We start from the raw sequence: 115343 nt of genomic DNA, 5'->3' as shown, positions 1-115343 counted from the left end.
AACGGCTGCGCTCATTTCGGTGACCGCTGTGGCCGCCTGGTTGACTTCATCGTTCTGGGAAACAAGGCCACGACTTGATTCCTCCGTCACAACCGTCATCTCTTCAGACGCTGAGGCCAGTTGGGTAGAGGAGTCGGATATCTGCAAGATGGTGGCGCGAAGGTTGGTCTGCATCTGAGAGAGCGCCCTCAACAGGCGCCCGGCTTCATCAGTGCCGCTGACCAACACCTCCTTGGACAGGTCACTAGCGGCGATACGCTCGGCGACAGACAGCGCATCGTTGATTGGGTTGGTAATGCTTTTCGTCAGCAGCAATGCCAAGCCAATCGTCAGGACGACGACAGCCGTGATCAGCCCGACCACCAGCCATAGGCCGTTGTCATAGAGGTCGGTTGCGTTGCTTCCGGCTTGCTTGGCGCCTTCGTCGTTAAAGGTGGTCAAGTCTTTGATCTGGGTTTCCATCGTGTTCGTCAGCGGGCGGATGCCAGTACTCACGAGGTTGACGGCTGCCGCTATATCGCCCTGTCTCATTAACGGCGCAAGAATATCCAGTTGTTTGGCGTACGCATCGGCGCTGTTTTTTACCGGTGTATAAAACGAGCGTTCTTTATCACTGGCAATGAGCGGCTCATAACCCGCGATCGCATCGGAAAACGCCTTTCGATAGCCCGCGAAGTTGTCAATGTTCTTTTCAATGGACTGAGGGTCTGCAAGGCCTCGCTGGGTTTCGAGCCTGAGGCGAAGGGCCGCATTGTTCATCAATGCTGTTTGTCGAATGCTGGCCATCCAGTTGAGTTCGACGTCTTTTTCGGAGTCCCTGAGCTTGCCCATTTGCAGGACTGCAAATACGCCCAGCACACAAACCAAAACGATGATCGAGGCGAAAAACAGGGCTGCTCTTGGAGCAAGGTTGAGGTTTCTAAGGCGCATGCGAGGTTCCTGTTTTTCAATAAATGCTTATAGGTTTAAAACGCTATCGACCCAGGGTTGGAAACTTTAAGCACCCCGTCGGAAAGCGATGAGGTTGAAGGGGAAATATCACGCCCTGCAAGATGCCCCTCAACACGGTTGCGGCCTTTGGTTTTAGCGCAATACAGAAGTCGATCCGCTTCCTTGAGGGCGGCTTTATAGCCCTCCTTCTCGGGCGCGTTGATCGCCACGACACCGGAACTGATTGTCACGTTACCCAGCGGGCTGGTGGCGTGCTCTATGTGCGCGTTTTCAATGCTGAGTCTGACCTTTTCGGCAATGACCAAAGCCCCCGCTAAATGTGTTTCAGGTAACAGGATCACAAACTCTTCGCCGCCATACCGTGCTGCCAAGTCGCCGGGCCTGTTGATGCAGCTCCCGATAATGCCTGCGACCTCACTCAGGCAGTCATCACCCTGTATGTGGCCGTAGCAGTCGTTGTATTGTTTGAACCAGTCAATATCCAACAAGATAATGGCGATGGTTGAGTTATTCCGGGACGCTCGTCCCCACTCCTGTTGAAAGGCGGCGTCGAAGCAACGGCGATTGGCCAGATGCGTCAGACTGTCCGTCTGAGCAATGATCTCCAGTGCGGTTCTGGCGGTATTCAGCTCGGTTTCCGCAGTGATCAGGTGCTGGATTTGCCGGTACAGCAGAAAACCCAGCAAAACCAGCGCGAACGTGATCAGGCCGATCGAGGCCATTGACCTGTACGCATAGTCCCACCACGGCGCGAACACGTGCTCGCATGACACGCCAGCGGCGGCGACGATGGGTAACCCCGACACACGACGGTAGGCATAGATCCTTTCCACGCCATCCACGACAGACTTGATCACCGCGTTACCGCTGTCGCTGTAGGGTAGATAGAGGGTGAAAAGATCACCTTTGGCCACGTTGGTCGTCATCAGTGCGGTCAGCGTCGGTCGCCTGGCCAGCAGGTCACCATTGTTCAGGGCAAGGAAAATAACGCCCTTGTCGTCCACATCCATGCGTTTGAAAAAGGTCTGGAAATAGGCAACAGGCACCGTCGCTAACGCCACACCTGCAAACGTACCGTCAGCAGCATTGATACGTCGGCTGATGGGGATGACCATCTCTCCGGTACTGCGGCTCTCGACAATGGAGCCGATGTGGATGGACTCATCGGTACTGTCGCGGTGATAGGCGATGTACTCACGGTCGCTGTTGTTTTTCAGCAGGGTGCCTTGGGAGAAGGAGTTGGCGACCCACTTGCCTTGGGCATCGTAGATGAACAGCCCCTGAATGCCATCCACATTCACCACGGCCTGAGCCATCAGCTTTTCCAGTCGGGCATGCTGACCCGCCTCAACGCCATCGTGCTCCACGCGTTCTACGAGATCGCGCAACGTATTGTCAGCCTGCCGTAACGTATCCTGAGCCTGCTGTTCGGCGGCAAGAACGATATTCGAAACTGAAATTTTAGCGGTAGCGATGCGTTCATTGCGCGACTGGTTAATTTGCCAGGCGGTCGCCAGAATCAACGTCAGGCACACCAACGCAATGAAGCCAATCAGTGCTTTGGTCAGCATGGAAGGCGTGAGCCTGGTGGAGGTTAGGTACAGCGGCTTCATGGGCGCGTCATCAAATTGGCTGGTGTACGCTCTATGCAGCTATCGTACCGTTCCTCTATTCAGTAACGGCTCGGCTGTCGGTCCCCAAGCGTATAAGAGGTCACTCGTGCTTGTTATCGGAATACTCTGGATAGCGTTTTTCATCATCAACTTCAACGTGGTGATGATGATTCCGCTGCTGCCTTTTATTCAGCATGATCTGCAGCTCTCTCCCAGTGAGTCCGGGTGGATATTGGCGGCTTTTCCAGTCGTGGCGTTGACCAGTAACCTCGCGTTAGGCCCCCTCATCGATCGCTTCGGCAGGAAGCGGTTCATTACCGTGGGTGGGGCTGCTTGCTGCCTGACGCTGCTGCTCACCGCCGCATCTCACAGCGCCTCAATGATCGTACTGAGCCGAGCGGCGACAGGGCTGTTCATGCCGATGATTGGCGCATCGATTTTCGCCGCCCTGGCGGACTATGTCCCCGAGACCAGACGCGCCAAGGCGGCTGGGTATGTCACCACCGCAGCGCCGATTGCCTTTCTGTGCTCACTCTCGATGGGGGTTGTTGTCGGGGGGCTGCTGTCCTGGCAAGTCACGGTCATCGGGCTGGCGGTTGTCTGCGCCGCCCTTGCCGGACTGGCGCTTACCTTCCCCGCGCCGCCGCCAGCCGCACTGTCGTCCTCATCAATAAGCTGGGCCATGTACAAGGAGCGGTTGACGTCGCTTTCCGCCAGCCCCGGAACCCGCCCGTTGATGGCCGCGTACTTTTGCTGGTCGATTGGCGTGTACGTGTTTCTGGGGCTGTATCCGAGCTGGCTCGTGCAACACGGCCTGTCGTCATTTGGCGTCGATACCGTGGGCTCAGTCATCTTCATCGGCGAGGTCGGCGGACTGTTCGGCGCGATGCTTTCCGCCAGACTTGCCAGCCGATTCAACCATCCGTTGCGCTTGTGCGCCGTCGCCTCGATGGCGATCGCGGTCGTGATCCAGGTGATCCCATGGGGCGAGGGCTCGCCGTTTGCACAAGGCGCCGCCTACATGGCCTTCGCGTTCGGCCGAGACCTGATGCTGGCGCTGATCCTGGGCGATGCCATGCGGCTGGTTGAAGCCTCACGTCGAGGGAGCCTAAATTCATCACTCAATGCGGTCTATCAAACGGGTGGCACGCTGGGTGGGCTGCTAAGTGCTTGGCTGTATGGGTTGAGCGCCGGGTATTTTGCGAATGTGTGGGTAGCGTCGCTGGCGTTTGTGGCGTCTGCGGTTTTGCTGCGTGGAATCTCTGGGGCGAGGCTTCGTGCCTGAGCTCTTGAGGACGTTATGTACGGCTATCGACAATTAGCGGACTTTCACTCCTTAACCAGGCAATCCGAACAGTTAGCCGAGTAAGTTTGTGCTTGATTGAGCGGCAAGTTTCACCCTTATACTTTCGCTACTGGAGTGCGGCTAAGGATTGGCAATGCGTGTGATCGTCATCGGTGGTTTGGGTAATTTTGGAGCAAGGAACCCCCTGGCGGGAGGTTTTCTGGTTGCTTGTTGCGCAGGATCAGCCATGAGATTCTGCCTGCGAAATACGCAAACGGAACTGCTGACCTTTTCCCAAGTGGGTCGCTCGCAATAAGGAGATTTCTGTGACACTGCACCTCTGGTTTACTTTCGCATTAGCCTATCTGGCGACGACCCTGTCCCCTGGACCGAACGTACTATTGGTCGTGCGCAATGCGTTGCGGTATGGCCCTCCCGCTATAGCCGTGACACTCATGCGAAATCTTGGTGCGCAGATGCTGGTCACCAGTGGAGTGGCGTTAGGGGTAGGTGCCATTCTGATCGCTATTCCCACGGCATTTTTGATTTTGAAAATCGCAGGAGCCGGTTATCTGATCTATCTTGGGGCGCGTCAATTGTTCGCCCGCATCCCTACGATCCAACCAGAAAGAGAAGTTAAGGCCGCCCACACCCCACTATCGAACTGGAAAATCGGCACCGAATCGTTTCTGGTCTCAGCGAGCAACCCCAAAACACTGATTTTTCTCTGCGCCTTTCTGCCGCAGTTTATTGATCATGATCGATCTGTTCCTGGGCAGTTCGTAATCATGTACCTCACCATCGCGGCGACAGTGATCATCGTTCACTCGGTTTACTGCTACACGGCGTACCGATTCAGCAAGCGCCTTAAATCCGTCTGGTGGGTGCTAAGTTTGAAGCGCATCACAGGTGCACTCTTCATTGGTCTGGGCGTACGTCTGCTGAACACCAAAGCGTTGGGAGCAGCCCCGGTCTGATTGTGCTGCCAGTGGTGGAGTGAGTTGCGTTGCGCCCCATGCTTTATTACCCGTGCATTATCGAACTTTGCAGTGAAGCCAGGCCCAAGCCTGTCATGCGGCACCGATCAATCTGCGTCCAGCTTTCACTGAAGATGGGTTAAGTGCTGTTTGCTCTCCCTTCGTGCATGACCCTCGCTTCGAACCGATCAACAAAGTCCTGCGGAAAAATTTCCTCGGGAAGATTGCATGTAGATCGAACTCGACTCCAGCGACTTCGCCAAAGGCCCGGTCATCGTTAGCACTATCGATCTTGCAGAAGCGCGCGACGGCAAGATCACGCGTTTGCGGATGTCTCCGGGTGCACCGCAAAGGTAACCAGCCTTCGGACCGTTTTTTTGAAGGAACCGATCTGCCCTTCAGCGCCACACATCGGCAACCCACTCCCTACGCAAGTCCGACACCGATCGCCCCGTTACAACATCCAACACGCCTGCACCTGTGCAAGTGGTCAAGAGTGGGCCTGGGGCACTGCCAACCGACCTTTCAGTTTGGAGAGAAAACGTGAAATTACCCGGACTCGGCGCCTCGTCGCCCAAGACACCTGATATCACTCCACATGCCTCCAAGCCGGACGGTAAGCCAACGCCCGACGCTGGCAAGCCGTCCAATACTCCCACCGATTCCGGTAACGGCGGCAGCCGAGCCACCGGCAACTTCAGCAACGTGGCCCAGGGTGCGGGGTCTCTGGCCAGCGGCGGCTCGGCCATTTATCGGGCTGACCAGAGCACGCAGAATTCCCAATACGCCACGCAGTCCCCCACGGGCGCGGTCAACTATGGCGGCCCTGCCGGGAGCGGCGCGCCGGCCGCTATGCAAAACCAGTCACTGGCTGAGCAAAGTCAGGGGCCGGGCAACAGTGGTGAGACGTCGAAGTCGTCTTCTCCCTTGTTGCAGCTGCTTGATAAGTTAATCGGGGCGCTGTTGCAGCCGTTCGGTGGCGGGGCGAGTGCGCATTCCGCCGGCGATTCTGCCCAGGGTCAGACCAAGGATGCCAATGTGGCCGAGAAAGGCGCGGACAAGAACAGCCTGACTTCGGTCGCTGGCGCAGTGGGTAAGGCGATGTGGATGGTCCCCGGTTTGAGTAACGTGGCGACGGGCATCGGCGAGTCTGACGGCAGCGTTGGCGGGATGATCAAAGGCGGCGTCGAAGGCGCAGTCAATACCGCCAAAGGTGCGGCCGAAGGCATGATCGGTGGTCGCGGCAACCCGGCTGCCATGTTGGCGGGCGGTTATGCCGGGGCGTTGTCTGAAACCAAAGCGGCGCCAGAACAAGTGCGTAACGTAGCGAGCATGCTCTAAACGATTCCTGCCGCATGTCTCTCTTTTGGGGACATGCCTGGCAGGGAGCCACGCTCATCTGCACGGGTTATCGGCGCGGTGAGGACTTCAAGGGGATCGTGGCTGAGTAAGGGTAAAGATGTGCCTTCACTGAGGCCATGTGCTGTTCAGGGAAATGATCAGAATCCTCGTTGGAAACCTTGTGAAAACTGTTCTTTGAGGTACGCCACCAGAGCCGTCACAGCCTTGGGAATTTGAGGCGAGTAAGGCCGAACCAGATTGATCTCGTCCGAGAACGCCCCCTTGAGTTGCCAGTGATCGAGTAGTTGAACCAGCGAACCCTCCGCTAACGCGGCCTGGGCGCTGAAGTCGGGAAGCAGCGCAATGCCCAGGTGAGCCTGAGCCGCTTCACGAAGGGCCTCACTGTTGTTGGTGGCGAATGTCCCTTTAATCGGGACCGTTAGCCGCTCACGCAATCCCCTCCCTTTTGACGAGCGCTCGAACGTCCAGGCTGGCGTGTCGCTGCCCCGTGGATAAAACAGACAGTTATGGTGGGTGAGATCAGCCGGCGTTTCGGGTTCGCCACAGCGATCCAGATACCTGCGGGTGGCTACCAATACAGACCGGGTGTCGCAGAGCTTCCAGGCAACATGGGTGTCCGGCACCTGATAACTATGACGAACAGCCAGGTCGTACCCGTCGGTGGCAATGGAGCTGATGCTGTCGGAAACGTCCAGCTGCACGCGGACTTCTGGGTGTTTTTCGAGAAAGCCAGCCAGGCGTGGCACCAGTTGTTGCCGAGCGAAGGCGACAGGTGCCGTCAACCGCAGAAGCCCACGAACGGCGCCTGCAGAGTCCCTGACGTCTAGAAAACTTTTGGCGATATGGGCATAAGCGTCGCGTACCTCTGAAACCAGTGAGCTGCCTGCGTCAGTCAATCGAACACTTCGTGTCGTTCTCATCACCAGGCGCATACCTGTGGCCGCTTCAAGCTCACTGATCCGTTGGCTGACTGCGGATTTGCTAACGCCTAGTCGTGTCGCTGCCGCCGTGTAAGTCCCTTGTTCCTCCAGCACAGACAGCCAGTGGATGTGCGTCCATAAGCTCTCGATTTCCGACTTTTTCATGAGTCTATTGTTCTCATAGGCAAACAATGAATTCAGTTATCTTATCTGGTTGTGAACAGTGTGAAGGTCTATCGTGTGATCTCTTTCCTGCGCCGTTGGCGTTTCCATGACGAGATTTCAGCCATGCCATTGATCAACATTGACCTCATTGAAGGTCGTTCCGATGAACAAGTGAAAACCCTGCTCGATGCTGCACACCGTGCCGTGGTTGAAGCATTCGAGGTGCCTGAAGGTGATCGCTATCAGATCGTCAACGAACACAAGCCGAGCCGAATGATTGTCGAAGACACCGGTCTTGGTATTCCTCGCACGGACAAAGTTGTGCTGATCAGCGTGACCAGTCGCCCCAGGACTGAAGAGTCCAAGGTCAGGTTTTATCAGTTGCTCGCCAAGGCGCTGAAAGAACACTGTGGGATCGACAGCAACGACCTTATGGTTTCCATCGTCACCAACACGGACGCAGACTGGAGTTTTGGTCACGGCAGGGCGCAGTTTTTGACTGGGGAGCTGTAAGACACCGGGCGCTTAAAATCCCGCGCACGTGGCCGCCACCCAGACTGAAGTGCATGCGGAAAACAGCGACGATGACAATTCGAGAAGACTTTTCTCACCCCGGAGGCCTCACGCTGAACAGGTCGGTCCACCGGAGACGCTGGGTGCTGCATGCAAGCCCTCCGCGTGACGGCCCATATATTTCTGTTCTGGTACATAACAGGCTTGCAACTCGACATTTATTGTCCGACACTCTCGCTGTCGGCTTCGACAATATACAGGCGCCATTAGGGTGACTATCGTTAGTGCGTCAGATTAAGTATTTCTATATGGCCTCTCACGCGACAACGCGCTATAAGAAAAGATCCAAGTCGGTAGACGAGCGGCATGTGTTAATCTTCGCTCCCCCGGAAACAAAGGCCCAAACACCCCTCCCGTTGTTTCGGAAGTCTCAACTTCCAAAAAAAGCCAAACCTCTAAAAGACTGTTCTTAACTTCAAAAGTTTCTCATGTGCGAATTAAACATTCTTTTTATCGATCTGCGTTTGCAGTCATTGATATTAGTGTTAATAATCCCGACTGCTCCGGGAAGCAAGGCAATGCGCCATCTCACACGAAGTGAATATCAAGCCTCCATTCTGATTAAGTCCCCGGCCCAATAATCTCAATATCTCAGTTTGCTCAAGGTGCGATTGCGCCTCCAGCAGCGAGAAGGCGCGGAACATCCGCGTGAGGAGGGCATCATCGCTCGTAGTCAACCCGGGATTAAGATCCTTTCGATTTTCGGTACACGTCCTGAGGCCATCAAGATGGCTCCGTTGGTGAAAGCACTGGCTGCAGAGCCGGGCATTCACTCGCAGATCTGCATCACTGGCCAACACCAGAGCATGCTCAAACAGGTGCTGGAGCTGTTCGATCTGAAAGCTGATTTCACGCTGGATGTGATGACGCCGCACCAGACACTCAACTCGCTGACCGCCGCGCTGTACGGAGCGATTGATCCGGTGCTGGAAATTACTCGGCCGGACCGTGTGCTGGTGCATGGTGACACCACGTCCGCCATGGTGGCGTCGATGTGTGCCTTCCACCGCCGAATCCCCGTGGGTCATGTCGAAGCCGGTCTTCGCACCGGTGACATCTACAGCCCATGGCCTGAAGAAATGAACCGCCGCTGCATCGATCTCAGCGCCGACATGCTGTTCGCCCCGACAGATGAATCGCGCCGCAACCTGCTGGGTGAGCGCTTGCAAGGGCGTTCTTTCGTGACTGGCAACACGGTCATCGATGCCCTGCAGTTGACCGCTCAACGCATCGAGCAGAACGCTGATTTGCGTGCCCGGCTGGACCAGCAATTCTCCTTCCTGCGGGACGACCGCAAAGTCCTGCTGGTGACCGGCCATCGTCGGGAAAACTTCGGTGAGGGCTTCCTGGATATCTGCAAAGCCTTGCGTCAACTGGCCCAGCGCAGTGATATCCAGATTGTCTACCCGGTCCACTTGAACCCGAACGTCCTGGGCCCGGTGACCGAGCACTTAGGCGAGCTGGCCAATGTGCACCTGATCGAGCCGCTGGATTACCTGGCGTTCGTGCGTCTGATGCAGCGCTCCCACGTGATCCTTACCGATTCCGGTGGCGTGCAGGAAGAGGCGCCGAGCCTGGGCAAACCGGTACTGGTCATGCGCGATGTGACCGAACGGCCCGAAGCTGTCGCAGCGGGCACCGTACGGCTGGTTGGCACGTCACCGGACTCGATCATCAGCGGCGTCAATGCGCTGTTTGACGATGACCTGTTGTGGCGTCGCGCGTCCCAGGCGGCCAACCCCTATGGTGACGGCAAGGCCAGCTCGCGCATCGTTGATGCCTTGATGGGCCGCCCGGTCAACGACTTCGTGGTCGGCCAGTTGCAGGTGCCCAGATACCTTGAGCATAAGCAAAGCGCCCCGGCACGGGACGACAACCGCCCGGCGTCCACGTACCAATAACAACCGCCTGCCCCCTCTATCAGCTTGAGATCTACCTGAATGAAGTCTTCCGTTGCCACCCAAACGGGCGCGCTAAGCGCCCTTGTCTGTGGCGTGAGCCTGCTCGCGCTCATGCCCAACTTTGCCCTGGCGGCGGACAGCCCGCTCACCCAGGCGATCAACCGACTCAATGCCGATACGCAGCAACACCGGGAGATTCGCCTGAGCGATCTGGGCATCGATGCACCCATCGTGCTCGGTTCCACAGATTCGCGCCGCGAACTGTATCTGCCGGTTCCGGCGGGTGTGCCATTGACCGATGCGTCGCTGACCTTCGATGCCAGCTACCTGAACGGGGAGGGCGGTCGCAACACGTTGCTGTTGTCCCTGGATGGTTACCCGGTACGGGCCGAAGGGCTCAGTGAAGCGCAAGGCAACGCCGGCTCCACGCTCGGCGTGGACAAGGCCGCTCGCGACAGCGGCTCGGTACGATTGGGTGTGGCCTGGTCGTCGGTCGTTTCGCGCGTGCTGTGTGAAGACGAACGGGCGATTGGCAACGTGTTGCGCATCGAACCCGACACCCGCCTCAATTACAGCTACGACGCCAACCTGTTGCAGGACGTCGGCGCTGCCTGGACCGCATTGCCGGCCAAGCCGGGCATCATGGTCGCTCCGGGCAGCCTGGCAGTCGGCACGTACGACGCCGCCTGGCGCCTGGGCGTGGCCCTTGAACGGATCGGCAAACAGGCGCGCATCCTGTCGTTCCCTGCCGTGCAGGACAGCGTTGACCTGAGCGCGCTGCGCATTCCGGCTGAACTGCTGAGCATTCCGGCCTTCGCCAGCCTCAACGGCAAGGGCCCCCATGCCCTGGCCAACCCGGCGGAAATCGGCGCATTGCTGATGCTCGGCCAGACCCCTGATGTGCAGGCCGACCTGGCCATCAATGACCCGCAATTGCTCAAGGCGATCAACGAATCCCTGGACGCCTTGCAAAGCCAGATTCAAGGTCTGGACGCCACAGCAGCCAGCGCGTTCACGCAATGGCGCGAACGTCACGTGAACGCCGGTATGGCCGCCAAGGGCACGGACAACGTGCGCCTGGCATTGCTCGGCACCCGTCCGGTGCTGATGATCGCCCCGGAAGCGACCGGCAAAGCCATGGCCCTGTTCAGCAGCGCCTGGAACAAACTGGCCCGCAGTCGCACGCTGACCGTCAGCGAAGCGCAGATGCCATTGAGTGCCGATGGCCGTGTGGCCCTGACCAATCTGGGCGGCAACCCCGGCACCATCGACGTGCTCGCCAAGTCCGACTGGAGCGCTTCGTTCCCGCTGGGCAGCGTGGCTTACGACGGTCGCCTGCCAGTCAAGGCCGTGGTGGATGTGTCTGCTGCGCCTGGCGCTTCGGACACCGCTCCAGTGGCGTCCGTGTTCCTCAACGATTACCTGATCGGCGCGCAACAGTTGGTCGCCAACGGCGAGAAACAGCGCATCGAAGCGCGTATCCCGAGCTACGCCCTGGGTTCCAAGAACGTCCTGCGGGTCTCGTTCCAGCGTCAGCCCGTCAGTGATCGCTGCCTGGAAACGCCGCAAGCGTTCCCGGTCTCGGTATTGCCGACCAGTCACATCGTGCTGGACAAAATCTCCCTGGACGACGGTTTCTCCGGCATGGCCGCCCGTTACGCCACGAACACCCAGATCCTCGTGCCCCAGGCCTACCTGGATCACCCGGCCAGCAGTTTGCCGCAGGTGATCTCGGTGGCTGACGGTGCGGGCGTTTCGCCGCTGCGCGCTGAACTGAAAGTCAGCAGCGATCCTAAAGCCACGGTCACGCCGGACAAAGACTTCCTGGCCTTCGAGCTGCCGCTCAAGGACAGCAAGGAATCGGTTCAGGTCGATGACCAGGGTCGCTTGCGTATCAACCACAAGGATCAGCCCCTGCTGGACCTGTCGCCGCTCAACCACTTGGCGTCATTGCAGGCGGTGGACGCCGGTGGCCAGCACGGTCTGGTCTACCGCGTTCTTGGCAGCGATGCCCCTGTGTTCGCCAAACCGGTGCTGTTGACCCGCGGCGACGTGTCGATCCTGGGCGACAACGGTGTCGTGAATACCTTCGATACCAAGGACCCAAGCGGCAGCCAGTTCATCGACAAAGAAGAGCCCAAGGGCCTGGACGCCTGGCGCACGCCTTCGCTGTTGTGGCTGATCCCCGGCGGCATCCTGTTGGTGCTTATCCTGATGTTGGCTGGCCGTAGCGCCCGTCGCAATCGCCAGTAACGGAACCCTTCGATGACGTCGCTTTATTGGCCGTACTGGCTGGCCCATTACTACAGCTTCCTGGAAGTCGCGACCATTGTGGTCGCGGTGCTGATCCTGATTTCCAGTCTGGACGATCTGTTCATTGACCTGTGGTACTGGTCTCGCCGCCTGTTTCGCAAGTTCACCGTGGACCGCAAATACCGGCCACTGACCGCCCAGCAATTGCTGGACCGGGATGAACAGCCACTGGCGATCATGGTTCCGGCCTGGCTGGAATACGACGTCATCGCGCCGATGATCGAGAACATGGTGTCGACCCTCGACTACCAGAATTACGTGGTCTTTGTCGGCACTTACATCAACGACCAGCGCACCATCGATGAGGTGGAGCGCATGCGTCGGCGTTACAAGCAGTTGCATCGCGTGGAAGTCCCCCATGCCGGGCCGACCTGCAAGGCTGACTGCCTGAACTGGGTGATTCAGGCGATTTTCCTGCATGAAAAGACCCACGGCATGACCTTCGCCGGTGTCGTGCTGCACGACAGCGAAGACGTGCTGCACCCGATGGAACTGCGCCTGTTCAACTACCTGTTGCCGCGCAAGGACATGATCCAGCTGCCGGTCGTTTCCCTGGAACGCAACTGGTACGAGTGGGTGGCCGGCACGTACATGGACGAGTTTGCCGAATGGCATGGCAAGGACCTGGTGGTCCGCGAAAGCATGACCGATACCGTGCCCTCGGCCGGCGTCGGGACCTGCTTCTCGCACCGGGCCCTCAGAGTGCTGGCCGGGGAAACCCAGAACCAGCCGTTCAACACCGACAGCCTCACCGAGGACTACGACGTTGGCGCACGCCTGGCCAAGGTCGGCATGAACGCCATTTTCGTGCGCTTCCCGGTGGAGTTCCGGGTGCTGCGCAAATCGTGGTTCCGCAAACCCTACGAATCGACCCTGAAGATGCCGCTGTGTGTACGCGAATTCTTCCCGGACACCTTCCGCACGGCGTTCCGCCAGAAAGCACGCTGGACCCTGGGCATCGGCCTGCAAGGCTGGGAACAGATGGGCTGGAGCGGCTCGCTGGCCAACCGTTACCTGCTGTTTCGCGACCGCAAGGGCGTGGTGACGGCGTTTGTCAGCATCCTGGCCTACGTGATTCTCGTGCAACTGGTGGCGCTGATAATCCTGCGCCAGAGCGGGCTCTGGAACGTGAGCTTCCCGACGCCGTTCGAATCCAACGGCTGGATCAAGTACCTGTTGATTGCCAATGGCCTGGCCCTGGGCTGGCGCCTCCTGCACCGCTGCTACTTCACGACGGTGCTGTATGGCTGGCAGCACGGCTTGCTGTCGATCCCGCGCATGGTGGTGGGCAACTTCGTCAACTTCATGGCCGCCTCCCGGGCGTGGCGCATGTTTCTGGTGGGCAAGGCGCTCAATCGCAAGCTGGTCTGGGACAAGACCATGCACGACTTCCCGTCCACCGACCTGGTCGCCGCCGCACCGCGCAAGCTGGGCAGCGTGTTGCTGTCCTGGCAGGCCATCAACGACACCAATCTGCAGACGGCACTGGACGAACAACAAACCCGCCACATGCCACTGGGCCGCATTTTGCTCAGCCACGGCTGGCTGGATGACGAAACCCTGGCTGAAGCCATCGCGTTCCAGAACGATCTGCCGCGGGTGTTCGATGTGGCCCACAAAGCCAGCGCATCGCTGCTGGCCGACGAGTTCGCCCTGCGCTGGCGTGTTGTGCCACTGGGGACCAACGAGGCAGGCCGTGCGCAGATCGCCGTCGCCAGCCCGCTGTCCGCTGAAGGCCTGCAACAGATCAGCGATGAGCTGGGCAGCGAGCCGGTGCAACTGATTGCCCGTGAAAGCGAGATCGTCGCGCAATTGCGCAACGTCAACGCGCTCGACGGCCAACCGGTGCCCAATGCCCGCGCGCCGATGCTGGGCGACCTGTTGATCGAAATGGGGCTGTTGGACCGCGACGTGTTCAACCGCACCATGCTCAATTACCGCCCGCAGCATCACGGCCGTATCGGCGACTATCTGGTCGACAGCGGCGTACTGCCTCGGACCACCATCGAACAGGCCGTTGCCCGTCAGCACAGTCATTACCCAACGGAGCTCCCGGCATGAACCGCCCCTTCCTGACGCTCATGGCCACGGGGCTGACCCTTTTGCCTGCGCTGGTGCATGGCGAAATTCTGCCGCTGCCGTTGACCGGTCCTGCTTATCAGGCGGCCAATGAAGCCTACAGCGCCTACGACCGCAAGGACTACGACCTGGCCATCGCCAAGGCCCGCGAAGCTTTGCGTCAGCGGGCCGATGTCACCCGTCTGAACCGGCTGATCGTGCAGGCGCAACGGGACAAGGAACAACGCGACAACCCCAAGCGCTATCCGCAACCGGCCTCGCGCCAGGCCCCCGGTTTCAGTGCGGCGGCTCAAGCGTTCAAGGCCTACGATCGCGACAACTTCGGCGTCGCCGCGCAGTCCGCTCGCAAAGCGATCGCCCAGGCACCCAAGCGCATGGATTACCGCCTGCTGCTGATCGAATCCCTGCAACGCCAACAGCATCTGGAAGAAGCCGATCAGGCCACCACCGAAGCCCTGCGGGTTTTCCCGGATGACGACACCTTGCTGATGCGCCGCGAAGCCATTCGCCGCCAGCTGGCCGCGCCACTGGCCATCGCCGGTTATCGCGCCCTGGAACAAGGCAACCTGCCGCTGGCCGTGGATCAAGCCCGCAAGGCGGTGGCTTGGGCACCGGAAATCGGCGCTCACCAGCAGTTGCTGATCAGCGCGCTGATCGCGACCCAGGATTACCGCGCCGCCGAACTGGCCGCCACCGGCGCGCTGGCCCAGGACGATGGCGAAACCGCGCCGTGGATTATGCGCAGCTACGCCCTGGATCGGCAGGGCAAGACTCAGGCGGCACAGGCCGACCTTGACCGGGCCTTGTCCATCGAAGGCTTGCTGGATTCTGAAGTGCGCGAGATTCGCTTTTTCGCCGCCGACCTGGCGCTGGCCAACAACCAGCCGCAACAGGCCCTGGACCAACTGCAAAAACTGCCCGCTGACACCGGCGGTGAAGTCGCCCGCCGCCGCGCCGCCGCCCAGGTCGCGTTGCGCCAGAAGAACAATGGCCTGAAAACCGCGACGCGTTTTCCGGCCCCGGCCCTCAACTGCCAGGAAAGCGCATTCGGCCTGATCTGCGATATCTGGCCGGGTAACCAGCGCGATGGCGGCACGGACACGGCCGTGCAGGCCTACGCTGCGCTGGCCCGCAAGGACTCGGCTTCGGCCGTGGCCCTGGCCAGCGAAGCCATTCGCCGCGCGCCGCAAAACCCGTCGTATCGCAGCCTCTTGGTCAGCGCCCTGACCGACCAGAAGCGCCTGCCCGAAGCCATATCTGCGGCCAGCGATGGCCTGCAAGCCAATGGCGACGACGCCCGCCTACTGGCCCAGCGCGGTCGGTTGCGGCAGCAGACCGGTGACGATGCCGGTGCCCGCAAGGACTTCACCCAAGCCCTTGCCCTGGGCAGCCTGCCCACTTATGAAGAGGCCAGCCTCTATGCTGCCCTGGGTCAACGTCGCACGGCACGGGAACGCTTGCAGGTCGCCCGCGACGCTGGTGAGCTGGATGGCATGAGCGATCTGCAAGTGGCTTACCTTTCGGTACAGGCCGGCGACGATGACAGCGCCCATGAGTCATTCCGCAAGGCCGACGCCGCCACCCCGCTAGCGCCGACGGCGACTCAGGACGCGGCCTACAACGCGATGCGGGTCAGTGACGACGAACACGCTGTCGGCTATTTCAAGCGAGTTATCGACGCCAAAAATAGCGGCGAACTGGACATGACCGACCAGCAGCTGTTCGACACCCGCCGCGCCGTGGCCGATGTGTCGCGCACCTGGGGCCTGACCAGCACCACCAGCTATCGCGGCAACAGTTCCAGCAGTGGCCTGAGTTCGGCGCCCAGCACCGGCAACAGTAATGGCAACAGCGGCAGTAGCAGCAACGACAGCCTGCAGAACAGCACCGAACTGTCGTGGCGTCCGCTGGGTTACCGCAACGCCCGTTTCGTCGAACTGTATGGCCGGGTCACCGACACGCTGTGGAGCAAGAACAGCGATTCGGACACTGGCCGGGATGCGTTGCAAGGCGCCTTGGGTGTGCGGGTCAAGCCGTTCACGTCGCTGAACGTCATGGCTGCCGTGGAACGTACCTTTCCCCTGGGTTCTTCCGACGTCGACGGCGACTGGCTGTTGCGCCTGGGTTATGGCTCCAGCATCGGTACCGATTTGCGGGTTGATGTCCCTAGCTGGTGGACGTCGCAGTTGTTCGCCGAGACCGGCCATTACGTCAACGACTCGCGCAATTACATCAACAGCGAATGGCAGGGTGGTCGCAGCTATGCCATTGGCGGCACCGGCTCGCGCTGGGTGACGTTCCCCCACGTGGTGGCTGCGTTCGACTACGACTCGAAGATGGACAGCGAAACCCGGTCCGACGGCAGCACCGGATACTCTTCCGGCCATGCCGCTGGCGTCGGCCTGGGCAACAACGTGCGCTACTGGTTCCGCGAAGACACGTACAACGCGCCGCGCTCCTATGTGGATTTTTCTTTGCAATACCGAGTGAAAGTGTCTGGCGATGACCGCGCCAAAGGCGTGTTCGCTCGCCTGACTTACTCCTATTGAGGACTGATATGCACCCTCGTATGTATTGGCTGATGGGGCTCGGATTGAGCCTGGGCATGGCGTCGACAGTGGCGCAGGCCGCGTCGGAAATCGCTCAACTCTACGCGCCGAAACTGCCGGAGGGCTCGGCCTGGGTGCGGGTGGTCAATCCCGCCGACGGCGCCGTGCAAGTGAGCGTGGACCGAAAGCCAGGCGTTGCCCTGTCTGCGCAGTCGGTGGTGGCCAGTCCTTATCAGGTGGTGGACTCGCGGCAACCGCTGCGCATTACGCTCAACGAGCGTGAGCTCAAGGGCCTGAACGTCCCGAAAAACGCTTTCGTCACGGTGATTCTGGGCAGCGATCCGGCGGCCGCCCCCCGGGTGGTGATCGACCCGCAGCCGCGCGGCAAAGACTTGCGCGCCGAACTCAACGTCTACAACCTCAGCGCCGGCTGTGAAAAAGCCGATATCAAGCTGGCCAACGGTTCCAGCGTGTTTAGCCAGCTGCCGCTCAACGGCCAGGCGCAGCGCACCATTAACCCAGTGCAGGCGACCCTGATTGCCAGCTGCGATCAAAGCGCCAGCCTGCCGCTCCAGCTTGAGCCCTTCAAGGCCGGTGACCGTTACAGCCTGTTCCTGGTCGGCTCACGCCAGACCCCCCGCCTGATTGGCCTCGTTGACCAGACTGCCCCATGACCTTTTTAGTAAAACCTCGACACATCCTGCGCCGCCCGCCGGTATCCGGTCTGATTGCCGGCGTACTGCTCGGCCTGTCCGGCGGCGCCGCCCACGCTGATTCGGCAGTGATCACCGGGCAGGGCGGCTGGTTATTTCCCGCGTGGGAAAGCCTGAACAAAGTCGATAACCCCGGCACTGCGCGCAGCATCGCCCTGATCAAGGACGTCCAACAGCAACTTGTGCGCGAGAACATCGCGCTCGTGGTGCTGGTGGTGCCGATGAAAGCGCCGTTCTACGCCCAGCGCCTGCCCGCCGACCATCCCTTGAGCCCGGCCGTTGTCCAGCGCTACGACCGTTTGCAAGGTGAACTGGCCAAGGCCGGCCTGACGACGCTGAACATCAAGCCGATACTGCAAGCCACCGAGCAAGGCAAGCAGACGGCGTTTTACCGCGCCGATTACCACTGGACCGCCTGGAGTGCCGAAAACACCGCCGATGCCACGGCAAAACTGATCACCGGGCGCTATCGCCTGCAGGGTGAACCCGGTGGCGGTGCCGTGCTGGGGGAATGGTTCGACAAGCGAGCCTTCGGCGATCTGGCCAGCAACTTCCTGCCGTCCATCAAGCGCAAGGCCATCGGCCGGGACATTTACACCGTGCGCCATCAGGTCGAGAAAGACCTGCTGATCGACGACGCCCCGGCCCCTGTTCAGGTCATCGGCAACAGCTTCGTGCAGCCTTACCTTGGCTATACCCAGAAACTGTCCAACGCCCTGGACCGCCCGGTCACGCTGACCTGGAACCCCGGCGACGTCGGCCCTTGGGCGACGCTGCTTCAATACCTGGAATCAGCGGAATTTGCTCAGCACAAGCCGCAGGTGATCGTGTGGCAATTCAATGAGGGCCAGTTCCACCTCGGCCCTGATGCCGCGACTAACTGGAACGCCAAGGGCGTGACTTCGCTGAAGCAGTGGCACCAGCGCATCAACAAGGCGCTGCCTTGAAGATTCCCGACAGTACCCTCGGGCGTGCGATTCTAGGTGCTCTGCTGCTTGCAGCGACACTGGTCACAGGCACCGTCATGTTTGACGTCACCGCGCAGAAACAGCTGGACCCCGGCATCGTTGGCATTGTCTGGCAGCCCGATAACAAAACCGTCGGCATCAAAGGGCACTGGGACCAGCTCGGCGCCCGGGAATTGCTGGTGCAATGGACGGTGGTCGACGATCAGGCGTTCGTGCCTGGCACCGGTCTGCCCAGTGTGCCGGTCCTGCCCGATTGGGCACGTATCGCCAAAGAGCCTTGGGCCCAGGATGTGATCATCGGCCTGGCCGGGTACTTCAGCGAAAACCGCTCCCGGGACAACATCGAGCAACTGGCCGCCGTCTCGGAGCGCATCGCCAAACTGCCGACGCCGCTGCACGTGACCGGCTACTACTTCCCGGCTGAAGTCGACCCCAGCTGGACCCGCGCCAAGGAGCTGCCCGCGCTGCTGGCCACGCTTCCGCGTCCGTTATGGATCAGCGTGTATGACGGCGCCAACATCGGACCGGCCGCCACAGCAGACTGGCTCAAACAATGGCTGCCAGACGACATCGGCGTGTTCTTTCAGGACGGCGTTGGCGTCTACGCCCGCACCGCACCGGTAGCCCGCACCTACGCCGACACCCTGCGCGAGCGCTTGGGCAAGGACCGCGTGCGCATCATCGTCGAAGCCTTCCGCCCCAACTACGGCGGCGGCTTCCGCTCCGCCACCGCCGCCGAACTCAAACCGCAGCTGGCCGCCTATGACGGCTACCCGCTGTACCTGTTCGATGGTCCGCATTACGTGACGCCAGCGTTGGTGAAGGCGTTGGCGAAGTAATGATGGAAGTCATGTTTTCGCGAGTGGAACACGTCACCAGACGATAGGTTTGTCGTTCCAGTCCCAGAAGGTCCCGCTGTCGGCCGGCCCATGGGCGCCGACCACCTCAAGAATGCGATCCGCCGAGAACGCCGGTTCGAACAGTTGGCCGTCAGGGACATTCGCCTGGAAGGGCCGGGACAGCTCCGTGTCGGTTGTGCCTGGGTGGATGGCCAAGACGGTGGATGCAGGGTTCAATCTTTTCAGTTCGATACTGGCCGTGTGCAGCAACTGGTTGAGCGCCGCCTTGCTGGCTCTGTAGCTGTACCATCCACCCAATCGATTATCGCCAATGGAGCCAACCCTCGCCGAGAGCGCTGCGAAGGTAGAAGGTTGCTTGCGCAATAGCGGAACCAGGTGTTTAAGCAGCAGGATCGGCGCAAAGGCATTGGTCGCGAAGCTCGCTTGCAGGCTCGCAAGGGTCAGTTGCGCCAGTCCCTTTTCGGCTTTGGCGCCGTCCTGATGAAGAATGCCCAGCGCACTGATGACGAGGTGCAGATGGTCGCATCCTGCAAGCGTCTCGCTCACAAGTGCTTGCAGGGATTGCTCGTCGCGCGCGTCGCAGTCGACGGGTTTCAGACGGTCGCCATATTGCGCTGCAAGCGCTGCCAGCTCAGGGGAAGTGCTGGCTGCCCGCGCTACTGCCCATACCTGAGCCACATCATCGCGAGCCAGCAACGCCGCGCACAGTGCCAGGCCAATACCTCGGCTGGCTCCGAAAACCAGCGCGTTAGCGTTGTTGTTCAGTTCGGGTATCAAACGCATAAGGCACCTTGAGGGGCGTGGCTGAAGTGTTTTTATGACCTTGGGTCAGGTTTTGACGTTCAGGTTTCGTGGCGTTCGCTTATGAATTAGCGTGTTTGCCGACCGGATGCAAATACGCCATTCGCTCCATGCGCCCGTCAGGCGCCGGTTCCATCGTCAACATCTCCTCTCGCTCCGGTCTGGTGGGCATTCCAGGTGCCGCCGCGTATGCGTCGTCCAAAGCTGCCGTTCGCAATCACACTAAAACGGTGGCGCTTTACTGCGCCGAACAAGGGCTGAAGGTTAGATGCAATTCGATACAACCGGCGGCCATCCTTACCCCCCTGTGGGAACCCATGTTAGGCGGCGATGCCGGTCGCGAAGCGCGAATGGCTGCGCTGGTCCGAGACACGCCGCTCAGGCGATTCGGAATGCCTGAAGAAGTGGCCGCTCTGGCTTTGTTGCTCGCGTCGGATGACGCCACGTACATCACGGGCAGTGAGTTCAACATTGATGGTGGTCTGTTGGCCGGGACGGCAGCGACTCCGGCAGTCCTGGACGACAGCGAAAGCTAGGACATCAAGATCGCGCCTGCGAAAAACAGTTTTGCCCAATAACTGCCTTTTCGCGATCGGGGCTTTCGGCCCTAAGCGGACAGCTCTGAGGGGATGTTCCTGGCGGCTAATGGTCTGTGGCAAGGAAAGCGCCAAGGCCTGATCGACCCGAGCCGGGTCGATCAGGGGAGTTAACTAGAAAGTCCATTCCTCGGCTTGGACGACTCGGCAGAAGGGTCCAGCTAACGTTGCATTATGGTGGGCAACGATGGCCTCTGCTTTCAGTTCTGGAGTATCAGAGCAAGTATGTCCGTTTGCGATGAGCACAGCATCAAATCCACAATCGCGGGCGGCGCGGCAGGTACTGTCTACGCAGTATTGAGTTTTCATGCCTGTAACAACAACGCCGTCACACTCACGCTCGCGTAGCAAAGTTGCCAGGTCAGTCTGAGCGAAGGCATTGGGGCGTTTTTTATCGAAAATCACTTCATTACCCAGTAGCTGTAAGTCTTGGATAAGCTCGGTGAGCGGGCTACCCGGCTCAATCGGAGAACCTGCCGGACCTGTATGGCGGGCAAGAAAGATCGGGGCTCCTGTTTTCCGAGCGCTTCTCATGAGTCCATTCAAGGTATCGATAAGCGCGGGACCTCTCCAGGGTTTGTCCGGGCCGTGAACAAGCCCTACCTGCATGTCGAGAATCAGAAGTGCATACATGTGCGTTTCCTTACGTTGGTGCCAGCAAAACCGGGGCAAAAAAAAGACCCGGTCCATTGCTGGTGGGTCTTTAGGGATTGTGTGCTGGTTTAACTCACATAACCTCCCACGACCCGCGCGTGCCGGTCGTGAAGGTTGTAGTCGATTCAAAGCGTGGCGTACTCATGAGACGGACCTTAACTTTGGCGGGATGTTCTGGCAAGTGAACATGACCAGAAAGAAAGCCCTTTCATAGGGATTGGACTCATCGACCGCTTCTGGACCCAAAGCATTCAATCGGCGTATAGCCACAAGGCTTGGGCAATAAGGACTTAGAGGCCTTGCGTCTCTCGCCGCAGGACTTGTACCAGCTCTCCAGCAACAAAGCTTTCGACCGCGCCTTCACCGGCGTGCGCCTCATACGCTGCGCAACACGCCGATGTGTCGCCGTCGTCTATACGGTAAACGGCAATGACGCTGCCAGGCCCGCAGCCTGTGTGTCCGCATAGGGTAAACCCGCCGTCAATCGAACCCTGCATGACACCGAGGCCATAGCCGGCATTGACCCATGGGCGCCCGGGAATCGCGCCGCCCAATCCCCGCGCTGCCTGCATTTCCTGAAGTAGGCTTTTCGGGAGAAGATCACCGGACAGGAGTCGATCCAGGAATACCGCCGCTTGCGAGAGTGGGCCGATCAGCAAGCCATGGTAGACCCAGGCGGGGTCATAGTTTGAAGTGCTGCCTGGATGGGTGGTTTGTAAGTCTGCTCGCGTCTTGGCGAAGCGAACGTTCAATAGGCCCAGAGGGTTCAGTACTCGTTGACTCACCGCATCATCAAGCGTCAGGTCCGTGAGCCGCTCGATAAGCCTGCCGACCAGCATGTATCCAACATTGGAGTAGCGCCAACCGGTTCCGGGGCTGTATCGAAGTCGAGCACCGTCAAGCCGTTGCATCATTTCGTCTGTTGACCCAGCTGACTCGCTGTTTGAAACCGCGGCGTGATACTCCGCCAGTTCGCCATAATCAGGGAGACCTGCCTCGTGCCGCAGTAGCTGGCGTAACGTGAAACGCTGATCCGGAATAGCGTCGTCCAATCCGATCAGCCCATCACGTACTAACGATAGGGCAGTTGCCGCCAAGACTGTTTTCGTGAAACTCCACCAGGGAACTACCGATTCTGATCGGTCAGACGTTTTTGGCTGACCATTTGATATGAGCGAATTAAGCATTGGCGTCCTTGGGGTGTTTGCGGGTCGAGGGCTCGACACGATATCTCATCAGGTCTTTTTCGCGGGAGCCTTTTGATGCACATTTGATGGGGGCATTCATCCGTTGTAGGACGTTGTTTCAGGCAGGGAAACATCGTTATTCTGGCCGCCGCAGTGGGTCTTATCGTCGATCAAGCGGTAAGTCTCTTGAGGCACCTACTAAGGGAATAGAATTCATGTTTATGCGCAGCGTTGCGTTAGGTGTACTGATTCTGGGGTTCAATATCTCGGCAGCACTGGCCGGGACTATTTGCACCATTGTCGCGGATGCTAAAAACGGTGAGGTCGTGTTGGAGGAGGGGGATTGCAGCAGCCGAGTGACCCCCGCCTCAACGTTCAAGATCGCAATCAGCCTGATGGGCTTCGACGCAGCTTTTCTGCAAAATGAACATTCTCCGACGTTGCCGTACCGCCCCGGTGATCCCGATTGGGGCGGAGCCGTTTGGCTGGAGCCGACAGATGCAGCACGGTGGTTTCAGTATTCCGTGGTGTGGTTCTCTCAACGCGTCACTCATGCGCTTGGCAAGGCTGCAGTCCAGCGATATGCCGAGTCATTCGATTACGGAAATACCGACCTGTCTGGAGATCCGGGAAAACACAATGGCCTTGATCGTGCCTGGATCAGTTCTTCCTTGAAGATCTCACCCCGCGAGCAGATCACTTTTTTGAAGAGACTGGTAAATCGTCAACTGCCCGTGAGCCCACAGGCGCTCGATATGACGAGTCGGATTTCGCAAATCGCCCAACGGCCGGACGGTTGGGATGTTCACGGTAAAACAGGCACAGCCTTTCCCCGAAGGAAAGACGGCACAAGCGATGAGGCCCATGGCTATGGCTGGTTTGTCGGTTGGGCGACCAAGGGCGAGCATTCCCTGGTTTTCGCTCGCCTAGCTCAAGATGACCACGGGCAATCTGTGCCTGCAGGACTACGAGTACGTGATGCGTTGATGGAGCAGTGGCCCGAGCTGGTCAGCTCGGTAGTGAATTGAAGCGAAAGCAACCGTTTTCACTATTGGGCCTTCTTCCGGGTACTCATTGAGCCGATACCTCTGTATTCAACATATTGAAAAAGAACAGCCGAACGCTGTCCCAGGCGCGCTTCCACCAGCTGCCGGCTGCTTCCTCCTGCAAGGCAATCAACGGTCGCGTCACGAGTTCTTGCTCGCCGTCATACATCGTCACGCTGCCGACGACGGTGCCCATGGCAATGGGCGCAACCAGAGGCTGGTCGATTGTGAGACGGGGCTCGACCTTGCGGTTTCTGCTCTTGGGCAGGGTCAGCGTGATTTCATCCAGGACACCCACCGGCATCGTGCGCGCTTCGCCCTTCCAGATCATCGGGTTTGCCAAGACCTCAGCGGCTTTGGCGTAGGTCTGGGTATCGAAAAACCTGAAGCCGTACGCCAGCAGTTTTTCGGCGTCATTGGCCCGATTGGTTTTTGACGTGGAGCCAAACACGGCGGTGATCAGTCGGCGACCGTCACGCACCGCTGATGTCACCATGCAGTAACCGGCCGCTTCGGTGTGACCGGTTTTCAGACCGTCAACGGAGCTGTCGCGCCACAGCAGCAGGTTGCGGTTGGGTTGGCGGATACCGTTCCAGGTGAAGTGCTTCTGCTTGTAGAGCGGGTAGTAAGCCGATTCGTCGGTGATGATCGCGCGGGCAAGTTTGGCCATGTCCGCGGCCGATGAGTAATGCTCAGGCGCCGGAAGGCCGGTAGGGTTCATGAAATGCGTGTCATCAAGCCCCAAGCGTTTGGCCGTGACATTCATCAGCCCCGCGAAGCTGTCTTCGCTGCCTGCGATGTGCTCCGAGAGCGCCACGCTGGCGTCATTGCCGGAGTCGATCACGATACCGCGCAGCAGGTCATGGACGGAGACCTGGCTGCGCGGATCAAGGAACATGCGCGAACCCTCGGTGTGCCATGCGTTTTCGCTGATGGTCACCAGATCCTCGGGCTTGAGTCGGCCTGCCTGGATTTCGTTGGTGGCCGCGTAAACCGTCATCAGTTTGGTCAGGCTGGCAGGGGGTAAATGCTCTTGGGCGTCATGGCTGGTGATGATATTGCCGCTGGCGGCATCCATGAGCACCCAGGACTTGGCGTGAAGCCGGGGAGGCGAGGGGGTCATCGGCCCTGAGGGCACGGGGGCGGCAAAGGACGGTAATCCCTGCGCACAAATGAATGCCAGAGCGAGGCGCAGTGTCAGGTGTTTCACGAGCATGAAGCCTTGGGTCTTCGAAAGGTTCGTCAACCTAGGTGCGCTGCCTGTCACCCTCAAATTAAGCAGGGTTAATAATTGTTTAAGAAGCGGGTTCCGGGGACAGCCAGCGGGCAGTTGAGAACGACCCGCGTACCGCGCCCCTCATTGCCCGCCTCAATACTCAAGTCAAATCCGTGCAGGCGCGCAATGGCCGCAACCAGCGAAAGGCCCAGGCCGTTGCCAGGTTGCTGCCGTGTCGCGTCGCCGCGATAAAGGCGGCGGATGACATCCTTTCTTTCGTGGACCGGGATCCCGGGACCGTTGTCGAGCACCTCGATGGTCACGCTGTGTTCCTTGCGCCAGCAACTCAGGTGTATTTCGCCCCCGGCCTGGGTGAACTTGATGGCGTTATCCATCAGGTTCACCAAGGCCTCGAAGAGCAGGGCAACGTCACCCTGCAGGGCCGGATATTCCCCGCCAAGGCACAGCACCAGCCGTTGGTTTTTTTCCTGCGCCAGCGGCTCATAAAATTCATGGGCCTGTTGCAACAGCGCTTCCGCCTGAAATGCCTGAAACGCCGAACGCCGCCGCGTATCTTCCAGCTCGGAGATGCGCAGCAGCCCCTGAAACCGCAACATGATGGACTCGCTCTCTTCCAGCGCCAGATTCAACGTATGGGCGTGAGCGCTTTGCAGCGGCAGCTTTTGCAGTTGATACAGGCGAGCCCGAAGCCGCGTCAGGGGCGTGCGCAGGTCGTGCGCGATGCCGTCGCACACGCTTTTGACTTCAAGCATTAGTTGCTCGATGTGTTCGAGCATGGTGTTCACGGCGCTGGCCAGCATGTCGAGCTCATCCCGGCGAGCGGACAGTGGAAGACGCTCGCCCAGGTTGCCTGAAACGATGCTTTCGGTGCTGCGCTGCAACCGTTCGACCCGGCGAATGGGTCGCCTGCGCAGCAATCGCCAGCCGATCAGACCGGGGATCAGCGTCAGTGAAAGCCCCCAGAACAGCGCCTGCCCGATGATGCCGCCGACTGCCGAAATCGACCCGCCATCACGGGCGAGAATCAGGATCCGTCCATCCGGCCGGTTAAGCCTGAGCGCGTAACTGCTGCGGGTTTCCTCATTGGGCAAGGCGATGCTCAAGCCGCGCTCCAGATAGTGCACGTGGCCATCGTCAGGCAAATTGGAGCGAAGCTTCAGCAGGTCGCCGGTGAGGTGTTTACCGCTGGCCTCGAACAGACCGTACGCGTCGATTCCCGGGGTGGAATACACCTCGCTGCCAGCCAGTTCAGCGACCAGTGCCGCATCAGGGACCTTCTGGTAGTAATGAGCGCGCTGCATCAGGGTTCGTTCTGCGACCGTGCCCAGGTAGGCGGAAATCTGCCAATACAGCACGCCGGTGAATGCGCCACCCCATGCCACGAAGAACACCGCATACAAACCGATCAGGCGGCTGTTGCTGGAGCGCCAGCGATCAGTTTTTTTCGACGAGAACATAACCCGATCCACGAATTGTCTGGATAGTCGGCGCACCCGTGCGCTCTATTTTTTTGCGCAGGCGACCGATGTGCACATCGATGATGTTGGTGCCTGGGTCGAAGTGATAGCCCCAGACTTCCTGGAACAACATGGTTCGGGTGACCAGTTGCCCGGCGTGACGCATCAGGTAGGTGAGCAGCTTGAACTCGGTAGGCAGGAGCGCGACTTCATCTTCGTACAGCGTGACGGAATGCTCGATCAAGTTGACGTGCAGACTGCCGAACTCAAGGCAGTGCCCGTTGTTGTCCAGGGAGGGACCGCGTAGCAAAACTTCCAGGCGCGCGATCATTTCCACCATGGAGAATGGTTTAGTGAGGTAGTCATCACCCCCGGAGCGCAGACCGCGCACACGCTCGTCGACGTCCGACAGCGCGCTGATCATCAGTACGGGGGTCTGTATCGCTAACTGGCGCAACGTGCTGACGATGGTCAGCCCGTCGAAATCGGGCAGCATGCGGTCCAGCGTAATGACCTCATGGCCTCCGGCGATCGCCATGGCAAGGCCATCGCGGCCATTGTCGGCCCACTGTGCGCTGAAACCATGGGCCTCAAGCTCGGCGATGATGGCCTGCGCAGTGACTTCGTCATCCTCGATGACCAGTGCACGAATCATTCGGATCTCCAGGCTGAGAAGGGCGTTCATTCTAACGGCAGGTGCACCTTGGGACGGTAGGTCCGACCTTCAAACTAAATCTTTCTTAACACGGGTTAACGCGGGCGGGGCCAAAGGCTCCTTTAGCGTAGGGTCTTTTCCAGACGAGGAACTGTCCGCCGTGCGCCTACCCTTCAAACCTTTGCTGTTGTCCTGTGCGTTGTTGAGTACGGGCGTGATCCACGCCGCCGATGCACCCAAAACGCTGCCAGTGACGCTCAAGGTCCTCAGTTCCAACGGCTTCAAGGGCGCGATACTCGCCATCGCCCCTGAATACGAAAAAGCCAGTGGGGTGAAGCTGCAGGTGACGGTGGCTCCGGCAAGTGGGCCCACACCGCAGGCAATTGATAAGCGCCTCGACCGCAAGGAAGAAGCGGATGTGGTGCTGACACTGGGTTCGTCCCTGGACACGCTGACCGCCCGCAATCAAGTCGACCCACGTACGCGTGTTGATCTGGGGAAATCATTCATTGCCATGGCGGTGCGCAAAGGTGCAGCACAACCGGATATCGGCAGTATGAAAGCCTTTCGCGAGACGCTGTTGAATGCAGACTCGGTCGCCTATTCCGACAGCGCAAGCGGCCTTTATCTCTCCCATTGGTTGTTCCCGCACATGAAGCTGTACCCGCGATTCATGCTCAAGGGCAAGGTCGTATCTGTTGAACCGGTGGGGGATGTCGTGGCCCGAGGCGAAGCAGAGTTGGGGTTCCAGCAGTTGAGTGGGCTCACGCCGATCGAAGGCATCGATATCGTGGGCTTGATACCCGACAACGTGCAGCAGATGGTTCTGTACTCAGGTGCTGTTGTTAAAAACAGTGCGCATCCCAACGAAGGCAAGGCGTTGCTGGACTACCTGGGTTCGGAAAACGCGCATGACGCCATAGAACGCTGCGGTCTGAAGCCAGTGCACTGACGAGACGGCTGGAACAGCGCTCAGCGACATCCTCGCCACTCAGTCCGACGTTAAGGCGAGGCGAGGCGGGCGTGCGGGCCGAGGATTAGAGTGCCTTGGAGGTCATGGCTTATTTGGGTAGTCTGACGGTCGCACTGCGCTGATCTTTAAATGGGAAACCCACCGGTGATCAAACCTCTAACGCTGATCCGCCGTCGTTTCGCCTCCATGCGATGGCGCACCCGCGTCACACTCTGGGCCGCGGCGACGCTTGCCGGGCTGCTTGTCGTACTGTTCGCCCGCATGGCCGATATCGCCCTCGCACAGTTTTCCCTGCACACCACAGAGCGGCCCTGGCTGCCGTTCGTTTACACCCCACTGGTCGGCATGCTCGTCGTGTGGCTCACCACCCGATTCTTCGTCGGCGCTCAGGGCAGTGGCATTCCGCAAGTCATCGCAGCCACCCGGCTGGTACATCAGGGCAAGCGTGTCGACAAACTGGTGTCACTGCGCATTGCGTTCGCCAAGATGAGCCTGGGCACGCTGGCGTTGACCGGCGGGTTTTCTGCGGGCCGCGAAGGCCCGTCGGTGCAGGTGGCGGCCTCGATCATGCATTTTTTTCACCGTTTTCTGCCCAACGCACGCATCGTTCGCGCCGAAGACCTGATTCTGGCAGGGGGCGCGGCCGGCATCGCTGCGGCGTTCAACACGCCGCTGGCCGGCATCGCCTTCGCGGTGGAGGAGTTGGGCCGCAAGCTCGAAACCCGAACCAGCGGAGTCCTGCTCAGCACCATTATTCTGTCGGGCATGGTCGCCATCGCCTTGCAGGGCAACTACAACTATTTCGGTCACTTCGATGTTCCGGACATCAGTTTCGATATCCTCGGTCCTGTTCTGGTGATCGGTATCGGCTGTGGGTTGCTGGGTGGATTGTTCAGCCGGATGCTGCTGTGGCCCCAGCGTCATAGCGGCTTTGTCGTCTGGGAATGGCGCCGCCGGCATCCGGTATGGTTTGCCGGTGCCTGCGGGTTGATTGTTGCGATTCTGGGCTGGGTCAGCGGAGGCATGTCATTCGGTAGCGGTTACGGCATAACCTCCCAGGTGATCGCCTCCGACATCGGCTTGCCATGGCACGCGCCTGTCACGCGGTTTCTTGCCACCGTGGTGACGTATTTTTCTGGTATTCCCGGCGGCATCTTTGCCCCGTCCCTGGCAGTAGGGGCGGCTGTCGGCGCCAACGCCGCTGACCTTTTCGGTCTGGCTGCGCAGCCGATCATTGCCCTGTGCATGGTGGGTTTTCTGGCCGCTGTGACCCAATCGCCGATCACGTCCGCAATCATCGTGATGGAGATGATCGACAGCCACGGCATGGTGATCAGCCTTATGGCGGTTGCGTTGATCGCCAAAGGCGTCAGCTCGAGAATGGGGCCTGAGTTGTACCAACAATTGGCACGAGGTTTTATTCAGTCCCCGGCAGAGGATGCCGCCACACACAAGGCCGATCGCTAGTGCTTGCAGTCCCTGTGTGGTTCCCCGAATGGGAGACGGCGCAAGCGATGAGGCCCATGGTTATGGCAGGTTTGTCGGTTTGTCGGTTTGTCGGTTGGGCGACCAAGGGCGAGCATTCCCTGGTTTTCGCGCGTCTGGCTCAAGATGACCACGCGCAATCGGTGCCCGCAGGACTACGCGTACGTGATGCGTTGGTGGAGCAATGGCCTGAGCTGGTCAGCTCGCTAGTGAAGAGATGAATGAAACGCGGGAGGGCAGGTGGCGTAAGTACGCGCTGAGTAAGGCACAGCTATCAAGCCAGCCGAGGCGGCCTACAACGCCGCCCGTGTGCTCAATTACACCGATGCATCTTTCACCGGTAAAGGGCCAATAAACATTCGTTTAAGACGCTCATGCCCGATGACACGTGCCAGCTCTGCGATGACGCAGTACATGAATATCAATGTGGCCAGCAAGATCTGAACCGCCCAGAAGCGAGGCCAGTTCATGGATGACCATAGCAGCGCGTTGGCATCGAGAAAGCCAGAAGCCTCATTCCAGTGGTCGTAGAGTCGCTCTAAATAATGAACAACCAGTGCGACGAAGGCGTACATGAGGGTTTTGCAGGCAATGTTCCAGATCAGTGGCTTGTCAGGGAATCGATTGATGAACGGCAGCATATCGGCAACCAATACAGACTTGCCAATATAAGCGCGGCGATCAGCACCGACATTGAAACAGGCAGATCCACCCCCGACCCCTTAACCATGAGCGCGCGAATCAGGGCGACGATGTGCAACATAACGAAGAAAAACACTGTGGGCGGGAGCACCTTCATGCATTCATGTTTGATTTTGATCATGAGCGTTTTCATTTGCGCTCCCGGGTCCGAACACTTGAAGCAAGCCTGAAGTCTCGGTCAGACGTCACTGGCCCATTCTTTCGAGCGTGTCTCGCATTGGCGCAACGGAGACCTTAACGAAACCGTCAAGGGGCCTGCTCAGTTCCTCAATCATCAGTACAGCGCCCGCACTGCTGAGTGCGCACATCATCAAAGCCCCGACCACCGTGCCGTTGGCTTTGGCAAACAGACCAAAGCATCCGAAAATAATCGAAAGCCACGCCACCAGGACGATCAGAAGAGGTGTCGGGATCGAACCGTGTGCCTGCAGAAGAGTGAGCCAGCGCGCCGCGAAAATCTCGTCGACGATTCGCAATGACTGCGCCTTGGCCGCCTGCTGGGTGTCTTCGGCAGGGACGAGCGACTGAATGCTGGCTTGCAGGCCTTCCGAGCGTGAAATCGCGAGCGCTCCATTCAATTGGGACAGTCTTGCACTGTCGCCAGACGCCAGGCTTTCTACTGCCTCTGCATAATTGCGCTTGAGCACTGCGCGGATAGGTTCGGTCTGGGGGCCGTACCTGGCCAGGTCCCGATCAAGCTGAATGACCATTGCAGCGTTCTGGACCAACTCGGTACTGGCCGTGTCGTAAATGTTCTTCGCGGATGAGATCAGCAGTCCCAACACCAGCGCAGCCAACGTAGCGATCAGCCCGGTCGCCAGCTTCACAACGCCAATCGAGTCGTCGCTCAAATGATGGTCTGGCAGTTTTTCTCGCACGTGCAGGCCGAGAAGGGCGCAGCCAAAGACACACATGAACACGGCTGCAGCAATCGCCAGATGAGACAAGGCTTGTTTCCTCCATGAGTGTCGTGTGGACAACAGGTTGATGGGAGCAAAGCGTTATTCTGGCGAAACAGGTCAAGATATTGAGATCAAGAGAGGGCTGAACTTACAGACGCTAAATGTAGGTGAAATTCCTGAAAGTGGTGGACCTCTCCAAGAAAAACCCAATGGGTATTTGCTGAATATCGTGGTTATGGGGACTTCCATTCAAACTGGTGGCATAAACATCCGACCTTCAATCGTTGCTTTTACCCTATCAATAGTTGCCTGAGTCAGGCCTCGCTCAAGCCCATGGCATGGGTGGCATGGTCGTGATTTATTCGCATGAGGCCACACCGCCGATAAAACGCGTCGCCATTAGAGGTGTCGGTGGCAAGGCACACGTTCTTAAAGCGCAGAGCGGCATGTGCAACAAGCGCCTTTACCAGAGTCTGTCTAACGTGGTGTGCCCTTGACGAAGTTCTGCTATCGACTCACAGCAGTCATCCGCCCAATAGCCCCTGGCCGAGGCAATGGATTTAGACGGTTTCAGCCCCCTGCCGCAGGACCCGGATCAGCTGTTCAGCAATAAAGGCTTCGACGGCGCCTTCACTGGCGTTGGCCTGAAACGCTGCGCAACACGCCGATGTGTCGCCGTCGCATCCGCGGTAAACGGCAATGACGCTGCCAGGTCCGCAGCCAGTGTGTCCGCACAGGGTAAACCCGCCGTCAATCGAACCCTGCATGACACCGAGGCCATAGCCGGCAGTGGTCCACGGGCGCCCGGGGATCGCGCCGCCCAATGTCCGTGCTGCCTGCATTTGCTGAAGAAGATTTGTCGGGAGAAGGTCACCGGACAGGAGTCGATCCAGGAATACCGCCGCTTGCGAGAGTGGGCCGATCAGCAAGCCATGGTAGACCCAGGCCGGGTCATAGTTTGATGTGCTTGCTGGATGGGTCGTTTGTAAGTCCGCTCGCGTTTTGGCGAAGCGAACGTTCGATAGGCCCAGAGGGTTCAGTGCTCGTTGACTCACCGCATCATCAAGCTTCAGGTCCGTTAGCCGCTCGATAAGCATGCCGACCAGCATGTATCCAACATTAGAATAGCGCCATCCGGTTCCGGGGCTGTATCGAAGCCGAGCACCGTCAAGACGTTGCATCATTTCATCTGACGACCAGGCTGACTCGCTGGTCGAAACGGCGGCGTGATACTCCGCCAGTTCGCCATAATCGGCCAGACCTGCCTCATGTCGCAGTAGCTGGCGTAACGTGAAACGCTGATCGGGAATAGCGTCGTCCAATCCGATCAGCCCATCACGTACTAACGATAGGGCAGTTGCCCCCAGGACTGTTTTCGTAAAACTCCACCAGGGGACTACAGGTTCTGATCGGTCATACGTTGGTGGCTGACCATTTGATATGAGCGAACTGAGCATTGGCGTCCTTGGGTTGTCTGCGGATCCATGGCTCGACACGATATCTCATTCGGTCTTTTTCGCTGGAGCCTTTTGATGCGCATCTGATGGATTCATCCATCCTTAAGAGGACGTTGTTTCAGGCAGGGAAACATCGTTATTCTGGCCGCCGAAGTTGCTTTTATCGAAGGCTGTTCTGATCTACTGCAGAAGTTCCCTAAAGCCTACTGTCAGCCCCTTCGCTTTAAGTAGGACGTCTCGGGGCATTTACATCGATCTTCAATGCGCAAGGAAGCGGAAATATGACTCAAGCGAAACGCAATAAACCACTCAGCGGCTCCTTCGTATTCGCTGGCCTGGCGTACGGCGTATTGCTGTTTTTCTTGGTTCTCATCTGGTTTTTGCCTGAGCGGGCGCAAGTGATCGCACATTTTCGGGCCTATATGTTGCCTGCTATTTTCTTCGGCGCGACGGGGAGCATTGTGTATCGCGAGGGCGAGGGAAGCGCTGAGAAAGCAGGAAAGTGCATGATGGCGATGGCCTACCTGTCCTGTGGTGCCTTTTTCGGCCTGTTCATCTATACGTTCCTGACCGGCAGGTAGTCCGCTATCGTTCCAGGCTGACAGTCGTCAGCTAGTGTTCTTAGTGTTCAGCAGAATTCCTGACTTCCCCCCAAGTGGACTGATCCCTTGGCCTTGTAGTCCACGCGATGGCGCATAACGCCATTCCCGCCACATTCAACGTGACCGGATTGAACGCGTCCAAGAGCATCGAGGGTTGCATGATTGCCACATCTACCAGCAAAGCTAGCAGGATGAGTCCGGTGAGTGGCAGCGGCCAGTGGAGCCGGGGTAGAAGAAGCAACACTGCGGCCAGGACCAGTTCTGCCACGCCCGCTGCTTGGACCAACTATGTAGCGTGTTCCAGGCTGTGAGCCTGCAACAGCGAATGCTCTCCGGGGCTTAATGCGATCAGCTTCGGCACCAGGCCGTGGTAAGCGAACATGAACGCGAGGCTGCCGCGTGCCAGCCAGTGAACTTGGCGCATCCCGTTCACGAAAATTCCTTGAGGAAGCGCTGTTGATGGTCAGGTGTTGGCAGCAGGCAAACCTCGTGTTTGCCAAACAGACGATAGCGGTTTAGTGCGACGCGGTCGTAAGCCCAGTCACGAAACCAGTGCGGAAAAATACGCAGCATCCGAAACACTGGCCACGCTGCCGGCAGCAGCTTAACCACCTCGAAGAATGCCTCCGAGCGTACCCAGTAATGCTGATCGCGAATGACCGCCATGGTGTCGAACGCATCCAGTGGCAACCCTGCCCAGGCCAGCAATGCTTGTCCTTCGGGCGACTGCACCGCTGCCAGTCGGATTCGATGATGAGGGTCGTGCCGGATCAGAAATCTCGCCCAGCCGCTACACAGTTTGCAGACACCGTCGAACAGCACCACGGTTTCACCAGGTGCCAGAAGCGGCGCGGGGTCAGGGCGGACCAATGAGACAGGCATGCTGGGTTCTCTGCGGGGTGGCGATGGAAGCATTGTATGGCGCGCTGACGTAGCGTTTCCAGTCAAGGCTAGGGAGTGATGGCTCATCATGAGGGGCTAGCTGGTTACAAATTCGCTTCATCGCGGCACCATCGTTTACTGGCCTATATAAAGTCTCTCGTATCCCTGTCGATATAAAGCGAACCACTACTAGAGTTCTCTCCCATGTCTCGCAGGATGCGAAGTTTACTGTTGATCTCTGTTGCTTTGATGGCCGCCGTTCTGGGTTGGTGTCTGGATTGGTCACTGCCGATGAAGTGGTATCACGGCTATCAACTGGTCAGGGCTTTCGACAAAGAGCAGGACAGTTACGCTGACGCTCTGAAAGCCGTCAAGAAACAGTTCGGTGACAGCGCGGGGTTTAGCGTCAACGTCAACATCGACGGCAATGGCAACATTACCCGCACTTTGCGTGCTACGCGTGAATGCGGCGATGTTGATGATCTTAAACTTGTCGCTCAGGTGACTGGTCAGCTCCATCAGGTGGGTATGCCGTGGCCAGACAAGATTGAGTACGTGTACAGCTGTGCACTGTCGAAACCAGCGTCGTTGGGTATCGTGGTGCCAGTCTTGGACAATGCCGTAATGAGGCGGCTGAAGGCCGATCCGCAGTGCAAGGATATTCAGTCGGGTGCGATGACTCAGGCTGGCGGCTACCGGCAGCAGTCCCTGTACGTGCATGAAGGTGCTATCGATATGCGTCTTTATGTCGGAAAGAGTGGCGATGCCGAACGTGTGCAGATGCTGGCGTGGACAGAAATAATATCCCCTGATGCCCAGCACCGATTGCTACTCTGCGCAGCGAGAGCGGTAGTCGGCGTTGTTACGTCCGACGGGAGCAACGAGTCATTCGATGACAAGTTTCGAAGTGTCTGGCAGCAGGGAAAGACCGCTGCGACTTCAGTACGCATCGGCGGCTTTCAGCTCGACACCCGTGCCGAGCCGCTGGAACTGAATCTCTACCCGACGCGTTAGGTTGTCTGTCTGAATCAGTCCACGTGCCTTCCGATTCGATTTTGATGCGCAGAGTAGAGAATTTCACTTACCTTGCACTTGATACGGTCGGCCATGACCGGGCCATCGAACCGGCTGTCGCGACTGTTGTCACGGTTGTCACCAAGCATGAACACCTGATCCGCGCCTAACGGGGTTGGCTCGAAGGTTTGGGAGTAAGGTTGGGCTTGCGTGCTGGCATAAAAAGGACCCAGGTTGTGACCGTTAAGCATTAGGTCGCCTGACACCAATTCCACTGTATCGCCACCTCGGCCAGCGATGCGTTTTATCAAGTCGCGTGCGGGATGTTCATACATGACCACATCACCCAGATCGTATTGAGAACGCGCTACACAACTCACGGCGTCGCCCGTCATCAACGTGGGCGCCATGCCATCGCCGATAATTCGGGTTGCTGTGAAGCCGAGAACATACGGCCACGCGGCTGCATGCAGGAGTAGCCACAATGTGCAGCTCATGCCGGCCAGATAGAATAGATGATTTCGTAGAGAGGGGCGCCAGACCCTGCGACGTGCCAGCCATGCTCCACTGATAGCGGATATGCATTTTGCGAGCACCACCAATCCGAAGATAACGGACAGTCCGCTCATGCTCCCGAATATGCGGAGTTGGCCACCGATCACCAGGCAGGCCCATAGCCCCGCAACCAGGGAAACAGCGGCACGTGGACGTCCAGCGTAGAACAGGCCCCAGCCGGTAAACACCGTACCAAAAATGAAGGCTAACCAAGGCTTCGCTGGCTTTACGGCTGGAATTGCGGTGTCGGCGTTGGGCGATATGGAGAGGGGTAATGCTGGGAGCATGACGGTCCTTGTGGTGTTGATTTCCGGTTTGAGTCAGGAGAGGTATTTTCACCATGAAGAGGATGGTTGTCGAGGCGAGTTTCAGTTGGATAAACATCGCTGGGAGTGGTAGCTACCGACCCTGAGCGTATGGATGGCACAGAGCTGATCTCTGCTCAACCAAGTTACAGCCGCGCACTGGCTTAAACTTCCTTTTTGAGCAAGTCCAGAAAATTTTTCAGGAATACGTACAAATCGCCTTCGAGATAATCTTCAACGAATAATGTGTCTTGCCCGAGCGGAGGGTGCGCGTATTGTAAGACTTCCGAGGTTAGGTGTTTTTTAATGTAAGGCTTGATCTGTCTTTCAAGAAGAAGATATTCAGTAGATTTCGTTCGTCAATGTATTCCTTAACTATCTGGTCTAGAGGCAAGGGCGTGAAATTTTCTTTCTCATCGTCAGGCAAGAATTCGCCTACACTAGTACCGACCTCGTAAATGAAGTCAGTTATCAATCCGTAAACTATAATGCGGGTCTCCTAGCGTTGGAGAGAAGCAGACTGCCACAAACGAACATCATCACTTTAGAGCAATATCAGGCGCTGTTCTGGAAGGACGAACGCTACAGATCGCTGCAAACCTTCGGCTCGCTTCCAATCCAGTCAAACCAAACCGACGGCGCGGAACTGACCCTCTTCTTATGGCGAGAATTCTGTGAGCGTCCCGATCCGCCATCCATACAAGGCCCATCCATTGAGCAAGCCATCACCGTCCTGCGGCAAGCATTCGGAGCCGACACCTCGATCTGATGGCAGGGCCAATTTCCAAAAAAAAGCGCCATAAGAGCTGATGGCCAAAGAAAGCCTGCGAACACAAAAGCGCCAACTCACCCGCAACAAAAACCAAAATCCTGTCCAAAAGTGTGATCCCACACCTCCAACATTCGTCATGAACCCTAACCCCTGCTGCCGTCAGGGCATCACCGCCAGGACCTTCCATGCAAACGCTGTTGAACGAGATTCTCGACGAAGTGCGTCCCTTGATCGGCCAGGGCAAGGTGGCTGATTACATTCCCGCGTTAGGCGACGTGCCGGCGCAGCAGTTGGGCATTGCCGTGTATGGCAACGATGGCACCTATTACTGCGCGGGCGATGCGCTGGAGCCGTTTTCGGTGCAGAGCATTTCCAAGGTGTTCAGCCTGGTTCAGGCGATCGGCCATTCCGGCGAAGCCATTTGGGAGCGCCTGGGTCATGAGCCGTCGGGTCAGCCGTTCAACTCGCTGGTGCAGCTGGAATTCGAGCGCGGGCGGCCGCGTAACCCCTTCATTAATGCCGGCGCTCTGGTGATCTGCGACATCAACCAGTCGCGGTTCGCCGCACCGACCTTGTCCATGCGCGATTTCGTGCGGCGGCTGTCGGGCAATCCTCAGGTATTGATCGATGCCCGCGTGGCGGATTCCGAATATCAATTCCGCGCACGCAACGCGGCCATGGCCTACCTGATGCAGTCATTCGGCAATTTTCATAACGAAGTTGAAACCGTGCTGCGCAGTTATTTCAGTTGCTGCGCGCTGAAGATGAGCTGCCTGGATCTCGCCCGGGCATTCTGCTTTCTGGCGAACAACGGGTTCTGCAAACACAGCGGTGAGCAGATCCTCACGCCGCGCCAGACCCAACAAGTGAATTCGATCATGGCCACCAGCGGGCTGTATGACGAGGCCGGCAATTTCGCGTACCGCGTGGGGTTACCGGGCAAGAGCGGGGTAGGGGGCGGAATCGTGGCAATCGTGCCGGGGCAGTTCACCGTATGCGTGTGGTCGCCGGAGCTGAATGCCGCAGGGAATTCGCTCGCCGGAATGGCGGCGCTGGAGTTGCTGAGTTCGCGGATTGGCTGGTCGGTGTTTTGATGGATGGGCCGGCTTACCACGACCGTCCGAAACTTCAGCACCCCCTCACTTCTCTGCCATCATTCCCTCATCGCTTCAAACTGAGGGCATGCCATGTCTATCGGACAGCTGAAGATCAACGCCATCCGTCTCGTCGGCGGTGCTGCGGTGCTGGACTACCTTAATACCTGTGACGGCCGTCGTCCGGGCACGGGGTTGCGGGAGGTCGTCGACAAGCTGGGCAATCTGGAGGACATCGTCCATTGGTTTCGCCACGCCGGGCTGATCGACGATCAGGAGCATCAGCACTTCGTCGCGCTGGTACAGGATTCGTCCTGGCACACGGTGACGGCATTTGGACAGTTGATCGATTTCCGAGAAGCGCTGTATCGCTTATTGCTGCCGCTGGCGCTGGGCCACGATGCCGACCAAGCCGGCCTTGATGCGTTGAATCAGGCGCTGGTCGAGACCGCTGATCAGCGTTTGCTGGTGTTGACGCCAGCGGGTGTGATCTGGCGCTGGCGTGTCGGTGAAGACCTGAACTCGATGACGGCTGGGTTTATCGGTCGTCTCGCGGTGCAGGCGGCGGCGCTGCTCACCTCCTGCGATCTGACGCGTCTGCGGGCCTGTGCCACGCCTGACTGCGACTGGCTGTTTCTTGATACGTCGAAAAACGGACGCCGCCGCTGGTGTCAGATGAATGTCTGTGGTGCGCGGGAAAAGGTCAAAAGGGCCATGGCCGAGTCCTGAGCGCCGGCGGTGGTGCAGCCTGCCGCAATCTGCGCCATAACGCCGGCAAAAAGCCAGGGAACCTGCCACGTTCTCAAGCTTCTTATCTCTTGTTCAGAAGTGTCGGGGCAGGTGCCGCGACAGGACATGAGAGAGCACGGGCATGGGCGACATTCATATCGGCATTTCAGGCTGGCGTTACACGCCATGGCGCGGGGATTTCTATCCCGTCGGCCTGACGCAGAAAAACGAGTTGAAATTCGCCTCCAGAGCCGTGAACAGCATCGAAATCAATGGCTCGTTCTACTCATTGCAATCGCCTGACCTGTACGCGCGTTGGTACGAGGACACGCCGAAGGGATTCGTCTTCAGCGTCAAGGGCCCGCGTTACATCACCCATGTCCGCCGCCTCAAAGAGATTGACGAGCCCGTCGCCAACTTCTTCGCTTCCGGTCTTTTCCAGCTTAAGGAAAAACTGGGGCCGATTCTTTGGCAGTTCGCCCCTAACTTCACATTCGACGCCGAGCGCTTCGAGCATTTTCTGAAGTTGTTACCCCACGACGGTAAAGCGGCGAAGGCCTGCGCCAAAAAGTGCGCCGAACGCTTGCAACAGCCTGGCTACCTGGACATTCCGGCCCGCCTGAAGGTGCGTCACGCCGTTGAAATCCGTCATGAAAGTTTTCTAGTGCCGGCGTTCGTCGCGCTGCTGCGCAAATACAAGGTCGCATTGGTGGTCGCGGACACCGCTGGCAAGTGGCCCCACGTCGAAGACCTCGCCACCGATTTCGTCTATGTGCGCTTGCATGGCGACAAGGAACTCTACGCCAGCGGCTATTCCGATGAGGCGATCAAGCACTGGGGCGACCGCATCGATGCCTGGCAGCGGGGCGCGCAGCCCAGGGATGCCCAAGTGATCGTGGACAAGGCCCCTCGAGCCCGGAAGTCCCGCGACGTCTTTTGCTATTTCGACAACGACATCAAGGTTCGCGCCCCCTATGACGCGCGCCGGTTGCTTGAGCGTTTCAATCTCACTGAAAACCTGGAAGTTGCGCCAGGCGATTTGCATGGAGCCACGTTGTGACCAGTGCCCTGATCCCCGAAGACCTTAACGGCCGACGACAAAGCGCGTCGGCCTCAGTCACGCTCAACGTGCTGACCATGAACATGCACATGGGCTTCGGTTTCCTCAACAAACGCTTCATCCTGCCGGAGCTGCGCGACGCGGTGCGCACGGTGTCCGCCGATATCGTCTTCCTGCAAGAAGTCCACGGCGAGCATCAGGACCACGCGCAGAACGTGAAGAACTGGCCGACCACCTCGCAGTACGAATTCCTCGCCGACAGCATGTGGAAGGATTTCGCCTACGGCCGCAATGCCGTGTATCCCCATGGTCACCACGGTAATGCGTTGCTGTCCAAGTACCCGATCATTCGCCATGAGAACCTCGACATCTCGATCCACGGCACCGAAGAGCGCGGCCTGCTGCATTGCGTGCTGGACGTGCCGCATTTCGGCGAGCTGCACGCAGTGTGTGTGCACCTGGGCCTTAAGGAGGTTCATCGCCAGCAGCAGCTTAAGTTGATCGCCGACCTGGTGGGCCGGTTGCCTGCGGATGCGCCGGTGATTGTGGCAGGGGATTTTAACGATTGGCGGCAGAAGGCCGATAGCGTGTTGAATGCTGCCGGGCTGCGCGAGGTGTTTGTTGAATCATTTGGTGCGCCGGCGAAGAGCTTTCCGGCGCGCTTCCCATTGCTGCGCCTGGACCGCATTTACGTGCGCAACGCGCACATCCGGTCGCCCAGGGTGATGTCGAATCGCCCCTGGTCGCACCTTTCCGATCATGCGCCGTTGGCGGTGGAGGTAACGCTATGAGGGGTATGAGAGCGATGGGCGCCATGTGCGGCCTTTGGCGAGACGGCAACTCGGTGGAGTTGTTGATCAACGGCGAAGACTTTTTCGCCCGGGTGTTCGACGCCATTCGTGCGGCGCGCGAAGAAGTGCTGATCGAGACCTTTATCATTTTCGAAGACCGTATCGGCGAGGGTTTGCAGCAGGCGGTGATTGCCGCCGCCAGCCGTGGCGTGCGCGTGGTCATCACGGTGGACGACTACGGCACCAGCGACCTGAGCACAGCGTTCGTCAGCAAGATGATTGAAGCCGGCGTGCAGATTCAGCTGTTCGACCCGCGCCCGAAATTGATGGGCATGCGCACCAACCTGTTCCGGCGCCTGCACCGCAAAGTGGTGGTGATCGATGGCGAGACGTCGTTTATGGGCGGGATCAACTACAGCGTCGACCACATGGCCGACACCGGCATAACCGCAAAGCAGGACTACGCGGTGCTGGTGCGCGGACCGATTGTTGCGGACATCTATCGCTCGACACTGGGCATGCTCGGCCCCGCCGTGCGCAAGACCTTCACGCCGCTCAAGCCGGTGACGCGTCAGGCCGGCAGCGCACGGATGTTGCTCGCCGAACGCGACAACCGTCACCACACCACCGACATCGAAGAGCAATACCTGCTGGCGATGCGCAACGCGACTCAGCGCATCACCATCGCCAACGCCTACTTCTTCCCCAGCTACCGGTTCCTGCGTGAGCTGCGCAACGCGGCCCGTCGGGGGGTGAAAGTCACGCTGATCCTTCAGGGCCAACCGGACATGCCGTTCGTGCGCGTGTGCTCGCGCCTGACCTACACCTGGCTGCTGCGCGAAGGCGTGGTCATTCATGAGTACACACAGCGGGCGCTGCACGGCAAAGTCGCGCTGATCGACCACGAGTGGTCAACCGTAGGCTCCAGCAACCTCGACCCCTTGAGCCTCGCACTGAACCTGGAGGCCAACCTGTTCATTCGCGACCACGCCTTGAACCAGCGCTTGCACGAGCACCTGCGCGACCTCGCCGTGGCCCACAGCAAACAGGTCAACCTCAAGGGCCTGGCGAAAGGGCAGTGGTGGCGCGCGCCGATGATCTTCCTCAGCTTCCACTTCCTGAGGCACTTCCCGGCAATTGCTGGCCTGTTCCCGGTGCACGGCCCACGGCTGAAACCGCTGCGCGCTCCGGAAACCCTGCCGGAAGCTGCCGTGCTTAAAAACGAGCTGCCGGCCGATCAGGAGAAATCCCTGTGACCGGCGTCTCCCAAACCTCGGCCCACGAGCAGAAACCGGCCGATGCGGGCAAGAATCGTCCGTGGCTGAAGTGGGCCAAGCGCGCCTTCACGCTGTTCTTCTTCATCGCCGTGCCGGTGTTGCTGTACACGCTGATGAAAAACCTCGACTGGAACGAGGTGATGCATGCGCTGGAGTCCTACAAGCTCAGCACCCTGGCGCTGGGTTTCGTCATCGCAGCGGGCAGCTACCTGACCTACTGCTGCTTCGACGTCCTGGCGCGGCGCTACACCGAACACAAACTGGCGGTGAAACAGATCATCCCGGTTACGTTTGTTTGCTACGCCTTCAACCTCAACCTGAGTTCATGGGTCGGCGGGATCGCGCTTCGCTATCGGCTGTACTCGCGGCTGGGGCTGGACGTGCCGACCATCACACGCATCCTTAGCCTGAGCCTGATCACCAACTGGCTGGGCTACATGCTGCTGGCCGGTTTCGTGTTTGCCGGGGACTTCGTCGACCTGCCCGACGGCTGGAAGATTGGCGACACCTCGTTGCAACTGATCGGCTTTGTCTTGCTGGCAATCTGCCTGTCGTACTTCCTGGCCTGTCGCTTCTCCAAAAAACGCACCTGGACCGTTCGCAAGCAACAGTTTGTGCTGCCCTCGCTGAACCAGGCCATGCGCCAGGCGTTGCTGGGCGCCCTGAACTGGGGACTGATGGCGCTGCTGATCTACGTGCTGCTCCCGGAAAAAGCCTTCTACCCGGCGGTGCTCGGGATCCTGCTGATCAGCAGCATCGCCGGCGTCATCGCCCACATCCCCGCCGGGCTGGGTGTGCTGGAAACCGTCTTCATCACCCTCATGCAACACCAATTCAGCAAAGGCCAACTGCTGGCCGCGCTGATTGGCTATCGGGTGATCTACTTCCTGATTCCGCTGATGATTGCGCTGGTGGTCTACGTTGTTTTGGAAAAGCGCGCGAAGGCGATGCGGAGCAAGAATGAAGGGAATTTGTAGGCGAGGAGATGGATTAGATTGGGCGGGCAGGGGACAGATTAATTCACGGTGAAGCGTTGTAAATAAATCAGCCCCTTAATTCAGTCCAAGAGAAGTGCTGCCCAGACTGGCCCCTTCCCGGCTAAAGCCGGTCCCACTAACAGCAGCGCGCGCATTCAGTAAGATTGGCGGTGACTGTAGGACCGGCTTCAGCCGGGAAGCTTTTGATCTGCTTTTGATCTTCGTACCCAGCCAGCCCGGACACCGCCAATCGCGACTTTGGTGCAGGCTGAACGCAGGTCTCGCGGAGTGGGCCGAGCCGCATGGATGCGGCGAGAGCGCCGTCAGGACATGGATGTCCGTTCGGCGCGGGCCCACGGAGCGAGACCGGAGTGAAGGAACCCTGACGAAGGAAGGGCCAAACCGAGAGCAGGCACTTTTGCTTACTTTTGGTGCTTTTCAAAAGTAAGTCGCCGAAGGCGAAACAGTCTGCCCCCAGGCAGACGCCCTTGATCTTGCTCTTGATCTTAAGATCAATCCCGCCCGGCGAACATCCGTACGGCATCCACCGCATCATTCGTCCCCGAACTGATCTGCACAATCGCATCCCCCGCCTGATCCGCCAGATCCACACCCTTCACCGCCGTGCTCCGCGTATTGTCCATACTCACAATCGCCTGCCGCGTCTCGGTCTGAATCACCTGAATCATCTCCGAAATCTCCTGCGTCGACCGGCTCGTGCGCCCCGCCAGTTGCCGAACCTCATCGGCCACCACCGCAAAACCACGGCCCTGATCCCCGGCCCGAGCCGCCTCGATCGCCGCATTCAACGCCAGCAGGTTCGTCTGATCCGCAATACTGCGAATCGTATTCACGATTGCCGTAATCTGCTCCGACCGCTCACCCAACTGACCAATGATCCGCGACGAATCATCGATGTTCTGCGAAATCTGACGCATCTCACTGGCCGCCTGCTGGATCACCAGCGTGCCCTGCTCGGCATACTTCTGCGTCTGCACCGAAATGTGATACGCCTGCGCAGCGCTGTGGGAATCCTGCTCGTGCTTTTCGATGCGCGCGGTCACATCCGACGCAAACTTCACCACCTTCCACAACTTGCCACTGGCGTCGTACACCGGGTTATAAGACGCCTCAAGCCAGAGCGTCCGACCCTGCTTGCCGACACGTTTGAACTGATCGCTGCAGAACTCGCCCTTGTTCAGCCGACGCCAGAAATCCTGGTAATCGGCGCTATTGGCCAGCTCCGGCGGGCAAAGCATCTTGTGGTTCTTGCCCAACAGCTCCTGCCGGCTATAGCCCAACAAGCGCAACAGGTTGTCGTTGGCGGCGATGATCGTGCCATCCAGATCGAACTCGATGATGGCCATGGCGCGGTCGATGGCCTGCAATTTGTTGCGCGTCTCACTCTCGGCCTGAAGCTTGGCGGTCACGTCCATGGCGTACTTGACCACCCGGATGACCTTGCCGTCCGAGTCCCTGACCGCGTTGTAACTGGCCTCCAGCCACACGGTGCTGCCATCGCCCGCGACGCGCTCGAAAGTGGACGACACGAACTCGCCGTTACGCAAGCGCGACCACAACTGCGCGTACTCAGGGCTGCGGGCGTGTTCGGGCGTGCAGAACATGCGGTGTTCCTTGCCGATGACCTGCTCGGGCCGGTAGCGCATGGTTTTGAAGAAGTTGTCGTTTGCCTTGAGCACCACGCCGTTCAGATCGAACTCGATGCTGGCCATCGAGCGATTGATCGCCTCCAGCAGGCTGGCCTGATGGGCGACGGTCAGTTGCAGGTCCTGGATGGTTTTATTCTTGGACGAGTCGAAAAACATGATGGCGGCTCAGGCAAGTGGATGAGGTGTGGTCCTGATCCATGACCTGGCGAGCGAGAAGCAGCTCAGATGCGAAGTCCATTTGCAGTGAAGCAGATAATCACGCAGGTGATGTTAGAAAGCTATACCAAAGTTGTACATTTCATCGGGTTTGTACAAGGTCGTCAGTGATCAGTCGTCGAAGCCGGCCTGTTCGGAGATCTCGTCCACCTTCAGCTCCAGGCGATAGGCCACGGCAATGAACAGCGCCTGACACAAACACAACGTAGCGCTGAGCGAACGAAACGCGAACGAGCTGCCTTCGTTGACCAGCAGCACGGCATTCGCACGCTTGGCCAGCGGCGACAGGTTGCTGTCAGTAATGATCAACGTCTTGGCTTGATGATGCTGTGCGATGCGCAGGCAGTGCTGGGTTTCCTTGCCATAGGGCGTGAAGCTGATGGCGATCACCAGATCATTGGCGCGCACGCTGCGCATCTGCTCTCGGTAACTGCCGCCGAGGCCTGAAATCAGGTGGATGCGTTTGTTAGTGTGCTGCAGGTTGTAGACCAGATAGTCGGCGACGGCGAAGGAGCGGCGCACCCCGACCACGTAGATGTTGTCGGCGTTGACCACCAGGTCCACGGCTTTCTCGAAAGCTTCGTCGTCCAGCTCCAGGGCCAGCCGCTCCAGCCCCGACAGCGTGGCATTGACGCATTCGCGGGCCAGATCGCCTGCGCTGGCCTTCTGCGATTTGTTGGCGATCATGCTGCGAATGCGTTGCTGGTAGTTTTGCACCGGCGTGGCTTTGTGGGTGTAGGCCTCGCGAAACAGCGCCTGCATTTCGCTGAACCCGCTGAAGCCGAAGCGCTGGGAGAACCGCACGATGGCGGAAGGGTGCACCTCGCATTCCCGGGCGATGTCGCTGATGCGGTCGACCATGATCCGGTCGCTCTGCTGGCTCATGTAGCTGGCGATGCGCTTGAGCTGGCGCGGCAGGGTCTCGTATTCGGCCGTGATCAGCTTGAGCAGTGCATCGGCGGTCTCGGGCGCGGCATTGACGGGCGTTAAACCGTCGGTTGCGGTGTCGGGAGAGCCTGGCTGATCGAGGCTGGGCATACATGCAAATCCTTTGGCGGGTGGTTGCGTGGCAGAGGGTCGGGGTACACAGGCGGCCAGTTTTGCAGGCTGCGACCCGCAATGCAAAGTGGAATAAATATTCCACATGATAATAATTTAGAAAAATTCATTGATCAAGGCCCGGCGCCGTTCTAGTCTGCATCCACGAACTCGCTTGCAAGCATCGCGTTTGTGGGCAAGGGCATCAGCAATCAAACCCATAACAATAAAAGAAGAGGGGCCGGCATGGGCCAGACTCGTTTTGCCACCGGGCGTCAGCTGGACGTAATTTGTCTCGGGCGCCTGGGCGTCGATCTCTATGCACAGCAGATCGGCGCGCGCCTGGAGGACGTCAGCAGTTTCGCCAAATACCTCGGCGGCTCCTCCGCCAACATCGCCTTCGGCACCGCACGGTTGGGCGTGAAATCAGCCATGCTGACCCGCGTCGGCGACGACCACATGGGCCGGTTTCTCGTCGAATCCCTGGCACGGGAGGGCTGTGATGTCAGTGGCATCAAGGTCGACGCCGAACGCCTGACCGCCATGGTCCTGCTCGGCATCAAGGACCGCGAAACCTTTCCGCTGGTGTTCTACCGCGAGAACTGCGCCGACATGGCGCTGCAACCCGAAGACATCCATGAAGCGCAGATCGCCTCCAGCAAGGCGCTGTTGATCACCGGCACGCATTTCTCTACCGATCAGGTGTTCCGCGCCAGCAGTCAGGCGCTGGACTACGCCGAAAAACACAACGTCAAACGCGTCCTCGACATCGATTACCGCCCGGTGCTCTGGGGCCTGGCCGGCAAGGCTGACGGCGAGACGCGCTTTGTCGCCAACGACGCCGTCAGCCAGCACGTACAGCGCATTCTGCCGCGCTTCGACCTGATCGTCGGCACCGAAGAAGAATTCCTCATCGCCGGCGGCTCGACCGATTTGCTCACCGCCCTGCGCCGGGTCCGCGAGCTCAGTGCCGCGACCCTGGTGGTGAAACTCGGGCCCCAGGGTTGCACGGTGATTCACGGGGCGATTCCGGCGAAGCTCGAAGACGGCGCGATTTACCCCGGCGTACGCGTGGAAGTGCTGAATGTGCTGGGCGCGGGCGACGCGTTCATGTCCGGCTTCCTCAAGGGCTGGCTCAACGACGACAGCGACGAGCGCTGCTGCCAGTTAGCCAATGCCTGCGGCGGTCTGGTGGTGTCGCGCCACGCCTGTGCGCCGGCCATGCCGACGCTGGTCGAGCTGGAATATTTGTTCAACAGCCCGGTGCCGATTACCCGACCCGATCAGGACGCGGTGCTGCAGCGCCTGCACCGGGTCAGCGTGCCCCGTCGCGAGTGGCAGCCACTGTTCATTTTCGCCTTCGATCATCGCGGCCAACTGGTCGAGCTGGCGCAAAAGGCCGGGCGCGATCCGGCCTGCATCGGCCAGCTCAAGCAGTTGTTCGTTCAAGCGGTCGCGCGGGTCGAGGCTGATTTGCACACGCGCGGCATCGCGGCCGATGTCGGCGTGCTGGCGGATCAGCGCTTTGGTCAGGACTCACTGAACGCGGCCAGCGGGCGCGGCTGGTGGGTGGCCCGCCCGGTGGAGGTGCAGGGCTCGCGCCCGCTGGCGTTCGAGCACGGGCGTTCGGTGGGCAGTACCCTGCAAAGCTGGCCTCAAGAGCAGATCATCAAGTGCCTGGTGCAATACCATCCGGACGACGAGCCGATGCTGCGCCTTGAGCAGGAAGCGCAATTGCTGGGCCTGTATCAGGCGTCGCTGGCCAGCGGTCACGAACTGCTGCTGGAAGTGATTCCGCCCAAGGATCATCCTTCGACCCACCCGGACGTCATCTACCGTTCCCTCAAGCGCCTCTACAACCTCGGCATTTACCCGGCGTGGTGGAAAATCGAATCGCAGCCCGCCGAGGTCTGGGAGCAGCTCGACGCGCTGATTCACGAGCGCGATCCGTACTGCCGGGGTGTGGTCTTGCTGGGGCTGAACGCGCCCGCCGAAACACTGGCGGCCGGCTTTCGTCAGGCGGCGAAAAGCACCACCTGCCGGGGTTTCGCCGTCGGCCGTACGATCTTTCACGAGCCCAGCCGAGCCTGGCTGGAGGGCGAAATCGATGACGCGGAGCTGATCACTCGGGTGCAGAGCAACTTCGGTTTCCTGATCGAATCCTGGCGCGACGCTCGGGCCTGAAGTCAGAACCCGCAGCCTATGTGTTCAGTTGAACGAGATAACAACAATAAAGGTGCAGCCATGCCCGCTTCTGCAATCCGAATTGGCATCAACCCGATTTCCTGGAGCAACGACGACCTCCCGGCCCTCGGTGGCGAAACGCCCCTGAGCACGGCGCTCAGCGAGGGCAAAGAGATCGGCTACGAAGGCTTCGAGCTCAACGGTAAATTCCCCAAAGACGGCCAAGGCGTGGCCGATGTGTTGCGCCCATATGACCTGGCGCTGGTGTCGGGCTGGTATTCCGGTCGGCTCGCCAGCCGTTCGGCGGCCGAGGAAATCGACGCCATCGCCAGCCACGTCGAACTGCTCAAGCACAACGGCGCCACGGTGCTGGTGTATGGCGAAGTCGCCGATTCGATTCAGGGCCAGCGCATCCGACTGGTCGAGCGGCCGCGCTTCCACAGCGCCAGCGCCTGGCAGGCCTATGCCGACAAACTCACCGAACTCGCCCGGTTCACGCTGTCCCAGGGCGTGCGTCTGGCCTATCACCACCACATGGGGGCGTATGTGGAATCGCCGGAGGACATTGACACGCTGATGGCCCTGACCGGCGACGAGGTCGGCCTGCTGTTCGATTCCGGTCACTGCTACATGGGCGGCGGCGAACCGCTTCAAGTGCTGAGCAAACACATCAATCGCGTCTGCCACGTGCATTTCAAGGACGTGCGCAAGCCGGTGGTGCAACTGGCGCGCAACAACCTCTGGAGCTTTCCGGACTGCATCGTCAACGGTACCTTCACCGTACCGGGCGATGGCGACATCAATTTCGCCGCGCTGCTGGACGTGTTGATGCAAGCCGGTTACCAGGGCTGGCTGGTGGTCGAAGCGGAACAGGACCCGGCGGTCGCGCCGAGCTATGCCTACGCGAAGAAGGGCTACGAGACCCTGCGCACGTTGCTTGCCGCCGCGCAAACTCACTACGCGCTTCAACCACCCAGCACGTCTCAACAACCGCCTGAACACAGGAGCCTGTGAACATGAATCTCTTGGTCAAGAGCAAGGCCGACGGCCGCGACGTGGTAGCGCTGGCCGACGGCGTGATGACGTACGTCGGGTTCTCCGCCCACCGACTCAGTGTCGGCGAACGCCTGCCAGTGAGCGCGGGCGACAAGGAAATCTGCCTGGTGCTGCTAAGCGGCCGCATCAGCGTTAGCGGCGAGGCGCCGGGGCAGGGCGGTTTCAACTGGGAAAACCTCGGCGATCGGCAGTCCGTGTTCGAGGACAAATCGCCCTTCGCCGTGTACCTGCCGCCGGGCAGTCAGGCCGAAGTCACGGCGTTGAGCGCAGTGCAGATTGCCGTGTGTGCCGCGCCAGGCGATGCGTCCAAAGACTTGCCGGCGCGGTTGATCAAACCGGACACGATGAAACGCAGCGTGCGCGGTCGGGCGGCCAACACCCGTTACGTCTGCGACATCCTTCCCGATTCCGAGCCCGCGCATTCGTTGCTGGTGGTGGAAGTGCGCACGCCCTCCGGCCACTCGTCCAGCTACCCGCCACACAAGCACGACACGGATGATTTGCCGCACCAGAGCTTTCTCGAAGAAACCTATTACCATCAGGTCAATCCGCCCCAGGGCTATGTGTTCCAGCGCGTGTACACCGACGATCGCAGCATCGATCAGGCCATGGCCGTGGAGAACAACGATCTGGTCACGGTGCCCAAGGGGTATCACCCGGTCACCGTGCCTTATGGCTACGAGTCCTATTATTTGAACGTGATGGCCGGCCCAAAGCGCGCCTGGCAATTTCATAACGATCCGCAGCATAGTTGGCTGCTAGATTTATAAGCTTCCAAGGAGCCCTGAAATGAGCAACGCCCCGATCATCGGCCACTACATCAACGGCCAGATTCACGACAGCGCCGAGCGTTTCAGCGATGTGTTCAATCCGGCCACCGGCGCTGTGCAGGCCCGGGTGGCGCTGGCGGAACTGAAGACCGTTGACGAAGCCGTTGCCGCTGCCCAGGCGGCGTTTCCCGCCTGGGCGGATCAGTCCTCCCTGCGGCGTGCGCGGGTCATGTTCAAGTTCAAGGAGTTGCTCGACCAGCACCATGACGAGCTGGCGGCCATCATCTGCCGCGAGCACGGCAAGGTGTTTTCCGATGCCAAGGGCGAAGTGGTCCGTGGCATTGAGATCGTCGAGTTTGCCTGTGGCGCGCCGAGCCTGCTGAAGAGCGACTACAGCGACAACATCGGTGGCGGCATCGACAACTGGAACCTGCGTCAGCCACTGGGCGTTTGCGCCGGCGTCACACCGTTCAACTTTCCGGTGATGGTGCCGCTGTGGATGATTCCCATGGCGCTGGTTACCGGCAACTGCTTCATCCTCAAACCGTCCGAGCGCGACCCGTCGGCGAGCCTGCTGATGGCGCAGCTGTTGAAACAGGCGGGCCTGCCGGATGGCGTGTTCAACGTGGTGCAGGGCGACAAGGTGGCCGTGGATGCGTTGTTGCAGCACAAGGGCATCGAGGCGATTTCGTTTGTCGGCTCCACGCCCATCGCCGAATACATTCACCAACAGGGCACTGCCCACGGCAAACGCGTGCAGGCACTCGGCGGTGCGAAGAATCACATGATCGTCATGCCCGATGCCGATCTGGATCAGGCCGCTGACGCATTGATCGGTGCGGCCTACGGTTCGGCGGGCGAACGCTGCATGGCGATTTCCATCGCCGTGGTGGTGGGAGACGTGGGGCAGAAGCTCATCGACAAACTGCTGCCGCGCATCGATGCGCTCAAGGTCGGCAACGGCATGAACGCCGATTCGGACATGGGCCCGCTGGTGACGGCGGTGCACAAGGCCAAGGTCGAGGGGTATATCGCCCAGGGTGTGCAGGAAGGCGCGAAGCTGATCGTCGACGGGCGCAACTTCACGGTGCCGGGCGCGGAACAGGGCTTCTTCGTCGGCGCCACGCTGTTCGATGACGTGACGCCGGAAATGACTATTTATAAGGAAGAGATCTTCGGGCCGGTGCTGGGCATCGTCCACGTGCCTGATTTCGCCTCGGCGGTGGAGCTGATCAATGCCCACGAATTCGGCAATGGCGTGTCGTGCTTCACCAGCGACGGCGGCATCGCCCGGGCGTTTGCGCGCAACATCAAGGTCGGCATGGTGGGCATCAACGTGCCGATCCCGGTGCCGATGGCCTGGCATTCGTTCGGTGGCTGGAAGCGCTCGCTGTTCGGCGATCATCATGCCTACGGCGAAGAAGGCCTGCGCTTTTACAGCCGCTACAAAAGCGTCATGCAGCGCTGGCCGGACAGCATCGCCAAGGGCGCGGAATTCAGCATGCCGACGGCGAAGTAACAAACGTCGAACGCCGATGTTCGTTTGCGCCTGTACGGACGCGCTGGCGAGGGTTCGCTCCGTAGGAGCCGGCTTGCTGGCGAACGCGGTTGATCAGTGCCAGATAGGTTGACTGACCCACCGCATTCGCCAGCAAGCCGGCTCCCACAGATCGCGTAACGAGCCCGCTGACAGCGGAGTCAGCACAGCGGGGCTTCATCACCTCTAATAACAACAAGGTGCAAGCATGACCACGACTCGATTGACCATGGCCCAGGCCCTGGTGAAGTTTCTCGATAACCAGTACGTCGAAGTCGACGGCGTGCAGAGCAAGTTCGTCGCCGGGGTATTCACCATTTTCGGTCACGGCAACGTGCTGGGCCTGGGCCAGGCGCTGGAGCAGGACAGCGGCGAGCTCATTGTCCATCAAGGCCGCAACGAACAAGGCATGTGCCATGCCGCCATGGGCTTCGCCAAGCAGCACCTGCGGCGCAAGGTCTACGCCTGCAGCTCATCGGTCGGCCCCGGCGCCGCCAACATGATCACCGCTGCGGCCACCGCATCGGCCAACCGCATTCCGCTGCTGTTGCTGCCCGGCGATGTCTACGCCAGTCGCCAGCCCGATCCGGTGCTGCAGCAGATCGAACAATTCCACGACCTCAGCATCAGCACCAACGACGCCTTCAAGGCCGTCAGCAAATACTGGGACCGCATCAACCGCCCCGAGCAACTGATGAGCGCGGCTCTCAACGCCATGCGCGTGCTCACCGACCCTGCCGAAACCGGCGCCGTTACCGTGGCGCTGCCCCAGGACGTGCAGGCTGAAGCCTACGACTACCCCGATTCCTTCCTGCAAAAACGCGTGCACCGCATCGACCGCCGTCCGCCCACCGAAGCCATGCTCAACGACGCCGTGGCGCTGCTCAAAGGCAAACGCAAGCCGCTGCTGATCTGTGGTGGCGGCGTCCGCTATTCCGGAGCGGCTGCCGAGTTGCAGGCGTTCGCCGAGCGCTTCGGCATCCCGTTCAGCGAAACCCAGGCGGGCAAGAGCGCCATCGTCTCCGCGCATCCGCTGAACATGGGCGGCATCGGTGAAACCGGCACCCTGGCGGCGAATACCCTGGCGCGGGAAGCTGACCTGATCATCGGCGTCGGCACCCGTTACAGCGACTTCACCACCGGCTCGAAGTCCCTCTTTCAAAACCCCGACGTGCAGTTCCTCAACCTCAACGTCGGCGCATTCGATGTGCAGAAACTCGACGGCGTGCAGGTGCTGGCCGATGCGCGACTGGCATTGCAGTCCCTGGCGGATCAGTTGGGCGACTACCGCGCGCAATGGGGCGATCAACCGCGCGAAGCGAGGGCCGCGCTGGACGCGGAAGTGGACCGGCTGTACGCCGTGGAATACCAGACCGAGGATTTCGAGCCGGAAGTCAGTGGCCATCTTGACCCTCAGGTGCTGCGCGATTTCATCGAGATGACCGGGTCGTGCCTGACCCAGAGCCGGGTGCTGGGCGTGCTCAATCAGCAATTGCCGGCGGACGCGGTCATCGTCGCGGCGGCCGGCAGCCTGCCCGGGGATTTGCAGCGGGCGTGGCGCAGCACCAGTGTCGACAGTTATCACGTCGAGTACGGCTATTCGTGCATGGGCTATGAGGTGAACGCCGCGTTGGGCGTGAAAATGGCGGCGCCGGAGCGTGAGGTCTACGCGCTGGTGGGCGACGGTTCCTACTTGATGCTGCACTCGGAGCTGGCCACCTCGATTCAGGAGCGGCGCAAGATCAATGTGGTGCTGCTGGACAACATGGCCTTCGGTTGCATCAACAATTTGCAGATGGGCAACGGCATGGGCAGTTTCGGCACCGAGTTCAGGTATCGCAATCCCGAGACCGGTCAGCTGGATGGCGACTTCGTGCCGGTGGATTTTGCGATGAGTGCCGCGGCCTATGGCTGCAAGACCTACAAGGTCAGCAACGCCCGGGAGCTGGAAGCAGCCCTGGCCGATGCGCGCACGCAGACTGTTTCGACGCTGATCGACATCAAGGTGCTGCCGAAAACCATGATCCACGGTTACCTGTCGTGGTGGCGCGTGGGCGTGGCGCAGGTGTCGACCACGGGCACAACGGCCGAGGCGTATGAGCGGCAAACAGCGGCGTTGGCCAAGGCCCGTAAATATTGAACACAGTCCATGTAGGAGCGTGGCTTGTCCCGCGATCTGCCGGGAACCGGCAGCACATTCAGCCAATGCGGTGTGTCTGATACAGCGCATTGGTTGAATTGACGACGACTGCGTCGCCGATCGCGGGACAAGCCACGCTCCTACAGGGAAAGGAGATTACACATGAAAATCGGACTCATCGGCTACGGCAAGGGCGGGCGCTATTTCCACGCGCCGCTGATTGCCAGCCTGCCCGGCGTAACCTTTGCCGGCGTGGTCACCCGTTCGCCGGAACGCCGCCAGGACCTGCGCAACGATTACCCCAAAGTCCCGGCCTTCGACAGCCTGGCCGATCTGGTCGCCGCCGGTGTCGATGCGGTGGTGATCTCCACGCCACTGGCCTCCCGGCGTGCCTTGATTCTCGACGCCATCGCGCTCGGCGTCCCCGTGGTCAGCGACAAGCCGTTCGCCCCGGATGCCCAGGCAGCACAGGAACTGGTGGACGCCGCCGAACGCCGAGGCGTGCTATTGGGCGTGTACCAGAATCGCCGCTGGGACTCGGATTTTCTCACCGTGCGCAAGCTGATCGATCAGGGTGTTTTAGGCGACATCAGCCGCTTCGAGTCCCGGGTCGAGCGCTATTCGCCTTCCTCCGTAGGCAAGGAGAGCGGCGGCGGCATTCTGCGCGATCTCGGCAGCCATCTGGTGGACCAGGCGCTGTTGCTGTTCGGGCCGGTGAAGCGGGTTTACGCCGAGCTTGAGTTCGCGACGCCGGAGCAAAAAGTCGATCATGGATTCTTTATTTCACTGACCCATGCCACCGGCGTGGTTTCGCACCTCTGGGGCAACTGCCTGCAAAACGTCCAGGGCCCGCGATTTCGGGTCAATGGTTCACAGGGCTGCTATACCGTGGAGGGCCTCGACGGTCAGGAAGCTGCCGCTCTGGCGGGGTTGTCTCCCAGATCCGAAGGCGAACGCTGGGGCGTGGAAGAACATCGACGCTGGGGCTGGTTTGAGCAGGGCGAGCACCGCGAGCGGGTCCCGTCAGAGCGCGGCTGCTGGACCGAGTTTTACCGGCAGTGGCAGGAGGCGGTGATGAATCAGGGGCGCAATCCTGTCGATGCAAACGATGCGGTCGCCTCGGCCCGCGTGCTGGATGCCGCGAGGATCAGCGCGATGGAGGGCAGGGTGGTAGCGATTTAGCAGACGCCCACGATGAAGATCAAACTGGCTCACAAACCCCGATCCGTAGGAGCCGCCTTGATGGCGAACGCGGTGGGTCTGCACCAGAAATGGAGATGACACCCCCAATCCGTAGGAGCCGGCTTGCTGGCGAACCCACGATGGGCCTGTAACCGGGGGAGTGAATGACACACCGTGTTCGCCAGCAAGCCGGCTCCTACAGGGCATCGTGCACCCCCCCAATGACTGAGTTCAGGTAACAAAACATCAAAATAGAAATTAATTCTAAAAGCTGTTGAAGTAGAAATTATTTTCCAATAGAGTCATTTCCAGGTTGCCGACGATCGCCGTCAGCGCCTGAGGTCGGGTCTCCCGGCAGCAGGCTGAACGAGCGACACAAAAACAAGAAAGCCAATCGCAGACAGGTACCGCCGATGAACATCTTCAGATCAGCCGCCAAGGCTTGCCGTCCCTTCTTACTCGCGCTTCCCGCCATTCCCCGAGCTGTTTCCCACGCGCTTTTCCACACTGTAGCCCGCAGATTGATCAACGCTGCCCCCACCTTCGAATCCGCCCTCGAAACCATCGCCCACGTGCTCTGCGTCGAAAGCCGCGGCGTTGTGGTGTGTGGGGCATCGGGCGGTTCGGTCGCGCACCTTTCAGACATGGCGCCAGCTGCCTCGCGCTAAGTGTCAGCAACTCCAGCAGTCGTCATCCCCGTCATTACAACAACAAGAATCTGGAGAAAGACCGTTCATGAATACCCAGCTCCGTTTCACCTCACTTGCCCTGGCCCTGATGTTGAGCAGCGGCGCCACCCTGGCCGCCGACCTGAAGATCGGCGTGTCCATGTCGCAGTTCGATGACACTTACCTGACCTACATGCGCGAGGACATGGACAAGAAGGTCAAGGCCATGGGCGGCGTCGATCTGCAGTTCGTCGACGGCCGAAATGACGTGAACAAACAGCTCGATCAGGTGCAGGAACTGATTGGCAAGAAAGTCGATGCGCTTATCGTCAACCCGGTCGACACCGAAGCGACCAACCGCATCACCAAGATGGCCACGGCCGCCGGCATCCCGCTGGTCTACGTCAACCGCCGCCCGGATGATCCCAAGCTGCCCGCAGGCGTCGCCTCCGTGACCTCGGACGACAAAGAGGCCGGGCGCATGCAGATGGAATACCTGGCCAAGAAAATGGACGGCAAAGGCAACGTCGTCATCCTGCTCGGCGAGCTGGCCAACAACTCGACCCGCGACCGCACGGCGGGCGTGAAAGAAGTCCTGAAAAAATACCCCGACATCAAAGTCACCCAGGAGCAGACCGGCGCCTGGCAGCGTCAGCGCGGCATGGACGTCACCAATGACTGGCTGACCCAGGGCGGCGACTTCAAAGCGGTCATCTCCAACAACGACGAAATGGCCATCGGCGCCGCCATGGCCCTGAAGCAGGCGGGCAAGAAAGGTGAGGTGTTTGTGGCCGGTGTCGACGGCACGCCCGACGGCCTGAGTGCGGTCAAGAAAGGCGACCTCTCGGTCTCGGTGTTTCAGGACGCTAAAGGGCAGGGCGAGGGCGCAATCGATGCGGCCGTGAAACTGGCGAAGAAGGAAACGCTGCCCGAACAGGCCATCGTGATTCCCTTCAAGCTGATCACGCCGGACAACGTCAACACCTTCAAATAACCGCTCACTGACAGCCGGCAGAGTGCCGTCGCGCCTCTGCCGCCCCTGTCACCCGAGGAGCCTGTGACCATGTTCGCTTCCGCAACTGCTTCGGCTTCAACCCACCCTACCGTCTCCGGGACGGCGAGCGACGCCGAGCACCCTTATCTGCTGGAAATCACCAACATCAGCAAGGGCTTTCCCGGGGTGGTGGCCCTGGACAACGTGCAACTGCGCGTGCGGCCCGGCAGCGTGCTGGCGCTGATGGGCGAGAACGGCGCGGGGAAGTCCACGCTGATGAAAATCATCGCCGGCATCTACCAGCCCGACACCGGCGAAATCCGCCTGCGCGGCAAGCCGGTGGTGTTTCAGTCGCCGCTGGCGGCGCTGCAATCAGGCATTGCCATGATCCATCAGGAGCTCAACCTGATGCCGCACATGAGCATCGCCGAGAACATCTGGATCGGCCGCGAGCAGCTCAACGGCCTGCACATGGTCGACCACCGCGCTATGCACCGCTGCACGGCGCAATTGCTCGAACGCCTGCGCATCAACCTTGATCCGGAAGAAATGGTCGGCAACCTGAGCATCGCCGAACGGCAGATGGTCGAGATCGCCAAGGCCGTTTCCTACGATTCTGACGTACTGATCATGGACGAGCCGACCTCCGCCATCACCGAGACGGAAGTGGCCCACCTGTTTTCGATCATTGCCGACCTGCGCGCACAGGGTAAGGGCATCATCTACATCACCCACAAGATGAACGAAGTGTTCGCCATCGCCGATGAAGTGGCGGTGTTCCGCGACGGCGCCTACATCGGCTTGCAGCGCGCCGACAGCATGAACGGCGACAGCCTGATCTCCATGATGGTCGGCCGTGAACTGACACAGCTGTTTCCCGAACGCGATCAGCCAGTCGGCAAGTTGCTGCTGTCGGTGCGCGACCTGGCGCTCGACGGCGTGTTCGAAGGCGTGTCGTTCGACCTGCACGCAGGCGAAGTGCTGGGCATCGCCGGCCTGATGGGTTCGGGACGCACCAACGTTGCTGAAACGATCTTCGGCATCACCCCGAGCACGCGCGGGGAAATCCTCCTCGACGGCACGCCGATCCGCGTCAGCGACCCGCACTTCGCCATAGAGAAGGGCTTTGCGTTGCTCACCGAGGATCGCAAGCTGAGCGGCTTGTTCCCGTGCCTGTCGGTGCTGGAGAACATGGAGATGGCGGTGCTGCCCCATTACGTCGGCAACGGTTTTGTCCACCAGAAAGCCCTGCGCGTGCTGTGCGAAGACATGTGCAAAAAGCTGCGGGTAAAGACGCCGTCGCTGGAGCAGTGCATCGACACGCTGTCCGGCGGTAATCAGCAGAAGGCTTTGCTGGCGCGCTGGCTGATGACTAACCCGCGAGTGCTGATCCTCGATGAGCCTACCCGGGGCATCGACGTTGGCGCCAAGGCCGAGATCTATCGGCTGATCTCCCTGCTCGCCAGCGAGGGCATGGCGGTGATCATGATTTCGTCCGAGCTGCCGGAAGTGCTGGGCATGAGCGACCGGGTGATGGTCATGCACGAAGGCGAAATGATGGGCACCCTCGACCGCGCCGAGGCCACCCAGGAACGGGTCATGCACCTGGCGTCCGGCAATCCTGTCCACTGAATCCCTGGCTATTGAAGCTTCGATTCGAGCCATGCGCCACGCCCCAGTCGCCATGCCCCAGTCGGGTCTAAAAAGAACAAGAGGCACACATGAAGATGAACGCGATCCTGGAAAACAAACCCGCGCTGGCGCCTCGCAAGCACAAACGCCGGCTGCCCACCGAACTGAGCATCTTTCTGGTGCTGATTGGCATTGGCCTGATTTTCGAGCTGTTCGGCTGGATCGTCCGCGATCAGAGCTTTTTGATGAATTCCCAGCGGCTGGTGCTGATGATTCTGCAGGTGTCGATCATCGGCCTGCTGGCCATCGGCGTGACGCAAGTCATCATTACCACCGGCATCGACTTGTCGTCAGGCTCGGTGCTGGCGTTGTCGGCGATGATTGCCGCCAGCCTGGCGCAGTCGTCGGACTATACCCGCGCGGTGTTCCCGTCGCTGACCGATCTGCCGGTGTGGGCGCCGGTCATTGCCGGGCTCGGGGTGGGCCTGCTCGCCGGGGCGATCAACGGCAGCATCATCGCCATCACCGGCATCCCGCCGTTCATCGCCACGCTGGGCATGATGGTCTCGGCCCGTGGCCTGGCGCGCTACTACACCGGCGGTCAGCCAGTGAGCATGCTGAATGATTCCTACACCGCGATCGGCCAGGGCGCTATGCCGGTGGTTATCTTTCTGGTGGTCGCGGTGATCTTTCACATCGCCCTGCGTTACACCAAGTACGGCAAATACACCTACGCCATCGGCGGAAACATGCAGGCGGCGCGCACCTCGGGGATCAACGTCAAGCGTCATCTGATCATCGTCTACAGCATCGCCGGACTGCTGGCCGGGCTGGCCGGGGTGGTGGCTTCGGCGCGGGCGGCCACGGGCCAGGCCGGTATGGGCGTTTCCTACGAACTGGACGCCATCGCGGCCGCCGTGATCGGCGGCACCAGCCTGGCCGGTGGCGTCGGGCGGATCACCGGCACGGTCATCGGCGCGCTGATTCTCGGGGTCATGGCCAGCGGCTTTACCTTCGTTGGCGTCGATGCCTACGTGCAGGACATCATCAAAGGCCTGATCATCGTCGTCGCCGTGGTCATCGATCAGTACCGCAACAAGCGCAAGCTCAAGCGCTGAGTCGTAGACGTGCTATCAAGAAGGGCCTGTTCGCAGGCCCTTTTGCGTTTACATCGGTTTGAACCGATCACGCAGCGCCCGGTCAGACACCCTCTGCGACCGAACACATCACTGTAGGAGCGCGCTTGCCCGCGAAGAACGATCACGCCGTGTTTCGGATACACTGCGGCGTTATTATCGCGGGCAAGCGCGCTCCTACAGTTTGCCAATGACCTTGTAACCCCGGCGCGACCCAACGCCACCGGGTATTCAAGCCCTTGTTGGACGAATCCTGATCAATTATGTTGCCGAGTACCGAACCCGGCCTTAGACTGCCGCCCCTCGTAAATTGAGTGCCAAGCGGCGCTTCGAGACTACGGCGCGTTTAATGCCAGGTTGAGGCGCACCTTTGAGATCGCCTTAATGCACGTTTTTTTATAGAGAAATCAATGACCAAGGATAAGTTGCTGGCGATGCCGGCCGATGACTACATGAACGCCGAGCAGCACGCGTTCTTCGTCGACCTGTTGCAAGCCATGAAAGTCGAAATCCACGCGCGCATCGAGCAGAGCCGTATCGCGATCGAAAGCCTGGACACCCCGGCTGACCCTGCCGACGCCGCTTCTGTGGAAGAAGAGCGCCACTGGCTGGTGAACGTGATTGACCGCGACCAACGCATGCTGCCGCAGCTGGAAATGGCGCTGAGCCGCATCACTGACGACACCTTTGGCTGGTGCGAAGACAGCGGCGAGCCGATTGGCCTCAAGCGCCTGCTGATCAGCCCGACCACCAAGTACTGCATCGAAGCTCAAGAACGCCACGAGCAGATCGACCGCCACCAGCGTCAGGCGTGATCCCTCGGGTTCGACCGCCCGCAACGGGTGGTCGAGCCGTTCCACTGCGCACCGTCCTTGCTCTTCCCCTCTAACGCCCCCTTCGCCGCACATTCCGACCGACTACCACCAATGACTCATGGCGCATGGCCGCTATTTGGGCGTTTAATGCTTTCACAATAACGAAAGCAGGGCAGGTCCCGGACATGGATGCGAAAGGTCGTCACGCAGCAACACCCTCCCACCCCGCGCACGGGTCTGCCGACCAGCAGGTCGCTAACGGTTCGCGCTGGCTGACCCCTGGACTGCAAAGCCTTGGGCTGTGCCTGCTGTTCGCGGCGATGGCCTGGGGCAATGTGTCCGTCTATGTGTGTCTCCCGGTCGCGCTGTTGCTGATGTGGGTGCCGCGGTTGTTTTCGGGTCGAACGCCCGCCGAATTGGCAGAGGCGGGCGAAGACGATATGACGCGTCTGACCCGGGATCTGTCGCGCAGCACCAGTCACAACGCGCTGTCTGCCGCCGCCGTGGCGTTTTCGGTCAGGCAACTGGCGGGCAAGCTGCAGTCTCAGGTCAACGCGGCCGAGCAGATCGTCAGCAGCGCCGACGTGATGATCGCCACCGAGCGCGCCACCTCGACCCTCAGCCAGCAAGCGCTGACCGCCGCCAGTCAGGCGCGGGAGAGCAGCGGTGCCGGGCTCAGCGTCCTTAATGAATCCATCGGCCTGATGCACCAACTGAGTGAAAGGGCCGACAGCAGTCGTGAACTCATCGAAGCCCTCAGCCAGCGCAGCGAAGACATTCAGCGGGTCACGGCGGTGATCCAGTCCATCGCCAGCCAGACCAATCTGCTCGCCCTCAACGCTGCCATCGAAGCCGCGCGCGCCGGTGAACACGGCCGTGGCTTTGCGGTGGTGGCCGATGAAGTGCGCGGGCTGGCCAAGCGCACCGCAACGGCGACCAGCGAGGTGGGGGAGATGGTCGTTGATATTCAGCAGCGCACCCGTCAGGTGGTCGAGCAGATTCGGCAGTTGTCGGGTGACCTGAGTGGCGGCGTCGCTCAGGTCGAATCCACCGGGCAGCAACTGGCGAACATCGCTCAGCTGGCCGTGGGGGTAGAGCAGCAGGTGGGCGAGATCGCACGAGGTGCCCAGACCAATCAGGAGCAGTTGAGCAGCCTGTTCGTGGCCGTCGAGCAAATGCGCAGCGACCTTGCGATCAGCGATGATCAGACCCGGCGCCTGGCGCAGTCGGCGTTGCAGATGGAAGAACAGGCTGAAACCATCAGCGAACGCCTCGCCCAGGTGGGGCTTGATGACTATCACCAACGCATTTACGACCTCGCGCGCGAAGGCGCCAGCCAGATCGCCGCGAAGTTCGAGCAGGACATTGATCAGGGGCGGGTCAGCCTGACCGATCTGTTCGACCGCACCTATCAGCCCATCGCCAACACTTCGCCAGCCAAGTACCAGACGCGCTTCGACCGCTACACCGATCAAACGCTGCCGGCCATTCAGGAACCGCTGCTGACCCGGCATGAGGGGCTGGTGTTCGCCATCGCCTGCACCCAGCAAGGTTACGTGCCGACCCACAATCAGGTGTTCAGCCGACCGTTGACGGGCGACACGGCGGTCGACGCGGTCAACAACCGCACCAAGCGCAAGTTCGACGACCGCACCGGCATTCGCTGCGGCAGTCACCAGCAGCCGGTGCTGTTGCAGACTTACACCCGCGACACCGGCGAACTGATGCACGATCTTTCCGTGCCTGTCATGGTCAAGGGGCGGCATTGGGGCGGGCTGCGTCTGGGCTATAGGCCGGAGAAAAGCTGAGGATCAAGCTGCAAGCTTCAAGCTTCAAGCTTCAAGTGAAGAGCAGTGAGCAGTGATCGGGTGTCTTGTGGCTTGCCACTTGAAGCGTGCAGCTCTTTGCGGAGCGTTAGTTGTGCGACCTAGGCACTTTAATTATTTAATCGTCCGATATTGAAGTAGGAACCGTCTGAAGTGCAGTTCCATCGGTTGACGGAACGTTAACTGCGATCATCCTGTGAGTATATGTCCGAATATGTAAATGCCTGTTCGGGACTCATGTCAGTACTCACGGATGAATCAAATGACAAAAAAAACCATGACTCAGGCGCCGGCCGATTCCCGTGCCGACGCGCAGCCAGTTACCGTTCGCCTCGGGGTGTTCTTCGACGGGACGGGTAACAACCGCATTAATAGCCAGATTGGCGCCGACTGTCAGGCCATGGCGGAAGTCTACGACGGCGTGCATACAAAAGAATGTGGCGGTCGTCACAGTGACCCCGCCAGCAGTTACAGCAACAGCCTCACCAATATCGCGAGGCTCGCCGGTTTATATAAGCAACAGCGCAAGGCAATCATTAACGCAGACGGCGTTTATGTGTATGGCGCGGTGTATGTCAGCGGCGTTGGCACTACCTCTGGCGGGCGTGATTCCCGCGTGTCGGGCCAGGGCTTTGGTCGCGGCACCACCGGCGTGGTGGCGAAAGTGTCGCGGAGCATCAAAAAACTCGCCGATGAACTTCAGATGTTCGAAAGTGATAACCCGGGTTGCGTCATCGGGGCGCTGGAGCTGGACGTGTTCGGTTTCAGTCGGGGGGCGGCGTCGGCCCGGCATCTGGCCAACGAAGTGCTGAAAAAATCCCGTGGCGCGCTCGACCCGGTGCTCGACCCCCGCACACTGCCGCTGTCGGACAGCTTCTCGTGGGCCTGCGGCAGCGTGCGGTTGAAGGTCATCGGGCTGTTCGACACGGTGGCTGCCGTGGGCGGGATTTCCGATCTGGGCAGTGTTCGCGATGCGGTCAATAAACGGGTCAATCTGTTTCTGCCCCCCGGGTGCGCGCAGCAGGTGCTGCATCTGGTGGCCGGCGATGAGCATCGGCGTAACTTTGTGCTCAACAGCGTCAAGCCCGACTGGCCCCGGGAAATCGTCCTGCCCGGCAGCCATTCGGACATCGGCGGTGGCTATCAGCCCCAGGAAGTGGAGAAGGTGTCGCTGTTCCGGCCTCGCCGCAGTCTGGTCAGCGTCGGTACGCCGTACGACGCCACGGACGCCTGGCTGCAGGCCCACGCCGAGTTGTCCACCCTCGACGCCGGGCGTCTGCTCGACCCCACTGATGACAGCGCCTCGCTGGGCGTTGAATGTTTCGAACGGTTCGCCAGCAGCTCGCGCGGGGTCAAAACGGTGGTCGCCACGGTGACGCTGGAGCGCCGCGTCTACAACCATCTGGCTCACGTTTACCTGCGGGTCATGCACACGCTGGCGAGTGACGAAGGTGTGCCGTTTTTGCCGATCCGCGATTCAGCGGAGATCACCCTGCCACCGGAATTGCGTCCCATCGCCGCCAAGCTGATCAGTCATGCAAAAGGAGAGGGCGGGGTGTTGAACGACGCGGAGCTGAATTTGTTGTATCAGCGCTACATTCATCGCTCGGCCCACTGGAACAATGCGCGGCGCGACGCGCTGGTGGATGGTCTGTTTGTGCATGCGCCTGCGCGGAACGGGCGGCAGACGTTTTCCAATGTCGGCCAGCCCGGTTATCCACATTGAGCGGGTTGTATTAAACGAGCGGGTGGGGATGATGGCGTATCAGGCAAAAAAATGGCGGCTGGAAAGGCCGCCATTTTTTTTCGTGTACGACGGGTCAGGTCGGTGTGTGCAGCAACACGTTCAGCTCATCGACGATGGGTGCCCAGTCATCGTCCAGCTGGATCTTTTCCTTGAGAAGTGCCGCTTGATTGTCTGTCCAGAACTCGGCTTCGGACACCTTCACGCCTTCCGGCAATTGATGCGCAGCGACGAATGCATCGATGCTGGCCTGATCGGACTCCAGCCCCATTTGTTCGAACAAGAGCTCAAGCGACGGCGTCATGATTTCCATTTTTTTCTCCCGAACGGGTCAAGGACCCGGATTGGCGTGTCAGTGAGTAACCTTCTGTTGCATCGGAGTGCGCGGGGCAGGCAAGAGTTCTAACTGATTGCCTGAAGGGCCACTGACATACCAGGGGCGGCCGTCTTGTTCGGCATGGGGCAGGGCGGGAGACACAGATGATGCTGGCTGGCGCGCATTCTGTAGGAGCGCGCTTGCCCGCGAAGGCGTAAGACCAGTGATAAAGGTATCGCCTGATTCACCGATTTCGCGGGCAAGCGCGCTCCTACAATTGCCTGCGTCAGGCAGCAGATCGTCAGTGAAGTCAGTTAGCCAGGGCAGGCGCGAGGTTTTTACGTGGGACCGGCTTTAGCCGGGAAGGCGTCAGGTGTCGCACCGCGAAATTGATGGTGCTCAATCAGGCCTCTTCCCGGCTGAAGCCAGTCCCACCAGGGGCGGGCGTCTTGGTCGGCATGGGGCAGGGCGGGAAACACAGATGCTGCTGGCTGACGCGCATTCTGTAGGAGCGCGCTTGCCCGCGAAGAGGTTGGTACATTCGACACATCTTCAGCGCCTGTGATAACGCTTTCGCGGGCAAGCGCGCTCCTACAATTGCCCGCGTCAGGCAGCAGATCGTCAGTGAAGTCAGTTAGCCAGGGCAGGCTCGAGGTTTTTACGTGGGACCGGCTTTAGCCGGGAAGGCGTCAGGTGTCGCACCGCGAAATTGATGTTGCCCAACCAGGCCTCTTCCCGGCTGAAGCCAGTCCCACCAAGTGCGGGCGTCTTGGTCGGCATGGGGCAGGGCGGGAGACACAGATGATGCTGGCTGGCGCGCATTCTGTAGGAGCGCGCTTGCCCGCGAAGGCGTAAGACCAGCGATAAAGGTATCGCCTGATTAACCGATTTCGCGGGCAAGCGCGCTCCTACAATTGCCTGCGTCAGGCAGCAGATCGTCGGTGAAGTCAGTTAGCCGGTGCAGGCGCGAGGTATTTATGTGGGACCGGCTTCAGCCGGGAAGGCGTCAGGTGTCGCACCGCGAAATTGATGTTGCCCAACCAGGCCTCTTCCCGGCTGAAGCCGGTCCCACTAAAACGTCGCATGGCGTCTTGATGTGTAGGGTCCGGCCCGCTGAAACATTCCATGGCCGCAAAAATCACATCACCCCGGACGAAAGGGATATAGCCCGTATAGACTGACTGCCGGTAGAATCCATGCTCACGCCAGCGTCCGGCTCCAGGGCGCACCATTTCTCGTTTCTTTCTCGCCCGGTCCGCTGTCCGGGCGAGTTCCTATCAGGTTGGGAGTTTGTACATTGGCAGTAGGTCATCTGGATACCCACGCGTTATTCGTGCTCGGCGACGTGCGCGCGAAGTTGGTGAAGCTTTTCCAGGCGCGATTCGTTTACGTGATCGAACAATCCCCTGAAGGCATTTACATGTCGGAAATCGACACCGAAACCGCACTGGTGGTCGATGACAAACCCGGGTTGGAACTGAAAGTGGGTGACCACTTCCGTGCCGCAGTATTGCCCAGCCGCGAGGGCGGCAAGTTCGAAATCCGCTTCCGCGACATCAAGATGACCATCTACGGTCTGGGCGAGTATGCGTTTGTCGAAGTGCCGGAAGGCCACGGCATCGTCTTCAAAGAGTCCCACAGCATCTTCATGGTGTTCGCTGCCCACGAGCAGATCGAGTCGGGCCTGAGCAAAGTACTTAAAGCCGCTACCGCCAAGGCCGCCAAATGGCGCAAGGGCGAGCTGACGTTCAAAGCCAGCGAGTAAAGCGGCGCTTCAAAAAACCTGCACACGGAACGCGCCCACATCCCCCTCGTCCAGCCGAAGGGTGGCGGGGGCGTCGGCGCCCGGAAAAAATCCAGCGCCCAGGCTCAATGCCCCTGCTGTCTGCCGTCGCTGACTTCCGCTGGCACGTCGTCACCGGCCATGCGCTTGCGAAACAGCCCGGTGCGGGCCAGCAGCAAGGTGGTCACCGGGACGGTGATTGCGAGCAGGATCGGGATCAGCCACGCGTGCAACACAGGACCCTCCTTCAGCGCCGAGAAGTAGACGATCGATGCCAGCGCCACGCACCACGCGCCGAGGGTCGAGGCCAACGCGGGCGGGTGCATGCGCTGGAAAAAGTCCTTCATGCGCAGCAGCCCCAGCGCGCCGATCAGGCCGAACAGGCTGCTCAGCACCAGCAGCACGGCGGTCAGGACTTCGACCCAGAACGGCAACACCTGCAACGAATTCATTCGATCACCTCGCCGCGCAACAGAAATTTGGCCAGCGCGAAGGAGCCGACGAAGCCGAACAGCGCGATCAGCAGCGCCGCCTCGAAGTAGGTGTCACTGGCGTAACGAATGCCCAGCACCAACATCGTCAGCATCGCCAGGATGTACAGGTAGTCCAGCGCCAGTACCCGGTCCTGGGCCGACGGGCCTTTGAACAGGCGAATCAAGGTCAGGACCATGGCGATGGTGAACACCGACAACGTAAACAGAATCGCGTTTGTGAGCAGGGCGCTCATTGGAAAATCTCCATCAGTGGCCGTTCGTACGTGCTTTTGAAGTGCTCGATGAAGGCCGCTTCGTCGTCCAGATCGAACACATGCATCAGCAGCACGCTGCGATCCAGCGCCAGTTCAGACCAGACCGTTCCCGGCACCACCGTGCAAATCATCGCCAGCGCCGCCAGGCCGTGGGCGTCGTGCAGGTCCAGCGGGACCTTGACGAACGCCGAGCGCGGCGGACGCCGACCCGCGCTCAGCACGCCCCAGGCGACGACCAGATTGGACACCACCACATCACGGCCCACCAACAGGAACAAGCGAACGGCGACGCCGGGTTTGCGGATCCGCGCGGGCGAAGGGCGCAACGGCGCAAAAATGTACGGCGCAAAAAAACCGAGCAGGGCGCCCAGCAGCAGATGGCCCGGGCTCAGCGACAGGTTGAGCAACAGCCACAAGCCCCACAGCGACAGCGACAACAGCGGCGCGGGAAACAGACGCTTCATGGCTGCACCTCTGCCGCTACTGAGGCGGGCCCCGCTATCGGCCGCGCCGCCATCACCGACAGCACGTATTGCTGCGGGTCATGCAGCGCCTGGGCGGTGTCCTGGGTGTAATGAAGCAGCGCCTGAGCCTTGAACGTCAGCACGATGGCGCAGCCCACCAGCAAGGCGATCGGCAGGCATTCGTTGAGCCGCAGCATCGGTGCCGCGTGTTCCTGGGGCGTCCAGAAGCGCTTGATGCCTACACGCACGAAGGCAAACAGCGACGTCAGCCCGGAAATAATCAGTAGCGCCACCAGCGTCCAGCTGTCAGCGCGAATGGCTTCGTCCTTCGCCACATCAAGGCCCAGCGGATTGAGCAGGGCGCTGATCAGCGTTAGCTTGCCGAGGAAACCCGACAGCGGCGGCATGCCGATGATCAATAGCGCGCAGGCAATGAAACTCAAGCCCAGAAACGCCATGGTCCAGGGGATGACGTGGCCGACCACGGCTTTCTGCTCGTCATCCAGATTGGTCCCCGGTACCGGGTGCAACGACTCCAGCGCCTTGGGCAACTGGTCGGCGTCTTCGTCGAGGGCGATGTCGTTGGCCGAGCGCGAGCGCTCGATCAGCTCCGCCAGCAGGAACAGCGCACTGAGCGCCAGGGTCGAGCTGACCAGATAAAACAGCGCGCCGGCGGTCAGGCTCGGCTGCGCGAAACCGACCGCCGAGAGCAGAATCCCCGCCGACACCAGAATGCTCAGGCTGGCCATGCGTTCCAGGCGTTGGGCAGCAACCACGGAAATCGCCGCCACGGTCACGGTGGCCATGCCGCCCCAGATCAACCAGTCCCCGCCGAAGAACGCCGATGCCCCGGCCTGGCCGGAGAACAACAGCGTCCACAACCGCATCAGCGTGTAGAAACCGACCTTGGTCATGATCGCGAACAGCGCTGCCACCGGTGCGCTGGCGGCGGAATAGGCCGGCACCAGCCAGAAATTCAGCGGCCACATGCCGGCCTTGGCCAGAAACGCGACGGCCAGAATGGCCGCGCCCGCGTGCAGCAAACCCAGATCGCCCTCCGGCACCTGAGGGATCTTTATCGCCAGGTCCGCCAGATTCAGTGTGCCGGTGACCCCGTAAATCAGCGCGGCGCCGATCAGAAACAGCGACGAGGCCAGCAGGTTGATGGTGATGTAATGCAGGCCAGCCGATACCCGCGCCCGTCCCGAGCCGTGCAGCATCAGGCCGTAGGACGCCGCCAGCAAAACCTCGAAGAACACGAACAGGTTGAACAGGTCAGCGGTGAGAAACGCGCCATATAGCCCCATCAGCTGAATCTGAAACAGGGCATGGAAACTGGCGCCGGCGCGATCCCATCGCGCCAGGGCGAAGAGCAGGGCGCAGAAGGCGACGATGCCGGTCAGCACCAGCATCAGGGCTGACAGGTGATCGACCACCAGCACGATGCCGAACGGCGCCTCCCAGTTGCCCGGCAGGTACACGCCAATGAAGCCGGTGGTCCCGGTTTTCTGCACCCACATCATCAGCGTGATGGCGATGGCCAGACCGAGCCCGGTGGAGAAGAGGTTGATCCGCGCTTTCAGCGGGCGGTGTTTCTCGCCGAGCCACAGCATCAGCGCAGCGGTCAGCACCGGCAGCAGGATCGGCGCGACGATCAGTTGATTCATCACACTCATTCACCCAGCTCCCGACCGTCGACATGGTCGTTGCCGGTCAGGCCGCGCGACGCCAGCAGCACCACCAGAAACAGCGCAGTCATGGCGAAACTGATGACGATGGCCGTCAGCACCAGCGCCTGGGGCAGGGGATCGGTGTAATTGAGCAGGTCCTGGGGCACGCCGTCCTTGATGATCGGCTCCTTGCCGATGAACAGGCTGCCCATGCTGAAGATGAACAGATTGACGCCATAGGACAGCAGGCACAGGCCCATGACGACCTGAAAGGTCCGTGGACGCAGGATCAGCCACACGCCGGATGCGGCGAGCACGCCAATGGCAATGGCGATGACTTCTTCCATCAGATGGCTCCTTGTGAAATCGGGCTGTCGGCCGGGACCGGCTCAATGGGCTGCGGCAGCGAGGTCGGGCGATGGCTGCGCACCGACTGGTGAGCCAGCGCCGTGAGGATCAGCAAGGTCGAGCCGACCACCACCGCGTACACGCCGATGTCGAAAAACAGCGCGCTGGCGATGTGCAGGTCACCCAGCATCGGCAGGACCACGTGGGCGGTGTGGGTGGTCATGAACGGATAACCGAGGGCCATCGAGCCCAGACCCGTGGCCAGCGCGAAGAACAGACCGGTGCCCATCCAGCGCAACGGCCGCAGGCTCATGTTGGCCTCGACCCACTGGGTGCCGGCGACCATGTATTGCAGGATGAACGCCACCGACATCACCAGCCCGGCGACGAAACCGCCACCCGGCTGGTTATGCCCGCGCATGAACAGGTACATCGACACCACAAAAGCCACCGGCAACAGCAGGCGCACCAGCACCGCCGGCACCATCATGAAGCCCAGTGCCGTGTCGGCGGCATGACGCGGGTTGACCAGATCGGTGACCACGTCACGGGCCAGCAAACGCTGTTGTGCCGGCAGGGCGATGCTTTCTTTCGGCGGCCGGAAGCGGCGCAGCAGGGCGAAGACCGTCAAAGCCACCACGGCCAGCACGGTGATCTCGCCAAAGGTGTCGAAGCCACGGAAGTCCACGAGCATGACGTTGACGGCATTGGTGCCTCCGCCCTGGGCCAGGGCACGGCTCAGGTAAAACTCGGAAATGGTGTTAGGCGTCGGCCGCGTCAGCATCGCGTACGACAACGCCGCCATGCCCCCGCCCACCGCCACGGCGAGGACGAAATCGCGGATCCGCCGCACCTTGGCCCGGCGTCGTGCCTGGGAGGGGGGCGGCACGTTTTCGTTGCGTCGCGGCAGCCAGCGCAGGCCGAGCAGAATCAACACCGTGGTGACGACTTCCACCGCCAGTTGGGTCAGCGCCAGGTCCGGCGCGGAGAACCAGACGAAGGTCACACAGGTCATCAGCCCGCAGACGCTGACCATGGTCACGGCCGCCAGTCGGTGGTACTTGGCTTGCCAGGCGGCGCCAATGGCGCAGGCAATGGCGATCAGCCAAAGCATCACAAATACGCCGGAACCCGGAATCTTCGGGCGATCGCCCCAGCTCAGCCCGCTCTCATACATCGGCACGAAACCCGCGACCAGCGCCGCCAGCACCATCAGAAACAGCTGCGCCTGCAGGCGACGTGTCGTCAACAACCCCACCAGTCGGCGCGCCCCTCTCATCTTCAGAACCAGCACGCGCTCGAACATGTGCTTGCCGTTCAGGCGCCAGATCAGCGGCGGGCCATTGACCTGTTTGCGCTTGATCGGCCCGCGCAGCAGCAGGTACAGCACGATGCCGGCGGCCATGGCGATCAGGCTCATGATCATCGGCGCGTTCAACCCATGCCAGATCGCCAGGCTGTATTCGGGCAACTCCCCACCGACCACTGGCTGCGCCGCGGCGGCCAGCAATGGGCCGACGGAGTGCGTGGGAAAAATACCGACGATCAGGCAGGCCAGCACCAGCAACTCCACCGGCAGGCGCATCCAGCGCGGCGGTTCGTGGGGCGTGTGGGGCAGGCGCGTGGCCTTCGGGCCGAAGAACACGTCGACGGTGAAACGCAGGGAATAGGCCACGCTGAAGATCCCGGCGATGGTGGCGATCACCGGCAGGGCGATCTCGACCCAGTCGGTCGAGGTGATGAACACCGTTTCCGCAAAAAACATTTCCTTGGACAGGAAGCCGTTCAGCAGTGGCACCCCGGCCATTGACGCGCTGGCGACCATTGCCAGCGTCGCGGTGTACGGCATCAGCTTGATCAGCCCGCTGAGCTTGCGGATGTCGCGAGTGCCGCTTTCGTGGTCGATGATCCCGGCCGCCATGAACAGCGACGCTTTGAACGTGGCGTGGTTGAGGATGTGAAACACCGCTGCAACGGCGGCCAGCGGGCTGTTCAGGCCCAGCAGCAGGGTGATGAGCCCCAGGTGACTGATGGTGGAATAGGCCAGCAGGCCCTTGAGGTCGTTTTGAAACATGGCCGAGTAAGCGCCGATCACCAGCGTGCAGGCCCCTGCGCCGCTGACGATCCAGAACCACTGTTCGCTCCCCGACAACGAAGGCCACAGCCGCGCGAGCAGGAACACCCCGGCCTTGACCATCGTCGCCGAGTGCAGATACGCCGACACCGGTGTCGGCGCCGCCATGGCGTGGGGCAGCCAGAAATGGAAAGGGAATTGCGCGCTCTTGCTGAGCGCGCCGATCAGAATCAGCGTCAGCAGCACGGGGTACAGCGCGTGGGCGCGAATCGCATCGCCCGAAGCCAGCACGCGATCCAGGTCATAGCTGCCGACGACGTGCCCGAGAAGCATCATCCCGACCAGCAGCGCGAGGCCGCCGGCGCCGGTCACCATCAGCGCCATGTAAGCGCCACGCCGGGCGTCGGCGCGGTGGTGCCAGTAGCCGATCAGCAGGAACGAGAAGACGCTGGTCAGCTCCCAGAAAAACACGATTTGAATGAGGTTGCCGGACATGACCAGCCCGAGCATGGCGCCCATGAACGCGAGAAAGAATGAAAAGAAACGCGGCACCGGGTCGTCCGGCGACATGTAATAGCGCGCATACAGCGACACCAGTGCGCCGATCCCCAGCACCAGTATCGAGAATAGCCAGGCAAAGCCGTCCAGGCGCAGGACGAAGTTCAGGCCCAGGCTCGGTAGCCAGAAAAACTCTTCTCTGATGACCCCGCCGTGGGCGATCTGTGGATACCACAATGCAACTTGCACCGTGCCGATCAAGGCGATCAGGCCGGCGAGAATGGATTCACTGTTGCGTGCGTTGTGCGGCAAAAGGGCCGCCAGACAGCTGCCGATGAAAGGCAGAAGCAGTAGAACTATCAGGGACATAGGTTTCTAATCTGCGAAGAAATGTCAAGGATCATACGTGCCGGGTCCGGTATGACCAAACGCCAAGATGTCGCAGAATCCTACAAAGTTTGTAGGCAGCAGCGTAGTCCATGCCCATTTGCTCATGGATTTCCTACCCAACCCGGCTGCCCGATTTGGCGTGCTTCATCAATTAGGCGACAATGCCGGCCTGTTTCCGGAGCGCCCCATGTCTGATTCCATTAAAAGCCCCGCCGTCGATGCCGTGCTCGACGCCACCGGCCTCAATTGCCCCGAGCCGGTCATGATGCTGCACCAGAAGGTGCGTGACCTGCCGCCCGGCGGCTTGCTCAAGGTAATTGCCACCGATCCTTCCACCCAGCGTGATATTCCCAAATTCTGTGTGTTCCTCGGCCACGAGCTGGTGGACAAACAGGCGGGCGACGGCGAGTTCCTCTACTGGATCCGCAAGAAGCTCGACTGATTGGCTGCGCAGCGACTGACGCTTTTCGCGTCATGCTGGCTCGGCAGGACTCTGGCGCCTACACTGCGGCCACTCCAGGAGCCCTGACATGCGCATAGTTGCCGACGAAAACATTCCCTTGCTCAACGCCTTCTTCGCAGGCTTGGGTGACATCCAGCGTTATCCGGGGCGCACGCTCGACCGTGCTGCCGTCGCCGACGCCGATATTCTGCTGGTGCGCTCGGTGACGCGGGTCGACCGCGCCTTGCTCGAAGGTACGCCGGTGCGCTTCGTCGGCACCTGCACCATCGGCACCGATCACCTTGATCTCGACTACTTCAAGGAAGCTGGCATTCAATGGTCAAGCGCCCCGGGCTGCAACGCCCGTGGCGTGGTGGACTACGTGCTGGGCAGCCTGATGACCCTCGCGGAAATCGAAGGCGTCGAACTCGCCAGTCGCACCTATGGCGTGGTCGGCGCGGGGCAGGTCGGCAGTCGCCTGATCAAGGTTCTGCGCGGCCTGGGCTGGAACGTCCTGGTCTGCGACCCGCCGCGTCAGGCCGGTGAAAGCGGCGATTACGTCAGCCTCGACGAGATCATCGCCCGCTGCGATGTGATCAGCTTGCACACACCGCTGGATAAACACGGCGACACGCCCACCTGGCACCTGTTCGACCGCACTCGCTTGCAGCAGCTCAAGCAGGGCGCCTGGCTGATCAACGCCGCGCGTGGCCCGGTGGTCGACAACACCGCTTTGCGCCATGTGTTGCTGGAGCGCGAAGACCTGCAAGCGGTGCTGGACGTCTGGGAGCACGAGCCGGCGGTCGATGTCGAACTGGCCGAATTGTGCGTGATCGGCACGCCCCACATCGCCGGCTATAGCCTCGATGGCCGACAGCGCGGCACGGCGCAAATCTACCAGGCGCTGTGCGCGCACCTCGGCCAACCGGCGAGCATCCGTCTTGAAGACTTGCTGCCCAAGCCCTGGCTGGCCGGGGTTGATCTGGATGCCGCCACGGACCCGGTCTGGGCGCTGAATGCGCTGTGTCGCGGCGTTTACGATCCGCGCCGCGACGACGCGGATTTCCGCCGCAGTGTGGTAGGGGGGGCCGACAGCCAACGCCTTGCCTTCGACGCGCTACGCAAGCATTACCCGCCCCGCCGGGAAATCGACAGCCTGCAGGTGCGCATCAACGGCGAGTCGGCGGCTCTGCGTCAGATCGTCGAGGCCTTGGGCGCAACGTTGATCGCCGATTGATTCACACGGTGTATTTCTTGATGTAAGACCACAACGTTTCGGGCAGTCGTTGCGGAACGTGCTGCCAGAATCGGCGCATCTTCGGGAGTGCGTTATAGGCCTCATGCCACGCCTCCTCGCGATCTTCACGGCGCGTCACCGGGGCTTCGATCAGTCCGATGAAGCTGGCGAAGCTGCAAGGGATCGGCAACGCCTCGCTGCGCTCAATCCGGTGCACCTGTTCCTGCACGGTGATCGCCACACCTTGTTCGTCGATGAACACGTAAGGGGTCAGCGAACTGACCCGATCACAGCGGCTGCTGCACAGCTTCTTTCGGTTCTTCAGTTCACCGAAGCCTCGCTCGTACAGACTGATCGTAGAGCCACTGACCCTCATGCAGGCCTCTTCGAACGCGTTGAGAATGACCTCGGCGTTTTCGATGCTCGTTTCGATGGTGGCGATATCGACGAAGCGCTCCAGGGTCCCGGCTTCCAGCGCGTTGAAGGCGCGCTTGATGGTTGAGAGGTGAACGAAGTCCTTCTTGCATCCGATCAAATGAACGTCGAACTGGTAGTCAGCCAGTTCCTGGCCCGAGATCACCGTGGCAAACGCTTTGGTGTCCAGCGCGGTTTCCATTACGATGTTGAACTTGTTGCTGTGGGCATAAGCGAAGATGCGGCTGCACAGCTCCCAGATGAACGCCTCCGTATGTTTGTACCGGCGGGTCACGTCCTGATCGGCGAAGTCCGCATAGCGAGGATGCAGCTCGCGGAAGTTTTCCTGGTACAGATGCACGTAGTTGCCGTAGCCCGGTGTTTTGAGGAGCGTATTGTTCAGCATGTACGTCTTGCCCGAGCCCTGCACCCCGGCGACCACCAGGATCTTCGGTGCAGGACTTCCATCGTCTGCAATGTCTTTAGGCACATCAAACATGGTGCCTACGATCGCCTCGAATACGGCATCCAGTTCTTTTGGCGTGTAGGCGTAGTGTGTTTCGGTCATGGCGCTTGTTCCTTGAGTTAAGTTGGATTGACTGTTGAAAGTCTCAAGGACGTAATCGTAGTGCCCGGCAATGAGCAACTGGATAAACGCGCTGTGTATTGCAGAATGTTTATAACGCCCATAAAAAACCCGGCGCCATGGCCGGGTTTCAATCAAATCTGCACATCAATCTTGTTTTTCGGGCTGCACCCAGTATTTCTCGCATTCCTGGCAGGCGGCCTGGACCATTTCTTCAGTAATCAGAATTTCCTGCCCGTTTCTGTCGAGTATCGCGCCACCCAGTTGCAGTTCGGGTTGAGGGCGGAACACGGGTTCTTGATTGCTGCTGCTTTGCAAGCTCATGGGCTGTCTCCTCATCAGGTAAGAGCGCGTCGATAGTAATCACGCCGGCATGACCGCGCCGTGACAGCATTCCTTGACTGACGACGGTGCGCGGAGTTCAGCGAAAGCTGACGAGCGTGTGCGAGGAGGGAGGTGTAGGCTCTGCGGCTGATTCGTCTCGTGAGTGTCCTCCATGGCTTCAGTGTTCTCCGGCCGTCAGCGGCATGCCATTCGCCTTGCCCTGCGCATGATCGCGCCGTACCGCAAGCAAGCCATCGGCGCGTTGCTCGCGCTGGTGGTCACTGCGGGCATTACCCTGTCGATGGGGCAAGGTATCCGGCTGATGGTCGATCAGGGGTTCATGACCCGTTCACCGACGCTGCTCAACGAAACCATCGGCCTGTTCATGGGGCTGGTGGTCGCCCTCGCCCTCGGCACCTTCGCGCGCTTCTATCTGGTGTCGTGGATTGGCGAACGCGTGGTCGCCGATCTGCGCAAGCAGGTGTTCGACCACCTGGTCAGCCTGCACCCCGGCTTCTACGAGAATAACCGCAGCTCGGAGATTCAGTCGCGCCTGACCGCCGACACCACGTTGCTGCAATCGGTGATCGGCTCTTCGCTGTCGATGTTCCTGCGCAACGCGCTGATGGTCATCGGCGGAATCATCCTGCTGTTCTTCACCAACCCCAAGCTCACCAGCATCGTCGTCGTGGCGTTGCCGCTGGTGATCGCGCCGATCCTGATTTTCGGGCGCCGCGTGCGAAGCCTGTCGCGGGAGAGCCAGGACCGTGTCGCGGACGTTGGCAGCTACGTCTCCGAGGCGCTGGGGCAGATCAAAACCGTTCAGGCCTACAACCATCAGGAGCAGGATCGGCAGCGTTTTGCGCAGACAGCCGAAGACGCGTTCGAGACGGCGCGTAAGCGGATTCTGCAACGCTCGTGGCTGATTACCCTGGTGATCGTGCTGGTGCTGGGCGCGGTGGGTGTGATGCTTTGGGTCGGCGGCATGGATGTGATTGCCGGCCGCATCTCCGGCGGCGAGCTGGCGGCGTTCGTGTTCTACAGCCTGATCGTCGGCAGCGCGTTCGGCACCCTCAGCGAGGTGATCGGCGAGATGCAACGGGCAGCGGGCGCGGCAGAGCGCATCACCGAACTGCTGCAGGCGCGCAGCGAAATCACCGCGCCGGCCCGCGATCTGCTGACGCTGCCGGCGCGCATCAGCGGTCGCCTGGCGCTGGAAAATCTCAGTTTCGCGTACCCGTCACGCCCGGAGCGTAACGCCGTGGACGGCTTGAGCCTGACCGTCGAAGCGGGGGAAACCCTGGCGCTGGTCGGGCCTTCCGGCGCGGGCAAGTCGACGCTGTTCGATCTGCTGCTGCGTTTCTATGACCCGCAGCAGGGGCGCGTGCTCATCGAAGGCATGCTTGCCGAGCGCCTTGACCCGCTGGACCTGCGGCGTTGCTTCGCCTGGGTGTCGCAGACGCCCGCGCTGTTTTTCGGCTCGGTGGAGGACAACATTCGCTACGGCAACCCGGCGGCGAGCGTCGAGCAGGTGGAAGCGGCAGCACGGACTGCCCATGCCCATGAGTTCATTCAGCTGCTGCCCCAGGGTTATCAGACCCATCTGGGTGATGGCGGCATGGGCTTGTCGGGCGGGCAGCGTCAACGGCTCGCGATTGCCCGAGCTTTGCTGGCCGATGCGCCGATTCTGTTGCTCGACGAAGCCACCAGCGCACTGGATGCCCAGAGTGAGTACCTGATTCAGCAGGCGTTGCCGACGTTGATGAAGGGCCGCACGACCCTGGTGATCGCCCATCGACTGGCGACGGTACAGAACGCCGACCGCATTGCGGTGATGGATCAGGGGAAACTGGTCGCGGTGGGAACCCATCGCGAGCTGATTGCCAGCAACCCGCTGTACGCGCGTCTGGCGGCCTTGCAGTTCAACACAGGGATGGAGCAGGCCGGCTGAAGGCCGACCTGAATCGGCGCGTCAGTCTTTGCGGTATTCGCAGAGGTAGGCGGTTTCTTCGGTCGCTTCGACATCGAATTTGACGTTCGCCGGAATCTTGAAACTCTCGCCGGCTTTGAAGGTTTCCCAGTCATTGGCGCCCGGTAGCAGCACTTTCAGCTCGCCTGAGATCACATGCATGATTTCGCGGTCGCTGGTGCCGAAGTTGTATTTTCCGGGAGCCATGACGCCGATGGTCGCGTCGCCTGCTGCTTGCTTGAAGGCGATGGATTTGACGGTACCGTCGAAATACTCGTTGACCTTGAACATGGCTGATCTCCTTGGAAAGGGCTGGAAAAGGCCGGACAGTATGCCGAACGTACAAAAGGCCGTCATCCGCTTTGATAAATGCGTCATGTTTCAGCCGGGAATCACCAGCGGTAACAACCGCGCGGTATTGCGCGCGTCCGACAGCGCCCGGTGTTGCTGGCCATTGAAATGCATTCCCGCCAGTTGCAGCGCGGCGTTCAGGCCGCAGGGTTTTTGCAGGTGACGGGCTTTGGCGAAGCGTTGCTTCAGGTTGATGTGGGGCAGGGTGGCGAGTTCGCTGGTGAGCTGATGCTGACGCCAGTCCTGTTGCAGTTGCTGGCGGTCATAGTCGCCCCAACTGGTCCAGGCGACCAGTCGCTCGCGGTGTTGGGCGATCCAGCGTTCGAACTGTGGCCATACGGCGGGCAACGTCGACGCACTGTCGATCAAGCGCTGCTGAATGTGCGTCAGCTCTCGGCAGAAAGGCGTGAGCAACGGCCGGCGCATGGGCCGTACGAAGCGTTCGAAATGGTCGATTTCGCGCCCCTCCTGATTGACCAGTGACGCACCGATTTCGATGATTTCCATCTCCGCCACCGGCCATCCGCCCTCTTCGGTGGTGGCCTCCAGGTCTATCACCAGCCAGTAGGACATCTTGAACTCCAGTTTCATAACCTGCGGCAGCGCCCTGGAGCGTAGTCACATCAAGGCCGTCACGTCCAACTGCCCGGCGCAGATGATCCATGATTGGGACTCGCGGCAGGCAGGAAGGTTTGCAGCGGCAGCCTCTTTTGTAGCGTCTGACTTGTATATGGCCGTGACAGCGCTTGCCTGGCCAACGCGCCTCGGCATAAATTGCATGCGCATCCGATGCTCACCTAAAGCGCAGTGCGGTCGATAACGCAAAGGACAAGGACAGCTTCAGCCGGGATTACACTGTTAGTGGGACCGGCTTTACCCAGGAAAGCGTCGGGCGGCACACCCCCAAATGGGTGGCGCTCAGACGGGCCTCTTCCCGGCTAAAGCCGGTCCTACAGAATATCGCGCGCTGTTGTGGGACCGGCTTTAGCCGGGAAGGTGGCAAGCATGGACAGGGGGCAGCAAGGCGCTAGGAGGGCGGGAGTTGGTGCGACAGGGGCGATTTAGCCTCCGTTTTACCGTTGTCTAATTGATCGCGAACGCATAGCTTACGTACTCCGTTTCGCCTGAGGTGCCTTGTCTTGATGTCCACGCCGATGCGGATGGCTTTTAACACCCTGCTGTTCACGACCACTACGCTGTGGGCCTGGCAGGCCGGTGCGACGCAGATCGTGCGCATTGGTGCGGCGCATTTCCCGCCGTATACGATTCGTCCGGAACGCGGCGAAGACACCGGGCTGTTGCCGCAGATGATCAGCGCGCTGAACGCGATGCAGAACGACTATCGCTTTGAAGCGGTGCCCACTTCCATCCCGCGCCGGTTTCGCGATTTCCAGCAGGCGCGCTTTGACATGGCTATCTTCGAGAACCCGGACTGGGGCTGGAAAGGCATTCCCCATGAAGATGTTGATATGGGCCTTGAAGACGCCGAAGTGTTTGTCGCCCATCGCTTGCAGGGCAGGACCCAGGCCTATTTCGATGAGTTGCATGGCAAGCGCCTTGCGCTGTTCAGCGGCTATCACTACGCGTTCGCGCGTTTCGACGCCGACCCTAAATTCCTTGCCGACAACTACAACGCCACGCTGACCTATTCCCACGACAGCAACTTGCTGATGGTGCTGCGGGACCGCGCGGATATCGCGCTGGTAACGCGCTCCTACCTGAGTACGTTCATGTCGAACAACCCGCAGGATGCCGACCAGTTTCTGGTGTCGGACCGTGTGGACCAAGTCTATCGGCACTACGCGCTGTTGCGCCCGGATGCACCCATCAGCGGCGAACGCTTCAGCGAACTGCTGCGCCAGCTCCGGGAGAACGGGGAAATGTTCAAAATCTTTCAGCCGTTTCGCATCGCGGTGACGCCACAATCCACCCACCATGCCGTAGCGCTGGGCGAAGCGGCCGAGAAGGACTGACGAAGGCAGTCATTACCGGCTGAGAACGGGTGGCGGGTGATCAGGCGGGCGGGATGCGGGAGCGCTGAAGAGGCGCCCCCACAACACGCGCTTAGCGGTCTCGCGCGTCTTTTGCGTCCATCTCGGCGTTGCGCTCATGGACGCGCTTGAGTTGCTCATCGGTGAGGGGCAGTTTCTTCGCTGAATCCTTGAGCATCAGCAGACCGCCGACGATCGAGCCGATTGCAACGACCAGAATTAACCAGGCATACCAGGGCATAACGCTCTCCTTCTTGTGATAGGGCTTGGAGCAGCGACGCTGTCCAGTGGTTCAATTGTAGGAGATGCTCAACGCCCGGCGCGTGTCGGGCAGGCATTTACCGATTGCCGGGTCCCGCGTTGCGGGATGTTCGGCTACAATGCGCGCCGATTTCGACTTGCCAGAGAACCCGCTCATGTCCGCCTGCCAGACCCCCATCATCGTCGCCCTGGATTTCCCGACCCGCGAAGCCGCGTTGAATCTGGCTGATCAGCTGGACCCCAAGCTGTGCCGGGTCAAGGTAGGCAAGGAGCTGTTCACCAGCTGCGCATCGGACATCGTCGAAACCCTCAACAGCAAGGGTTTCGAAGTGTTCCTGGACCTTAAATTCCATGACATTCCGAACACCACGGCAATGGCGGTCAAGGCCGCCGCCGAGATGGGCGTGTGGATGGTCAACGTGCATTGCTCCGGCGGCCTGCGCATGATGGCGGCCTGCCGTGAGGTGCTGGATCAGCGCACCGGCCCCAAACCGCTGTTGATCGGTGTCACCGTGCTGACCAGCATGGAGCGCGAGGATCTGGCCGGGATCGGTCTGGACATCGAGCCCCAGGAGCAAGTGCTTCGGTTGGCGGCACTGGCTGAAAAAGCCGGGATGGACGGTCTGGTGTGTTCCGCGCTGGAAGCCCAGGCGCTGAAAGCGGCGCACCCGTCACTGCAGCTGGTGACGCCGGGCATTCGTCCGGCCGGCAGCGCGCTGGACGATCAGCGCCGCATTCTGACGCCGCGCCAGGCGCTGGATGCAGGCTCCGACTATCTGGTCATCGGCCGCCCGATCAGCCAAGCGGCTGATCCGGCGAAAGCGTTGGCAGCGGTGGTGGCGGAACTGGCGTAACTGGCGTACAACCCGCCATCCGCTGCTGGACTTGATTCTGTAGGAGCGCGCTTGCCCGCGATCGCGGTATGTCAGCGACACCAGGTACCACCTGACACGCCGTATTCGCCAGTAGCGCGCACCACCGGTTGCTGACTCAGAAACCGCTGCGTTTCAGGATTGAATCCATGCTTTCCTTCGAGGGCCGGCCGTAGAATTTCAGCAATTCCGAAGCCCGGTTGGTGAAGAACCCATCCACGCCCTGTTCGCTGATCGCCTTGAAATCCACCGCGTCATCCACGGTGTACGGATGAACGATCATTCCGCGATCGTGGGCCATCTTGTTCATCCACGGCTGCACCAGGTCACTGTAGCTCTGGTCACCGCCGTTCTTCAGCGCTGCCGACGGCCCGGTACCTACGGCGCCGTGGTCTTTGGCCCAGTCCATCCAGGCGGCGAACTCTTCTTTGGATTTCACCTGCTGGCTGGCGTAAAAGCTGGCTTTGTCCTTGGCCCCCGAGTCCTTGAAAGTCTTGCCCGATGCCGCTTCGATAGAGCCGTCACCCAGCCACAGCAGCAGCACTTTCGGGGTGTCGGGCATGCTCTTCTGCAGCAATTCCATGCTTGGTTTTTCAAAGGTCTGCAGCACCACGCGGCCCGGCATGTGGGCGACGTTGACGTAGCCTTTCTCGGCGGCAGGACGCTGGCTCAGCCAACCGCGCTGATCAAGCTTGTTCTTCAAATCTTCTTCGATGCCCGGAAACTGCGCCGGCACCTTGGTTTCGATGTACAAGCCGGGCTTGTTCTTGCCGCCTTCGGCGATGTCGATGACTTCGTCCAGCGTCAGAATCTTCAGCCCGGCGTAGGTGGCGCGGGCGCGATCCGGGTAAGCCTTGTTGAACCAGGAGCCGGCGTCCAGGCGCTTGATTTCTTCCAGCGTGAACGTGTTCAGCGGGTCTTTGGCCCGTTGCGGGTAGACCTCGGCGATGTTGGTGGTGCGCTCCAGCGTGTTGTCGTGCAGCGCGATGAGCACGCCATCCTTGGTGCGCTGGATGTCCATCTCCAGGTAGTCAGCACCCAGTTCGCGGGCCAGCGTGTAGGAAGGGACCGTCTCCTCGGGCGCATTGAACGATGCGCCGCGATGGGCAATGACCGCCGGCCACGGCACGCCGATCTTCGCCGCCAGCGCCCGACCCGGTTCCTTGCCAGTATCAGCGGCCGCCAGGGCCACGGCGGATGACAACAACACACCGGCAATCGCGGCGCCGCTCAACGTTCTGGATAATCCTTTCAACATGGTTCTGACGTTCCTTTTGTGCATGTCCGTTCATGGCGCAGCCGCTGCCGCACCGCGTGGCACATCGTTTTGTCGTGACGAAATCGGGTGTCCCAAGGCTCAGACCTTAAACAGCAACGTGCATGGCGGGCAACCGGGGTTGTCGTTGCGAGGGGGGTTGCTGTCGGTTTGAGTGGCGATGGAGCGCTGCCAGTTTCCGGGATGTTTATGACATTGAGGTGCCGACGGACGCTAACCGGGGGATTACGTCTCGGCAACGTGGATTAGCGCAGTGGGCCTAGTTTTAGCTGGGGAACACTCAGTCGGGCTGGCAATCCGGCACCGTGTCTATTATGAAATCCATCTCTATCTGGCTTCCAGCCCTGCCAAACCGCTCTCACTCGCGCTACTGTCAGCACCATGAATTTTGCGCAGCGGAGGGATGATGAAAACGGTGTTGGTGCTGGTTGAAAGCGTGAACATGTATTTGCCGATTCTGGAAAGCAGCGGCTTTCGCCTGATTCTTGCGCCGACGCCGGCGATGCGCGCCGAGGCGGTGGCGAACGGGGGGGAGGAGATTGATGCGGTGTTGACCCGTGGGCCGCTGGGGTTCGCCGCCGAGGAAATGGCCGCGCTGCCGAACCTCGGCATCATCTGTGTGATTGGCGCGGGCTACGAGCGCGTCGACCTCGAAGCCGCCGAGGCGCGGGGCATTGTGGTGACCAACGGGGCAGGGGTGAACGCACCGACGGTAGCGGACCATGCGATGGCAGTGCTGCTGGCAGCGGTTCGTGACATCCCGCAGGCCGACGCGTCGGTGCGCCGCAACGAATGGCGCAAAGTCACCCGGCCTTCGTTCGCCGGCAAACGCCTGGGCATTCTCGGCCTTGGCTCGGTCGGGATGGCCATCGCCAAACGGGCGCTGGGGTTTGACATGGTCATTAACTATCACAGCCGTTCGCCCCGGGCGGGCGTGGATTTCAACTATTGCGCGACCCCGCTGGCGCTGGCAGAAGCGTCTGACTTTCTGGTGGTCGCGACGCCGGGCGGCGGCTCGACGCGGCACCTGATCGACAAAGCCGCCATCGAAGCGTTGGGCGCCAACGGCTTCATCGTCAACATCGCCCGGGCCAGCGTTGTCGACACCGATGCGCTGATCGACGCGCTTCAGCACGGCCGCCTGGCCGGGGCGGCGCTGGACGTATTCGACGACGAGCCCCACGTCCCCGATACCCTGAAAGCCTTGAACAACGTGGTCCTCACCGCGCACCTGGCGGGATTGTCGCCGGAAGCATCGCGCGACACTGTGCAAATGGTCGCCGACAACCTGCTGGCGTTTTACGCGGATCAGCCGGTGCTGACGCCTGTTCACAGCTGACGATCTGCCGCCTGACTCTTTCTAACAGCAGCTCTCCAACAACACCTCTCCAATAACAAGAGTAATCGCGCATGTCTTCATCTTCTGTGTTGAAAGTCGCTCTGGTAACGGGCGCCGGCAGCGGCATTGGCCGTGCCGTGGCGCTGCAGTTGCTGGCCGACGGTTTTGCCGTCGTGCTGGCCGGGCGTCGCCCTGAACCCTTGCAGGCGCTGGTCGAACAGGCCGAGGCTGCCGGACAACGGGCGCTCGCGGTGTCGACGGACGTGCGCGACCCGGCCAGCGTCCAGGCGCTGTTTGCGACCATCGAAAATACCTTTGGCCGGCTGGACGTCTCGTTCAATAACGCTGGCATCGGCGCACCGGCTGTACCGATGGACGAGTTGTCGGTCGAGCAGTGGAAGAACGTCATCGATACCAACGTCACCGGGATGTTTTTGTGCGTGCGTGCCGCGTTCGGCTTGATGCGGCGTCAGGCGCCTCAGGGTGGCCGGATCATCAACAATGGCTCGATTTCCGCGCACACGCCCCGGTTGTTCAGCTCGCCTTATACGTCCAGCAAACACGCCGTACTGGGCCTGACCAAAAGCACGGCGCTGGATGGTCGGCAGTTCAACATCGCCTGTGGCCAGATCGACATCGGCAATGCCCTGACTGAAATGACCGATCGCATGACCAAAGGCGTATTGCAGCCCAACGGCGATCTGCAGGTCGAGCCGACCATGAACGTGCAGCACGTGGCTGAAGCGGTGAGTTACATGGCCGGACTGCCACTGTCGGCCAACGTGCTGAACATGACGGTCATGGCCAGCAGCATGCCGTTTGTAGGGCGTGGCTGATCTGCCGGCTCGTTGAGTCGCGTTGCGTTGTTTTGTCCAAAACCTGACGGGATCCGTCCAACCCGGATGAGCGCTCAATTGCCACACTTAACCCATGCCGAGCCACCTTCAATCGAGGACACTGCCATGACCGAGTTCGTTATCGCCCCCGTTGCCACACCCTCCCTGGCCGTTGCCGGGACGTCCAGCCGATTTCCGATTCGTCGGGTTTTCTGCGTGGGCCGCAATTACTCCGATCACGCCCGGGAAATGGGTCACGACCCTGACCGCGAGCCGCCGTTCTTCTTCATGAAGCCGGCCGACGCCGTGGTGCCCGCTGAAGGCCAGATTGCCTATCCACCGCTCACCGAGGACCTGCACCACGAAATCGAACTGGTCGTGGCGATTGGCAAGGACGGCGTGAACATTGACCCGCAGGACGCTTTGAACCACGTCTGGGGCTATGGCGTCGGTCTGGACCTGACCCGCCGCGACTTGCAGGCGCAGGCCAAAAAAATGGGCCGGCCGTGGGAGTGGGCCAAAGCGTTCGACGCCTCCGCCCCCGCCACGCCGCTGCGCCCGGTCAGCGAGATCGGGCATCCGGAAGCCGGCGCGATCTGGCTCGACGTCAATGGCGAGCATCGCCAGCGTGGCGATCTGTCTGACCAGATCTGGGCGGTCAGGGACGTGATCGCGCACCTGTCGCAATCGGTGGGTCTCAAAGCGGGCGACCTGATCTATACCGGCACGCCGGCCGGGGTGGGCGCGTTGCAGCGCGGCGATGTGGTCACCGCCGGGATCGAAAGCATTGCCGAATTGAGTGTGACAATCGGCTGATCCCCTGTTGACGCCCGCCTGAGAATCGTTTGGTCCGGCTGCCGCCGTTGCCCTACCATGGGGCAGTCCGAACCGGCGATTTCAGGTGTTTCAGCGATGGTCCATCCCTCCCGCATCCAGACCTACGGCATGCAGCAGCGCAGCGACCGCATGGATTTTTACATCCGTGACAAGTCCGCCCGCCCCGCGCTGACGGCGCCCCATCGTCATGAATATTTCCAGATCCAGATCAACCTCGGCGGTGACACCGTGCAGCACATCGGTGGCGCGGTCAGGCCGTTTCCGCGCAACACTTTGGCGTTCATCCTGCCCCATCGACTGCACGTGATTCCGCACCCGGAAGACGGTAATTTTGTGCTGATCAACTTTTCTCAGGAATTTCTGCTGCAGCATCTGCAGTGCGATCCGATGGACCTGGAGGATGTGCCCGTGGCCGAGGCGCCTGAGCTGGCGCCGTTTCGGTTTCAGGAGCATCTGGATTTCACCCTTGATGACACCGACTTCGCCGACGTGACTGCGCTGCTGGTGCAGATGCGCGACATGGACCGCGCCAGGCCGTTGGGCTCCGGCGCGATCCTGCGCGGTTGCCTGCTGCAATTGATCGGCACGGTGTGCAATCGCTACGAAGCGCAGTTGCTGGCGTTGTCGGCGAACAAGGCAGAGCGGCGCGGACGGCGCGATGCGATGAGCCGGGTGATCGACTACATCCGCGCGCACATCGCCGACCCTGCCATGACCCTCACCGATGCAGCGGCGGCGGCTTTTCTGTCGCCCAACTACTTGACCCACCTGCTGCGCAAGGAAACCGGCAACAGCTTTTCCGAACTGGTTCTGGAGCGGCGCATGCGGCTGGCGCGCACGCATTTGATGAACAGCAACAAACCCTTGAGCCACATCGCCGAAATCTGCGGATTTACCGACGAAGCCTATTTCTCGCGGCGCTTTCGCAAAACCCACGGCATGCCCCCGGGGCAGTTTCGCCGCGAGCGGCGGGGTGGTTGAGCGGGGTGGGAAGGCAGCAGCGTTTCACCGCAAAAGTGATGGCGAGTGGACTGGCCTCTTCCCGGCTGAAGCCGGTCCCACTGATGCGTCGCGCCCGATCAATCTCAATGTGCTGGCTTCTTTCCTGGCTGAACAGAGGGCGCCTGAACACCGCGTACTTAGTGGGACCGGCTTTAGCCGGGAATGCGTTGGAATGGCTGGCATTGACTTGGGGCAGACAACTTCAGAAATCACGTCATGGTGACCGGCAGTTATATTCAGCCAACCCGACCCCTGTACGAGCGCGCTTGCCTGCGAAGAGGTCTGTCCATCCGACGAATTATTACCGTCTGACACTACGTCTTCGCGGGCAAGCGCGCTCTTACAGGTCAAGCAGCGTTCCTAGACCACGCTTTTTACAGCTCAATCGCCCTGGTCAGCTCGCTAAACAACGCCGACACCGAGCGCAGCGCTCGGCAATCCGGGCGCGTCAGCAGCCACAGCCCGGTGTCATGCCCCTCGATCGCTTCGCTGATGGGCTGAACCTCGCTGTCTTTCAGCATGAAATCCGGCAGCGCTGCCACGCCCATGCCTGCGCGCACCAGTTGGGCCACGGCAAGCATGGAGCTGCAGCGATAGGCCAGGTTCACGCCGGGCAGATGCTGCCGGCGCCACATCACGGTCGGGTGATCGGGGAGGAAATCGTCGGGGGCGATCCAGGCCATGTCGTCGAGGGCCAGATCACCGCAGCGCCGCACGTAGGCTTCGCTCGAACAGACCCGATATCCAACCGTGCCCAGGCGAGAGCCAACCAGGTGCTCAGGCGGCGTGTTGGTCAGACGCAGCGCGATGTCAGCGTCGCGACGGCTCAGGTTGGCAAAGGTGCTGGACGTGTTCAGTTCCAGGCGCAGCCCCGGGTAGTTCTGCATGAAGCGGCTCAAGGCAGGGAGCAGCAGGCTTTGCAACATGGCTTCGGTGCAGGTCAGGCGCACGGTGCCGCTGACGACTTGCCGGCCCTGCTCAAGGCTCAATTGCGCGAGGGCCAGCGCGTTCTCGGCACTCTCCGCCTGCTGGGCGAGGGCCAGTGCTGCGCTGGTCGGCACGTAGCCGGCGCGGCTTTTGTCGAAGAGCGCCGTGCCCATCGCCTTTTCCATCCGACGCACCGCGCGGAATACCGTCGAGACATCGACCTTCAGCAGTTCGGCGGCCTTGGCCAGCGTCCGGCCCCGCACCAAGGCGAGGATGAGGTTGAGGTCGGCATGGTTGATTCGATAGTGCGCGGCTGCATTGATCACTTGCCTGGACGCCAATTCTGATTGCAGGGCCACAAGCTTATAGTCGCCCCTGGACCTTACGCAAAGCGTTTTGATATCAGGGAGCACACATGACTCAAGGGCAAAAAATTCGGATCGCGCTGGTGGGCGATTACGACCCGAGCGTGCCGGCGCATCAAGCGATTCCGGTGGCGCTGGACAGGGTGGCGGACGAAACCGGGCTCGACGTTCAGGCAACGTGGGTGCCAACAACAGACATAAGGGATGGCGCGAGCCTGCAGGCGTTCCATGGCATCTGGTGCGTGCCGGCCAGCCCCTACCGCGACATGGACGGAGCGCTGACGGCGATCCGCTTCGCTCGCGAGCGGCAGGTTCCTTTCCTTGGGACCTGCGGCGGTTTTCAGCATGCGTTGCTGGAGTACGCGCGCAATGGTCTGGGCTGGGCCGATGCCGAGCACGCCGAGACCGCGCCGGACTCCGAGAACGCCATCATCACGCCGTTGAGTTGTTCGCTGGTCGAGGCCTTTGCGCTGATTCGTCTGCGGCCGGGTTCACGGATTGCCACCGCGTACAACGCCCTGGAAACCCAGGAGCGCTACCGCTGCCGCTACGGTTTGCGCAAGGAACTGGAAGCGGATGTGTTTGCCGGTCCGCTGAAAGTGTCGGGCTATGACGAAGACGACGAGGTGCGCGCGATGGAGCTCGACGGTCATCCTTTTTTCATCGCCACATTGTTTCAACCGGAACGCGCCGCGCTGGAGGGCAGCACGCCGCCGTTGGTGAAGGCGTTTGTGCTGGCCTGCGCGGCGGAGTTGATTTGACATGATGATGGCAGACACATTTGGCGTGCCGTACTACGCGGTGATTTTCACCTCAGTCCGCACTGAACTCGACGCTCAGGCATATGACGACGCGGCCCGGCGGATGCTCGAACTCGTTGGTCAGCAGCCGGGTTTCCTCGGCGTGGAATCGGTACGCGGCGATGATGGGTTGGGGATCACCGTGTCGTACTGGGCCAATGAAGCCGCGATCCTGGCCTGGAAGGAGCATCCGGAACATCGGGAAATCCGGGAGCGCGGCCGTTCGACCTGGTATCGGCAATGCACCACGCGGGTTTCCAGGGTGGAGCGGGAATACAGTTTCGGGAATTGAAGCCCGATCAACGCGCAAACTGCCAGTTGTGCGCGTCTGGCGCGGCGGCTCCTTACCGGCTGAATCTGTCCCACCGGCACATCGCGCGCTTTTAGTAGGACCGGCTTCAGCCGGGAAGGGGCCTTCATATGCACTCTCGATTTTGCGGTATGGCGAATGACTTCTTCCCGGCTAAAGGCGGTCCTACAGATACCCGCCGGCTTTATTCACCCATTTATGGCATAACCGGTGGAACATACGCCAATGTCGTGCCCAGCACCCAAAGCAGGAACAACACCAGCGGCGTATGCACCAGCAATTGCACGAACGAGAAGCCGATCAAATCCCGCGCCTTCAGACCGAGCACGCCCAGCAGCGGCAGCATGTAGAAAGGGTTGATCAGGTTCGGTAGCGCTTCGGCGGCGTTGTAGATCTGCACCGCCCAGCCGAGGTGGTATTTGAGGTCGTTGGCAACCTGCATCACGTACGGCGCTTCGATGATCCACTTGCCGCCGCCGGACGGAATGAAGAACCCGAGAATCCCCGAATACACGCCCATCAGCAGCGCGTAGGTGTCGTGGGAGGCGATACCGGTGAAGAACGTCGAGATGTGGTGCGCGACGGTTTGCGCGTCGCCGCCCTTGACCGTGGTCAGCAACGCGGCGATCGAGCCGTACAACGGAAACTGAATCAGCACGCCGGTGGTGGTCGGCACGGCGCGGGCAACGGCATCGAGGAAACTGCGCGGACGCCAGTGGAGCAGTGCGCCGACCATGATGAACAGGAAGTTGTAGGTGTTCAGGCCGGAAATCGCGGTGATTGCAGGCTTGGTGCTGAACTCGTTGTACAGCCAGCCGGACGCCAGCGCGACCATTAGAATGATCAGCAGCGGGCTGTATTCCAGCCATTCGCCGGGGCGGGTGCGCGGCGGCAACGGTGGCAGGCTGAAGCTCGGGTCGATGCCGCATTCCTTGGCATCGCGGGCGTTGGCCGGGCCAGGCGCTGTGGCGTAGGCGACGATGATCGAGACCACCACCAGGGCCAGCAGCATCACGCCGGACTGCCAGAGGAAGATCGTCTGGGTGAACGGAATCACCCCGGTGATCGCCAGGATTGACGGCGGCAGGCTGGCCGGGTTGGCTTGCAACTGCGCGGCGGACGACGACAGGCCCAGCGCCCACACAGCGCCCAGACCCAGGTAAGCGGCGGCACCGGCGGCGCGATAGTCCATTTTCAGATCGGTACGACGGGCCAGGGCGCGCACCAGCAAACCGCCGAAGACCAGCGACAAACCCCAGTTGAGCAAGGAGGCCACCATGCTGATCAGCGCGACCCAGGCCACGGCCGAACGGCCGTTTTTCGGGATGCGCGCCAGGCGGTCGATCAGTTTGACCGCAGGCGGCGAACTGGCGACGACGTAACCGCCAATGACCACGAAGGCCATTTGCATGGTGAAGGGGATCAGGCTCCAGAAGCCGTCGCCGAAGGCTTTGGCGGTGTCGGCGGGTTTGGCGCCGATGACCAGCGTGGCGAGGGTGACGATGACCACGGCCAGGGCGGCGAACACCCACGAGTCCGGGAACCAGCGTTCCGCCCATTTGGCGCAACGCAGGGCAAAGCGGGCGGAGCGGCTTTCTTCGATGTCGGCGGCCACGTGTGTTACCTCTTTTAGTTATTGTTCAGGTTTTCAGGACGGCAGTTTCAAGTGTTGGCGGTAACGCGAAAAAAGCACCGGCTCAGAGACAGCAAAGCCCCTTCATCGCTGAAGGGGCAGGGCGGTCTGACCAAAGGTACGGGTGTGGCGAATGCTCAGGGTGTGGCCAAAATGCCAGGCACGACGCGGATCCTGTAGGAGCGCGCTTGCCCGCGAAAGGCTCGTTCAGACACTGCGTGGGTGTCTGGCCATCTGCGGTTCGCGGGCAAGCGCGCTCCTACAAGTACCGCGCCATCGCCGTTAAAACGTCATTTCAACCACGTCATCCGGCACGATCAGCTTGCCGGCGGTCTTGGCGATGATTTCATCGACGGTCACGCCCGGTGCGGTTTCGCGCAGCACGAAGGCGCCGTTTTCGATCTCCAGGTAGGCGAGGTCGGTCAGCACTTTCTTGATGCAGCCGGCGCCGGTCAGCGGCAGGCTGCAGCGCGACAGCAACTTGGATTCGCCGTCCTTGGACGCATGGGTCATGGTGACGATGATGTTCTCGGCACCTGCCACCAGGTCCATCGCGCCGCCCATGCCCTTCACCAATTTGCCGGGGATCATCCACGACGCAATGTTGCCCTCGACGTCCACTTCAAACGCGCCGAGCACGGTCAGGTCGACGTGGCCGCCACGGATCATCGCGAAGGACTCGGCCGACGAGAAAATCGATGCGCCCTTGCGCGCGGTCACAGTCTGTTTGCCGGCGTTGATCATGTCGGCATCGATGGTTTCTTCGGTAGGAAACGGGCCCATGCCGAGCAGGCCGTTTTCCGATTGCAGCATCACGTCGATGCCGTCCGGTACGTAGTTGGCGACCAGGGTCGGGATGCCGATACCCAGGTTCACGTAGAAGCCGTCTTGCAGTTCGCGCGCAACGCGCTGTGCCATTTGTTCGCGGGAGAGTGCCATGATCGTGGGTCTCTTTTATTCTGTCCGGCCTGCGGAAACCGGAGATACAAAGGGGAAAATCGGTTCGAGGACGATGCTGACGTCAGGCTTTTCTGACGGTTCGCTGCTCGATGCGCTTCTCGAACGTGCCCAGGATCACGCGATCGACATAAATGCCGGGGGTATGGATCTCGGTGGGCAGCAGCACGCCGGGTTCGACGATCTCTTCAACTTCCACCACGGTGATCTTGCCGGCCGTGGCCACCACCGGATTGAAGTTCTGCGCGGTGTGACGGTAGACCACGTTGCCGAAGTGGTCCGCCTTCCAGCCTTTGACGATGGCGAAGTCGCCGGTGATGGCTTCTTCCAGGATCACGTTGCGGCCGTTGAACTGACGGGTTTCCTTGCCTTCTGCGACAGGCGTGCCGTAGCCGGTGGCGGTGTAGAAAGCGGGAATGCCGGCGCCGCCTGCGCGCATTTTTTCGGCCAGGGTGCCTTGGGGGGTAAGTTCGACTTCCAGCTCGCCGCTGAGCAACTGGCGCTCGAACAGGGCGTTTTCACCGACGTAGGACGCGACCATTTTGCGGATCTGCCGGTCTTCCAGAAGGATGCCCAGGCCAAAGCCGTCGACGCCGCAGTTATTGGAAACCACCGTCAGGCCCTTCACGCCCATGCGTTTGATTTCAGCGATGAGGTTTTCCGGGATGCCGCACAGTCCGAAGCCGCCGGACAGCACGGTCATGTTGTCGGTCAGCCCGGCGAGGGCTTCAGCGTAGGTTGCCACGCGTTTGTCGAGTCCAGCCATGGTGAGATCCCGCCTTATTTGTAGTTGTGTCCGACAAGCTAAGCATCGGATAGCGTTGGTCGCATCTTCTCTCGCAGGCACTGATTTGTTAATTTTGTTTTTTTGATCGATTGATAAGTAATCTAAATATATGAACGTGAAACAGCTTCGGGCGTTTCTGGCGGTGGCGCAGTGCTTGAGTTTCGCTCAGGCGGGGGAGCGGCTGCATGTGTCGCAGCCGGCGTTGAGCCTGACCATCAAGGCGCTGGAGGAAGACCTGGGCGGTCAATTGCTGACCCGCACTACGCGCAACGTCAGCCTGACGCCAGAGGGCGAGGCCTTGCTGCCTCTTGCCCGGCAGTTGCTCGCCGACTGGGACAACACCGAAGAACTGCTGCGTCAGCGTTTCACCCTGCAGATGGGCAAGGTGTCGGTGGCGGCCATGCCGTCCTACGCGGGCAATCTTCTGCCGATCGCGCTGAAGGTGTTTCGCGAGCGCTACCCGAGGGTAAACGTCGCGGTGCACGACGTGATCAACGAACAGGTGGTGGAAATGGTCGGGCATCGGCGCGTGGAGCTGGGCATTGGCTTCGAGCCCGAGGCGGGCAATAACCTGATCTTCACGCCGTTCTACATGGACCGCTTCGTCGCGGTGGTGCCGAAGGATTCTCCACTGGCCGCACGCCGCGAAGTGAGTTGGGACGAACTGCTGCGTCATGATTTCATCACCCTGCAACGCCCGTCCGCCGTGCGCTTGCTGCTGGAGCAGGACCTGCAAAGCCAGCATGGCAAGCTGTCGGTGGCGTTCGAAAGCCATCAGCTGTCGACGGTCGGGCGCATGGTCGCCAACGGCTTGGGCGTCAGCGCCGTGCCGTCGTTGTGCATCGCGCAGATGGAAGAACTCGGCGCCCGCTGCATTGCGCTGGAAAGCCCGCGCATCGAGCGACGCATCGGTTTGATGACCCAGGCAGACCATCAGTTATCGGCAGCGGCCCAGGGGTTGCGCGAGGTGCTTATCGAATGCGCGCGGGATTCAAATGCCGCCTTCGCGAGCAAGCTCGCTCCCACAACGTAAGGGGCGTTCCAAGTCAGAGCCCCATGGCTAATCAGCCAGATCCTGTAAAAATTTAACTGCGACGCAATGCCGCATCCGGTATGGTTCGGCCGGTTGAAACATATTGTTTCAAACCATCTTGAGATAAAAACCGAACGATAAGGGGTTCCGCGTTGGATTTGTCGTCTGCTGCCTGGGTCTTGCATGACACCCGCCTGATCATCTGCTGCCTGATCGCCATTGCCACCATCATTGTACTGATCAGCGCGACCAGGCTCCCGCCGTTTCTGTCGATTCTGGTGGGTACATTTATCGCAGGGATAGGGGCGGGGTTGCCAGCGGAGGCAGTGGCCAAGGCGTTCAGCAAGGGCGCGGGCGGTATTCTCGGTGAGGCCGGGATCATCATCGCCCTCGGTGCCATGCTCGGTGCAATGATGGCCGAATCGGGCGCGGCCGATCGCATTGCGTCGACGCTGTTGGGGCTGGGCAAGGGCAAGAAGCTGCCGTGGGTCATGGCCCTGGTGGCCATGGTCATCGGCCTGCCGCTGTTCTTCGAGGTGGGCCTGGTGATGATGGTGCCGATCATCTTCGTCATGGCGCGGCAGTCGAATCAGCCGCTGCTGAAAATCGCCATTCCGGCGCTGGCCGGCATGACCACTCTGCACGCTTTGATGCCGCCACACCCGGGGCCGCTGATCGCCGTCGCTGCGTTGCACGCCGATCTGGGCCTGACCATGTTGCTGGGCTTTTGCGTGGCGGTGCCGGCGGTGATTCTGGCCGGTCCTCTGTATGGCAACTGGCTCTCCAGGCGCATGCACATCGAAGAGCCAGCGGAGTTGGGCGAGCTGTTCTCGGCCAAATCCAGCACTACGCGTCAGCCGAGCTTCGGCATTTCGTTGCTGATTATTCTGTTGCCGGTGATTCTGATGCTCGGCAGCACCCTGGCGAAAATCGCCATGGAGCCGGAAAGCAACATCGCGCTGACGCTGAAATTCCTCGGTGAACCGCTGGTGGCGTTGGGCATCGCGGTACTGGCGGCGACGGTGTGTCTGGGCTGGGCCAATGGTATCTCCCGTGAGCAAGTCGGCGGCACGTTGCGTAAAAGCCTCGCGCCGATTGCCGTGTTGCTGTTGACCATCGGCGCGGGCGGCGGCTTGAAGCAGACGCTGCTGGACGCCGGGGTCAGCCAGACCATCAGCAAAGTGGCCGAAGGCGCGCACATGCCGTACCTGCTGCTGGCGTGGTTGATTGCGGTCGCGCTGCGTCAGGCGACCGGTTCGGCTACCGTGGCGACGACCACCACGGCGGGCATTCTTGCGCCGATGATGGCCGGGCTGGCGCCGGTGGAAGCGTCACTGGTGGCGCTGGTGATCGGGGCAGGCTCGGTGTTCTTCTGCCACGTCAACGACGCGGGATTCTGGATGGTCCGCGAGTACTTCGGCCTGCAACTGAAGCAGACCATTTGGGTCTGGTCGGTGCTGCAGACCATTGTCTCGGTGGTGGGGCTGATCGGCACGTCGCTGTTGTGGCACTTTCTGGTCTGATCATTTCTCAGGGTCAACCCTGAACCCTGTGGAAGTGAGCAGCTTCACAGGGTTTATCCCCGACGCACGTGTTAGGCGTACCTTGCCAAAAATTGATGACGGTCATGCCGGCCTCTTCCCGGCTGAAGCCGGTCCTACAGTGGGTGCGCGGTGTCCGTAGGACCGGCTTCAGCCGGGAAGCTTTTGATCTTGATCTTCGAATGCAAAAAGTCCAGTCACCGCCAAACGCGACTTGGGGTGCTTTTCCAAGTAACTCGCCGAAGGCGAAACCGGAGGCCGTTAGGCCGGCGCACTCTACACTTAGATAGATCGCGGAACACACAATTGCGCGCCAAACCGATAGCCACTATCAAGACGACTGATTTCTGCTGGAAAGGCCCGGGGCGTAGCCTTGGCTTCATTCCAGAAACGAGCCGAATGGAGGCTCCCAATGAACCGTCTTCTTGCCCTCTCCCTGTTACTCTCCGCCTCCGTTCTCGCCGGTTGTGCCGCTGGCAATCATCCCGAACTGCGTCCCTACAGCGCTGAAGAAACCCACCAGCTGGCCCTGGAAGACCTCAACCGTCGCGGCTTGTCCTACGACGAATTCCAGGCCCGCAAGGCGCAACTGATGGAGCAGCCACAACTGCAACGCGCCCACGCGTTCGATAACCGTGGTGAAGTGAACGCCGACGTCAGCGTCCCTTCGAAAGCACGTCAGGGTTGAGTCCCAAACCTTACAACGCCAGTTTCAAATGCCCGCCCGCTTCCTTGTGACGCGCATGGGTCCGGTGTTGCAGGCCCAGTAGAAAATGATCCAGACCCTCATGCAGACGCTGGGTCAGCAGTTCATCCAGATCACCGCCCAGTGCGTTCTCGCCGTAGCTGATCTGGCTATCGATGGCGAACACCCCATGCAGCACTTCCTGGCATTTCAACGCGGACAGCACTGGCTTCAACGCGTAATCCACCGCCAGCATGTGCGCAATGCTCCCCCCCGTGGCGATCGGCAAGACCACTTTGCCCTGCAGTGACCGCTCCGGTAGCAGGTCGAGCAGCGTCTTCAACGCCCCCGAAAACGACGCCTTGTACACCGGCGTGCCGATCAGCAAGCCGTCTGCCTTTGCCACCGCTTCGATAAAAGCCACCACCTGCGGGCTGTCGAACTTGGCGTAGAGCAAGTCTTCGGCGTTGAAATCCTGAATACGCACGCCGTTCAGTTCGACGCCACGGTCCTTGAGCCAGTGCGCAGCATGTTGCAGCACCACGCCGGAGCGGGATCGTGGGGAAGGGCTACCTGAAATCGAGACTACCAACATGTGTTGTTTCCTTGGGGTCAGTCACCCGAGGTGCTTGGCACCGTGCAGGCCGCGTTCAACGCGAAAGTGATGGGCGTGAAGACCCTTTGACGGTACTAAAGCAGCATGCGTGCCAGCGCTCGCCATGTGCTGCCGTCCCCGTGAATCCAGCGAATACGCATCGCTGCAACTCCCCGGCTGTTGATTCACACCCACCCATCTGTTGATTCACTGTTGCCCCGGCAACACTTCCACGTACCAAATCCCGCGCAAAAAAAATCCCCGCAGTCGGACCACTGCGGGGATTCCTCTGTTGCTCTGCTGTCAGCTTGAAGCTTCAGACTTGTCGCTTGAAGCTGGCACTCAATTCTTGAACATCGCACCCGTCTGGATGATGTTGTTCGACCCCAGCAACTGGCTCACGTAACGGCTCCAGCGGGTGATGTTGGCCGGGCCGACAAACACCACGTCCTGGGCCGCCAGTTCAAAGCCTTTCGCCAGCGCATAACTGGTCGGCTTCTTCGCGGACAGGTGATACACCGTCGCGCCGTGGGTGGCGTCCTGTGCACGAATCACATACACCGCATCGCCATCGGCTGCGTCAGGGCTCAAGCCGCCAGAGGTGCCGAGCGCTTCCAGCAAGGTCACGCTGGTGGTGCTGAACGAGATCACTTGTGGGCGCTGAACTTCGCCCAGCACGTAGATCTTGTTCTTCGAGTTGCTGTTGAGGTGCAGGTAGTCGCCGTCTTTCAGGAATATCTTGCTGATCTGCGAATCCTTGCGGTTCAGCGAGTCCACGTCGATCACGTAATCCTTGCCGTCGCGACGCAGGGTCAGGCCGGCAAGGTTGGCGTCGGTGGAATCAAGACCGGCCTGGCTGATGGCCTGAACCAGGCTCAGCGGAATGTTGGTGATCGGTTGCGGGCCAGCCGATTTGAAGGCACCCGAGAGCAGGACGCGCTGGCTGTTGTAACGCAGCACTTTGACGTCGACTTTCACTTCGGTGTACTGCGGCGCCAGACCCATGCGCAGTTGGTCGCGGATCTGCGAAACGGTCTTGCCGGCGGCCTGGATACGGCCCACGTACGGGAAGAACACGGTGCCGTCGTTCAGCACTTCACGGCTGTTGGCGTCCAGTTGTTCCTGGGAGCCGGGCGCGGTCAGTTCAGGGTGTTCGAAAACGGTCACCAGCAAGGCGTCGCCCGGGCCGACGATGTATTCAGGCGTCTTGTAATTCAGCAGTTCCGGGGGCAGCGGTTTGGCCGCTGCGTCCGCCGTCTTCTGCTGCTGCGCCAGGGTGGCGGGGGTAATGTTGATCAGCGTGACCTGGGGACCGTCTGGGTCTTTTTCGGTGACATCGCTGTAAGACATGTACTGACCGGGGGCGAATGCGCAGCCTTGCAACACCAGACTGGAAAGCAGCACGACCGCTAACGTTACTTTCATATGAATGTTCCTTCTCATCCTACTAATAGGTGCGTACTGGCACCGCAGTGATTTCTTTGCATCCCTTACTTACACCGAACATCGGATCACATTCGTTCATGCACCCGGGCACCTCCCGCCAAGCTTACTAGCCCTTGGCCATTATTATTATTGTTGTTGGCAGATTTTCTTTTAGAAAGCGTTCTTGTTGACGAAGCCTTTGAAGAGCGTCAGCAGGATGATTTTCAGGTCCAGCCAGACCGACCAGTGCTCGATGTACTGCAGGTCGAATTCAACGCGTTTCTGCATCTTGTCCAGCGTGTCGGTTTCGCCGCGCCAGCCGTTGATCTGTGCCCAACCGGTGATGCCCGGCTTGACCTTGTGCCGCAGCATGTAGCCCGACACCTGCTTGCGGTACTGCTCGTTGTGCGCCACGGCGTGGGGGCGCGGGCCGACGATGGACATCTCGCCGCGCAGCACGTTGAAGAACTGCGGCAGCTCGTCCAGCGAGGTACGCCGCAGGAACGCGCCCAGTGGCGTGATGCGGCTGTCGTTGCGCGTGGCCTGGGTGACCACGTTGCCGTTTTCCTGCACGCTCATGCTGCGGAATTTCCAGACCATGATTGACCGTCCGTCCAGGCCGTATCGGCGTTGACGGAACAGCACCGGGCCGGGGGAGGTAAGCTTGATCGCCATGGCGATCAGCATGAGTGGCAGGGCGATCATCGTCAGGATGATGCTCGACAGCACGATGTCTTCAAGCCGCTTGACCACGCTCCAGGCGCCGTCCATGGGCGAGTCGAAAATGCTGATGCTCGGCAGGCCATTGATGCTTTCGCTGCGGGCGTGCAGCAGCTCGAACATGAATACGTCCGGGATCACGTAGACCGACGCAGTGGTGTCGCTCAAGCCTTTGATCAGTGCCTGCAAACGTTCTTGTGCGCCGAGTTCGAGGGTGATGTACACCTTGTCGATCTTGCCATTGCGGGCGTCCTGGATCAGTTCATCCAGATCGCCCAGCACCGGAATGCGTCGGCCGATGCGCGCCAGGTCGATCTGTTGCGGCGCTTCGTCATAGAAGCCCAACAGGTTCAGGCCCATCCACGGCGCGCGCTCGATCGACATGGCCAGGCGTTCGCCGCAATGACCGGTACCGACAATCGCCACGCGCCGGGTGTTGAAACCCTGGGCGCGCAAGGTGTGCAGCACGCTACGAATCGCCAGACGGTAGCCACACAACGCCAGCAGTACGATGGCAAACCAGGCCATCTGGCTGTCGTCCGCCAGGTCGTCGGGCTGCAGCAGCAGGTAGTCGACGAACAGCAACAGCACGAACGCCAGGCCCCAGTAATTGGCGACCTTGAGCAGCTCGCGCACGATGCGCTCGCCACGCCACGAGCCGTACAGCTGGTGGTATTCGGCGAGCCAGTGAAAGGACACCGCCGCCAGCAGAATCTGCATCCAGGCTTCGCTGCTCATCGGCGTGCCGGTGAGCAGGTTGACGCCATAACCTCCGACCGCAATGACCGCCAGATCGAGCAGCCGGTGAGCGACGGACAGCGACGATGAATGGGCATGCAGGATGCCCCTTAATGGAGTGCGCATAGGCTGGGCTCGCTCAGACGGATTTGATCGGAACAACGCGGGCGGAGAGGTCGCTGCTGACCAGCGTCGGCGCGATCTGGATCGGCCGGGTGGGCGCAGGCTGGCGGCTTTGACGGGCAGCAGTCAGGCGGGTCTCGACGAACTGGCGCATTTCCAGTTCGAAGCGGGCTTCGCTGAAGCGCTCGGCGTTGGTCCGGCAAGCTTGCGCGGTGATGCGTGAACCGTTGATCTCGAACGTCTCGATGGCGGCCATCAGCGACGCCACGCTCTGCTCCGGGTAGAGCACGCCGGTCGGCTGCGGATGATCCAGACCGCAGACCGTTTCCACCACGCCACCCTTGGCAAACGCGATGACCGGCGTGCCGCAGGCCTGGGCTTCCACCGGGCTGATGCCGAAATCTTCCTCGGCGGCAAACACGAACGCCTTGGCGTTGCTCATGTGTTCCTGCAACACCGCAAACGGCTGATAACCCAGCAGCGTGACGTTCGGCGCGTGGGCGGCAGCGGCCTTGGCCTTTTCCATTTCCGGACCGTCGCCGATCACCACCAGGCGCTTGTTCGGCATCGCCGCGAAGGCTTCGATGATCATCGGCATGCGCTTGTACGGGACCATGCGCGAGGCGGTGAAGTAGTAATCCTGCTTCTGTTCCTGCAGCGCGAAACCGCGGGTGTCCACCGGCGGGTAGATCACCGTGGATTCGCGACGATAGGCCTTGGTGATGCGCGCGCCAATGAAGTGCGAGTTGGCGATGAAGTCATCGACACCGGCGGCAGTGCGCTGATCCCACATGCGCATGTAGTGCAGGATCATCCGCGCCACTTTGCCTTTCAGGCCGCTGCTCAGGTTCGCCTCTTTGAGGTACTGATGCTGCAGGTCCCAGGCGTAGCGGATCGGCGAGTGCACGTAGCTGATGTGCAACTGGTCCGGCCCGCACAACACGCCTTTGGCCACCGCGTGGCTGCTGCTGATGATCAGGTCGTAACCGGACAGGTCCAGTTGCTCGATGGCCATCGGCATCAGCGGCAGGTAGCGCTGGTACTTGGTCTTGGCCTTGGGCAGGCGCTGGATGAACGTGGTTTTCGCGACTTTGCCGCCCAACTGGGCGCGGTCCTGGTCGCTAAGGAAATCGATGACGGAGAACAGATCCGCCTCGGGCCAGATGTTGATCAGCGATGCCAAAACCCTTTCGGCACCGGCGTACGTCACCAACCAGTCGTGGACGATTGCAATTTTCATTGGAATTCTCTGCATTAACGGCTGAGGGACGCCCGGCACGTCGAGCGAAGCTCGCGAGGGCGATTCCATGCCTTTCCATGTGCGCAGGCGCTAAATCAGACGCTCACAGGCTGCGTCTTGGCGTTGCGGTTATTGAGGCGTTTTCCGAGCTGGATGAAAGGGTGTTCGATGCAGCGAAAGCACAGATGGGCGGCGCAGAGGGTCAGCACTGTCGCGACCAGCGCCACCAGCAGGGCCGGTGCGTCGGTGCCGCGCAGCAGGAATGCGCTGAGCATGCCCATCGACGGGTGCAGCAGGTACAGCGTGTAACTCACTGCGCCCAGCCAGACCAGCGCCGGGTGATTCAGACGCACACTGCGGGTCAGCAGCACGAAGCTGACAATGGCCACGGCGTAGGTGAAGCAGTAACGCCCCCAGGTTTCGCCGGTGCCCATGTCTTCGCTGTAGGCCATGATCAGCGTCGGCGGCAACAGCACGGTGAAGGCAACAAACAGCATTTTCAGGTTCTGCGTCAGCGCCGCGCTGTGTTCAGCCAGCAACCACTGGCGCCACACCGAGCCGAAGAACATCAGCGACAACGCCAGGGGCAGCGCCACCGGCAGTTTGTGTTCGGTCAGCGCGCGGGCAATGCCCAACGCCAGCGCAGCGAGCAGAAACACCAGCGAACAGCGCGCCCGGTACGCCAGGTCGTAGAGCTTGCCGGCGATGAACAACCCCAGGCACAGACCGTAGAACACCAGTTCAATGAACAGCGTCCAGTACAGGCCGATCACGTCGTTGAAGCCCAGTGCCGTCTGCACCATCGTCAGGTTGGCGACGATCTGCGGCCAGGGCGGCAGCGGCGCGCCGGTCAACTGAAGCATCAGCACAAACAGCACCAGTGACAGCCAGTAGGCCGGGTACAGGCGCATGAAGCGCGAGATCAGAAAGCGGCGGGCGCCGTCGGGCACCGGCTTGAGGCTGTAGGGAATCACTACGCCGCTGATCATGAAAAACCACAGCACCCCTAACTTGCCGGGGTCGATCAGGTAATCCAGCACCCAGTCGTGACCGATGACCGGTTCGTACAAATGGGTGAAGACCACCATCAAGGCGGCGATGCCGCGCAATGCGTCGAGATAGGCAAGGCGTTTCATTGCAGTGCCTCAGTTGCTGGACGATTCGCGACCCAGGGCATCGCTGCCCTGGCTGCTGCGTCGGTCTCTGGCCGGACTCAGTAGCGCGTCGATGCGTTGGGACACCTGTCGTGCCGACTCTTCCCAGGAAAACCGCGTGACGTTGTTCAGCCCGCGTCGGCGCAGGGACAGGCGCAGCGGCATGTCGGTCAGAATGCGTCCCATGGCGGCGGCCATGTGGTCAATGTCCAGCGGGTCGAAATACAGCGCGCTGGCCTGCAGCACTTCAGGAATCGACGCCGCGTTTGCTGCCAGCACCGGGCAACCACACGCCTGAGCTTCCAGGGGCGGAATGCCGAAGCCTTCATACAGCGACGGAAACACAAAGGCGGTTGCGCCCTGGTACTGGCTGATCAGTTCCTCATCGCTCAGGCGCCCCAGAAAGCGGATGCGCGGGTCACGACTGGCCAGGCGTTGCAGGTTGTCGTCGCTGAAGATCCCGCTGGCGCCACCGACGATGCGCAGCTGCAGATCATCGTGGCCGCGCAGCAGCAGGAACGCCTGAATCATCCGGCTGAAATTCTTGTGTGCACTGGGCGAAGACACCGCCAGCAGGTAGTCCTGTTGCTCTTTGAGCGGCGGGCCCGGTTGGAACGCACCGCTGACGGCATTGGGCACCACGAAGATTTTCTTCTCCGGGAATTTGTAAAACTGCGAGATTTCGCCCTTGGAGAAGGCGCTCACCGTCAGCAGCGATTTGATCCGCGACAGCATGATCGGCGTCATGGTCCGGTAGAGCAGGCGGAACGTGCGCGTGTAGCTTTCCGGGTGACGCACATAGGTGACGTCGTGGTGGGTGGCGATCTGATTGCCGTACAACAGCGGCGCGGTGCTGCACAGGGAAATCAGCAGCGGGTTGCCCTGACGGCGCAGGTACAGCGGCAGGTCCAGTTGTTCCCACAGGTGGCCGCTGTGGCTGCCAATGCATTGCACATCCAGGGCCTTGGCGCTCTCGTGCATCTGAATACCATGGGGGGCAACAAACACGACGTCTTCGCGCAGTTGCTTGAGGGCCAGGCAGATCTGTTCGGCGAAGCGTTGAACACCACGCAATTCCTGGGTCAGAAAACGTGCATTGATCACAATCATTGGGGTCGACCTGTAGAAGAGATAAAGGGGTCGTGCGCAGAGCCGTCAGCGCCCTGAGTGAAAGAGGGCGTCAGCACCCTGAATGAAGGGGCGCTCGAAAGGCGGGCCGGAATAAAAAAGGCAGAACTCAGGGCAAGGCAAAGAGTGCCGGGCGTGTGCCCAGGCTTATTATTTTCGGGAAGTCATCAATCGGCACTTGCGCCGAGCAACGCCCGTCGTTGCAGTTCCACGGGATACCGCTGTCGACCAGCCCGTGTTGCGGCTGGCGGGTGTCGATGTATTGCACGTTGCCGCCCAGCACGCTGCTGGCGTCGACCTTGATCGATCGCGGCAGCCCGGCGGTCCAGGCGACCATGATCTGTTCCGAACCCTTGGCGAACCGCAGCAGGTATTGCGAGTCGATTTCGCGACTCTTTTCAGCGTCGTAACGAAACTGATGCAGCGTCGGGCTGATGGCCTTCAGCGTCAGGTACGCCTGCTTGATGCTCAGGTCCTGATGGAGCAGACCGAAGTTCTGCTCCGGGTCAGTGCCGTCGGGACCGTCGTTGAGCAGGCCGTTCCACCACATGCCCTTGATGTTGGGCATCGTCTGCGCCAGGAAGAAACTGCGCGCCAGGAACGCCGCCTGAATCTTCTCATCACCGCCGCAGCGCCCTTCGTTACTGGGCCAGCCCATTTCGGTGAGGTACAGCGGCACCGGGCCTTTGTTGTGGTTCTTGTCCTTCAAGTCCTCGCTGATCCGCCGCAGCCAGGCAATCCAGTTTTCCGGGGTGTTGCGCTCATCCGAACGACAATACACATACGGATGAAGCGACAGCCCGTCGACATGGTTGAGCACCCCCGACTCCACCAGCCGGTCGGCAAACCCCAGGTCCATGCCCTGGCTGGTCACGGCGCCGGCCAGAATCACCATCGGCCGCTGATTGGCGCGAATGCGCTGGGCGGTTTGTTCGATGAGCAGGCTGTAGTCCTTGGCGAACCCTGGGTCGACCGGGTTTTCCTTGTCCCACTCGTTCCAGATCTCGTAGAAGTCGACGCTGTCGGTGAGCTGACGGGTGACGAAGCTGGCGTAGTTGCCGAAAGCGTCGCGCATCGAGGGTTTTCGGGGTTTGGCGTAGTTCTCGTAAAACGGGTTGCCGTAGCCCAGCACCAACAGCGGCCGCAGGCTGTGCTCCTGTGCTGTGCTCAGGAATGACTGCCACGAAGGCTCGATCTTCAACAACCCTCGTCGGGGCTCGGCGCTGGACCAGTAGGCGTCGTCGCGCACCGAGTCGACCCCCGCCGCTTTCAGCAGCTGCAACGCGCGGGCGGAGGTGCCGGGTTTGTTCATCAAGTGCGTGTCGACGCCGATGATGAACGCTTCGTCAGCCCGCGTGATGCAACTGATCAACAAGCCCAGCAACAGGACCGCCGAGGGTCGTCGTAGCCGGGACAGGTAAGGGATGGGCATGGCTTGTCTCAATGAAGAGGCACGGTCCGGAGCGCTTGCTCAGGTAGGTCTCGGGCCGTCGGCGGTAATCCCGGCATGACGAAGGTGCATGCCGGTGTGTTCAAAACGGGTGCAGCTCAAACCGGGTGCGGCAGGGCATGCCGGTTGCGCTGGGCGACGTCGTCCAGCAGCGTCTGGGCAAAAATGCTTTGGTAACTGTCGAGCATCAACGCAAGGTTCAGTAACGACGCCACGCTGACCCGCGCCTGACCGCTCAGACGCGCGAGTAATTCCGGGTTCTGATGCAAGCGCAACATCGCCTGGCCCAGTGAGTCGGGATCCTGCGGGTCGCACAGCAAGCCGTTGAGCGGGTCCTGAATGATCTCCGGCAAACCGCCCATGCGGCTGGCAATCACAGGCACCGAGTGGGCGCAGGCCTCGACCGCGACCATGCCGAACGGCTCGTTCCACAGCGACGGCACCACGGCGACGTCGATCTGGAGGTAGAACTCTTCAGGCTTCTGATACCCGACGAAGCTGATCCTCGACGAAGTCGCCAGCGCCTTGAACGTGGCTTCGTCATCATTCTGGCCACGGCCTGCGATCTGCAGCGTGGCGTCGAAAGGCAGTCGCTGAAATTGCTCGATCAGCCAGGCCACGCCTTTCTGATGGGACAGCGTGCCCATGTAGCCGAAGCGCAACGGCGCTTTTTTTGCCACCAGGTCCGCTTGCCGCCTTTGATGGGGCGAGGCGGTCGGCGGCGTGAACGGGCTGGCGTTGTGCACGACGTACGGGCTGGCGGCGCTGAAATAACCGCGCAGCTGCAGCTTTTCAAGGATGAAGCGGCTAACCCCGACCACCGCCGCGACCTGCGCCGAGCGCGCGTCGTGGCCCCTGCGAAAGGTCTGGCAACTGCCGCATTGCTGCTGGCAGCACTGGCCGCGCTTGAACATGTTGCCGCTCGGGCACATCAGGTACATGTCATGCAGCACCTGCACGATCGGCAACCCTGTGGCGGTGATCTCGTCCCAGACCGAAACCGACCAGCCGGCCAGGTTGTGGCAGACCACCAGCTGCGGCTGCTCGTTGCCGATGACCTGTTTCACGTAGCGGCGCATTGCGCCGTTGTAGCGGTCGCGCAGGTGCCAGCCCAGGCGCGCCAGACGGCCAGGCCGTTGCGTACCGAAATGCCAGTAGAAGTTACGCAGGCCGGCGCGGTAGACCTTGACGCCGTTCACCGCTTCAACGCTCAGGCCCGCGTCTGGACCGGTCACCAGCACGCTGACTTCACAGCCGCGCTGCTGCAGGCCTTCGACCGTCCGCTGAAGAATGATTTCCGCGCCGCCTCCAATGTGAGGGGCATACAGGCTGCTGATGAACAGTATTTTCATAGTGGATACGACTGATTCAGACCCAGGACCCCGGACTCGCCGTCGCGGATGGCTTGCTCGATCAGGCCAAGGCGCTCCTCGGCACCGCGTCGCTTGGCGATCAGCCGCAGCAGGCGGAAGAACACCCAGCGGTTGAGGCCGTACAGCAGCGACGAATTGGCCCAGATGTTTTTGTCGAACCAGGCCTGGTTGCGCGCGCCGTAGTAGGCGCGCAAGTCCGAGCCGCCCAGCAGGAAGCTCTCGTAGATGTTGTTGGTGCGCGCCTTGATGTTCCACGAGTTTTCCAGGTCATCGAGCAACGCATCCGGCACCAGGAAGATCCGGCCGCCACCGGCGGTGATACGAAAGGTGTATTCGCTGTCATCGGCGTAAAGCATCAAGGCGTCCAGTGGCAGACCGATGCGGCGATACAGATTGCGGTGGGCGAGCAGGCCGCCATACGTGGCGAACGGCAACTGCACCAGCGGCAGTTTGCTGTGCGGGCTTTGCGGCGCCCCCCACGGCAGTCGGCGCCAGATCTTGTACGGCAGTTGCGCGATGTGGAAACCGAAGAAGCTCGAGCGGCGTTGAATGGCGAAGCGGTTCGGTACGCCAGCGGCGATGTCCGCCTGATGGGTCGGACGAAAGCCCAGCACGGCGGCCTTGTCTTCGCCGTCGACGCGCTTACGTTCTTCAAGCACCTGATGCAGGGTGGCGATGGCGTTGATGGTCGGCGCGTTGTCGTCGTCCATCAGCCAGATGTGCTCGGCGCCGGCGTCCAGTGCGGCCTGAATCCCCACCGAGTAACCCCGCGCGGAACCGGTGTTCTCGTGCATGTAGATCACGCTGACCTGATTCGGCCAGGTGCTGCGCAGGGTGTCCAGCGGCGCGGTGGACGCGTTGCTGACGATGATCACGCGATCGATCAGCGGGCTCTCCAGCGAGCGGCTGACCAGCGTGTGCAGGTAGTTGAAACGATCACCATAGGTGAGCGTCACCAGCGTGGTTTTCTGGGTCATGGCGAGTTCCGGGCGAAGGGGGGTCAAGAGGCTGAAAGCATCAGCCCCGTGGGAATCAGGATGTGTGGGTCAGGGGTGTAAGAAGTTGAAGGGCAGTAAGGCTCGGTTAAGCCTGCGCTTGCATCCGCGACAGGCTGCTGACCGGCAGGGTGATCTTTTGCTCGCGCTGCAGCAGGTTGAGCAGAATCACCGCGCGTTCATCACCGTCGGCGGCGAGGAAGATTGCTTCGACGTCGTTGAAGCCCTCGGCCGTGATTCGCACCGTTTCACCTTCTTGAAAGGCGACCCTGGCCGGCGGCGCCAACAGACGCTGACGGATCTGTTCGATCAGCTCATCCTGCACCGGAACCGGCAGGCCGCCGAAGGTGACGATGCGCGCCACGCCTCGGGTCGAGCGGATCGGGTACCAGTTGTCGCTGGCCTGGTCCATGTGGATGAACAGGTAGCCGGGGAACAGCTCTTCTTCGGCCGGCGCCCGTGAGCCGCGTTTTTTCTCGCCGTGCTTGACCGGGCGGTAACACTCGAACTGCTGACGTTGCAGGTGCTCTGCCGCACGTGCTTCCTGGCGGGGTTTGGTCTGGATGAGATACCAGCGCGCGGAGCCACAGGCGCGATTGACGACTTCAGACATACACTTCACTCCACTGCGATCCGGTGCGACCCGGTCAGGACAACGTCAGGTTTTTGCGCCAGCCCGTGCATCATGCCCGGCCCCGCGCAGGGTGGATTTTTGTCCAGCCCGTATTCGGTCAACATCTGCTGCACCTGCTCGACGCAGTTGAACATCAGCACATCGATGATCGACAGGTTGGCGACAGAAGGTTGCCGAAACTGCCGATACACCAACGGGTTCATCCGGAAGAACCGCACCAGCAAGCCGTTGCGGGCGAAGTGATCACGGTCGTATATAACCGATCCGCCTTCCGGGGTGATGAACGTGGTGGCTTCAAACGTGTGAGCGATGCGGATAATGCGCTCCTGCTTGTCCGCAGCGCTACCCAAAATCAGGTCCGAGCTGCGCAGGATCGGCGTCACGATGTGTAGATAAGCACACATTTCACGAATGGCGTGTTCGGCATACAGCGCAATGTTCTGCTGCGGGAAACGGATCAGCCGCTCCACCAGCGGCATGACCTGCGCGAAGTAGGGCGCCTCTCGATAACTCTCGGCGAGCAGGTCGATCAGCCGTGGCGCTTCATCGCTGAAGTGGTCACACAGTTGGCGCTGATTGATCTGCAACTGAAAACGGTCTTTTTTCAACGGGAAGCTGATCAGCTTCGCTTCGCCGTTGTGCAGGATGCGGTTGCGATTGACCCAGCCAGAGCGCACATAGTGCAGATCGTCTCCCAGGACGAAGACGTCTGCGGCAGCAATGAGCTGAAAGTAACCCAGATAGGGGAACAGATAAGGCTGCATCACTGCAAGGGTCCTGGCCATGTGTTTCTCCTTGGGGTGCCTGTCGATTTACTTGCGGACCGTGGTGTAGTCGTAACCGTAGGCGGCGCAGTCGTAGTCGGCGGTCGACGCCTTGCGCAGGACACCGTTGAAGATCGCACCCTTGATCAGAATGCCGTTGTGGATCAGGCGGCGTTTGCACGCTTCGATTTCCTTGGCGGTGCTCAGGCCGAAGCGAGTCACCAGCAGGCAGGTGCCGGACTGGCGGCCGACCAGCGTGGCATCGGTCACGGCCAGAATCGGCGGGGTGTCGATGATCACCAAGTCGTACAGCGGCGACAGTTCGCTGATCATTCTGTTGAAGTTGTCGTGCATCAGCAGCTCGGACGGGTTCGGCGCCGCGTAACCGCAGGAGATGAAGTCCAGGTTGCGCACTTCGGTATGGTTGATCACTTCCTTGCTGCCCAGACGTGCGGCCAAGGTGTCCGACAAACCATGCTTGGGCGTCAGGTTGAACATCTTGTGCAGGTAGCCTTTGCGCATGTCGGCGTCGATCAGCAATACGCGTTTGCCGGTCTGCGCAATGATCACCGCCAGGTTGCTGGACACGAACGACTTGCCCACGCCCGGCGTCGGGCTGGAAATCATCAGGACATTGTTGCGGGCTTCGAGCATCGCGAAGTGCAGGCTGGTGCGCAGGCTGCGCAACGCTTCGATCGCCAGTTCCGTCGGCGCGCTGACGCTCAGCAGGCGCGGCTCCTTGTTCGCCGAACGGCTCTGCGCGGCTTTTTCCATGCGTTCCTGCAGGCGCGAATACGGCAGCGAGGCGTACACCGGCATGCCGAGATTTTCGATGACTTCCGGGTTGTCCACGCCGCGATAGAACGCCTGACGCACAAACACGGTGGCAACGGCCAGCAGCAGACCGATCAGGGCGGCGACCAGCACGATGATTTTGCGCATCGGCTTGACCGGCTCTTCGACGTTGACGTCAGCGTTGTCGATGATGCGTACGTTGCCGATGCTGCCGGCGCGCAGGATGTCCTGCTCCTGGCTCTTGTCCAGCAACAGGGTGTAGGTCTGCGAGGTCACCTGCATGTCACGGTTCAGGCGCAGCAGCTCTTGTTGCGTGGCCGGCAGGGCTTCGATCTTCTTCAGCAGCGCGGCTTTCTGGGATTCAACCTGGCCGATCTGCGTCATCAGGGCGCGGTAGGTCGGATGCTCTGGCGTGTACAGACGCTCGACGTCGACGCGCTTCATTTTCAGGTCCGACAGGGTGCCTTCCAGCTTGACCACCTGATCCAGAACCGACTTGGTTTCAACGCTCAGGTCAACCGACTTGGCGCCCATCTGGAAGTTGTTCAGCGCGATTTCGGACTGCTCCAGCTGCTTGCGCACCGCCGGCAATTGCGAACGCAGGAACTCCAGACGCTGGGCGGCTTCAGCCGAACTGCGCTCGACGTTCTGACGCACATACAGGCGGCTCACTTCGTTGAGGATGCGCTTGGCCAGGGCCGGGTCGGGGTCCTGAATCGACAGGTAGACGATCCCGGAGTCCTTGCCCGCTTCCATGATTTTCAGACGGTCCTGATAATCCAGCGCGGTGGTCAGGGTGCGTTGACGCGCCACGGCGAACTCGGTGCCCGGACGGGCATTGAGCGCAGCCACCTGGATCTTGATGCCGCTGCCTTCGACGGTCTGACCGACCGGGCCGCTGAGCAGTTTGTTGCGGTCTTCGTCATACAGGGTGAAGGTGCCAGGCTTGCCCGCCACCATGGTCATCTTTTCGCCCAGCAGTGCATCCGGCACCTCCAGTTGGAAGACGTCGATTTTCTCGCCGCCCCAGGCGTAGCTGCTCAGGCCGAACATCGGATCGGCCAGCGCGCCTTCACGCTCCGGCTTGAACCGACGCGCCATGTAGCTGCCCAGGCCCGGGATGTATTTGGGCTTCTGCACGATGTACAGCTTTAGGTCATCGACGACCTTGCCCAGCACCGCGCGGGATTTGATCAGCTCGATCTCGGTGGTCGCCTGGGAAACCGACAGCGGCTTGTTGGAGACTTCAGTGCGGCCCTCGATGCCGACTTTGCGCGGCTCGATCTGAATCATCGCGTTGGCCTGGAAGATCGGCGTCGCCAGAATGGCGTAGGTGACACCGAGCAGGAGGCAGATGCCGACAATCGACGCAATCAATCCTTTGTGATCGAAAAGTGTGCGCAAGATAGTCGCCAAATCGATCCGGGAGTCCTGGACCTCGTCCAGAGAAGTACGGTTCATAGCGGTCATTTATCTTGGATCTCCTGACTGAAGATAAGGAAGCCAGTCGTCGACACAACGCGAAAGTTGCTCGTAGGTCTGTTCAAAGGCTAGTTTCGGGCGCCGGTAGGGATCGGCGATTTCCAGCGCTTGTTGCCATTTGCCAATCAGAAACGTTTTGCCGCGTACCTCGGGGGCCAGCTTGAGGACGCTCTGGGTCTGACGATGCTCCATGACCAGAATCAGCTCTGCTTCATGGAGCATCTGCCGGTCGATCTGACGGCTTCGATGTTTGTGGGCGTTGACGCCGTTGACGTGCAGCACGGCTTGAGCCAGCGGGTCGATGGTGGAACTGAGCATGGCGTGGGTGCCGGCCGACGAGATCTGTATGCGCGCGTTCGGCACGCGTTGTCGGAACATGGCTTCGGCCATGGGGCTGCGACAGATATTGCCGACGCAGACCACCAGTACGTTACTGAACATGACCTTTGCTGAGGCTGGTGATCAGTCTCTTGCTGATGTTGCTGCCGAAGTTCTGCCCGACTGCCAGGAGCGTCTGCATCTTGCGTTTCGGGGTGATCGCCGACAGCGAGTACTCGACCAGCTCCATCAGGAAGTGCTCATAGAGCTCCTGATTACCGAGCCGGTTGTAGTAGTTGGCCAGGGCGCCCGAGGTCTGCAGCGCCATGTGCAGCTTGCGTTTGTTGGAGCGCATGGAAAACACGCCGCCCGGGTGCAACCGGTACATGGCCGGCTTGACCTCGCCCATGAATTTGCCCTTGCCATAGGCACCGAGCAGCGACCACCAGACCAGATCGTTGAGCGGCGCGGCGCGCAGCTCGGGCGGCAACGAATCGAACACGTTGCGGAACACCGTGGTCAGCGTCGACACCGGCCGCGCCTTCTGCAGCTCCAGCGCCGTGGCATCCTCGCGCAGCTTGCCTTGCAGCTGGATCGGGTATTGGCCGCTGATGTCGAAGGGGATCGCGTCGTGGTAGGTCAGCACGTAATCCGGGTTGTTCTCGAGAAAATCCACCTGGATCTGCAGCTTGCGCGGGTCAGTCCAGTAATCGTCGCCTTCGCAGTAGGCGATGTAGCGGCCCCGCGCTTCGCCGAACAGACGCGGCACCGGCGAGTTGTTCTGCGAGTACTGATTCGTCTCGTGATAGAAGGGGCGGATCAGCGTCGGGAAGCGTTTGGCGTAATCAGCAATGATGCGGGCGGTGCCGTCGGTGGAGGCATCGTCGTTCACCAGGATTTCGAAGGCGAACGTGGTTTGCTGCATCAGGAAGCCTTCCAGCGTCTGCGCGACGTAGGCTTCCTGGTTGTAGGCTGGACAGACGATGCTGACCAAGGGCGCGGCGGACGGCGAGGGGCTCGTCTTAATGCTAATAGCATCCATGGCTTGGGTACTCGGAGTTAAACACTGGGTTTACTGAACAGAACGGAAATCTTCATCACCAGCGGCTTGTAGCTGGCGGCCACAATCAGCAGCGTGAGCAGGCCGCTGACGGCCAGACCCAGGAAAATGCTGATGCGGCTTTCACTGGCGATCAGGCGCAGCAAGGGCTCGGTGATTGCCAGGCCCACGCCGGTCATGACGCTGATGCGGATGATGTCGCGCAGCCATTGACTGTGAATGCCCGGGGCCAGGCGCTGGTGCACGATGACCGGCCAGATGGCGAAGGACACCACCCGCAATACGAACCAGGCGATCGCCGCGCCATAAGCGCCATATCCGCGAATCGCCAGAAACATCACCGGCACCGTGATCAGCGTTGAGACCACGCTGTACCAGACATGCAGGTGTATCCGCCCGTAGGCGTATTGCAGGTAAAACTGGAACGTGCTGACCGCCATGATGGCGCTGCCCAGCGAGTACCACGGCAGAATCGTCCGGCTCCAGTCGGCGGCAGGGCGATCGCCCGACCAGGCAAACACCATCGCGTCGGCGTGCAGCGCGATCAGTGCCGCGAGGGGAAACAGGAACGTGCACACAAACCGGTTGGCCGCGAGATACAGCTGATGCATGTCATCCCGGCGCCCTTCGGCCATCAACACGGTGAGGCGCGGCAGTAATGTCTGCGCCAGAGGATTTGAGAGCATCATGATCCCGGTGGTGATCAGCGCCACCAGCGAGAAGTAACCGTATTCATTGAGTGGCAACAGCTCGGAGAGCAGCACCTTGTCGATCTGGGTCAGCACGATCCACAGCACCGCGGTGCCAGACATGCTCGCGGCGAACGGGATGATCGGCTTGACCAGATCCCAGTCAAAACCGGTCAGCGGCGACGGCGTCGGCATCTGCTGATAGGCCCGGGCCGCAAAGATCAACGCTTCGATCAAGCCCACCAGCGCCTGGAATTCGAAGAAGTGCACTGGGTCGTTGGAGATCGTGCTCACCAGCAGCAAACCGCCGAAGTAGCGCAGCGTGGCGATAATCACGTTGGCGATGTTCAGCCATGCGTGTTGTTCAAGGCCTTGGATTCCGCTTTTATAGAGCGTCGAAAACAAGCGCAGGGCGATCACGATGCCCATCAATCCGATGCACTGCACCAGCGTCTCGGTCGACAATTGCTGTGCATTGAGCCAGTGCACGGCAATCCATTCGCTGCCGGCGTACATCGCCACGCAGCAAAAACCTGCCAGCGGCAGGAAGATGATCTCGAACGAACGCAGCAGGCGACCGGTGTAGTGATCCAGTCCGTCGCTGCCTTGGCGGTGCGCCACCGCCCTGACCAGACTCGGCGACAACCCTGCGTCCAGCAACTGCAGCCAGGCCTGCAGCACCGAAAAGAACCCGATCAGTCCGTATGCCTCGGCGCCCATATGGCCAAGGTAGAACGGCATGATCAGGATCCCCACGAGCAGCGTGTAGGCCTGGCCTGCATAGCTCAACGCAGTGTTGCGTATGACTGAGCGCTTGGTTGACATCGAAAGTCCTTCCGGGCGAACACGGTGAATGGTGCGGTGGCATTACATGACCTGCGCGAGTAGCGGCACACGGTACGGCGAGTGAGCGGCGCTGGTTTCGGCGATCACCGTGTTGATCACGCGGTCCTGATCGTCGCGCAGTAAGCCCGGGTAAATCGGCAGACACATCACGCGCTCACTGAGGGAACGCGAGGCGGTTTGCGCGGCTTGCGGCTGCAAGTATTCAAGGGTGTCCAGGGACGGGTAGAAGTAGCGGCGCGGGTTGATCCCGTTAGTGTTCAGCGCAGAACGCACACGCAGCAGGTGTTGTTCGTCGCGCAGGGCGATCGGGTAATAGCTGTGGTTGAGCTGGCTGTTGTTTTCCGGCCGCTGCAGGTCGACGTAATCGCCCAGGCGGGTGGTGTAGCGGTCAGCGATTTCAGCGCGTTCCTGAAGAATGTTCTCGATGTCGTCGAGAATGCACAGGCCCATCGCGGCAGAGAATTCGTTGAGCTTGGCGTTGATGCCGATGCCGTCGATCTTGTCGACGTCGACGATGCCGAAGTTGCACAGCAGGTGAGCCCGGCGTGCCGTTTCGTCATCGTTGGTGATGATCGCGCCGCCTTCAATAGTGTGAAACAGCTTGGTCGCGTGGAAACTCAAGGTACTGATGTCGCCCCAGTTGAGCACTGATTGGCCGGCGTGACGCACGGCAAAGGCATGGGCGCCGTCGTAGACGACTTTCAGATTGCGCCGACGGGCAATTTCTTCGATGCGCTCAACGGCGCACGGGTTGCCGAACACATGGGTGCCGACAATGGCGGTGGTGTCGGAGACAATGCGGCTCTCGATGTGGTCCGGCGAGATGTTCCAGGTCTGCGCGTCGATGTCGGCGAAGATCGGGCGAATGCCTTCCCACTGCAACGAACTGCTGGTGGCCACGAAGCTGAACGGCGTGGTCACTGCGCTGCCGCTCAGGCCCAGCGCCCGATAGGCCACTTGCAGGGCGAGGGTGCCGTTGTTGGTGAGGATGACGTGCTTGACGCCCAGGTAATCTTTCAACCGTTGCTCGAGCTCGCACACCAGCGGTCCGTGGTTGGTCAGCCAGCCGCGTGCATAAATGCCCTCGACGTAGCCCTTGAACTTGTCGATATCGCCCAGGTAGGTCTTGGTGACGTTGATCATCGAATTCTCCATTTCAGATGCAAAGCTTTTAAAAGGCTTTCTGGGCAGTGATGCGGTGGCGCTGGTCTGACGCCGGGCTGTCAACGCCAGGTTCGAGCGAATCAGTTGGGGGTAGATGCTGGCGGCGGGTTGCCTGCCTTGTTGCTCATCCGCCGCGCGCGACCCTGATTGATTTTCAGGATCATCCGGGTGGCCAGGCTGCCTGCATGGGGGTCGCCGAAGTGGAAGAGCGCAGTGGCGCGCTTCACGTCAGGCCTGCAGGCCTGATTGGCGTGCAGGCTGCGATAACCCCAAAAGAAATAAACGCTGCCCGGCTCAAGGCGCAGCACATACGGCTTGAGCCAGTTGCGCTGCATGCCCTTGATGATCCAGCCACGGGTCATCTTGTTTTGCAGCAGGGCTTTCTCGATCACGTTGAACACCACCCATGAGCGCACCCGGCGGATGTTCGGAAACAGCATCAGGTCGCCGCGTCCTTCGCCTTCGCTGGGGATGAATACCGGGATCAGCGCGGTCACCAGGCTGGCGTCGTAATGGAAGCTGTTGGATTCGCGCTTGCCCTGATTGCCCTGCACGCAGCGCAGCACCGGAAAGATGCGGTCACTGGCGGCGTCGCGGCGGGCCGCATGCTTATAGAGGCGACCCAGCAGCGTCTTGAATCGCGGGTCAGACCAGTAGCTCGCCAGCAGGCTTTCGCTCAGTGCCGCTTCACCGTGGTAGGCAAAGTATTCGCCCTGGTGTTTCTGCGCCTGCTCGTCAGTCCAGGCCCGCAAGTGCTGCAGGTCCGTGTCAGGTACGGCCGCGTTCAGTTTTGCAAAGCCGTGGGTATCGATTTCGTCAGCCAGTCGCTGAACCAGCTGCTCATCCATGTCGAAAGATAAAGGCATTGCATCAGGCCCTCGTAGAGAGTGAGGAGTGCAGGGCAGGGCGTGAATTGCGCTTCAGGCACGCTACCGCCCGAATCTGCAGATCCTGCCGTTGTGCTAATAAGGCGTGCATTCAAACGATGGCTTCATTCAGCACTGGCTGACTAAAGCGTTGGGCAAAGCTACCGCCCCGCCGAGCACATTCAGCAATTCGAAAAAGCTTTCTTTGAACCAAAAACTGCCCACCGGCGCTGATTTCACACCGTTTAAAACGTTAAGTTCATGGGCAGTCGCAGGGTAATTAAGTCGGAATGCTTTCGGCGCACGGCTCTAAGGCCGCACTGCAAAAACGGGAAAACATTGGACATGCCTATATATCGACGGAGGCGGAGTTTCTGTCAAATTATTTCGCCATCATTCTGTTATTTTTTTGAAAAGCCTGACATCAAGGTCCGTAAAGCCTTGATTTTATTGATAGTCAATAAAGCATCACTGCCCCGTCATGGTGCGTGACGCTTTTTAGGCACTCGCGCAGAGCGCCTCTCTGCTAAACAAAAATGACCAGAAAGACGTTTTTCCAACGTCAGAACTTGGGCGCGTGCAGGGGGTAACAGTTTTATGGCGCTCGATTATTGCGCGGCTTATTCGAGCGTAGTTGTGCAGTGGGGTCACTCACCGACTGAGTTTGAATCGCGCAATTAAGCGATCACAGCAGTGTTGCAGTGTTAAAGATAGAACAGTGTTTGTTTATATATAAATCGACACGGATGAGTCGGTGATATACCCGAAGATTTCATCGGTACGCGATGCAGTTGCCTGAGCGCTTCATTGCCGCGCCTGAGGAGGATGCGGCGCTGCGGTTGCTCAGCCTTGATCGCTGCTCCATTATCCGGGTCTGCGATGCAAATAATTCGGGTCACCAGGAGATTCAATGAATACGCAGTCGAAAACCACAGGAGTGGCGATGCAACGCCTTGCGCAGGCGCGCGCCTTGATGAGCCGCGAAGGCATCGACGCCTGGCTGGTGCCGTCGGCCGACCCTCATCTCTCTGAATACCTGCCGGGTTACTGGCAAGGGCGGCAGTGGCTGTCCGGCTTCCACGGCTCCGTCGGCACCTTGATCATCACCCAGGACTTCGCTGGTCTTTGGGCTGACAGCCGTTATTGGGAGCAGGCGAGCAAGGAGCTGGCAGGCAGCGACATTGAACTGGTCAAGTTGCAACCGGGTCAGACCGGCCCACTGGAATGGCTCGCCGAGCAAGCCAGGACGGATTCTGTCGTTGCAGTGGATGGCGCGGTATTGGCGGTGGCGTCGTCGCGTACGCTGGCTGCCAATCTGTACGAAAAAGGCGCGCGGCTTCGTACCGACCTCGACCTGTTAACAGAGTTGTGGAGCAACCGGCCCGCGTTGCCGGACCAGGCTATCTATGAGCACGCGGCGCCCCACGCCACCGAGACCCGCCCTGACAAGCTGACTCGACTCCGCAAGGTGATGGCCGAGCGCGGCGCGGACTGGCATTTCCTCGCCACCCTGGATGACATCGCCTGGCTGTTTAACCTGCGTGGCGCCGATGTCTCCTACAACCCGGTGTTCATCTCCTTCGCCCTGATCGGCCCGAACAGCATCAACCTGTTTGTCGCGTCAGAGAAAGTCGACGCCGGGCTGCGCAGCACGCTGGAGCGAGACGGTAT

General features: G+C 60.5%; 103 protein-coding genes and 4 pseudogenes (2 of these 107 only partly in view). 53 read left to right on the top strand and 54 right to left on the bottom strand.

Annotation, left to right across the window (positions count from 1 at the left end; translation table 11 throughout):
- Positions 1-930, bottom strand: the 5' portion of a protein-coding gene (locus tag OKW98_RS21810) for a methyl-accepting chemotaxis protein (protein WP_265386619.1). It extends 690 nt beyond the left edge of the window; 930 of the gene's 1620 nt are visible here — the first part of the coding sequence; its start codon is at positions 928-930; the stop codon falls past the left edge of the window.
- A gap of 35 nt (positions 931-965) precedes the next feature.
- On the bottom strand, positions 966-2564 hold the full coding sequence (locus OKW98_RS21805; protein WP_265386618.1) for a diguanylate cyclase: 1599 nt from the start codon (positions 2562-2564) through the stop codon (positions 966-968).
- Positions 2565-2670: 106 nt separating this feature from the next.
- Between OKW98_RS21805 and OKW98_RS21800 the strand changes: the two genes are divergently transcribed.
- The 3 genes from OKW98_RS21800 (at position 2671) to OKW98_RS21790 (ending at position 6167) form a co-directional block, all read left to right on the top strand.
- Positions 2671-3849, top strand: a complete 1179-nt coding sequence (locus OKW98_RS21800; protein WP_265386617.1) for an MFS transporter — start codon at positions 2671-2673, stop codon at positions 3847-3849.
- A 326-nt stretch (positions 3850-4175) separates the two neighbouring features.
- Positions 4176-4826: a LysE family translocator gene (locus OKW98_RS21795; protein ID WP_265386616.1), complete on the top strand. Its 651-nt coding sequence runs from the start codon at positions 4176-4178 to the stop codon at positions 4824-4826.
- 543 nt (positions 4827-5369) lie between these two features.
- Positions 5370-6167: a hypothetical protein gene (locus tag OKW98_RS21790; protein ID WP_265386615.1), complete on the top strand. Its 798-nt coding sequence runs from the start codon at positions 5370-5372 to the stop codon at positions 6165-6167.
- 158 nt (positions 6168-6325) lie between these two features.
- Here the strand turns inward: OKW98_RS21790 and OKW98_RS21785 are convergent, their stop codons facing one another.
- Positions 6326-7273, bottom strand: a complete 948-nt coding sequence (locus tag OKW98_RS21785; protein WP_265386614.1) for a LysR family transcriptional regulator — start codon at positions 7271-7273, stop codon at positions 6326-6328.
- A gap of 123 nt (positions 7274-7396) precedes the next feature.
- Here OKW98_RS21785 and OKW98_RS21780 point away from each other — a divergent pair, with 123 nt between their 5' ends.
- The 8 genes from OKW98_RS21780 to OKW98_RS21745 all read left to right on the top strand — a co-directional run bounded on the left by OKW98_RS21780 (position 7397) and on the right by OKW98_RS21745 (position 19208).
- Complete coding sequence (locus tag OKW98_RS21780) at positions 7397-7786, top strand: tautomerase family protein (RefSeq protein WP_265386613.1); 390 nt, start codon at positions 7397-7399, stop codon at positions 7784-7786.
- Positions 7787-8574: 788 nt separating this feature from the next.
- A complete protein-coding gene (gene wecB / locus OKW98_RS21775; RefSeq protein ID WP_265386612.1) occupies positions 8575-9747 on the top strand; it encodes a non-hydrolyzing UDP-N-acetylglucosamine 2-epimerase in 1173 nt (390 codons plus the stop codon).
- 39 nt (positions 9748-9786) lie between these two features.
- The gene (locus OKW98_RS21770; RefSeq protein ID WP_265386611.1) at positions 9787-12000 is read left to right on the top strand and encodes a cellulose biosynthesis cyclic di-GMP-binding regulatory protein BcsB; all 2214 of its coding nucleotides are present in this window, start codon (positions 9787-9789) and stop codon (positions 11998-12000) included.
- A 12-nt stretch (positions 12001-12012) separates the two neighbouring features.
- A complete protein-coding gene (locus OKW98_RS21765; RefSeq protein ID WP_265386610.1) occupies positions 12013-14121 on the top strand; it encodes a glycosyl transferase family protein in 2109 nt (702 codons plus the stop codon).
- Complete coding sequence (locus tag OKW98_RS21760) at positions 14118-16688, top strand: bacteriophage N4 adsorption protein A (protein ID WP_265386609.1); 2571 nt, start codon at positions 14118-14120, stop codon at positions 16686-16688. Before OKW98_RS21765 ends, OKW98_RS21760 begins: the two co-directional genes overlap by 4 nt.
- Positions 16689-16696: 8 nt before the next feature.
- Positions 16697-17362, top strand: coding sequence for an alginate O-acetyltransferase AlgF (locus OKW98_RS21755; protein WP_265386608.1), 666 nt, complete (start codon positions 16697-16699; stop codon positions 17360-17362).
- Positions 17359-18348, top strand: coding sequence for an alginate O-acetyltransferase AlgX-related protein (locus tag OKW98_RS21750; protein ID WP_265386607.1), 990 nt, complete (start codon positions 17359-17361; stop codon positions 18346-18348). The genes OKW98_RS21755 and OKW98_RS21750 overlap by 4 nt, the downstream gene beginning before the upstream one ends.
- Before the next feature lie 77 nt (positions 18349-18425).
- Positions 18426-19208, top strand: coding sequence for a hypothetical protein (locus OKW98_RS21745; protein ID WP_265389809.1), 783 nt, complete (start codon positions 18426-18428; stop codon positions 19206-19208).
- Positions 19209-19241: 33 nt separating this feature from the next.
- Here OKW98_RS21745 and OKW98_RS21740 read toward each other — a convergent pair whose 3' ends face one another.
- The gene (locus OKW98_RS21740; protein ID WP_265386606.1) at positions 19242-20012 is read right to left on the bottom strand and encodes an SDR family NAD(P)-dependent oxidoreductase; all 771 of its coding nucleotides are present in this window, start codon (positions 20010-20012) and stop codon (positions 19242-19244) included.
- A 104-nt stretch (positions 20013-20116) separates the two neighbouring features.
- On the opposite strand from OKW98_RS21740, the pseudogene OKW98_RS21735 reads away from it, so the two are divergent.
- Positions 20117-20566 (top strand): annotated as a pseudogene (locus OKW98_RS21735) (SDR family oxidoreductase); the annotation flags it as partial.
- A 174-nt stretch (positions 20567-20740) separates the two neighbouring features.
- Here the strand turns inward: OKW98_RS21735 and OKW98_RS21730 are convergent.
- Together OKW98_RS21730 and OKW98_RS21725 are read right to left on the bottom strand one after the other, a co-directional pair.
- The gene (locus OKW98_RS21730) at positions 20741-21259 is read right to left on the bottom strand and encodes a cysteine hydrolase family protein (protein WP_265386604.1); all 519 of its coding nucleotides are present in this window, start codon (positions 21257-21259) and stop codon (positions 20741-20743) included.
- A 311-nt stretch (positions 21260-21570) separates the two neighbouring features.
- Positions 21571-22467 carry a serine hydrolase domain-containing protein gene (locus OKW98_RS21725; RefSeq protein WP_265386603.1) on the bottom strand — a complete coding sequence of 299 codons (897 nt, stop codon included), beginning with the start codon at positions 22465-22467 and terminating at the stop codon, positions 21571-21573.
- Positions 22468-22682: 215 nt separating this feature from the next.
- Here OKW98_RS21725 and blaOXA point away from each other — a divergent pair, with 215 nt between their 5' ends.
- Positions 22683-23495 carry a class D beta-lactamase gene (gene blaOXA / locus OKW98_RS21720; RefSeq protein WP_265386602.1) on the top strand — a complete coding sequence of 271 codons (813 nt, stop codon included), beginning with the start codon at positions 22683-22685 and terminating at the stop codon, positions 23493-23495.
- Between the two features lie 43 nt (positions 23496-23538).
- Here the strand turns inward: blaOXA and OKW98_RS21715 are convergent, their stop codons facing one another.
- From OKW98_RS21715 to OKW98_RS21705, 3 genes are all read right to left on the bottom strand, one after another.
- The gene (locus tag OKW98_RS21715) at positions 23539-24729 is read right to left on the bottom strand and encodes a D-alanyl-D-alanine carboxypeptidase family protein (protein WP_265386601.1); all 1191 of its coding nucleotides are present in this window, start codon (positions 24727-24729) and stop codon (positions 23539-23541) included.
- Between the two features lie 68 nt (positions 24730-24797).
- Entirely contained in the window at positions 24798-26207 is a 1410-nt protein-coding gene (locus tag OKW98_RS21710; protein ID WP_265386600.1) for a sensor histidine kinase, read from the bottom strand.
- Positions 26185-26862 (bottom strand): response regulator transcription factor, encoded by a 678-nt coding sequence (locus OKW98_RS21705; protein WP_265386599.1) that lies wholly within the window; start codon positions 26860-26862, stop codon positions 26185-26187. Before OKW98_RS21705 ends, OKW98_RS21710 begins: the two co-directional genes overlap by 23 nt.
- Before the next feature lie 214 nt (positions 26863-27076).
- On the opposite strand from OKW98_RS21705, the gene OKW98_RS21700 reads away from it, so the two are divergent.
- Positions 27077-27814: a substrate-binding domain-containing protein gene (locus OKW98_RS21700; protein ID WP_265386598.1), complete on the top strand. Its 738-nt coding sequence runs from the start codon at positions 27077-27079 to the stop codon at positions 27812-27814.
- A 165-nt stretch (positions 27815-27979) separates the two neighbouring features.
- Complete coding sequence (locus tag OKW98_RS21695; RefSeq protein WP_265386597.1) at positions 27980-29302, top strand: chloride channel protein; 1323 nt, start codon at positions 27980-27982, stop codon at positions 29300-29302.
- A gap of 335 nt (positions 29303-29637) precedes the next feature.
- Here OKW98_RS21695 and OKW98_RS21690 read toward each other — a convergent pair whose 3' ends face one another.
- The 3 genes from OKW98_RS21690 to OKW98_RS21680 are packed head-to-tail and all read right to left on the bottom strand — an operon-like array spanning position 29638 to position 30969.
- Complete coding sequence (locus OKW98_RS21690; protein ID WP_265386596.1) at positions 29638-29961, bottom strand: hypothetical protein; 324 nt, start codon at positions 29959-29961, stop codon at positions 29638-29640.
- Positions 29922-30155, bottom strand: a complete 234-nt coding sequence (locus OKW98_RS21685) for a hypothetical protein (protein ID WP_265386595.1) — start codon at positions 30153-30155, stop codon at positions 29922-29924. Before OKW98_RS21685 ends, OKW98_RS21690 begins: the two co-directional genes overlap by 40 nt.
- 52 nt (positions 30156-30207) lie before the next feature.
- A complete protein-coding gene (locus tag OKW98_RS21680; protein WP_265386594.1) occupies positions 30208-30969 on the bottom strand; it encodes a hypothetical protein in 762 nt (253 codons plus the stop codon).
- Positions 30970-30994: 25 nt separating this feature from the next.
- Between OKW98_RS21680 and OKW98_RS21675 the strand changes: the two genes are divergently transcribed.
- On the top strand, positions 30995-31237 hold the full coding sequence (locus tag OKW98_RS21675; RefSeq protein ID WP_265386593.1) for a hypothetical protein: 243 nt from the start codon (positions 30995-30997) through the stop codon (positions 31235-31237).
- A 247-nt stretch (positions 31238-31484) separates the two neighbouring features.
- On the opposite strand, the gene OKW98_RS21665 is transcribed toward OKW98_RS21675, so the two are convergent.
- On the bottom strand, positions 31485-32381 hold the full coding sequence (locus OKW98_RS21665) for a serine hydrolase domain-containing protein (protein WP_265386592.1): 897 nt from the start codon (positions 32379-32381) through the stop codon (positions 31485-31487).
- Between the two features lie 281 nt (positions 32382-32662).
- On the opposite strand from OKW98_RS21665, the gene OKW98_RS21660 reads away from it, so the two are divergent.
- A complete protein-coding gene (locus tag OKW98_RS21660) occupies positions 32663-32962 on the top strand; it encodes a hypothetical protein (RefSeq protein ID WP_265386591.1) in 300 nt (99 codons plus the stop codon).
- Between the two features lie 40 nt (positions 32963-33002).
- Here OKW98_RS21660 and OKW98_RS27365 read toward each other — a convergent pair whose 3' ends face one another.
- Genes OKW98_RS27365 through OKW98_RS21650 form a run of 3 tightly spaced genes read right to left on the bottom strand, consistent with a single transcriptional unit; the run spans position 33003 to position 33865 of the window.
- On the bottom strand, positions 33003-33269 hold the full coding sequence (locus tag OKW98_RS27365) for a DoxX-like family protein (RefSeq protein ID WP_322114160.1): 267 nt from the start codon (positions 33267-33269) through the stop codon (positions 33003-33005).
- Positions 33270-33407 (bottom strand): hypothetical protein, encoded by a 138-nt coding sequence (locus OKW98_RS27360; protein WP_322114159.1) that lies wholly within the window; start codon positions 33405-33407, stop codon positions 33270-33272.
- Between the two features lie 5 nt (positions 33408-33412).
- Positions 33413-33865, bottom strand: a complete 453-nt coding sequence (locus OKW98_RS21650) for a thiol-disulfide oxidoreductase DCC family protein (RefSeq protein WP_265386590.1) — start codon at positions 33863-33865, stop codon at positions 33413-33415.
- 204 nt (positions 33866-34069) lie between these two features.
- Here OKW98_RS21650 and OKW98_RS21645 point away from each other — a divergent pair, with 204 nt between their 5' ends.
- A complete protein-coding gene (locus OKW98_RS21645) occupies positions 34070-34879 on the top strand; it encodes a hypothetical protein (protein WP_265386589.1) in 810 nt (269 codons plus the stop codon).
- A gap of 14 nt (positions 34880-34893) precedes the next feature.
- Here OKW98_RS21645 and lepB read toward each other — a convergent pair whose 3' ends face one another.
- Positions 34894-35721, bottom strand: coding sequence for a signal peptidase I (gene lepB, locus OKW98_RS21640; protein ID WP_265386588.1), 828 nt, complete (start codon positions 35719-35721; stop codon positions 34894-34896).
- Between the two features lie 574 nt (positions 35722-36295).
- On the opposite strand from lepB, the pseudogene OKW98_RS21635 reads away from it, so the two are divergent.
- The 7 genes and pseudogenes from OKW98_RS21635 to OKW98_RS21605 all read left to right on the top strand — a co-directional run.
- Positions 36296-36508, top strand: a pseudogene (locus tag OKW98_RS21635) (HIT family protein); the annotation flags it as partial.
- Positions 36509-36696: 188 nt separating this feature from the next.
- Entirely contained in the window at positions 36697-37605 is a 909-nt protein-coding gene (gene glsB / locus OKW98_RS21630; RefSeq protein WP_265386586.1) for a glutaminase B, read from the top strand.
- Between the two features lie 93 nt (positions 37606-37698).
- A complete protein-coding gene (locus OKW98_RS21625) occupies positions 37699-38334 on the top strand; it encodes a CGNR zinc finger domain-containing protein (protein WP_265386585.1) in 636 nt (211 codons plus the stop codon).
- A 142-nt stretch (positions 38335-38476) separates the two neighbouring features.
- The gene (locus OKW98_RS21620) at positions 38477-39394 is read left to right on the top strand and encodes a DUF72 domain-containing protein (RefSeq protein ID WP_265386584.1); all 918 of its coding nucleotides are present in this window, start codon (positions 38477-38479) and stop codon (positions 39392-39394) included.
- A complete protein-coding gene (locus tag OKW98_RS21615; protein WP_416147516.1) occupies positions 39391-40185 on the top strand; it encodes an endonuclease/exonuclease/phosphatase family protein in 795 nt (264 codons plus the stop codon). Before OKW98_RS21620 ends, OKW98_RS21615 begins: the two co-directional genes overlap by 4 nt.
- Before the next feature lie 5 nt (positions 40186-40190).
- Positions 40191-41441 (top strand): cardiolipin synthase ClsB, encoded by a 1251-nt coding sequence (gene clsB, locus OKW98_RS21610; protein ID WP_416148530.1) that lies wholly within the window; start codon positions 40191-40193, stop codon positions 41439-41441.
- A gap of 65 nt (positions 41442-41506) precedes the next feature.
- Complete coding sequence (locus tag OKW98_RS21605; RefSeq protein ID WP_265389806.1) at positions 41507-42439, top strand: lysylphosphatidylglycerol synthase domain-containing protein; 933 nt, start codon at positions 41507-41509, stop codon at positions 42437-42439.
- A gap of 512 nt (positions 42440-42951) precedes the next feature.
- On the opposite strand, the pseudogene OKW98_RS27670 reads toward OKW98_RS21605, so the two are convergent.
- The 3 genes and pseudogenes from OKW98_RS27670 to OKW98_RS21590 form a co-directional block, all read right to left on the bottom strand.
- A pseudogene (locus OKW98_RS27670) lies at positions 42952-43383 on the bottom strand (methyl-accepting chemotaxis protein); the annotation flags it as partial.
- A 153-nt stretch (positions 43384-43536) separates the two neighbouring features.
- Positions 43537-44172: pseudogene (locus tag OKW98_RS27665) on the bottom strand (PAS domain-containing protein); the annotation flags it as partial.
- 264 nt (positions 44173-44436) lie between these two features.
- Positions 44437-45363 carry a MurR/RpiR family transcriptional regulator gene (locus OKW98_RS21590; RefSeq protein WP_265386583.1) on the bottom strand — a complete coding sequence of 309 codons (927 nt, stop codon included), beginning with the start codon at positions 45361-45363 and terminating at the stop codon, positions 44437-44439.
- Between the two features lie 246 nt (positions 45364-45609).
- Between OKW98_RS21590 and OKW98_RS21585 the strand changes: the two genes are divergently transcribed.
- From OKW98_RS21585 to OKW98_RS21530, 12 genes are all read left to right on the top strand, one after another.
- Positions 45610-47547, top strand: a complete 1938-nt coding sequence (locus tag OKW98_RS21585) for a bifunctional 5-dehydro-2-deoxygluconokinase/5-dehydro-2-deoxyphosphogluconate aldolase (protein WP_265386582.1) — start codon at positions 45610-45612, stop codon at positions 47545-47547.
- Between the two features lie 60 nt (positions 47548-47607).
- Positions 47608-48561, top strand: coding sequence for a myo-inosose-2 dehydratase (gene iolE / locus OKW98_RS21580; protein WP_265386581.1), 954 nt, complete (start codon positions 47608-47610; stop codon positions 48559-48561).
- A 2-nt stretch (positions 48562-48563) separates the two neighbouring features.
- Positions 48564-49373 (top strand): 5-deoxy-glucuronate isomerase, encoded by an 810-nt coding sequence (gene iolB / locus OKW98_RS21575; RefSeq protein ID WP_265386580.1) that lies wholly within the window; start codon positions 48564-48566, stop codon positions 49371-49373.
- 19 nt (positions 49374-49392) lie between these two features.
- On the top strand, positions 49393-50892 hold the full coding sequence (locus tag OKW98_RS21570; RefSeq protein WP_265386579.1) for a CoA-acylating methylmalonate-semialdehyde dehydrogenase: 1500 nt from the start codon (positions 49393-49395) through the stop codon (positions 50890-50892).
- A gap of 226 nt (positions 50893-51118) precedes the next feature.
- Positions 51119-53050 (top strand): 3D-(3,5/4)-trihydroxycyclohexane-1,2-dione acylhydrolase (decyclizing), encoded by a 1932-nt coding sequence (gene iolD / locus OKW98_RS21565; protein WP_265386578.1) that lies wholly within the window; start codon positions 51119-51121, stop codon positions 53048-53050.
- A 162-nt stretch (positions 53051-53212) separates the two neighbouring features.
- Positions 53213-54232, top strand: a complete 1020-nt coding sequence (locus OKW98_RS21560; RefSeq protein WP_265386577.1) for a Gfo/Idh/MocA family protein — start codon at positions 53213-53215, stop codon at positions 54230-54232.
- 735 nt (positions 54233-54967) lie between these two features.
- Positions 54968-55894, top strand: coding sequence for a sugar ABC transporter substrate-binding protein (locus tag OKW98_RS21555; RefSeq protein ID WP_265386576.1), 927 nt, complete (start codon positions 54968-54970; stop codon positions 55892-55894).
- Between the two features lie 69 nt (positions 55895-55963).
- A complete protein-coding gene (locus tag OKW98_RS21550) occupies positions 55964-57526 on the top strand; it encodes a sugar ABC transporter ATP-binding protein (protein ID WP_265386575.1) in 1563 nt (520 codons plus the stop codon).
- Positions 57527-57621: 95 nt separating this feature from the next.
- Complete coding sequence (locus OKW98_RS21545) at positions 57622-58644, top strand: ABC transporter permease (RefSeq protein ID WP_265389804.1); 1023 nt, start codon at positions 57622-57624, stop codon at positions 58642-58644.
- 428 nt (positions 58645-59072) lie between these two features.
- Complete coding sequence (locus tag OKW98_RS21540; RefSeq protein WP_265386574.1) at positions 59073-59477, top strand: TraR/DksA family transcriptional regulator; 405 nt, start codon at positions 59073-59075, stop codon at positions 59475-59477.
- 125 nt (positions 59478-59602) lie between these two features.
- Complete coding sequence (locus tag OKW98_RS21535) at positions 59603-61285, top strand: methyl-accepting chemotaxis protein (RefSeq protein ID WP_416147512.1); 1683 nt, start codon at positions 59603-59605, stop codon at positions 61283-61285.
- Between the two features lie 280 nt (positions 61286-61565).
- Positions 61566-63029, top strand: a complete 1464-nt coding sequence (locus OKW98_RS21530) for a T6SS phospholipase effector Tle1-like catalytic domain-containing protein (protein ID WP_265386572.1) — start codon at positions 61566-61568, stop codon at positions 63027-63029.
- A 94-nt stretch (positions 63030-63123) separates the two neighbouring features.
- Here the strand turns inward: OKW98_RS21530 and OKW98_RS21525 are convergent, their stop codons facing one another.
- Positions 63124-63360 carry a DUF2789 family protein gene (locus OKW98_RS21525; RefSeq protein ID WP_265386571.1) on the bottom strand — a complete coding sequence of 79 codons (237 nt, stop codon included), beginning with the start codon at positions 63358-63360 and terminating at the stop codon, positions 63124-63126.
- 1300 nt (positions 63361-64660) lie between these two features.
- Between OKW98_RS21525 and OKW98_RS21520 the strand changes: the two genes are divergently transcribed.
- Entirely contained in the window at positions 64661-65128 is a 468-nt protein-coding gene (locus OKW98_RS21520; RefSeq protein WP_265386570.1) for a hypothetical protein, read from the top strand.
- 104 nt (positions 65129-65232) lie between these two features.
- On the opposite strand, the gene OKW98_RS21515 is transcribed toward OKW98_RS21520, so the two are convergent.
- Genes OKW98_RS21515 through OKW98_RS21490 form a run of 6 tightly spaced genes read right to left on the bottom strand, consistent with a single transcriptional unit; the run spans position 65233 to position 71317 of the window.
- On the bottom strand, positions 65233-65598 hold the full coding sequence (locus OKW98_RS21515; protein ID WP_265386569.1) for a Na+/H+ antiporter subunit G: 366 nt from the start codon (positions 65596-65598) through the stop codon (positions 65233-65235).
- Complete coding sequence (locus OKW98_RS21510; RefSeq protein ID WP_265386568.1) at positions 65595-65873, bottom strand: K+/H+ antiporter subunit F; 279 nt, start codon at positions 65871-65873, stop codon at positions 65595-65597. Before OKW98_RS21510 ends, OKW98_RS21515 begins: the two co-directional genes overlap by 4 nt.
- Positions 65870-66358 carry a Na+/H+ antiporter subunit E gene (locus OKW98_RS21505; protein WP_265386567.1) on the bottom strand — a complete coding sequence of 163 codons (489 nt, stop codon included), beginning with the start codon at positions 66356-66358 and terminating at the stop codon, positions 65870-65872. Before OKW98_RS21505 ends, OKW98_RS21510 begins: the two co-directional genes overlap by 4 nt.
- Positions 66355-68034 carry a monovalent cation/H+ antiporter subunit D gene (locus tag OKW98_RS21500; RefSeq protein ID WP_265386566.1) on the bottom strand — a complete coding sequence of 560 codons (1680 nt, stop codon included), beginning with the start codon at positions 68032-68034 and terminating at the stop codon, positions 66355-66357. The genes OKW98_RS21505 and OKW98_RS21500 overlap by 4 nt, the downstream gene beginning before the upstream one ends.
- Positions 68031-68375, bottom strand: coding sequence for a Na+/H+ antiporter subunit C (locus tag OKW98_RS21495; protein ID WP_065986226.1), 345 nt, complete (start codon positions 68373-68375; stop codon positions 68031-68033). The genes OKW98_RS21500 and OKW98_RS21495 overlap by 4 nt, the downstream gene beginning before the upstream one ends.
- Positions 68375-71317, bottom strand: coding sequence for a monovalent cation/H+ antiporter subunit A (locus OKW98_RS21490; protein ID WP_265386565.1), 2943 nt, complete (start codon positions 71315-71317; stop codon positions 68375-68377). Before OKW98_RS21490 ends, OKW98_RS21495 begins: the two co-directional genes overlap by 1 nt.
- A gap of 208 nt (positions 71318-71525) precedes the next feature.
- On the opposite strand from OKW98_RS21490, the gene tusA reads away from it, so the two are divergent.
- Both tusA and pdxB read left to right on the top strand, forming a co-directional pair.
- Positions 71526-71780, top strand: coding sequence for a sulfurtransferase TusA (gene tusA / locus OKW98_RS21485; protein ID WP_237252274.1), 255 nt, complete (start codon positions 71526-71528; stop codon positions 71778-71780).
- An 88-nt stretch (positions 71781-71868) separates the two neighbouring features.
- Complete coding sequence (pdxB, locus tag OKW98_RS21480) at positions 71869-73017, top strand: 4-phosphoerythronate dehydrogenase PdxB (protein WP_265386564.1); 1149 nt, start codon at positions 71869-71871, stop codon at positions 73015-73017.
- 1 nt (position 73018) lies between these two features.
- Here pdxB and OKW98_RS21475 read toward each other — a convergent pair whose 3' ends face one another.
- Together OKW98_RS21475 and OKW98_RS21470 are read right to left on the bottom strand one after the other, a co-directional pair.
- Positions 73019-73999 (bottom strand): zeta toxin family protein, encoded by a 981-nt coding sequence (locus OKW98_RS21475; protein WP_265386563.1) that lies wholly within the window; start codon positions 73997-73999, stop codon positions 73019-73021.
- 165 nt (positions 74000-74164) lie between these two features.
- Entirely contained in the window at positions 74165-74341 is a 177-nt protein-coding gene (locus tag OKW98_RS21470; RefSeq protein ID WP_166650608.1) for a PA1571 family protein, read from the bottom strand.
- A gap of 172 nt (positions 74342-74513) precedes the next feature.
- Here OKW98_RS21470 and OKW98_RS21465 point away from each other — a divergent pair, with 172 nt between their 5' ends.
- Positions 74514-76292, top strand: coding sequence for an ABC transporter transmembrane domain-containing protein (locus OKW98_RS21465; protein ID WP_265386562.1), 1779 nt, complete (start codon positions 74514-74516; stop codon positions 76290-76292).
- A gap of 21 nt (positions 76293-76313) precedes the next feature.
- Here the strand turns inward: OKW98_RS21465 and OKW98_RS21460 are convergent, their stop codons facing one another.
- Both OKW98_RS21460 and OKW98_RS21455 read right to left on the bottom strand, forming a co-directional pair.
- Entirely contained in the window at positions 76314-76601 is a 288-nt protein-coding gene (locus OKW98_RS21460) for a pyrimidine/purine nucleoside phosphorylase (RefSeq protein ID WP_265386561.1), read from the bottom strand.
- 90 nt (positions 76602-76691) lie between these two features.
- Entirely contained in the window at positions 76692-77234 is a 543-nt protein-coding gene (locus tag OKW98_RS21455; protein ID WP_265386560.1) for an exonuclease domain-containing protein, read from the bottom strand.
- 569 nt (positions 77235-77803) lie between these two features.
- Here OKW98_RS21455 and OKW98_RS21450 point away from each other — a divergent pair.
- Entirely contained in the window at positions 77804-78634 is an 831-nt protein-coding gene (locus OKW98_RS21450) for a substrate-binding periplasmic protein (protein ID WP_265386559.1), read from the top strand.
- A 91-nt stretch (positions 78635-78725) separates the two neighbouring features.
- Here the strand turns inward: OKW98_RS21450 and OKW98_RS21445 are convergent, their stop codons facing one another.
- The gene (locus OKW98_RS21445) at positions 78726-78893 is read right to left on the bottom strand and encodes a DUF2897 family protein (RefSeq protein WP_265386558.1); all 168 of its coding nucleotides are present in this window, start codon (positions 78891-78893) and stop codon (positions 78726-78728) included.
- Between the two features lie 175 nt (positions 78894-79068).
- On the opposite strand from OKW98_RS21445, the gene pyrF reads away from it, so the two are divergent.
- On the top strand, positions 79069-79767 hold the full coding sequence (pyrF, locus tag OKW98_RS21440; RefSeq protein WP_265389803.1) for an orotidine-5'-phosphate decarboxylase: 699 nt from the start codon (positions 79069-79071) through the stop codon (positions 79765-79767).
- Positions 79768-79903: 136 nt separating this feature from the next.
- Here pyrF and OKW98_RS21435 read toward each other — a convergent pair whose 3' ends face one another.
- A complete protein-coding gene (locus OKW98_RS21435; RefSeq protein WP_265386557.1) occupies positions 79904-81043 on the bottom strand; it encodes a glycerophosphodiester phosphodiesterase in 1140 nt (379 codons plus the stop codon).
- A gap of 424 nt (positions 81044-81467) precedes the next feature.
- On the opposite strand from OKW98_RS21435, the gene OKW98_RS21430 reads away from it, so the two are divergent.
- From OKW98_RS21430 to OKW98_RS21415, 4 genes are all read left to right on the top strand, one after another.
- Positions 81468-82400: a 2-hydroxyacid dehydrogenase gene (locus tag OKW98_RS21430; RefSeq protein WP_265386556.1), complete on the top strand. Its 933-nt coding sequence runs from the start codon at positions 81468-81470 to the stop codon at positions 82398-82400.
- 71 nt (positions 82401-82471) lie between these two features.
- A complete protein-coding gene (locus OKW98_RS21425) occupies positions 82472-83236 on the top strand; it encodes an SDR family oxidoreductase (RefSeq protein WP_265386555.1) in 765 nt (254 codons plus the stop codon).
- Between the two features lie 126 nt (positions 83237-83362).
- Positions 83363-84052: a fumarylacetoacetate hydrolase family protein gene (locus OKW98_RS21420; RefSeq protein ID WP_265386554.1), complete on the top strand. Its 690-nt coding sequence runs from the start codon at positions 83363-83365 to the stop codon at positions 84050-84052.
- A 96-nt stretch (positions 84053-84148) separates the two neighbouring features.
- Positions 84149-85054, top strand: a complete 906-nt coding sequence (locus OKW98_RS21415) for a helix-turn-helix transcriptional regulator (RefSeq protein ID WP_265386553.1) — start codon at positions 84149-84151, stop codon at positions 85052-85054.
- A gap of 395 nt (positions 85055-85449) precedes the next feature.
- Here the strand turns inward: OKW98_RS21415 and OKW98_RS21410 are convergent, their stop codons facing one another.
- Positions 85450-86361 (bottom strand): LysR family transcriptional regulator, encoded by a 912-nt coding sequence (locus OKW98_RS21410; RefSeq protein WP_265386552.1) that lies wholly within the window; start codon positions 86359-86361, stop codon positions 85450-85452.
- Positions 86362-86417: 56 nt separating this feature from the next.
- On the opposite strand from OKW98_RS21410, the gene OKW98_RS21405 reads away from it, so the two are divergent.
- Together OKW98_RS21405 and OKW98_RS21400 are read left to right on the top strand one after the other, a co-directional pair.
- Positions 86418-87128 carry a CTP synthase gene (locus tag OKW98_RS21405; protein WP_265386551.1) on the top strand — a complete coding sequence of 237 codons (711 nt, stop codon included), beginning with the start codon at positions 86418-86420 and terminating at the stop codon, positions 87126-87128.
- Positions 87129-87132: 4 nt separating this feature from the next.
- Positions 87133-87459, top strand: a complete 327-nt coding sequence (locus OKW98_RS21400; protein WP_265389802.1) for an antibiotic biosynthesis monooxygenase family protein — start codon at positions 87133-87135, stop codon at positions 87457-87459.
- Between the two features lie 214 nt (positions 87460-87673).
- Here the strand turns inward: OKW98_RS21400 and OKW98_RS21395 are convergent, their stop codons facing one another.
- The 3 genes from OKW98_RS21395 to OKW98_RS21385 all read right to left on the bottom strand — a co-directional run bounded on the left by OKW98_RS21395 (position 87674) and on the right by OKW98_RS21385 (position 90833).
- A complete protein-coding gene (locus OKW98_RS21395; RefSeq protein ID WP_265386550.1) occupies positions 87674-89092 on the bottom strand; it encodes a short-chain fatty acid transporter in 1419 nt (472 codons plus the stop codon).
- Between the two features lie 300 nt (positions 89093-89392).
- Positions 89393-90049 carry a CoA transferase subunit B gene (locus OKW98_RS21390; protein WP_074892416.1) on the bottom strand — a complete coding sequence of 219 codons (657 nt, stop codon included), beginning with the start codon at positions 90047-90049 and terminating at the stop codon, positions 89393-89395.
- An 82-nt stretch (positions 90050-90131) separates the two neighbouring features.
- Positions 90132-90833 carry a CoA transferase subunit A gene (locus tag OKW98_RS21385; protein WP_037013408.1) on the bottom strand — a complete coding sequence of 234 codons (702 nt, stop codon included), beginning with the start codon at positions 90831-90833 and terminating at the stop codon, positions 90132-90134.
- 130 nt (positions 90834-90963) lie between these two features.
- On the opposite strand from OKW98_RS21385, the gene OKW98_RS21380 reads away from it, so the two are divergent.
- The 3 genes from OKW98_RS21380 (at position 90964) to OKW98_RS21370 (ending at position 94116) form a co-directional block, all read left to right on the top strand.
- A complete protein-coding gene (locus OKW98_RS21380) occupies positions 90964-91887 on the top strand; it encodes a LysR family transcriptional regulator (RefSeq protein ID WP_265386549.1) in 924 nt (307 codons plus the stop codon).
- A gap of 152 nt (positions 91888-92039) precedes the next feature.
- On the top strand, positions 92040-93410 hold the full coding sequence (locus OKW98_RS21375; protein WP_265386548.1) for a gluconate:H+ symporter: 1371 nt from the start codon (positions 92040-92042) through the stop codon (positions 93408-93410).
- A gap of 430 nt (positions 93411-93840) precedes the next feature.
- Positions 93841-94116, top strand: coding sequence for a hypothetical protein (locus tag OKW98_RS21370; protein ID WP_265386547.1), 276 nt, complete (start codon positions 93841-93843; stop codon positions 94114-94116).
- Between the two features lie 10 nt (positions 94117-94126).
- On the opposite strand, the gene ssuE is transcribed toward OKW98_RS21370, so the two are convergent.
- The 17 genes from ssuE to OKW98_RS21285 all read right to left on the bottom strand — a co-directional run bounded on the left by ssuE (position 94127) and on the right by OKW98_RS21285 (position 113672).
- The gene (gene ssuE, locus OKW98_RS21365) at positions 94127-94708 is read right to left on the bottom strand and encodes an NADPH-dependent FMN reductase (RefSeq protein ID WP_265386546.1); all 582 of its coding nucleotides are present in this window, start codon (positions 94706-94708) and stop codon (positions 94127-94129) included.
- A 342-nt stretch (positions 94709-95050) separates the two neighbouring features.
- Entirely contained in the window at positions 95051-96133 is a 1083-nt protein-coding gene (locus tag OKW98_RS21360) for a polysaccharide biosynthesis/export family protein (protein ID WP_265386545.1), read from the bottom strand.
- A gap of 171 nt (positions 96134-96304) precedes the next feature.
- Complete coding sequence (locus tag OKW98_RS21355) at positions 96305-97717, bottom strand: undecaprenyl-phosphate glucose phosphotransferase (protein ID WP_265386544.1); 1413 nt, start codon at positions 97715-97717, stop codon at positions 96305-96307.
- 13 nt (positions 97718-97730) lie between these two features.
- On the bottom strand, positions 97731-98954 hold the full coding sequence (locus tag OKW98_RS21350) for a glycosyltransferase family 4 protein (protein ID WP_265386543.1): 1224 nt from the start codon (positions 98952-98954) through the stop codon (positions 97731-97733).
- A gap of 95 nt (positions 98955-99049) precedes the next feature.
- Positions 99050-100090, bottom strand: coding sequence for an acyltransferase family protein (locus OKW98_RS21345; protein ID WP_265386542.1), 1041 nt, complete (start codon positions 100088-100090; stop codon positions 99050-99052).
- A 9-nt stretch (positions 100091-100099) separates the two neighbouring features.
- Complete coding sequence (locus OKW98_RS21340) at positions 100100-101218, bottom strand: glycosyltransferase family 4 protein (RefSeq protein ID WP_265386541.1); 1119 nt, start codon at positions 101216-101218, stop codon at positions 100100-100102.
- Positions 101219-101345: 127 nt separating this feature from the next.
- Positions 101346-102668 (bottom strand): hypothetical protein, encoded by a 1323-nt coding sequence (locus OKW98_RS21335; protein WP_265386540.1) that lies wholly within the window; start codon positions 102666-102668, stop codon positions 101346-101348.
- Between the two features lie 116 nt (positions 102669-102784).
- On the bottom strand, positions 102785-104038 hold the full coding sequence (locus OKW98_RS21330; RefSeq protein ID WP_265386539.1) for a glycosyltransferase family 4 protein: 1254 nt from the start codon (positions 104036-104038) through the stop codon (positions 102785-102787).
- On the bottom strand, positions 104035-105036 hold the full coding sequence (locus OKW98_RS21325) for a glycosyltransferase (protein WP_265386538.1): 1002 nt from the start codon (positions 105034-105036) through the stop codon (positions 104035-104037). The genes OKW98_RS21330 and OKW98_RS21325 overlap by 4 nt, the downstream gene beginning before the upstream one ends.
- A gap of 106 nt (positions 105037-105142) precedes the next feature.
- Complete coding sequence (gene rfaH / locus OKW98_RS21320; protein WP_265386537.1) at positions 105143-105667, bottom strand: transcription/translation regulatory transformer protein RfaH; 525 nt, start codon at positions 105665-105667, stop codon at positions 105143-105145.
- A 5-nt stretch (positions 105668-105672) separates the two neighbouring features.
- Positions 105673-106473, bottom strand: a complete 801-nt coding sequence (locus tag OKW98_RS21315; protein ID WP_265386536.1) for a WbqC family protein — start codon at positions 106471-106473, stop codon at positions 105673-105675.
- Positions 106474-106500: 27 nt separating this feature from the next.
- A complete protein-coding gene (locus OKW98_RS21310; protein ID WP_265386535.1) occupies positions 106501-108717 on the bottom strand; it encodes a polysaccharide biosynthesis tyrosine autokinase in 2217 nt (738 codons plus the stop codon).
- Positions 108718-109170, bottom strand: coding sequence for a low molecular weight protein-tyrosine-phosphatase (locus tag OKW98_RS21305; protein ID WP_265386534.1), 453 nt, complete (start codon positions 109168-109170; stop codon positions 108718-108720). It lies immediately after the preceding gene.
- Positions 109160-110089 carry a glycosyltransferase family 2 protein gene (locus tag OKW98_RS21300; RefSeq protein ID WP_265386533.1) on the bottom strand — a complete coding sequence of 310 codons (930 nt, stop codon included), beginning with the start codon at positions 110087-110089 and terminating at the stop codon, positions 109160-109162. Before OKW98_RS21300 ends, OKW98_RS21305 begins: the two co-directional genes overlap by 11 nt.
- 17 nt (positions 110090-110106) lie before the next feature.
- The gene (locus OKW98_RS21295; RefSeq protein WP_265386532.1) at positions 110107-111621 is read right to left on the bottom strand and encodes a lipopolysaccharide biosynthesis protein; all 1515 of its coding nucleotides are present in this window, start codon (positions 111619-111621) and stop codon (positions 110107-110109) included.
- A gap of 42 nt (positions 111622-111663) precedes the next feature.
- Positions 111664-112785 (bottom strand): DegT/DnrJ/EryC1/StrS family aminotransferase, encoded by a 1122-nt coding sequence (locus tag OKW98_RS21290; RefSeq protein WP_265386531.1) that lies wholly within the window; start codon positions 112783-112785, stop codon positions 111664-111666.
- Between the two features lie 101 nt (positions 112786-112886).
- Complete coding sequence (locus OKW98_RS21285; RefSeq protein ID WP_265386530.1) at positions 112887-113672, bottom strand: hypothetical protein; 786 nt, start codon at positions 113670-113672, stop codon at positions 112887-112889.
- A gap of 910 nt (positions 113673-114582) precedes the next feature.
- Between OKW98_RS21285 and OKW98_RS21280 the strand changes: the two genes are divergently transcribed.
- Positions 114583-115343, top strand: partial view of an aminopeptidase P family protein gene (locus OKW98_RS21280; RefSeq protein ID WP_265386529.1) — the 5' portion only. The gene runs 1048 nt beyond the window's last position; the window shows 761 of its 1809 coding nt (coding positions 1-761); it begins with the start codon at positions 114583-114585; its stop codon lies off the right edge, out of view.

This window comes from Pseudomonas sp. KU26590, from assembly GCF_026153515.1.
GTDB lineage: Bacteria > Pseudomonadota > Gammaproteobacteria > Pseudomonadales > Pseudomonadaceae > Aquipseudomonas.
Note: the sequence above shows the minus strand (reverse complement) of the source record. Positions and strands in the feature narration are given on the sequence as shown.

Bases quoted from the DNA above. Each gene is read 5' to 3' on its own strand.
- OKW98_RS21590 (WP_265386583.1), bottom strand. From the start codon at position 45,363: ATGCCCAGCCTCGATCAGCCAGGCTCTCCCGACACCGCAACCGACGGT.
- OKW98_RS21390 (WP_074892416.1), bottom strand. From the start codon at position 90,049: ATGGCACTCTCCCGCGAACAAATGGCACAGCGCGTTGCGCGCGAACTG.
- OKW98_RS21570 (WP_265386579.1), top strand. From the start codon at position 49,393: ATGAGCAACGCCCCGATCATCGGCCACTACATCAACGGCCAGATTCAC.
- OKW98_RS21290 (WP_265386531.1), bottom strand. From the start codon at position 112,785: ATGATCAACGTCACCAAGACCTACCTGGGCGATATCGACAAGTTCAAG.
- OKW98_RS21585 (WP_265386582.1), top strand. From the start codon at position 45,610: ATGGGCCAGACTCGTTTTGCCACCGGGCGTCAGCTGGACGTAATTTGT.
- ssuE (WP_265386546.1), bottom strand. From the start codon at position 94,708: ATGTTGGTAGTCTCGATTTCAGGTAGCCCTTCCCCACGATCCCGCTCC.
- tusA (WP_237252274.1), top strand. From the start codon at position 71,526: ATGTCTGATTCCATTAAAAGCCCCGCCGTCGATGCCGTGCTCGACGCC.
- OKW98_RS21500 (WP_265386566.1), bottom strand. From the start codon at position 68,034: ATGAGTGTGATGAATCAACTGATCGTCGCGCCGATCCTGCTGCCGGTG.
- OKW98_RS21435 (WP_265386557.1), bottom strand. From the start codon at position 81,043: ATGTTGAAAGGATTATCCAGAACGTTGAGCGGCGCCGCGATTGCCGGT.
- OKW98_RS21765 (WP_265386610.1), top strand. From the start codon at position 12,013: ATGACGTCGCTTTATTGGCCGTACTGGCTGGCCCATTACTACAGCTTC.
- OKW98_RS21430 (WP_265386556.1), top strand. From the start codon at position 81,468: ATGAAAACGGTGTTGGTGCTGGTTGAAAGCGTGAACATGTATTTGCCG.
- OKW98_RS21760 (WP_265386609.1), top strand. From the start codon at position 14,118: ATGAACCGCCCCTTCCTGACGCTCATGGCCACGGGGCTGACCCTTTTG.
- OKW98_RS27360 (WP_322114159.1), bottom strand. From the start codon at position 33,407: ATGCGCCAAGTTCACTGGCTGGCACGCGGCAGCCTCGCGTTCATGTTC.
- OKW98_RS21725 (WP_265386603.1), bottom strand. From the start codon at position 22,467: ATGCTTAATTCGCTCATATCAAATGGTCAGCCAAAAACGTCTGACCGA.
- OKW98_RS21350 (WP_265386543.1), bottom strand. From the start codon at position 98,954: ATGAAAATTGCAATCGTCCACGACTGGTTGGTGACGTACGCCGGTGCC.
- OKW98_RS21770 (WP_265386611.1), top strand. From the start codon at position 9,787: ATGAAGTCTTCCGTTGCCACCCAAACGGGCGCGCTAAGCGCCCTTGTC.
- OKW98_RS21370 (WP_265386547.1), top strand. From the start codon at position 93,841: ATGAACCGTCTTCTTGCCCTCTCCCTGTTACTCTCCGCCTCCGTTCTC.
- OKW98_RS21310 (WP_265386535.1), bottom strand. From the start codon at position 108,717: ATGACCGCTATGAACCGTACTTCTCTGGACGAGGTCCAGGACTCCCGG.
- OKW98_RS21505 (WP_265386567.1), bottom strand. From the start codon at position 66,358: ATGAAGCGTCTGTTTCCCGCGCCGCTGTTGTCGCTGTCGCTGTGGGGC.
- OKW98_RS21315 (WP_265386536.1), bottom strand. From the start codon at position 106,473: ATGGCCAGGACCCTTGCAGTGATGCAGCCTTATCTGTTCCCCTATCTG.
- OKW98_RS21340 (WP_265386541.1), bottom strand. From the start codon at position 101,218: ATGATTGTGATCAATGCACGTTTTCTGACCCAGGAATTGCGTGGTGTT.
- OKW98_RS21460 (WP_265386561.1), bottom strand. From the start codon at position 76,601: ATGTTCAAGGTCAACGAGTATTTCGACGGTACCGTCAAATCCATCGCC.
- OKW98_RS21470 (WP_166650608.1), bottom strand. From the start codon at position 74,341: ATGAGCTTGCAAAGCAGCAGCAATCAAGAACCCGTGTTCCGCCCTCAA.
- OKW98_RS21355 (WP_265386544.1), bottom strand. From the start codon at position 97,717: ATGCGCACTCCATTAAGGGGCATCCTGCATGCCCATTCATCGTCGCTG.
- OKW98_RS21560 (WP_265386577.1), top strand. From the start codon at position 53,213: ATGAAAATCGGACTCATCGGCTACGGCAAGGGCGGGCGCTATTTCCAC.
- OKW98_RS21415 (WP_265386553.1), top strand. From the start codon at position 84,149: ATGGTCCATCCCTCCCGCATCCAGACCTACGGCATGCAGCAGCGCAGC.
- OKW98_RS21620 (WP_265386584.1), top strand. From the start codon at position 38,477: ATGGGCGACATTCATATCGGCATTTCAGGCTGGCGTTACACGCCATGG.
- OKW98_RS21330 (WP_265386539.1), bottom strand. From the start codon at position 104,038: ATGAAAATACTGTTCATCAGCAGCCTGTATGCCCCTCACATTGGAGGC.
- OKW98_RS21490 (WP_265386565.1), bottom strand. From the start codon at position 71,317: ATGTCCCTGATAGTTCTACTGCTTCTGCCTTTCATCGGCAGCTGTCTG.
- OKW98_RS21445 (WP_265386558.1), bottom strand. From the start codon at position 78,893: ATGCCCTGGTATGCCTGGTTAATTCTGGTCGTTGCAATCGGCTCGATC.
- clsB (WP_416148530.1), top strand. From the start codon at position 40,191: ATGAGAGCGATGGGCGCCATGTGCGGCCTTTGGCGAGACGGCAACTCG.
- OKW98_RS21465 (WP_265386562.1), top strand. From the start codon at position 74,514: ATGGCTTCAGTGTTCTCCGGCCGTCAGCGGCATGCCATTCGCCTTGCC.
- OKW98_RS21295 (WP_265386532.1), bottom strand. From the start codon at position 111,621: ATGTCAACCAAGCGCTCAGTCATACGCAACACTGCGTTGAGCTATGCA.
- wecB (WP_265386612.1), top strand. From the start codon at position 8,575: ATGGCTCCGTTGGTGAAAGCACTGGCTGCAGAGCCGGGCATTCACTCG.
- pdxB (WP_265386564.1), top strand. From the start codon at position 71,869: ATGCGCATAGTTGCCGACGAAAACATTCCCTTGCTCAACGCCTTCTTC.
- OKW98_RS21690 (WP_265386596.1), bottom strand. From the start codon at position 29,961: ATGCTGCCGTTCATCAATCGATTCCCTGACAAGCCACTGATCTGGAAC.
- OKW98_RS21360 (WP_265386545.1), bottom strand. From the start codon at position 96,133: ATGAAAGTAACGTTAGCGGTCGTGCTGCTTTCCAGTCTGGTGTTGCAA.
- OKW98_RS21305 (WP_265386534.1), bottom strand. From the start codon at position 109,170: ATGTTCAGTAACGTACTGGTGGTCTGCGTCGGCAATATCTGTCGCAGC.
- OKW98_RS21685 (WP_265386595.1), bottom strand. From the start codon at position 30,155: ATGAAAACGCTCATGATCAAAATCAAACATGAATGCATGAAGGTGCTC.
- OKW98_RS21400 (WP_265389802.1), top strand. From the start codon at position 87,133: ATGATGGCAGACACATTTGGCGTGCCGTACTACGCGGTGATTTTCACC.
- OKW98_RS21495 (WP_065986226.1), bottom strand. From the start codon at position 68,375: ATGGAAGAAGTCATCGCCATTGCCATTGGCGTGCTCGCCGCATCCGGC.
- glsB (WP_265386586.1), top strand. From the start codon at position 36,697: ATGCAAACGCTGTTGAACGAGATTCTCGACGAAGTGCGTCCCTTGATC.
- OKW98_RS21625 (WP_265386585.1), top strand. From the start codon at position 37,699: ATGTCTATCGGACAGCTGAAGATCAACGCCATCCGTCTCGTCGGCGGT.
- blaOXA (WP_265386602.1), top strand. From the start codon at position 22,683: ATGTTTATGCGCAGCGTTGCGTTAGGTGTACTGATTCTGGGGTTCAAT.
- OKW98_RS21535 (WP_416147512.1), top strand. From the start codon at position 59,603: ATGGCCGCTATTTGGGCGTTTAATGCTTTCACAATAACGAAAGCAGGG.
- OKW98_RS21705 (WP_265386599.1), bottom strand. From the start codon at position 26,862: ATGATTCGTGCACTGGTCATCGAGGATGACGAAGTCACTGCGCAGGCC.
- lepB (WP_265386588.1), bottom strand. From the start codon at position 35,721: ATGCTCCCAGCATTACCCCTCTCCATATCGCCCAACGCCGACACCGCA.
- OKW98_RS21300 (WP_265386533.1), bottom strand. From the start codon at position 110,089: ATGGATGCTATTAGCATTAAGACGAGCCCCTCGCCGTCCGCCGCGCCC.
- OKW98_RS21345 (WP_265386542.1), bottom strand. From the start codon at position 100,090: ATGAAACGCCTTGCCTATCTCGACGCATTGCGCGGCATCGCCGCCTTG.
- iolD (WP_265386578.1), top strand. From the start codon at position 51,119: ATGACCACGACTCGATTGACCATGGCCCAGGCCCTGGTGAAGTTTCTC.
- OKW98_RS21730 (WP_265386604.1), bottom strand. From the start codon at position 21,259: ATGTATGCACTTCTGATTCTCGACATGCAGGTAGGGCTTGTTCACGGC.
- iolB (WP_265386580.1), top strand. From the start codon at position 48,564: ATGAATCTCTTGGTCAAGAGCAAGGCCGACGGCCGCGACGTGGTAGCG.
- OKW98_RS21335 (WP_265386540.1), bottom strand. From the start codon at position 102,668: ATGCCCATCCCTTACCTGTCCCGGCTACGACGACCCTCGGCGGTCCTG.
- OKW98_RS21650 (WP_265386590.1), bottom strand. From the start codon at position 33,865: ATGCCTGTCTCATTGGTCCGCCCTGACCCCGCGCCGCTTCTGGCACCT.
- OKW98_RS21420 (WP_265386554.1), top strand. From the start codon at position 83,363: ATGACCGAGTTCGTTATCGCCCCCGTTGCCACACCCTCCCTGGCCGTT.
- OKW98_RS21715 (WP_265386601.1), bottom strand. From the start codon at position 24,729: ATGCTCGTGAAACACCTGACACTGCGCCTCGCTCTGGCATTCATTTGT.
- OKW98_RS21750 (WP_265386607.1), top strand. From the start codon at position 17,359: ATGACCTTTTTAGTAAAACCTCGACACATCCTGCGCCGCCCGCCGGTA.
- OKW98_RS21805 (WP_265386618.1), bottom strand. From the start codon at position 2,564: ATGAAGCCGCTGTACCTAACCTCCACCAGGCTCACGCCTTCCATGCTG.
- OKW98_RS21660 (WP_265386591.1), top strand. From the start codon at position 32,663: ATGACTCAAGCGAAACGCAATAAACCACTCAGCGGCTCCTTCGTATTC.
- OKW98_RS21450 (WP_265386559.1), top strand. From the start codon at position 77,804: ATGTCCACGCCGATGCGGATGGCTTTTAACACCCTGCTGTTCACGACC.
- OKW98_RS21665 (WP_265386592.1), bottom strand. From the start codon at position 32,381: ATGCTCAGTTCGCTCATATCAAATGGTCAGCCACCAACGTATGACCGA.
- OKW98_RS21380 (WP_265386549.1), top strand. From the start codon at position 90,964: ATGAACGTGAAACAGCTTCGGGCGTTTCTGGCGGTGGCGCAGTGCTTG.
- OKW98_RS21740 (WP_265386606.1), bottom strand. From the start codon at position 20,012: ATGCGTTTGATACCCGAACTGAACAACAACGCTAACGCGCTGGTTTTC.
- OKW98_RS21525 (WP_265386571.1), bottom strand. From the start codon at position 63,360: ATGGAAATCATGACGCCGTCGCTTGAGCTCTTGTTCGAACAAATGGGG.
- OKW98_RS21530 (WP_265386572.1), top strand. From the start codon at position 61,566: ATGACAAAAAAAACCATGACTCAGGCGCCGGCCGATTCCCGTGCCGAC.
- OKW98_RS21285 (WP_265386530.1), bottom strand. From the start codon at position 113,672: ATGCCTTTATCTTTCGACATGGATGAGCAGCTGGTTCAGCGACTGGCT.
- OKW98_RS21545 (WP_265389804.1), top strand. From the start codon at position 57,622: ATGAACGCGATCCTGGAAAACAAACCCGCGCTGGCGCCTCGCAAGCAC.
- OKW98_RS21540 (WP_265386574.1), top strand. From the start codon at position 59,073: ATGACCAAGGATAAGTTGCTGGCGATGCCGGCCGATGACTACATGAAC.
- OKW98_RS21745 (WP_265389809.1), top strand. From the start codon at position 18,426: ATGTTTGACGTCACCGCGCAGAAACAGCTGGACCCCGGCATCGTTGGC.
- OKW98_RS21405 (WP_265386551.1), top strand. From the start codon at position 86,418: ATGACTCAAGGGCAAAAAATTCGGATCGCGCTGGTGGGCGATTACGAC.
- OKW98_RS21645 (WP_265386589.1), top strand. From the start codon at position 34,070: ATGTCTCGCAGGATGCGAAGTTTACTGTTGATCTCTGTTGCTTTGATG.
- OKW98_RS21710 (WP_265386600.1), bottom strand. From the start codon at position 26,207: ATGTTCTCGTCGAAAAAAACTGATCGCTGGCGCTCCAGCAACAGCCGC.
- OKW98_RS21550 (WP_265386575.1), top strand. From the start codon at position 55,964: ATGTTCGCTTCCGCAACTGCTTCGGCTTCAACCCACCCTACCGTCTCC.
- OKW98_RS21455 (WP_265386560.1), bottom strand. From the start codon at position 77,234: ATGTCCTACTGGCTGGTGATAGACCTGGAGGCCACCACCGAAGAGGGC.
- iolE (WP_265386581.1), top strand. From the start codon at position 47,608: ATGCCCGCTTCTGCAATCCGAATTGGCATCAACCCGATTTCCTGGAGC.
- rfaH (WP_265386537.1), bottom strand. From the start codon at position 105,667: ATGTCTGAAGTCGTCAATCGCGCCTGTGGCTCCGCGCGCTGGTATCTC.
- pyrF (WP_265389803.1), top strand. From the start codon at position 79,069: ATGTCCGCCTGCCAGACCCCCATCATCGTCGCCCTGGATTTCCCGACC.
- OKW98_RS21515 (WP_265386569.1), bottom strand. From the start codon at position 65,598: ATGAATTCGTTGCAGGTGTTGCCGTTCTGGGTCGAAGTCCTGACCGCC.
- OKW98_RS21325 (WP_265386538.1), bottom strand. From the start codon at position 105,036: ATGACCCAGAAAACCACGCTGGTGACGCTCACCTATGGTGATCGTTTC.
- OKW98_RS21555 (WP_265386576.1), top strand. From the start codon at position 54,968: ATGAATACCCAGCTCCGTTTCACCTCACTTGCCCTGGCCCTGATGTTG.
- OKW98_RS21475 (WP_265386563.1), bottom strand. From the start codon at position 73,999: ATGACCGAAACACACTACGCCTACACGCCAAAAGAACTGGATGCCGTA.
- OKW98_RS21510 (WP_265386568.1), bottom strand. From the start codon at position 65,873: ATGAGCGCCCTGCTCACAAACGCGATTCTGTTTACGTTGTCGGTGTTC.
- OKW98_RS21425 (WP_265386555.1), top strand. From the start codon at position 82,472: ATGTCTTCATCTTCTGTGTTGAAAGTCGCTCTGGTAACGGGCGCCGGC.
- OKW98_RS21385 (WP_037013408.1), bottom strand. From the start codon at position 90,833: ATGGCTGGACTCGACAAACGCGTGGCAACCTACGCTGAAGCCCTCGCC.
- OKW98_RS21785 (WP_265386614.1), bottom strand. From the start codon at position 7,273: ATGAAAAAGTCGGAAATCGAGAGCTTATGGACGCACATCCACTGGCTG.
- OKW98_RS21780 (WP_265386613.1), top strand. From the start codon at position 7,397: ATGCCATTGATCAACATTGACCTCATTGAAGGTCGTTCCGATGAACAA.
- OKW98_RS21755 (WP_265386608.1), top strand. From the start codon at position 16,697: ATGCACCCTCGTATGTATTGGCTGATGGGGCTCGGATTGAGCCTGGGC.